The organism is Actinoplanes regularis (assembly GCF_900188005.1).
GTDB classification, from domain to species: domain Bacteria; phylum Actinomycetota; class Actinomycetes; order Mycobacteriales; family Micromonosporaceae; genus Actinoplanes; species Actinoplanes regularis.
Genome location: NZ_FZNR01000010.1, coordinates 55734 through 167614, shown reverse-complemented (window position 1 = coordinate 167614; position 111881 = coordinate 55734). Strand labels below are relative to the sequence as shown.

Below are 111881 nucleotides of genomic sequence, written 5' to 3'. Positions count from 1 at the left end.
CTGTCAGCCAGACGGGCGCTGTGAACGGCATCAGGTCGCCGCGGTGCCGCCGCAGGTCGACGCCGCGGGCCTCGACGAGGGGCAGTAGTTCGCGGGTGGCGAGAATCGCCTCGCGTACGTTGCGCGTCTTCCCGGCCAGCGCGGCGAGGGAACCCAGTTTCAAGCTCTGCGTGTGCAGGCCGGCGTTCTGGATGAAGTGGATCGACAGCCAGCCGCGGAAGTCGGTGTTCTCCCGGAGCCTGAATCCGGCCTGGCGGAACACCGTGCGCACGGCTCGCTCACGCTCGGTCGGCGGCCGGTCGAGGGAGCCGAAGAAGACCACGGGCAGCAGGGTCGCCCGCAGCACGCCGTCGTCGTCGAAGCCGCCACCGGCGCCGGGAAAGCCCCAGGCCAACTGGTCGGCGGGCAGAGACTCGACCGCGACCAGTGGCTCGACCCACAGGTTGTTGAAGACCAGCACCGTCGCGTTGCCTACGCGCGGCCCCAGGAAGGACACTGCCTCGGCGAAGCCGTAGTGCTGCACGCTCACCACGATCAGGTCGAAGTCGTGGTCCGGCTCCAGCGATTCGCGGTAACGTACCGGCCACTTCCCGGTGACGCGTCGCCCCCACAACCGGCGCCGTGCGTCGAGCAGGTCGAGGTCGATCGCGTTTCCGTACTTCGCTGCCCGGCCGGGCCGTACGTAGAACTCGATCTCGTGCCCGGCCCGCTCCAGCGCCCACCCGTACGCCGCGGCGATGACACCCCGGCCGAACATCAGAATCTTCATGCCGCACCTCACGGGCCGGTGACCAGGTCGCCTAGAATCGGAGATCGTCTCCACTTTCAAGATATGGAGACAGTTTCCGTTTGTCAAAGGAGGCTCCGGGTGACCACAGCCAAGCCGTTACGCGCTGACGCCCGGCGCAACCGCGACGCCCTGCTCGCCAAGGCCCGTGAGCTGTTCGCCGAAGGCTGCTTCGACCTGCGTTTCGACGACTTCGCCCGGCTGGCCGGGGTCGGCACGGGCACGCTCTACCGGCATTTTCCTACCCGCGAGGCGCTGGCCGAGGCGGTCTACCGCGAAGAGCTCACCGCGATGTGCGCACGCGCCCGCGAGTTGCGGGCCACGCTCTCCGCGACGGAGGCGCTGGCGGCCTTCCTCCGTGGCTTCGTGAGTCATCTGGATGCCAACCAGGGTCTGGCTCGCACGCTCGCCACCCTCATGGCCACCCGCTCAGGCACCCTCGCCGAGGGCGGCCGGGAATTGGGGCAGGCCATAGCGGACCTGCTGGCCGCGGGCGTCGAGGAGGGCGCCATCCGCGACGACGTGGGTGTCGGCGCCGTCATGATGGCCCTGCAGGGCATCTGCATGGCCTGCGACCAGCCGGGCTCCCGGGCCGACGCGGACGGCGTCGTCACCCTCGTGCTCGACGGCCTGCACCGCCGTACGTCGTGAGGCGGAACCTCCGGCCGATCGGATGATCCTGATGATGCCCTGGCGGGCGCGGAACGGCCGAACGGCGGCCCGCTGAATCAGCCGGGCCGCCGTTCGCGGAGTGTGGATCAGGGCTGGCCCCGGCCGGAGAGGCCGGGCGTGACCAGGGGACGGCTCAGCCGGCGGAGGCGGCGATCCGGACCAGTTCGACCAGTCCGCCCGCGTACTCCTGGGCCTCGGCGTGGGCCTCGTCGAACGGTGGCTGGAAGCCGACGCCCTCCCACTCGCCGGTGGCCTCGTTCCAGCGGTCGTTGCCGACCTCGAAGTCCCAGGCGTCGATGCCCAGCTCGTAGTAGAGCTGATCGGCCGAGTTGCCGGCGGCCGAGTAGAGCACGTCGGCGACCGGGCCGGTGTACGCCGGCCAGGTCACGGTGCCGCGCTCGGCCGCGATCGCGCCGACGATGCGGCGGGCGCTGTCCAGGTAGAACTTCGACTCGTCGATGGACGGGCGGGGCAGCGTGACGCGGCCCTCGGCCTTGTACGACCCGGGCGGCCACATGAAGTACCCACCGTACGAGTGCACGTTCATCGCGAACCTGATGTTCGGGTGGGCGGACGCGAGCGCGATCACGTTGCGGCTCTCCGCCTCGGACAGCTCGGCGGTGCCGGCGTACGTCCCGGAGAGGCAGTTGGCGTTGCCGCCGACGTAACCGTCGAAGTAGGAGCCGACCGTGTAGTTGCGGTTGACGTCGACGCCCCACGAGTCGCGGTAGCGGGGATCCCGGCTGGCGCCGGCACAGTGGTTCACCAGGTTCTTGCGCTGGAAGTTGAAGTCGTTGAACGCGTAGTTCGCGCCGTCCGGGTTGACCGTCGGGATGATGAACACGTCCACGTTGTCGACCAGCGCTCTGGTCGCCGGGTCGGTGGCGTAGTTGGCCAGCAGCCGCTCGGCGAACTCCAGCGTCACCAGCGGCGTGGCCCACTCCCGGGCGTGCTCCTGGGAGTACGCGAGCACGCCGGTCCTGGAGCCGTCCCGGACCTTGCCGATCCGCAGCGCCTGTACGGTCCACGGCTTCTTGGACACCTCGGTGCCCTCGAGCCCGTCGTCGAGCCGGACCGGCGCGACCACCGGCATCGGCAGCCCGGCCGAACCGGTCTCGACGAACGCCTGGAACCTGCGCGGGTACTTCGCCGTGATGAAGGCGGCCACGTCGTCGGTGGTGCTGATCGTCTTGCCGGTGTCGTCGGTGGCGAGCCGGACGGTCAGGACCCGGTCGGCGTAGGTCGCGGCCAGCGGACGGTTCTTCGCCCCCGGGTCGACCGTGCGCACCTGCACCCCGTTCATCTTCTGGTCGCCGAACTTGACCGACTCGACCACGACGGCGGCCGCGTTCGGGTCACCCAGGTACGCCACCGCCGTACGCCGGTAGCCCTGGGTCCTGTTCGGCAGATTGATCACGTCGACGAGCTTCGGGTACTGCCGGGCCAGACGCTTGATCCGGGCGGCGATGTCGGCCGGCGTCATGTACGCGGCGACGAAGTCCTTCTGGTAGCCGGCCGGCGTGGCCGGCGGCGTCGACCCCGGCCAGGTGGCCGGGGTGACCGGGCGGGCCGTGCCGCCGAGGCTGGACGACGCGGTGACCCGCACCGGCTTGCCGGGCAGCGGCTGCGGCAGCGCGTAGTGGTACTGGTATTCGCCGGAGTCCTCGAACCGCACGAGCGGATACGTGCCGGTGGTGCCGTCGGCCGCCGTCCAGGTCACGGTGATCTCGACGTCGGGGTCGTCGGTCGCGGTCGTCGTGACCTGCGTCTGAAGGAAGGTCCGTCCGCCGACCGTCCACCAGTACGCCTGCAGGAATTTCAGCGTGTCGGCCGAGACCTTGGCGACGGCGGGCCGGCGGGCGGCCGCGTCCGACTCTCGCTGGATCAGCTGGACCGGTACGGCCCCGTTCTTGACCAGTTCGGCGAGCCGCACGTCGTCGACCACGAGATCGGCGAGGACGGCACCGGCGTCGGTCCGGGGGCGGGCGGCCAGGTCGGCGCCCGCCGCGACGAGCCGGTCCAGGGTGGCCTGGTCGGCCAGGCGGAAGCGGATCAGCGCGTGCTCACCGGAGCTGAGCGAGATCACTGGCGCCGCTGGGGCCGCGGGTTCCGCGTTCGCCGGGGGTGCGGCGAACGGGAGCCCCAGAAGGAGCGCGGCGGCTGTGGCCGCCCAACGTACTCGGGGTGACATCAAGCCTCCTGGGCATCGAAATACGTGAGATCACCCCACTGCAATGATCGATAGATGTCAACGCCGGGACGGCCGCGCGCCCCGCCGGGCACGCGGCCGTCCCGGTGGCGTCAGCTCGCCAGGAAGGATCTGATCTGGGCGAGAGTAACGGTGTCGGTCAGGTACCCGATGTGGGTCTGGCACGCCACGTAGTTGTTGGTGGCGCCGCTGAGCACGGTGCTCGTGTACGGGATGATGATGCCGTCACAGGGGGAGTACCAGGTTCCGTACTTCGTGCTGCCCGGGGTCTCGTCACCGGCGCTCAGCGTGGTGATGAACGACGATCCGGGATACATCTGCTGGCAGGTGACGTAGACCAGGCAGGCGCTCGCGTAGGTGGTGCCGTGGTTGGCGCCGGCGATCGACGCCAGGTGCCGGACGTACTGGGCGCCGCCCAGTTGCTTGAGGTACCAGAGGCTGACCAGGCCGCCCATCGAGTGGTTGACGATGTCGACCTGGGCCGCGCCGGTGCGGGCCCGGACCTGGCTGACGTAGGTGGCGAGGCCCTGGGCGTTGGTGATGTTGTTGCCGTACGAGTTGTACTCGTACGCGAAAGCTCGCTGCTCGAGTAGCCGCCGGCGCGGAACACCGACATCGCGGTGGTCCAGTTCGAGGCGCTGCCGGTGTAACCGTGCACGAAGACCACCGGAGTGCCGGGTGCGGCGGCCACGGGCAGGGCCGGGCTCAGCGCGAGCGCGGCCAGTACGGCGGTGAACAGGACGATGAGGCGACGCATGAGACCTCCAGGGGAGTTCGGGTCTCTGCATCCTCAGTGCAATAAATTGGCCGCGCATCGGCGAAATCGCCAGCGGTCCGGCTTCGCGTCAGGTCCGGGATGGGCGGTCCGCGGCGCGGGCATGCCTTCGAGCGGATCGACCGAGGGTGATAGTTAGCGTTCACAAGGATGCCCCTTGACAACGTCGAAACAGCCACGAAAATCGATGTTAACTTTCACATCCGTGGATCCCCCGGGCAGCGGCCGCCACCGACCGCAGCCCTCCACACGTACGCGAAAGGTTCCCCATGATCCGACGAATCCTCGCGGTCGCCGCCGCCACCGTCCTCACGGCGACCGCCCTCGTCGCCGGCGCCGGAACGGCGAACGCCGCCGGCACCCTGCCGTGCGACATCTACGCGAGCGGCGGCACCCCCTGCGTCGCCGCGCACAGCACCACCCGCGCCCTGTTCGGCGCCTACAGCGGCTCCCTCTACCAGGTGCGGCGCTGGTCCGACGGCGCCACCACGAACATCGGCGTGCTCAGCGCCGGCGGTTACGCCAACGCGGCCACCCAGGACTCCTTCTGCTCCGGCACGTACTGCACGATCGTCCGCATCTACGACCAGACGTCGAAACACAACGACCTGACGATCGCCCCCGGCGGCGGCGCCAACCCGACCGCCGACCAGGGCGCGAACGCGGCGGCGCTGCCCGTGACGGCCGGCGGCCACAAGGTCTACGGCGTCTACATCTCCGCGGGCAACGGTTACCGCAACAACGCCACCAGCGGCATCGCCACCGGCAGCCAGCCGGAGGGCATGTACATGGTCACCGAGGGTACGCACGTCAACGACCGGTGCTGCTTCGACTACGGCAACGCCGAGACGAACAACATGGACACCGGCAACGGTGACATGGACGCCATCTACTTCGGCAACCTGTGCTGGTTCTCGCCCTGCGCCACCGGCCCGCGGGTCGCGGCCGACCTGGAGAACGGCCTGTTCGCCGGCGGCAACGGCTCGTGGACCGCGAACACCGGCCGCAACAGCGCCTTCGTGACCGCGGTGCTGAAGAACAACGGCACCACGACGTACGCCATCAAGGACGGCAACGCGCAGTCCGGCAGCCTCGCCACCCGCTACAACGGCTCGCTGCCGACCCAGTCCGGCTACATGCCGATGACCAAGCAGGGCGCGATCATCCTCGGCATCGGCGGCGACAACAGCAACGGCTCCGTCGGCTCGTTCTTCGAGGGCGTCATGACCAGCGGCTACCCGACCGACGCCACCGAGAACTCGGTGCAGGCGAACATCGTCTCGGTCGGCTACAGCAAGAGCGTCACGTTCCCGGTCAACGGCGCCACCTACCGGATCACGAACCTGGCCAGCGGCAAGGTCCTCGACGCCACCAACTGCGGCACCGCCAACGGCACCACGATCCAGCAGTGGCAGTCGCTGGGCAACACCTGCCAGCAGTGGAAGTTCACCAACGTCGGCGCCAACAAGTGGACGATCACCAACGTCAACGCCGGCAAGACCCTCGACGCGGTCAACTGCGGCCTGGCGCTCGGCACGGCGGTCAACCTCTGGCAGTCGCTGGGCAACACGTGCCAGCAGTGGGCGGTCATCCCGGCCGGCAACGGCCGCTACGAGCTGGTTGTCGAGAACAGCGGCATGGTTCTCGACAACCAGGACTGCGGCACCGCCAACGGCACCCCGGCCCGGCTCTGGATGTGGCTGAACAACACCTGCCAGCTCTGGTCCATCGCCTCGTAACGGCCTGCCCGGAGAAGCCGGTGACCGATCGGGTCACCGGCTTCTCCACGTGTACGGACCGACGGACAACGAGGGCGACACGCCGGACGTCGTCGCCGCTTACCGTCTCGTGGTGCCCGGAAAGCCTTCCCGAAGACGTCCAGCGATGGCCGTTCTCGCGGCCGTCGCGATTCTCCTGGCGGGCTGGATGGCCGTCGGCGACGCGGCGGACAACGACGTGCGCGCCAGCGTCGCGAGCCTGTTCGTCGGGCTGTGCGCGCTGGCCCTGACCGTTCTCGACCGCCCGGCCGCACCGCCCCCGGCCGAGCCGGCACAGCTGGCGGACGACCTCGCCGCGACGGTGAACCAGCAGTGGCTCGGCGAGGCGCGCATCCGTGACCTGCGGGACCCGCAGGTGCTGCCGCTGGTCTGGACGCGCGGTGGCGCCGGTTCGGGGGAGGCGGCGAGCCCGCTCTTCCGGGTCGATGTCGGCGCGTTCGACGCGGTGACCCGGCAACTGGCCAGGGCATACCGGTCCGTGCCCGCGGAGCGGCTGGTCGTGCTCGGCGAGCCAGGGGCCGGCAAGAGCGTGGTGGCGGTGCTGCTGACTCTCGGACTGTTGGCCGGCCGGGCGGCCGGAGACCGCGTACCGGTACTGCTGAGCGCCTCCTCCTGGGATCCGGTGTCGCAGACCCTGCCGGAATGGATCGTCGCGACGCTGGCCGCGGCCTACTACGACGGCGATCCACGGATCGCGCGGACCCTGCTCGACGACGACCTGGTGGTACCGATCCTGGACGGTCTCGACGAGATCCCGGAGACGTCGCGGCGCAGCGCCATCCGTCGGATCAACGAGGCCGTCGGCGCACACCGGCCGATCATCGTCACCTGCCGGTCCGCGGAGTACACCGACGTCCTGCGCAACGGGGCGCCCGCACTGCATCAAGCGCCGGTGGTGACGGTGCAGCCGGTCTCCGGGGAGGACCTGGCCTCCTACGTGGCCTTGATCGGCTGGCCCGGGCATGTCGACTGGAAGCCGGTCCTGGCCGCCGTCGACGAGGAGCCGGGCGGTGCCCTGGCGCGTGCGCTCAGCACCCCTCTGATGATCTCGGTGGCGCGGGCCGTCTACCAGAACTGTCCGGCTCCGGCCTGCCCGACGGAGTTGCTGGACCGGGAGCGGTTCGAGAATCGGCATGCGATCGAGGACCATCTCGTGGACCGTCTCGTCACCACCTCGTTCGCGGCCGGTCAGGACCAGCCGGCCAGGTGGCCGGCGCACAAGGCCCGACGCTGGCTGACCTTCCTCGCCGATCACCTGCACCGCCACCGGGAGCGGGACCTCTCCTGGTGGCGGCTGGCGGATCGGTTGCTGTCGCCGTGGGCCGCGCCGGCGGTGGGGCTGGCGATCGGCTTGCCGTTCATGACCGGGGTGTCGGTGGCCTGGGGGAGCTTCGACGACCTCGATGAAGATCCGTTCAGCGGTATCGGTGGCCTGGGCGCTGTCGTCGGCCTCGTAATGACACTCCTCGCCACGGTGCTCTGGTACGCCGCGGCCGGTGCTGTGCCGAGCCGGGTCGCGATCGCGGTCAAGGGGTCCGCCGGTCGGCTGCGTGCCGGCTTCCTTGCCGGGTTCTCCGCAGTCGCATTACTCGCGGGTCTGATCGTCATCGGACTCGGGGTGGCTCAGGAGGTCAACGAAGAATGGGAGTTCTTCGCCATCGTCGAACTCGCCAATGATGCCCTGGTCAGCCTCGCCCTCGCGGTCGTGGCGGGCGCCGGGGCGAGTGTCCATGCCCTGCTCCAGGCCCCACCGGAACGATCCCGGCAGATCACCCCGGCGGGCCGGCTGCGCAGCGATCGCCGATCATCGATGATCGGTGCGGCCGTGGCCGGGAGTGCCGTGGCCATGATCGTGGCGCCCGCTGTCATGGGCGCGGTGGTCGTCGGTACCGTGATCGGCGAGTCCGTGGCAGGGTGGTGGTTCGGGTTGCCCGGGACTCCGGCGGTGTGGTCGAGGACCGATTTCGTCATCGACCGGGAAACGATTTTCTTAGCCGTGCTCTGCGGTCTCTGCTGCACCGTCCTGGTGTTGCTCGGTCGCGCCTGGCCGAGATTTCTGGTGCTCCGGGTCATCCTGGCGGTTCGCGGCCAGGCGCCCTGGCGGCTGATGGCCTTCCTGGCCGAGGCTCACCGCCGGGACCTGCTCCGCGAGTCCGGTGGTGTCTACCAGTTCCGGCACATCCGCCTCCAGGAGCGGTTGACCGAACAGGCAGGTGCCGTGCTGGCCCGGCCGCGAACGGCGGCCGGGCCGAGCACCACGCCCCGGACCGGCCGTCGCCGGCTGGTTGCCGCCGGCGTCGTGGTGATCCTGGTGGCCGGCGGCGGGTTGGCCAAGGTGATGAGCGATCACCTGCAGTGCCGGCCGGCGTCCGTCATGCCCGCACCCGTCGAGCGGCTTCGGATCTTCACCGAGGAAGGATCCGCCTGTTACGGCGTCATCGCGGAGCAGCGCTGGGACGCCCTGGGCCCGCCCCGGCCGCCCGGCGCACCCAACGCCGGTCGGCACGTGCTGGACCAGCTCCTGGCGGGCAATCGATCAGCCCGGGCGGGGGCTCCGGCCGTCGTGGTCGTAGGGCGGTTCTCCGATCCGGACCCGATCGGCTACGAGTACGTCCTGCAGCAACTCACCGGTGTTGCCGTCGCACAGGCGAGCAGCCGGGAACACGCCCGGGTGGTGTTGTTCGACGTCGGTGAGGACGACCACGACGGGGACGGTCGGTACGCCGAACTGCTGAGGGCCTGGCGATCCGAGACGGGTTTGAGCGCCGTCATCAATCTGGAAGAGGATTCCGTGGAGTACGAGAAAGCGCTCGCCGATCTCACCCAGGGGGAGCCGGACGATGAGGAGGAGCTCACCGGTATCGACCGAGATGAGTCGGACGGTGACCTGGAACTGTCCAGCGCCCTGGTTGCCGACCCGGAGAACAGGGACGCCTTGTACCGGCTGACGCACGGCCGTCGAGCCGAAGCTGTCGTGCCCGTCGTGCCCTTGGAAAGCGAGGACGGCTCCGATTTCAACGGTCTCGTGTCCGGGTTCGACGATTGGAAGCTGGCCGGCGCGAACGTCTGCTTGGGCAAGGGCAAGTCCATCGGCGTCTACCTCGGGCCGGACCAGGCGATGGACGACTTCCTCGGCGGAGCCCGCCGCTGCTCGAAACCACCACCACTGTTGATTTGGCACCGGGCGGCGATCAACCAGTTGCTGCGTCGATCGGCCAGTGATTACCTAGGATGGACCTTCTACTATTCCACCCCGGTCGGTGCCTCGGTCGCCGATAGATGCCACGCGATCGGCGGGCCGCTGCTCGGAACCCACCGGAGAATCTTCCCTGGCCAGGGGGATGCCTGCACCGCCCTGCTGGCTGGCGGCCCGGTACCCGCCTATCGGGCGATGCGCGTCGTTCAGGAGGCCACCGGCATCGCGCATTCCCAGAGCGCTCTGGACAAGAGGATGACCTTGCTCAGCCGTCACTACGCCGACGAGGCGACGGTCGTGATCCGGGTGACAGCAGATGCCCGGTCGGGCCGCTGGAAGCTGCAAACTCTCGAGGTGTGAAACCGTCGGGCCCAGCCTGGTTTCGTCGGCTGGGCCCGGCGGTGGTATTGCAAGCCCGGACACCACTGGGAGAGCCAGCCCGGGACCGCGGGCCGGCCGTGGCGGGTTTGTCCACCGGTGACTGTCGGGGCAGGGATGCTCAGCCGGGGAGGTGGGCGAGGACGGCGATGTCGTTCTCGGTCAGGCTGCCGACGACCACGGTGCCGTCGTGTTCGGTGACCGAGGTGATGAAGCCGTACGAGCCGTCGGCGGCGCGCAGGTCGTGGACCAGCCGGCCGTCCAGGTCGAAGGCCATCACCCAGGCGATCGGCGTGGCCTTGGGGCGCACCGCGTCGGGCAGGTTCCACACCAGCAGGCGCAGCAGGCCGGGCCGGGGCAGGAGCCGATCGAGCAGCCGGTCGCGGGGAGCGGCGATCGCCACCCAGAGCAGGCCGTCGCTGCCCAGCGACATGTTGTCGGGGAAGCCCGGGAGGTTGTCCACCAGGGTCTCGGTGCGGCCGGTCAGCCAGTGCCGCCGGATGCGGTAGCCGGTGGTCTCGGCGACCAGCAGGTGCGACTCGTCGGGGGAGAGCACCAGGCCGTTGCCGAACTTCAGATCGGACAGCACCGTGGTGACGGTGCCGTCGGGGTCACGGCGCAGCAGCCGTCCGCTGCTGGTGTGCTCCAGGGCCTCGCCCAGGTAGTTCTCCAGGTCCCAGTGGCTGGTCGAGGTGGTGAACCAGATGGTGCCGTCGCTGCTCTCGACGACGTTGCTGGCGAAGGTGAGCGGCACGCCGTCGACGGTGTCGACGAGCACCTCGACCGTGCCGTCCGGTCGTACCTCCAGCAAGCCCTTGTCGTGGTCGCAGACCAGGAGGCCGCCGTCGGCCCGGGCGTGCAGGCCCAGTGGGCGCCCACCGGTCTCGGCGAGCACCCGGCGCTCCCCGGTCTCCGGGTCGAGGGTCACGATCCGGCCGTCGGCGGTGCCGGTGACGATCCGGCCGGTGTGGTCGAAGACCACGTCCTCGGGACCGGTGTCGCCGGTCGGCAGACGGTGCCGCACGGTCAGCGGCCCGGTGGGCCCGGGGTCGGCGAGTTGTTGCGGGGTCCAGCGGCGGGGGTGCAGGAGACGGCGAGCCATGCGAATCAATATGGGGCACGCGCGGCGGCACCGGTAGTGACTACAGTGTGCGGCGTGACGCCGGAACCCGATATCAGTGGCCTGAACACCTCGCGCCGTTTCAACCAGTGGCTCGGTGGCAAGGATCATTACTCGGCGGAGCGGGAGTCGACCGCCACCATCGTCAGCATCATGCCGAACATCGTGGCGGCCGCGCGGGAGGCCCGCTCGGCGGTGCTGCGGACCGTGCGCCATCTGGTCGCCGAGCACGGCATCCGGCAGGTCCTCGACATCGGCGCCGGCCGGCCGCTGTCGCCGAACGTGCACGAGGTGGCGCAGGAGATCGCCCCCGACGCCCGGATCGTCTACGTCGACAACGATCCGCTCGTCGGCGTTCAGCACCGGGGGCTGATGCTCAGCACGCCTCAGGGCGTCACCGAGTTCGTCGACGGTGACCTGCTTGCCATCGATGAGCTGCTCGCGGACGAGCAGTTGCGCGCGGTGATCGATTTCAGCCGGCCGGTGGCGGTGGTGCTGGGCAGCATCCTGCACCTGGTCGACGACGATCAGCGTGCGTACGACGCGGTCCGCGCCCTGGTCGCCGCGCTCGCGCCGGGCAGCTACCTGGTGGTCGTGCACGGCACGTTCGACACCCTGCCCGAAGAGGTGCGGGTGAGGGCGCAGGAGCTGATCGACGGCGGCGCCCACGGGGTCTACCGTGCCCGGTCCCGCGACGAGGTGGCCCGGTTCGTCGACGGGCTGGAGCCGATAGAGCCGGGCCTGGTCTCCAGCGTCGAGTGGCGGCCCGCTCCGGAGACCGTCACGAGCGTCGCCGACGCGATGTGCTGGGTCGTGGTCGCCCGAGTGCCCTGATCGGCCGGGCCCGCCGGATTCGGCGGTGGCTTGTACCGGGCGGATCCATGGAAGAGCCCAGCATGTCGCCGGTGCCGAGCCACCGGGCGCGACCAGGTTGGCCGCGCACGTCGCTCAGACTCGAGCGGGCACGAGATCTTCTGCATCGTGGAGTTGGCCGAACCGTATCCGGCCGCCTCGGTGCACCGGCGGCGGAGTGTTCCCGATGAGCGGGACGGCGAGGACGAGTTCCGCCGGTGGTTCCGGTGCATCGTGGAGGAGCCGGCCAAGGATGCTGGGTATTCCGTCCGTACCGGGAGGTCGATGAACCCGGACCACGACGCACCCGGCGTCGGGCGGGATCCGGTAGCGCGGATGGGGCCGGCCGCTCGCGATCGGCGGGCGGCCGGTTGCCACGGTCGCATCGAGACCGTTGATGCGAAGCTGGGAACCAGCCGAACCGTCAGCCGATGAAGGAAGTCCTCACGAGGAGGACTCGCGGATCACCAGGCGGCAGCCGACCGTCTCCACCCCGCCCTTCGGCTTCCCGTCGATCGCCGCGAAGAGCCGCTGCGCGGCGAGCCGCCCCAGCTGCTCCAGGTTCATGTCGACGGTCGACAGCGGCGGCCGGGCGTTGGCCGCCAGGACCTTCCAGTTGTCGAAGCCGATCACGGCGACCTGCCCCGGCACGTCCAGATCCTCCTGGTGGAGCGCGTCGAGAACCCCGCGCGCGATCTCGTCCGAGCCGGCGAAGATCGCGTCGACGTCGGGGGTGCGCTGCAGGACCATCCGGGTCGCGCCCCGGCCCCACGCCTCCGACCACGACCCGAACCACACCTGCTCGCCGGCGAGCTCGAGCCCCTCCTCGGCGAGCCGCTCCAGGGCGCCCCGGGCCCGGTCCTGGGCCGCGCCGTAGGTCGCGTCGCCGGTGATGTGCGCGATCCGCTGCCGCCCGTGCCGGATCAGATGGTCGACGGCGAGCCGCCCGCCACCCACGTTGTCGGTCACCAGCGAGAGGTCGGCGGGGTCGTCCGAGGGGGAGTAGGCGTAGATCACCGGCACCGGCAGCTCTCGCCCGAGCGAGGGCCGCGCGTCCGGCCGGGCGCCCACCACGATCAGCCCGTCGACCCGGCGCGACAGCAGGGCCCGCAGGTGGTGCTTCTCCCGGACGGTGTCGCCGCGCGCGTCGCAGAGGAAGACCGAGGTCTGGTCCGACCCGAAGGCGTCCTCGGCGCCCATCAGGATCGGGATGGAGAAGCGACCCTCCAGGTCGGACGTGAGCAGGCCGACCGTTCCGCTACGTTGCGTGATCAGCCCCTGGGCGAGGGTGTTGGGGGAGAACGACAGCTGCTCGGCCGCCCGGATGACCCGGGCGCGCGTCTCCGCGCGGACCTGCGGCTGATTGTTGAGCGCCTTCGACGCGGTCGCGATCGACACTCCGGCCAGTTTCGCCACGTCGCGCAGGGTGACGACCCGGCCGGCGCTCTGCGGCGTCTCCGGCTCCATCGAAGCTCTTGACAACAGTTTTTCCTCCGTATTACGTTCACGAAAACGTTTTCGGCAGGCCGGCGAGCCATTCGCCCAATGCAATCTTCGCTGTTCACCGCCGCCCTCCTCGAGAGGGAGGCTAACCGAAACATACCAGTACCGAAAACCCCGAAAACTCCTGACTGGGAGGCTGTTTTGCGTACCCGGATAGTCCGGCGGGTTGTCGCCGGTGTCGCCGCGATCGGGCTGGCGGTGGCGATGGCCGCCTGCGGTGGCGACGACGGCAAGACCGAAGCACCGACCGCGGCGGGCGTCGACGGCGTCGACGACGGCGCCGCGCTGACCCTGTGGACCAGGGCGCCGCTGGAGCTGCAGGCGAAGGCGCTCGTCGACGCGTACAACAAGTCGCACAAGAACCAGGTCGCGCTGACCATTGTCCCGAACGACGACTACGTGGCCAAGGTCGGCGCCGCGGCCGGCAGCGGCCAGCTGCCCGACCTGTTCGCCGCCGACATCGTCTACGTGCCGAACTGGACGAAGGCCGGGCTCTTCTCCGACCTGACCGACAGCATCGCCAAGCTGCCGTACGCGGACAAGATCAATAGAGGTCACCTGCAGGCCGGCACGTTCGAGGGCAAGAAGTACGTGATGCCGTTCGTGCTCGACCTCTCGGTGATCTTCTGGAACAAGAAGCTCTACAAGGAGGCCGGCCTCGACCCGGAGAAGGGCCCGACCACGCTCGACGAGTTCAAGCAGCAGGCGCTGGCCGTGCAGAAGCTGAACTCCAAAGACGTCCACGGCACGTATTTCGGTGGCAACTGCGGTGGCTGCAACGTCTTCACCTGGTTCCCGATGGTCTGGGCCTCGGGCGAGGAGGTGATGAACCCCGAGGGCACCAAGTCGCTGCTCAACGGCCCCGCCGCGCAGAAGGTCTACAGCACCTGGCGGGACTTGCAGGCGGCCGGCGCGATCGCACCCGGCGCCAAGGACGAGACCGGCGCCACCTGGGTCGCGGCGTTCCAGGAGGGCAAGATCGGCGTGATGCCGTACCCGGCGACGCTGCTCTCCACCGCGTCCAAGACGGTCGACGTCGGTGTCACCGCGATCCCCGGTGTCAGCGGTGGCGGCTCCACCTTCGTCGGCGGGGACGGTGTCGGCATCTCCAAGGACTCCAAGAAGACCCAGCAGGCCTGGAACTTCCTGACCTGGTTGATGTCCGACAAGGCCCAGGTCGACGTGCTCGCCGCGAACAACAGCAGCGTGTCGCGCACCGACTTCGCCGACAACCAGTACGCCGCCAAGGACCCGCGGATGGTCACCATCAACAAGGTGGCGGCGGACCCGGCCAGCAAGACGCCGGTGTCGGTCAACTTCCAGCAGGCCTACAACGCCCCCGGCAGCCCGTGGGTCACCATGCTGCGCGACCAGGTGTACGGCGACGCCGGCGCCCTCGAGAAGGACAACCAGGCCCTGACGCAGGTGCTCGGCCAGTGACGACGGTGCAGAGCCGGGCCGAGGCGACGACTTCGCGGAGGTCGGCCACCCCACGGCGAGGCCGGAAGCGAGGAAATGGCTGGGCGTACGCCGCTCCGACGGCGGTGTTCGTGCTGATCTTCTTCGTCATCCCGATCGGGATCGTGGCGCGGATGTCGGTCTCCGACTGGGGGCTGTTCGCCGGCTACCGCGGCGTCAACGTTCCGGAGAACTTCTCCGACGTCCTCGACGACCGGCTGTTCTGGCCGGCCGTCGGGTTCACGGTCAAGTACACGCTGGTCACGACCGTGATCCTGCTCGGGCTCGCGCTCGGCCTGGCTCTGCTCGTCCAGGAGTCCAACCGCTGGACCGGATTCCTGCGTACGTCGTTCCTCGTCCCGTCCGCCCTCGGCCTCGCCTCGGCGTCGCTGCTGTTCTACGCGCTCTACTCGCCGCAGAGCAGCCCGTTCGGCGAGGTGTCGTTCCTCGGCACCCCGAGTTCGGCGCTCTGGTCGACGGTCGCCCTGATCGTCTGGCGGTACTCCGGCTTCTACATGCTCCTGCTGCTCGTCGGGCTGCAGGGCATCCCGGGTGAGATCTACGAGGCGGCCCGTCTCGACGGCGCCGGCCGCTTCCAGACGTTCTGGCACGTCACCGTGCCGCTGATCCGCTCGTCACTGGCGCTGTGCACGATCCTCTGCGTCACCGGCTCGCTGCTCGCCTTCGACCAGTTCTACATCCTCACCAAGGGCGGCCCGGACAACAGCACGATCACCATCGTCCAGCTGATCTACAACATGGCGTTCCAGGGCCAGAACAACCTGGGCCGCGCCGCCGCGCTGTCGATCCTGGTGCTGTTCGGACTGCTGGTCCTCAACATCGCCCAGTTCCGTGGCCTGCGCGGGAAGGAGAGCTGATGTTGCGTACGCCCAAATTCGTCTTGACCGGCGGTCTCGCTCTCCTCTTTCTCTTTCCCCTGGCCTGGGCGTCGGTCGCCTCGGTCAGCCCGCAGGCCGGCACCAGGCAGATCGACGGCTGGGGCTTCGGCAACTACACGACGCTCGCCCACTACCAGGCCGGGATCGGGCAGTACCTGCTGAACTCGGCGGCGGTGTCGCTGATGACCGTGGCGTTCACCCTCGCGGTGTCGCTGCTCGGCGGGTACGCGTTCGCGAACTTCACGTTCCCCGGCAAGAACGTGCTGTTCCTGGTCACCCTCGCGATCCTGATGGTGCCCTATGCGACCCTGCTGATCCCGCTCTACGTGCTGCTCAACCAGATCGGCCTGCAGAACTCGCTGATCGGCCTCTCGCTGGTGCTCACCATGTTCCAGCTGCCGTTCGCCACGTTCCTGATGCGTATCTCGTTCGAGGCGGTGCCGAAGGATCTCGCCGAGTCCGCCCAGGTCGACGGCGCCGGAACCTTCCGCACCCTGTGGCACGTCCTGGTCCCGGCGGTGAAGCCGGGCCTGATCACGGTCGGCCTCTTCGCGTTCCTGGCCGCCTGGAACGACTTCATCACCCCGCTGGTCCTGATCAGCGACTCCACCAAGCTGCCCCTCCCACTGGCCGTGGCGAACATGCGCCAGCAGGTGATGGGGATCGTCGACTACGGCGCCACCGAAGCCGGCGTGGTCGTGCTCGCGCTTCCCTGCATCGTCCTGTTCCTCGCACTGCAGCGGCACTACGTCCGCGGCTTCATGTCCGGCGCACTCAAGGGCTGATCCTCACGTGACAATCGAAGACGTACCGACCACCGCGACCTCCCCGACCTGGATCGAGCGCGGCGGCACCCCGGCCGCGCCCGGAAACAGCCGGCTGCGACCGCTGGGCCTGCGCGAGGTGACCCTCCGCGACGGCTTCTGGCGGCAGCGCCAGCAGACCAACCGGGCGAAATCCTTCGCCCACATCGAGTACTGGCTGGAGAAGGCCGGCTGGCTGGGCAACTTCTCCGCGCCGCCGGAGCAACGCCGCGGCCGGGAGTTCTCCGACACCGAGGTCTACAAGTTCCTCGAGGCGCTGGCCTGGGAGTACGGCCGCACCCGCGACCCCGAGCTGGCCCGCCGACACCGGGCGATCGTCGCCCGGGTCATCGTCGCCCAGCAGCCCGACGGCTACCTGAACACCAACTTCGGGCGGCCCGGTCAGCAACCCCGCTACAGCGACCTGGAATGGGGCCACGAGCTCTACTCCTACGGCCACCTCATCCAAGCCGGGGTGGCCGCGGCGCGCACGTTCGGCGAGGACGAACTCGTCGCCGCGGCGGTGCGCGCCGCCGACCACGTCTGCGACGTCTTCGGCCCGGGCGGGATCGTCTCGGTCTGCGGGCACGCCGAGATCGAGCCGGCGCTCGCCGAGCTCTACCGGGTCACCGGCAACCGCCGCTATCTGGAGCAGGCCCGGCTCTTCATCCAGCGGCGCGGGCACCGGACGCTCGCCGACATCGAGTTCGGCCGCGGCTACTTCCAGGACGACGTGCCGGTCCGCGAGGCCGGCTCGCTGCGCGGGCACGCGGTCCGGGCGGTCTACCTGGCCGCGGGCGCCGTCGACGTCGCGGTCGAGACCGGCGACACCGAACTGCTCGGCGCGGTCGCCCGGCAGTGGCGGCACGCCGTCGCCCGGCGCACCTACATCACCGGCGGCATCGGGTCCCGGCATCAGGACGAGGCGTTCGGCGACGACTTCGTGCTGCCGCCGGACCGCGCGTACTCGGAGACCTGCGCCGGCGTCGGCTCGATCATGCTGGCCTGGCGGCTGCTGCTGGCCCAGGGCGACCCGCGCTACGCCGACCTGATCGAACGGGTCCTGTTCAACGTCATCGCCACGTCGCCGGCCGACGACGGCACCCGCTTCTTCTACGCCAACACCCTGCACCAGCGGGTTCTCGGCGCCGAACCGTCCGCCGACACCCAGGTCCCGCGCGCGGCGTCCACCCTGCGCGCCTCCTGGTTCGAGGTCTCCTGCTGCCCGACCAACCTGGCCCGCACCTTCGCGAGCCTCGCCGCCTACGTCGCCACCGCCGACGACGACGGCGTGCAGATCCACCAGTACACCCCGGCCGGCATCGCCACGACGCTGCCCGACGGGCGGGAGATCGGCCTGGAGATCGAGACCCAGTACCCGGCCGACGGCCGGATCACGATCCGGATCACCACCACTCCGGACACGCCGTGGACGCTCTCGCTGCGGGTGCCGGACTGGGCCGCCGGCGCCACCCTGGACGGTCTCGCGATCACCCGGGGTCTCGTGCAGACCCGGCGCCGTTTCACGGCGGGGGAGGCGCTGGTGCTCGAGCTTCCGGTCCGCCCACGATTCGTCGCGGCCGACGATCGGATCGATTCCGTACGAGGTCAGGCCGCTCTCGTCCGCGGCCCGGTCGTCTACTGCCTGGAGTCGGTCGACGTGCCCCGCGGCGTGGACTTCGACGCCCTGCGCCTGGACCCGAACGCCGAGCCGGTCGATCGCGACGGCAGTGTCGTCGCCGCCTTCCGGAGCGTCGACTTCACCCCGCACGACTGGCCCTACCAGCCGCTGGCGGCCGCGGCGGACGCCGGCCCCCCGATGAGGATCCCGCTGCGCCCGTACCACCGCTGGGCCCGCCGCGGTCCGTCCACCATGCGCGTCTGGATGCCCCTGTCGTCCGAAAGATGACCATCAGACCGGATCGACAATCCGGTATCCCGCCGCCGGCTGATCCAGTCCGCGGGTGCCAGGCTCACCGGCCCTGTTCCCGCCTTTGCCGAGGCGGGAACAGGGCAGCGGGTGAACGGCCTGCCCGTCCCGTCCTCGTGGCGGTGCCGTTCGACCTCGGTCTCGTAGGCCCGCTGCTGCCCGGGCCGGCCGGAACGCCCGGTCCGATCTCGGCGGCGTGTGGTCCTCGGCGGGCGGTAGCCCGAAAGTGATCACCCGTTCGACGTGGGTGCTGCCGTGGCCGCAGCTGACCCCCTGGTACTGCTGACCGCCGTGTTCCTGCTGCTGCGCGGGCGCGCCGGGACGAAGCGTGACGGACGTGACGGCGTGTGCGCGGACACGTTCACCCTTTCCGCGGCGCTGGTGATGCTGCACTGGAGGCACACGGCGCTCACGGCGAAGGTGGACCGCGGAATGCAGCAAGAGGATCTGGTCAGGGCGGCCACCGCGGCGGTGGCGTTCGGGGTGATGCTGGCCGGGCACTACATCGGGGACCACTGGGTGCAGACCGATGGGCAGGCGCACGGCAAAGGTCTGGACAACGCCGGCTGCGACCGGTCGGTGGCGCTCTGGCACTGCGCGAAACACGTGGCGTCCTGGACGCTGACGACCAGCGTCTTCCTGCTCGCCGCGGGCTGGTGGCTGCGGCTACCGTTCCAGACGGGGTGGCTGGTGGCCGGCATCACGGTCAACGCGGTCACCCACTTCGTCGCGGACCTGCGGACGCCGCTGATCCGGCTCGGCCGGCTGCTGGGGCGCGGCGGCTATCTCGATCACGTACGGGTGGTGCGGCCGTCCGGGCCGGCGAGCAGCGGGCCGGGGACAGCGCTGTTCGAGCTGGACCAGGCGTGGCACATCGGGTGGCTGGCGGTGTCGGCGCTGCTGATCGCCGGCCCGCCGGCCTGAGGGACACCCGGTATCCTTCGCCCGTGGGACTGCGGTTCGAGACACGCCGTTCCGACTCGCCGTGGGTCGACGCCGTGTGGACGTGCACCAGCGAGCAGGTCACCACGATGACGTCCGTCGCAGGGGCGCGGTGGGGCCTGGTCTTCTGGGAGCAGGCCGGTCAGGCGTACGCGGGAATCACCGGTCCGGAGACCCGGACCGGCACCGCGCCGGTGCCGGAGGGCGCGATCTTCACCGGCATCGAGTTCGCCGTGGGCACATCGTTGCGGACGGTGCCCACGCCGGCGCTGGTCGACGGCGGCATCGAGCTCCCCGACACCACACGCCGGACGTTCCGGCTGGACGGCGCGCGCTGGGCGACGCCCGGGCCCGACGACGCCGAGGCCCTGGTGGAGAGTCTCGTCCGGGCCGGGGTCGTGGTTCGGGACCCGCTCGTCGCCGAGGTGCTGCGGGGTCACCGCCCGGCCGTGTCGGGGCGCACGCTCGAACGCCGGTTCCGTGCCGCGACCGGCCTGACGCGAGGCGCGGTCCGGCAGATCGAGCGGGCCCGTACGGCGGCGGAGTTGCTGGCCGGCGGTGACCCGGCCGTCGACGTCGTCGCCAAGCTCGACTACTTCGACGAGCCGCACCTGGCCCGGGCGCTGCGCACCTACGTCGGACGCACCGTCGGGCAGCTGCGCGACGGTGGCGGCGGCGCGATCGCCCTCGACGTGGGTCAGCGCTCGACGTCGTAGACCAGCTTCAGGATCCCGTTCGAGTAGCTCTCCGACTCCCGCAGCCGCAGCATGTACTTGTCGCGGTCGGCCCGGCCGAACAGGCTCTTTCCCGCGCCGAGCAGCACCGGGAAGACGAGCAGGTGGTAGCGGTCGATCAGGCCCGCGTCCGACAGTCGCCGGGCCAGCTCCGCGCTTCCGTGGATGAAGACGGCACCGCCCTCGCCCTCCTTGAACGCGGCGACATCCTCGGTCGAGCGCAGGATCGTCGTCGGTCCCCAGTCGTCGACGAGGGCTTTGTCGGGCAGCGTCGCCGACACCACGTACTTGGGCAGATCCTTGTAGCCGGCGTGGTCCGCCGAGCCGGGCCAGACCGGGGCGAACGCCTCGTAGCTGCGCCGGCCGAACATCAGCGCGGTCGTGTCGGTGAGCTCCTCGCCCTTCAGCGACCACGCCTCCGGGACGAAGTCGAGGTCCTGGAACACCCAGCCGCCGCTGCGGTGCCCCTCTACCGGCCCGCCGGGGGAGTCGACGACGCCGTCCAGCGACATGAAGCCGGTGTAGACCAGTTCGCGCATTGTGCTGTCTCCTCGTGCTCGGGCAGGTTGCCGGGGTTCACGCTAGATCCCGGCCGCGGCGGCTGTCTTGGACGAAAACGACAGCGATCCCGGATGCGCGGGCGCCCGAGGCCGAGGCGTTGGCGGGAGTCGACCCGGTCCTCGTCATCCACGAGCACTTCGGCCACTTCGAACCCCGAGCGGCTGTGGGGACGTCAGTCCCGCGGTCACGGGCTTCCCCGTACTGGCGGCACAGAGCCCGGCTGGTACCCCCGGTGGTGTCAGCCGCATTTTGGCCACCACGACGCCATGCGGCTTGTCGCGGCCGCTACCTGGGTTGTCGGGCTGGTTCTCGCGGTGGTTTGCGGACGAGCCGAGGCGGTGGCAGAGATCAGAGGACCATGCGGAGTACGGCCGTCAGGCCGATTGCGACGATCACCGTGCGCAGGACGGTGTCGGGCAGGCGGCGGCCGTAACGTGCGGCGATGATTCCGCCCGCGACGGAGCCGATCGCGATCAGGGCAGCCGGTAGCCAGGCGACGACTCCCGCGGCGACGAAGACGAGCGCCGCGACCGTGTTGGCGATGCCGGCGAGAATGTTCTTCAAGCCGTTGACCTGCTGCAGGTTCGGCGAGACCAGGATGCCGAGCAGGCCGAGTAGCAGCACGCCGAGCGCGGCGCCGAAGTACCCGCCGTAGGCGCCCGCCGCGAATACGGCCGTGAACAGGGCGGGGCCGGCTCGGCGAGTGGTGGAGCGGCGGGTTCCGGGGTCGGTCGGTTCGGGCCTGGTCTCGTACGGCGTGCCGGGCTGGCGGGTGGTGGAGCGGCGGGTTCCGGGGTCGGTCGGTTCGGGCGTGGTCTCGTATGGCGTGTCGGGTCGGCGGGTGGTGGAGCGGCGGCGCAGGGACCGGACCAGCCACGGCTGGATGACGATCAGGATCAGGGCCGCGCTGATGAGTACCGGGACGACGGCCCGGAACGTGGCGGCCGGCAGCACCAGCAGCAGGAGCGCTCCCACGATGCCGCCGGCCAGCGCCGACGCGCCGAGTGGCAGCAGCAGGCGGCGGTGGGCGGCCACTTCGGCGCGATATCCGTAGGCGGCCGCGAACGAGCCCGGCACCAGACCGACCGCGTTGGAGGCGTTGGCGACGATCGGTGGATAGCCGAGTGCGAGCAGCACCGGGAAGGTCACGAGGGTTCCGGAGCCGACCAGTGCGTTGATCGCACCGGCCGCCGCGCCCGCCGCCAGGATCTGGACGGCTTCGAACAGATGCATGGGCTTTCGCCTCTCACACGGGACGGTCGCCGCCGCGAGGGGTCGCCGCCGTCCATGGGTTCGTGGTCGAAACGGAGCCTATCGATCTCATGATCTTGCCCGGCCGGCACCCAGGGTCGTGTCTGGCCGGCACCCAGGGTTGTGTCTGGCCGGCACCCAGGGTTGTGTCTGGCCGGCACCCAGGGTCGTGTCTGGCCGGCACCCAGGGTCGTGTCTGGCCGGCACCCAGAGTCGTGTCCGGCGGGCACCCAGGGTCGTGCCCGGGCCAGCACCCGAAGCCGGGCGCGGGCCGGCGCCCGGTCGAGCCGGGGTCGCGCCCCAAACCAGCGCCCGGTCGCGCTGGGTCCCGGCGCGGGCCGGCGTTGCTCCACCGATCGGAACAAAAGCCCCCAGGAGATGGAAACGGCGCGCTGTTTCCCTAAATGGACCGAGGGGTTTATCGCCAGTCGGATCGCGCTATTAAAACGCGAGTCAATTTCGCGTAGAGGTCGGTCGCGTCGTCGACTCGTCGAAGGGGCCGTCCCGGCGTTGTGAGCGCTGAGTAGTTGCCTCATTCTCATCGGTACTGCTTGTCGGTCCACAATGTAAAGGAAAGTTACCGTCAGTAATGGGCGTGAATGAGAATTGATCGACCGGAGTGGTGCTGGACACTGTGGGCTGATCTTGGACGGTCAGCTCCCGTACAGTCCCTCGCGTGTTCGAATTCGAATTCGAGGCCCACGAGCCCGAGCCGCAATCCCACTGGAACCGAGCCCTCAATCTCCTCGGCGTCTGCGCGGCCCTGGTCGTGTTGACTCTGGCCACGATCGCCCTCATCGGCTTCAGCAACCCCTGGGTCGTCGAGGCCCTGCAAAGCTGAGGCGGCGGCGGGGCTACCCGACCTCGGATGAGGCGAGGAGCGCCGCCAGCTCGGCCCACTGGTGGACCTCTATCGCCCAGTGCGGGAGGGCTCCTGTGCTGTCCGGCCCCTCTGTTCCGCCGCGGAACAGGTAACGGTGCTCGACCGTCTCCAGGTGGGCCAGCACGTCCAGGCGGTCGTCGACGAAGTGGGTGACGCCGAGGCGCTGACAGACCGGCGCCTTGTCCCGCCGCTCCCGCACGAAGTGCAGGTGGTCCGAAGGAATGCCGGTGCGGCCGAAGAACTCGTGATGGGCCAGCCAGGCTCGCGTGTTGGCGGCGACCTTCGGGCCGGCCTTGGACACCAGGTGCACCCGCCCGGCGAACGGTTGCTCGGTCAGCGTGGCGAGCGCCTCGAAGACGCCCGTCACCGCCGGCGTCAGCAGCGGACGGGAACCGAAGAAGGAAGTGTCCTCCTCCCGATCGGCCAGCATGACGATCACGCCGCCCACGTCGACTCCCAGCGTCGGCTTCTGTCGCCAGCCCGGCCCCTGATAGGGCGCCCGTGGCTGGACCTTCCGGCGCCCGACCCGCTGCCGTGCCATCGCCGCCTCCATCCGCCGGGACATGACGTCGTTCCGGCCCGAGACTATCGACCTGGGCAAACGGATTACCCGGCCGCCGCCGACGCCCGATCCTCCGTGGCGGCCTGACTGTCGGTCGCGGTCCGTCCGCTTCGGGTTACGAGCGGATGCCTGGGGCCGCGGTGGTTGCTGGGTTCTGCTGGGCGGCCTGACTGGTGGTTGCGGTCCGTTCGGGTCGGGTTACGAGCGGATGCCCGGTGCCGCGGTGGTTGCCGGGTTCTGCTGGGCGGCCTGACCGGCGGTCGCCGTCCGCTCGGTCGCGGCCGGTACGAGGAACGCGGCGATCAGGGGGAACGCGGCCACCACGGCGAAGCTCGGCGCGAAGCTCGCGGCTCCGATCGCCAGGGCGATGGCCGGCGGTGTGGCCGCTGTCAGCACGTTCTGGCCGGTGGTCTGGATGCCGAGGGCCCGGCCGGCCCACGCCGGTCCCGCGTGTTCGGCGACGGCGGTGAAGGACAGGCCGTTGCTGCTCACCGCCAACACCCCCAGGAACAGCAGGACGGGCACCGCCAGGCTCGATCCGGCCGCCGCGGCGGCGGCCAGCACCAGCATCCCCACCCCGGTCGAGACCGCGATGATCCGCATGGGCTTCAGCCGGCTGCCGGTGCGATCCGACCAGTAGCCCACCCCGAGGCGGCTGAGGGCGCCGCACACCTGCGCGCCGGCCAGCAGATGGCCGGCGTCGAGGGCGGTCCAGCCACGGGCGTCGGTGAGGAAGACGAGCGCGAACGTGGTGATCGTGGACTGGGGGATCACCAGGAGTGCGCTGGCCGCGTGCACCCGCCACAGGTGCGGAGTGCGGTAGGGCGAGGTCGAGGGCGGCTCCTGCTCCGCCGGCCCCGGGTCGGTGGTGGACGGCTGCGGAGCCGGATCGCGGACGAACACGCACGACGCCGTCGCCGCGGCGAGGAACAGCCCCGCGAGGAACAGCAGCGGCCGGTCGGTGCCGCCGACGGCGAGAGCGGGCAGCGTGGCCGCGGCCAGCGCGAGCCCCATCGGCCCGGCGCTCTGCCTGATGCCCATCGCGAGGGCGCGCTCGTGCCGCGCGAACCATCGCAGGATCATCCGGCCGCTCGCCAGCACCGAGGCGCCGGCCGCGCCGGAGAGCGCCAGGCACACGGCCAGGCCCACCGTGCCGTGCACCCACCGGGTGGCGATCAGGACGAGTCCGGCCAGCCCGAGGCCGGTGGTGAGCACGACGCGCTCGCCCCACCGGTCTGCGGCGGCGCCCCAGGCGATGAGGGTGAGCATCACGCCGACGGTGGGGGAGGCGACCAGGACGCCGGTCTGCTCCAGGGAGAGTCCCTCGTCGCGGAACGCTGGAATGAGGTAGGCGAGACCGTACTGGGACGTGCTGCCGGCGGTCATCGCCAGCGTGCCGACGACCAGGATCAGCCAGCGCATACGCTCACTTCGCAACTGCGGGCCCGTCCAATCTCGATGTGCCGATCGTGGGTACCACCGCCGCGACGACCGCGACCGCGGCGCAGGCGGCCGTCGTCGCGGCGAGGGCGGTCCAGGGCAGGACGATCGCCACCCATACCGACAGGCTCGCCAGGGCGCCCCAGACAGCGAGCAGATTGAATACTGTCACGATCATGCCAAGGGCCGCGCCGACCACCACGACGGCCAGCGCTTCGGCGACCACCAGCCGCAGCACCTGGCGTCCCGTCGCCCCGGCCAGCCGGAGCACGGCGAGGTCCCGGGTCCGGTCCGACACGGCCATCATCATCGTGTTCGCGACGGCGATCGCGGTGTAGACCAGCGCGATGCCCAGCACCACGATTAATCCCACCCGGGTCTGGCGGCCGCCGGTGGGCAGTCGCTCCGCCAGCCACTGATCGCGGGTCTGCACCCGCGCTCCGGAGGGCCGCAGCAGAGCGCGGACCGCGGCCTCTCCCGCGCGGGTGTCCGCACCGGGCAGCCACGACACCTCGAGGCGATCCGGCCGGGCCCCGCCGGCGTTGCGCCTGGTCACGTAGACACTGTTGTCGCCGGTGCCGGTGGCCAGCACGGCCACGACGCGCAGCGAGCGTGCGGTTCCGTCGCCGAGCCACACCTCGACCCTCGTGCCCACCGTGTGCCCGGCCCACTCCTCGGTGACGACGATGCCGTCGTCGTCGAGGTCGTCCAGGCTGCCCGCCCTGACCGGCAGCCGGCGCAGGGCGGGCAGCGTCCCGGGATCGACGGCCTCGGCCTGCGCCCGGATCAGGGCGACGCCCTCTTCGAGGGTGTAGACGGTCGTGGCGGAACTGGTCATCACCTGCGCGCCGGGGACGGACCGGACCGCGGCCACGCCGCTGTCGTCGAGCGCGAGACCGGTCCCGTCGGCCCGCACGATCAGGTCCGCGGCCGTCTGCGAACGGAGCTCCGCCGCCTTGGCCTCGTGGATCGTCGCCGTCGTGCCGAGCAGGGAACCGGCGAGCCCGACGGTCACCAGGACCGGTGCCGCGACGGCGGCGGCGCGCCGGACTCCCGCGCTCGCGTTCTCTCGGACGAGCATGCCGGTGGCGCCCGCCAGCTGTGCCGGCAGCCAGGTGATCAGGCGGGTCAGCGGGCCGACCAGGATCGGAGCGAGCAGCGCGACCGCGGTGATCAGGAGCATCGGCTGGGTGGTGTAGGTCTTGCGGTGCAGCGCGTCACCGGGATCGCTCAGCAGGCGCCAGACGGACATGCCCAGACCGGTCGCGAGCAGCCCGGCGCCGAAGATCCATCGGCCGGGCGTCATGACCGTGGTGTCGACGGCGGCCTCGCGCAGCGCTTCGACCGGGCGAATCCGTCCCGCCCGGACCGTCGCGGCGGTCACCCCGGACAGCGCGATCACCAAGCCGGTCCAGAACGCCACCTGGTACGGCCACCACTGATCGCCGATGGCGAAGCCGCCGGGAGCCAGCCCCTCGTCGACCAGCAGCCGGGCCAGCCAGGGCGCCCCACGGGCACCGAGCGCGCACCCGGTCGCCGACGCCAGGACGCCGGCCACGGCGGCCTCCGCGAACACCGTCGCGCGGATCTGCCGTGGCGTCGCGCCCGCGGTGCGCAGCAGGCCGATCTCGCGGCGCCGCTGGGCGATGGCGAACGCGAACGTGGACGCGACCACGAACCCGGACACGAAGACGGCGATCCCGCCGGCGGTGCCGACCAGAGCGTTCACCGCGACCAGGGCGTCCCGTGCGCGGTCGGGCTCCGCGTCGGCACGCCGCCGGTCGTCGCCGGTGAGCACCCGGACCTCGGGTGAAGCGCCGACGACCGCCCGCACGGCCTCCGGCGCGGCTCCCACGACCAGGTTGTCGATCCGCGGTGCGATCGCGGCGGCCGTGTCGTCGGTGAAGAACACGGCACGCTCGTAGCCGACCGGTGCCAGCACCCCGGCCACCGTGTAGCTGCTCCGGCCGGCCGGCGTGCGCGCCTCCACGATCCGGCCGAGCAGGGCCGGATCGGCGGCGACCGCGATCTCGGCCGGTGACCGCGGCTCGTGACCGGCGACGATGCGATGGCCACCGAAACCGGCGACGGACCAGGGATGCCCGACCAGGTCGCCGGTCCCGGTGTGCACCGGGAAGGACCGGTCGGCGACGACCGGCCCGATCCGTGCCAGCGCCGTGGCGGCCCCGGCCGGGACCGCACGCGGCCGGGCCAGCGGCTGGACGCGGTCCCCGATCCGGGACGGCACGCGCAGCTCGTCGGCGCCGCGGACCACGACGGGCGCGCCGGCGAGCCGCTCGGGTCGCTGCCGCGGGGTGTCGAGAGTGGCGGCCAGCGTCAGTCCCGTCGTGGCGGTCAGGGCGACGCCGAGGGCGAGGGCGATGAAGGTGCCGGCCAGGGTCAACCATCGGGCCCGCAGGCAGCTGAGCGTGACGGTCAGCATGGTGTCGCCGCCATCCGGGTCATCCGGGCGGCGACGGCCTCAGCGGACGGGGCGTCGAGGGCGCCGTCGAGGCGTCCGTCGGCGAGGAACACGACCCGGTCGGCGTGCGCGGCCGCGACCGGGTCGTGCGTGACCATCACGATGGTCTGCCCCTCGTCGTCGGCCATCCCGCGCAACATCCGCAGCACGTCACGGCTGGTCGCCGAGTCGAGCGCGCCGGTCGGCTCGTCGCCGAAGAGCACGTCGGGGCGGGTGATCAAGGCGCGGGCGATCGCGACCCGCTGTTGCTGACCGCCGGACAGCTCGCTCGGGCGGTGCCGGGCCCGGTCCGTCAGGCCGACCCGGGCCAGCGCGTCGTGCACCGCCGCCCGGGACGGCCGGCGGCCCGCCAGCCGCAGCGGCAGCGCCACGTTCTGCTCGGCGGTCAGGGTGGGCAGCAGGTTGAACGCCTGGAAGACGAAGCCGATCCGGTCGCGCCGCAGCCGGGTCAGCCTGTTCTCGGTGAGCCCGGTCAGCTCGGTGCCGCCGAGCAACACCGAGCCGGAGGTCGGCCGGTCGAGGCCGGCGGCGCACTGGAGCAGCGTCGACTTGCCGGATCCGGAGGGCCCCATCACGGCGGTGAAGGTGCCCGCGGCGAAGGCGAGGGAGAGCTCGTGCAGGGCGGTCACCGCCGTGTCGCCGGTCCCGAAGGTCCGGACGACACGATCCAGCCGAATCGCGTCACGGTTCATGCGTCAACCCTGTCGAGCGGCAAAGCCGATCACAGCCCCACGGGATGGCGTCTTTCCGGTAGTGCCAGCACTACCGCTCGGGGTAACTCCAGCTGGGTGGAGACGGCCCCGGCCGGCCATTACGGTGATCCGGGTGTACGCGCAGAATCTCCGGCAGGCCCTGGTCCGGCCCCGTTTCCTCGGCTCCTGGTGGCCGCCCCGGGCAGCCGTCTACCTGCTGGCGAACGGCGTCACCGGCCTGCTGGCGCTGCTCGCCGTACTGCCGCTGTTCGTCGTGGGTGTTCTGCTCTCGGTGCTGGTGGTGGGCATCCCGCTGCTGGCGGGCCTGGCCCTGATCGGGGTTCCGGCGGCCGGGCTCGAGCGCTGGTTCCTGCGGCTGATCGACGGCCGGCCGTTGCGGCACGGGCACCGCGTCCCGCCGCGTCCCGGCCTGACCTCCTGGCTGCGCACCCGGTACACCGAGCCCAGCACCTGGCAGGAGCTCGGCTTCGCGGCGTTGCTGATGCTAGTGCTCTGGCCGGTCGACCTGTTCGCGGTGACGCTCGGCGTGACAGTGCCGGTGGCGTTGCTCGCCACCCCCGTGCTGTTCGGCACGCTCGGCGACGCCGAGCAGGTGAACGTGTTGAAGGCGTATGTCGTGACCTCGTGGCCGCAAGCGTTCACGGCGTCCGCGGCCGGCCTGGTCGCCCTGGTGGTCTGCGCCTACGGGATCGGCCTGCTGGCGGCGGCCCGCGGAGCGCTGTCCCGGGCGATCCTGAGCCCGCCCGGAGGCTGGCTGGATCAGCAGGTCGTCGAGCTGGCCCGCTCCCGGGTGCGCCTGGTCGACGCCTTCGAGGCCGAGCGCGGCCGGATCGAGCGGGACCTGCACGACGGCGCGCAACAGCGCCTGGTGGCGCTCACGATGATGCTAGGCCTCGCCCGGCTGGACACCCCGGCCGGTCCGCTCGCCGACCAGTTGTCGCGCGCGCACGACGAGGCCGGCCTGGCGCTGGTGCAACTGCGGGAGCTGATCCGGGGCATCCATCCGCCGCTGCTCACCGACTTCGGGCTGGAGGCGGCGGTCACCGATCTGGCCACCCGGTCCGCGGTGCGGATCGATGTCGGCTTCGCCGTCACTCAGCGGTTTCCCCGGTCGGTGGAGTCGGCGGCGTTCTTCGTGGTCTCCGAGGCGCTCGCCAACCTGGCGAAGCATGCGGGCGCCGACCGGGGCGAGATCACCGGTGGCTACTCCGGCGGCAACCTGACGATCGAAGTCTCCGACAACGGCCGCGGCGGCGCCGACATCGGGGCCGGCACCGGCTTGATCGGCCTCGCCGATCGGGTCTCCGTGGTCGGTGGCAGACTGTCACTGTCCAGCCCGGTCGGCGGCCCCACCCGTCTCGTTGTGGAGATTCCTTGTCAGGCCCTTCCGGATTGCGAATAGTCCTCGCCGAGGACAGCGTCCTGCTCCGCGACGGCCTGGTCGGCCTGCTGGGCCGATTCGGTCACCGGGTGGTCGCCGCCGTGTCCGACCGCGACGGTCTTCAGCAGGCGGTCGCCGAACACGATCCCGACGTGGTGGTGACCGATGTGCGGATGCCACCCGGCTTCCAGGACGAAGGGCTCCGAGCGGCGCTGGAGCTGCGCCGGGAGCGCCCGCGGCTGCCGATCCTCGTCCTCAGCCAGTACGTCGAGACGAGGTATGCCACCGAGTTGCTGAACGTCGGCGACGGCACGCACGTCGGCTACCTCCTGAAGGACCGGATCGGCCACGTCAACGAGTTCATCGACGCTCTGCGGCGGGTGGCGGAGGGCGGCACGGTCGTCGACCCCGAGGTGGTGCGGCAGATGCTCCGCCGGCACCGCGACCCTCTCGACGCGCTGACCGCCCGCGAGCGTGAGGTGCTGGCTCTCGTGGCGGAAGGCCGGTCGAACCTGGCCATCGCCACCGCCCTGAACGTCGCGGAGGCCTCGGTCGCCAAGCACATCCGGAACATCCTGAGCAAACTCGGGCTCCCACCGGCCGAGGAGACCCACCGTCGAGTGCTCGCCGTCCTGACCTTCCTCCGCTCGTAACGTGCCGCCCCGCCGGGGTATCGGCTGGTCCGCACGCTGTTGCCGGGCCGGTGACGCGACCGTGCGGCCCAGCTGGTCGGTGTGTGGGGGCCAGCTGTGCGGGGCGGTCGTGGCATCATCGCCGGATGATCGAGTCGGTGGCCGTCGTGCACGACATGGTGTCCCGGATGGAGCCCGTCGACGGACTGGAGGCGGAGCATCGCGCGCTCGTCCTCGGCTGGCTGACCGGCACCGACGACGTGTTCCGCCGGGTGCCGCCCGCCGAGCCGCCACAGCATCTGGTGTCGTACGTGGTGCCGGTCGCCGCCGACGGCCGGGTCCTGCTCGTCGACCACGTCAAGGCCGGCCTGTGGCTGCCACCCGGCGGCCACGTCGAGCCCGGTGAGAACCCCGTCCTGACCGCGCGTCGCGAACTGGCGGAGGAGCTGGGGCTGGACGGCGCGACGCTCCGCGAGACACCGGTCCTCCTCACCGTCACCGGTACGGTCGGGACCGTCCAGCGCCACACCGACGTCAGCTTGTGGTTCGTCCTCCCGTGCACCGGCGACGAGGACCTGAACCCGGACGCGGGGGAGTTCCACGCTGTCCGCTGGTGGTCGAGGGCCGAGCTGGCCGCCGGCCCGTCCCGTCTCGACCCGCACTTCTTCCGCTTCCTGGCCGCCCTGCAGCGGCTTTCACCAGGCCCACGCCTCCGGGGCGGGCCCGCCGTTGCCGATCGGCGGGAAGATCTCGTCGAGCCTCGCCAGGACCTCGGGTGACAGCGGGTCCGCCAGCGCGCTCAGGGGCAGGTCCAGCTGTGCGGGGGTGCGCGGGCCCAGTACCGGGGCGGTGACCTCGGGCCGCGACAGCAGCCAGCCGATCGCCACCGTGGTCGGCTCCCGGCCCGCTTCGTCGCAGAGCTCCTCGAATCGCCGCAGGGCCGCGCGGTGCGGCTCGACGCGGTCCGGGGCGTGCAGGACGGTGCGGCCGGGCGTACCGTCGCGCTGTTTGCGCAGGGCCCCGGAGAGGGCACCGAAGTGCAGCGGCGAGTAGGGCAGGACGCCGATGCCCAGCGCGGCCGCCGCGGGCAGCACCTCGAGCTCGGCGTGCCGGGTGAGCAGGTTGTATTTGCACTGTTCGGAGACGACGCCGAGGAAGTGGCGGCGGTCGGCGACGGCTTGGGCGCGGGCCAGGTGCCAACCGGCGAAGTTGGACGATCCGACGTACTGGATCTTGCCTTGGGCGGTCAGGGTCTCCATCGCCTGCCAGATCTCCTCCCACGGCGTCGCCCGGTCGATGTGGTGCATCTGGAACAGGTCGATCCGGTCGGTGCGCAGCCGGCGCAGCGACGCCTCGCACGAGGCGATGAGGTTGCGGGCGCAGAGGCCGCGGTCGTTCGGGTCGTCGGACATCGGCGCGTAGACCTTCGTCGCCAGGACGGTCCGGTCGCGGTTGCCGGACTTCTCCAGCCAGCCGCCGATGATCCGCTCGCTGAGGCCGTCACCGTCCTCGCGGCCGTACATGTTCGCGGTGTCGACGAAGTTGAGGCCCTGGTCGAAGGCGTGGTCGAGGACCGCGTGGGCCTCCTGCTCGCCGATCTGCCAGCCGAAGTTCATGGTGCCGAGGCAGAGGCGGCTGACGGTCAGGCCGGTCCGGCCGAGACGGGTGTATTCCATGGGCGGGGACGGTAGGCGGGGGAGGGCGCCGGCCCGCAGTCGTTCGACCGTGGTCGAATGGTCGCGTGATCGCGTGGGAGTTCGGGGCCGCCGACCTGGCCGGGTTGCGGTTCGCGCATTCGCCGATGGCGGAGCTGGTGGCGAGCGTGTTCGCGCTGCGTGCGGGGCCGGCGCCGTGGATCCGGCCGGGCTGGAGGGCCCGGGTCTCGACGGCTCTCGGCGGCTGGCCGACGTTGCGGGCGGTGCTGTTCGGACCGCGCGGGTATGCGCCGGACTTCCTCACGCCGGTGCCGTCCGTTGCCCGGCCGCGCCTGGCCGACGAACTGGCCGTGCTCGCCGCGACGCCCGCGGACCGGGTCGCGGAGCAGGTCCGCGCCGGCTGGGGTGCGGTGGCGCCGGCGGAGGTCGAGCGGTTCGTCACGGACCCGCGGGGTGCCCTGGCCGCGCTGATCACGGAGATCCGGGCGTATCACCAGGTGGCGATCGTGCCGCTGTGGCCGCGGCTGCGGGCGGTGGCGGACGCGGAGATCGCCGCCCGGGTGCGGGCCGCCGCCGAGCGCAGCCCGCGGGCACTGCTCGACGGGCTGCATCCACGGCTGGACTGGGACGGCTCGGCGCTGCTGTTGAAATATCCCGACAAGACAGACGAGTGGCCCGGCGAGGGGCAGGATCTGACGCTGCTGCCGACCGGCTTCGCCGGGCCTCAGGTGTACGCCCTGACCGGCTCGCCGACGGGGCGCTCGCTCTGGTACGCGCCCCGGGGATACGGCAACATCTGGGACGCCGAGCGGGAGCCGGACGCCGCGCTGTCGGCGCTGCTCGGCCCGACCCGGGCGGCCGTGCTCACGCTGCTCGCCGCCCCGGCCAGCACGGGCGACATCGCCGACCGGCTCGGCCTGGCCGCGGCCACCGCGTCCCACCACCTGACCACGCTGCGCGACACCGGCCTGGTCGCCGCCGAACGCTCCGGCCGCCGGCTGCTCTACCAGCGCACCCACCTGGGCGACCAGCTAACCGGCTGAGGACGGAACCATACTCGTCCCGGCGGTGTCGATCAGGCAGAAACCCACGGGAGGAGACGGCGTATGTCCGCCACACCGCGCGATGAGCCCATCGAACTGGGCGAGGTCGGCACACCACCCGACCGGCGACGGGGGATCACGATCGGACGTCGCCGGGTGGGTGGCGTCCTCGTCGCGGCGGTATTGCTGGCGGCGCTCGGCGTCACGGTCACCCGCGCGGTGGCCGGTGGGGAAGCCGGCCAGGGCACGGGCGCGGTGCCCGCGGACATGCGGAGCCCCGACAACGCCCCTACCGCAGCCGCCACCGGTGAGTTGAACGGGGCGCGGTTCGACGCCTTGTTCGTCCAGTTCGTCGATCGGGATCACGGGTTCGCGCTCACCGCGACGTGCGCCGACGACAAGCAGCCCTGCGCGTACGGGCTCGCCGTCAGCACCGACGGCGGTCGCTCCTACCAGCACCGGACGCTCCCCTTGGCGAAGGTTCGGCAGCTCGAGGGCTACAGCGCCGAGCTGCACGCCGTGACCGCCGGAACCGTCGTGATCGAGGACCGCGGGAAGTGGTGGGTGAGCCTCGACGCCGGTCGCACCTGGCGCTCGGCACCGGACTCCGCGGCGCGCAACGCCGCGGGGATCCCGGCGGCCGGGCGCCTGCACACGCGTTGCGCCGACGCGAACTGTGACACCCGCGAACTCGTGGTGATCGACCCGGAGACCGGCTTGCGCTCGGCGGTCCCCGACGTGCCGCTGGAGCGGGTCCAGGGCACGTCGGAATCGACCGTCGCCGCGGACGGCACTCGGTGGATCTCCGGCACGACCCGGGGCGGCGATCCGGCCCTGGCCATCACGCGCGACGGCGGCCGTACCTGGTCGGTGTCGCGATTCCCCGAACCGGACAAGCTGCTGTTCGGTCCCCGGATGGTGGTGGGGCCCGGGAAGTTGCGGTACGCGATCTTCACCGTCCAGCGCGAGCACGTCAAGAACGGCTTCGGGCCCATGTACGGCAGCACGGACGCGGGCCGGACGTGGACCCGGATCCGGGACGGCGAGGGACAGCCCGCCTCGGTCCTGGGCGCGATCGTCCGGCCGGACGGTCGGCTGGTGATCTGCACGGAGCTCGACGGCCCGATGATCAGCCCCGATGGGGGCCGCACCTTCCGGAAGGCGGAGACCGGGACCGGTCTTGCCTACTTCGTCGAACGCGGCGGGATGATCACGGCCATGGGGATGGACGGGACCTATCGCACGTCGCTGGACGGCGGAGTGACGTGGGCGCCGGTTTCGGTGCCGGCGCCGTAGGTCAGATCTTCGCGGGGCGGGTGGACGGGGCGAAGCGGAACTGGATCGCCTCCATCAGGGGACGGCGCTTGGTGTTGTGGAAGGCCGCGATCCGCCAGCCGTCGGCCTCGCGTACCAGCGTGTAGGTCTGGACCTTGGACAGGGCGGGGCGGCGGCCCTTGACGGTGTCCCCACGGCCGATCACGACCGCGGTGTCCGGGCCGAGGAACGTCACCCGCACGGTCTCCGACTCCATCCGGGTGCCCTTGGTGAAGGCCTTGAAGAGCGCGCGGTGGCTCTCGGTGATGTCGGCGCGGCCCTGGTAGGCGGTGCCGACGAAGGTGACGTAGCTGGCGTCGGCGGTGAAGCAGCGGCCGTACGAGTCGGCGTCGGCGGCGTCCCAGGCGCGGGCGACCGCGGCCAGCACGTCGTCGATGGCCCGCAGGTCGGCGGTGCGGTCGGGTCCGGTCACGGCTTCCTCCTAGCATGGTGACAGGAGCGCAGAATCTGCATGGATGCAATATCTGCGCGCATGCAGATATTAACCCAGAGGGAGCCATGGCCGACGTCCCACCCCCCGAGCTGCCCGCCGGGGCGCACGAGACCTTCCGCCGCTATCTGGACGCGGTCACCGTGCACACGCAGGCCGCCGCGGACGCGGCGCGCATGCACCCGACCGACTGGGCCGCGCTGAGCGCGCTGAATCTCGCCGGGCGGCTGACCTCGGGCGAGCTGGCCGAGCGCACCGGGCTGACCTCCGGCGCCACCACCCGGCTCATCGACCGGTTGGAGCGTGCCGGGCACGTACGACGGGTGCCCGATCCCGCCGACCGGCGGCGGGTCGTGGTCGAGCCGCAACCGAAGCTGGACGTGGCGCCCATCGTCACTCCCGGCCGGCAGCGGGTCGGCGAGGTGTTCCAGCGTTACCGGCCCGAGGAACTGGCGGTGCTGTTCGACTACTTCGGCCGCGCCGCCGACGCGTTCCTGGCCGCCGCCCACGACCTCCGTGCCCGCCCCGCGTCCCCTGAGGAGACGGCTCAGTCCACCCGGGACCAGAGGTCGTAGGGGGTGCGGCCGGGGCGGAAGCCGTAGGCGTCGGCCATCGCGGCGGCCTCGCGGAACCCGTGGGCGACCAGCTCCGGCCGGTGGGCGTCGCTGCCGAAGCTCACGGCCGGGCCGCCCTCCTCGTGCCACCAGGCCAGGATCGTCGGGTCGAGCGGGATCCGGGTGTTGATCTCCAGGGCGCGACCGGACTCGGCGGTGGCGCGCAGGGCGTACCGGAACTCGTCCTCGAACGACGCCGGGTCGAACGGCCCGGACCGGTCGGCGGGCCAGAACCGCAGCGGATAGTCGATGTGCGCCAGGACGGCGAACGGGTCGTCGCCGGCGACCATCCGCGGGATCTCGGCGAGGTACTCGCGGACCAGGCCGGCGGGGTCACGGTGCGGGAAGAGCGCCCACGGCTCGGCGTGGCCGTCGCCGTCGGGCAGGCAGTGCAGCGAGCCGAGGACCCGGTCGAAGGCGCCGCCGGCGAGGATCTTCGCGATCTGCTCGCGGTACCAGTGCGGTTCGCCGATCTCCAGGCCGGTGAGGATGCGCAGCCCGGGGAAGCGCTCGCGGCAGTGCTCGATCGCGGCGAGATAGCCGGCGGCGTCGAACGCCGGTGGGTGCAGCAGACCGTCCGGGTCGGCCGCGGCGGTCAGTTCGCTGCTCGCGTACGGACCGGTGGCGGGCACCCGCCAGCTGGTGTGGTCGACGTGCTCGGTGAACGCGATCACCGGCAGCCCGATCTCGACGGCGCGCTCGCAGGAGCCCGCCATCGAGCCGGTCAGGGTGTCCCACGACCACTCGCTGTGCACGTGACTGTCCGCGGGCAGGTTGGTCATGGTCGACACGCTATCCGGCTGCGGGCCTCGCCCTCCGGCGAGGGCCCGACGAGGTCAGCGGTCCCGCATCAGACGTCCCGAGCAGCGCGGTGCAGAGCCGCTCGGCCGCGTCCGGGTCCGACACCGAGTGCGGCACGGTCTTGATCCCCTGAGTCATGCGCCCTCCTTCAGCTCGCCCGATGCGTTCAGCCCCGCAAGCCGGACCTGCGGGATACCTCCGTGCCGACTACGGAACCGGCCACGGACCGCGGCACCGACCGCCACCCCGAGACCCACCGTGACCAGCCCGGACAGCAGCAGCGTGGTCCGGCCGCCGAGCACCGCGACCAGCGGCCCGCCCAGCAGCGTGCCCAGCGACGTGGCCGGAACGGTCAGGGCCGCCCGCGCCGCCAGGACCCGGCTGATCGACGCCGGCGGCGTCCCGCGCTGGAACAGCGCCGTGGAGATCGCCGTGAACGGCCCGTAGATCAGCCCGCCGACGGCGAGCCCGGCCATGCCCGGCCACACCGCGTCGGTCAACCCGAGCGGCATCAGCGCCGCACCCCAGCCGACGATGATCGCGACGACCACGAACGTGGGCGGGAACCGGGACAGCCGCCCGGCACCGAGCGCCCCGACGGTGGCGCCGGCCCCGAACACGGTCCAGTAGAGGCCGAGCAGGCCGGCCGAGCCGTTCAGGTCCTCGGCGACGTGCACCGGCAGGGCCACCTCGACCGGGCCGTACAGGAAGAAGAAGACCATGGTGACCACGAGCAGGCCGAGCAGCCGGGGCCGCTCCCGCACGGTCTGCCAGGCGCCGGTCGCCGGCTCGGCCGGAGGCGCGACCCGCCGGGCGGACACCGACCAGGCGGCCACGGCCAGGGCGGCGAAGCTGGCGGCGTCCGCGCCGATCACCCAGCCCGGACCGGCCAAGCCGGTCAGCGCGCCGGCGATCGCCGGGCCGATGACGATCGACGCCTGGGTGAACGTCGACAGCAGGGCGTTGCCGGCCACTCGCTGCTCGTCCGGCAGAAGCTCCGCGACCAGCGTGTACGCCCCGGCGCTGCCCCATGCGTGCAGCAGTGACGAGACGGCCAGCAGGACGACGTACAGCACGGGGTGCAGCGACCCGGTGACTGCGAGCGCCGCCACGGCACCCAGCGCCACCGCCCGTAGCGTCGCGTCGGCGGCGACCAGCCGCGCGGCCCGCAGGCCACGGACGAACCGCGACAGCACGGCGGCGCCGATCGAGGCCGGCAACGCGTACGCGGCGACCGCCAGCCCGGTCCACATCCCGGCCTGCCCGGGCGGGGCGATCCGCACCGCCAGCCACGCGACCGCGACCAGGCTCATCCCGTCACCGAGCGCCGATATCAGCAGGCCCGGCATCACCGGGTGTTTCAGCAGTTCACGCATGCCTTGATCGTCGGGTCCGACGGGGGACGGCCGCATCCGTGCCGGCCACGGATAATGTCGCCATGACGACCGCGGAAGTCTCGGCCCGGGAAGCCGAGGTGCTCACCCTGGTGGGACGGCACCTCAGTAACGCGGAGATCGCCGCGGCGCTGTTCATCTCGGTGCGCACTGTGGAGAGTCACGTCTCAGCGCTGCTGCGCAAACTGGACCTGCCGGATCGTCGTGCCCTGGCCCGCAGACGGACACCGGAGGCCGGCCGGTCCCCGCTGCCGGCACCGATCACGTCCTTCGTCGGCCGCGCCCGGGAAAGCGCCGAACTGGGCGCCCTGCTCGCGGCGAACCGGCAGGTCACCGCGGTCGGCCCGGGCGGGGTCGGCAAGACCCGCCTGGCCCTGGCCGTGGCCGGTGCGACCGCCCGTGACCACGCCGACGGGGTCTGGTTCGTCGACCTGGTGCCGGTCACCGAACCCGGCCCGGGCGCCGTCGCGGCCGCGGTCGCCGCCGCGATGGGTCTCGGTGAAGAGCTCGGCCGGGCCATGGACGAGTCCGTGGTCGACGCGCTGGCCGACCGGGACCTGCTGCTCGTGCTGGACAACTGCGAGCAGGTCCGGGACGGCGTGGCCCGGTTCCTGGAGAAACTGCTCACCACCTGCCCGCGGGTGACCGTCCTGGCCACCAGCCGGGCCCGGCTGATGGTCCCGTTCGAACGTGTCTACCCGGTCCCGCCGCTCTCCCTGGACGGTGGCGGGGAGTCGGACGCGGTCGCGCTCTTCATGGATCGTGCCGCCGCGAGTTGGCCACCCGAACACGGCCTGCGCGACTCGGTCGCCGAGTTCTGCCGACGCCTCGACGGCATGGCTCTGGCCATCGAGATCGCCGCGGCCCGCTGGCCGGTCCTGGGCTTGGACGGGCTGACCGCCGGCCTGGCGGACCCGCTGCGGATGCTGGAGGGCGGCTCCCGCACCGACGAACGGCACCGTTCGGTCCGGGCCGCCCTCGACTGGAGCCACGCCCTGCTGGCCCCCGCCGACCAGGCGCTGCTGCGCCGGCTGTCGGTGTTCGTGTCGCCGTTCAGCCTGCGAACGGCCGCTCAGGTGGCCGGGGCCACCGCGGACGGGCTGGCCCGGCTCGCCGAGCAGAGCCTGCTCGCCGTCGAGCCCTCGCCGGCCGGTACCGAGTTCCGGCTCCTGGAGACCATCCGGCAGTACGGGGTCGAGCAGCTGACCGCCGCCGGCGAGCTCGACGATGCCCGGGGGAGGCATCTGCGCTGGTGTCAGGCCCAGGCCGAGGAGCTCGTACGGACCGGTCCGGACTGGCGGATCCGGTTCGACGCTGTCGGGGACGACCTGCGCGCGGCCCAGGCCTGGGCCGGCGACTTCGGCCTGGCGAAGCGTCTGGCCGAGCTGACGTTCGCCCGGAGGCTGGCCTCCGAGTCCCAGATCCGATTCGAGACGGCGGCCGGTCTCGCCCCCAGCCCGGGCCTGGCGGCGGAGATGTTCCGGCAGGCCGCGGCCGTCGCCGGGTGCCGGATCCGCGGCGACGACATGTACCGGTATCTGATCGCGGCCGCCGAGACGACCGAGGACAGCGCGGACGCGGCCAGGGATCTGGCGACCGCGGCAACCAACGCGTACCGGTTCTGGAGCAAGTTCGAGCGGCTCCCGGCCCGGGAGGAGGCGCTCGCCCTGGTCGATCGGGCTCGGGAACTCGCCGGAGACGACCCGGCCGCGCGGGCCGCGGTGGCGCTGGCCGAGGCCGGGGTGCTGTCGGACGCCTTCGGGGCGTTACAGGGCCCGGCCGGGAACACCGTGCCGGAGACCGTCGCCCGCGCGGAACGGGCCGTCGACCTCGCCCACCGCCTCGGTGATCCGCTCGCGGAATCCGCGGCCCTCGACGCGCTGACCGGGGCGCAGAGCTGGGCGGGCGACACGTTCGCCACCGCGGATACCGCGCGGCGGCGGCTCATCCTGCTGGCGCCGCTGCCGGAGACCCCGGCCACGGTCCACGAGCGCCTGGACGCCCTGGGCATAGCGATCGAGAGCGCGCTCGGCGCCGGGGACCTGCCGGGCGCGCGGCGTGCCGGGCGGGAACTCGCCGAGCATCCGCTGCTGGCCGAGGTCGGGCACCGGGCGACCTGCTGGCTGCTGGTCACCGAGGCGCTGGCCGGGAACTTCGACGAGGTGCTGACCATCAGCGACCGGTTCCACCAGGCGTGGCGGCGGGCCGGACGGCCGGCCCAGTCGGCGCTGGCCCCGGCGGCGGCCGCGATCGCGATGGTCCACGGCCTGCGGGGCGACACCGTCGCACGGGGGGAGTGGCTGGCGGTCCTGGAGCGGCTCGGCGTCTCCCCGGGGCACACCTATGGATTCGGGGCGGTCTTCGACACGATCCTGCTGCTCGATCAGGACCGCCCGGCCGAGGCCGCGGAACGTACCGCCCCGGAGCCGGATGAGGTGTGGAAGTGGGTCACCTGGGTCTGGTTGCACTGGTACGTGGCGCTCCGCGCCGAGGCGGCGGCGCTGTCCGGGCATCCCGGGGCCGCCGCCCGGATCGCCGCGGCGGCGGGGATCGTGGCGGGGAACCCGGTCGCCGCGGCCATCGTGGAGCGTGCCGACGCGTTGCTCGCCTCCGACCGGAAGCGCGTAGCGGCGACAGCGACCTTGTTCGAGGCAGCCGGCTGCCCCTACCAGGCGGAACGAAGCGGGCGGCTGGCCTCCTCGGAGCGCTGAGCGCTGGTCCGGAACCGGATCAGGCCGCTTTCCAGGTCGGTTCCGGCAGGCCCAGGCCGGTCAGCAGGCTCTCCGGGTGGACCGGCCGGCACAGGTGGTACCCCTGCCCCAGGTCGCAGCCGAGCACCTGCATCGCGTTCCGCTGCGCCTCCGTCTCGATCCCCTCGATCACCGTGCGCAGCCGCAGGGTCCGGGCGAGCTCGACGATCGTGCGGACGACCGCCAGGTCCGCCGTCGTCGGCGACTGCCGGCTGATGAAGGCCCGGTCGATCTTCAACTCGTCCACCGGCAACCGTTGCAGGTAGGAGAGCGACGAATAGCCGGTCCCGAAGTCGTCGATGGACACGTCCACGCCGAGGTCCTGCAGGTCCCGCAGGCAGGCGATGGCCGCCTTAGGGTCACTCATCAGCACCGACTCGGTCAGCTCCAGGGTCACCGCGTCCGGTGGCAGCCGGGTGTCGCTGAGCATCCGTTCCACGTCCGAGGCGAACTGCGGGTCGGTCAGCTGCCGACCGGACACGTTCACGTTGATCCCCAGGTCGGGTTGGGTGCGCCGCCACGCGGCCGCCTGCCGCCCGGCGGTGTTCAGCACCCACCGGCCCAGATCGGTGATCAGCCCGGTCTCCTCGGCCATCGGCACGAAGTCGGCCGGGGAGACGTAGCCGCGGTCCGGGTTCTGCCAGCGGACCAAGGCCTCGACCCCGACCGGCTGGCCGCTGTCGAGCCGGAACAACGGCTGGTACTGCAACCGGAACTCGCCCAGCGCGAGGGCCCGCTGCAGGTCACCGTTGAGGGTCAGCCGGGCCAGCGCCTCCGCGTGCATCTGCGGATCGAAGAGCACAACCCGGCCCGCGCCGTCCTGTTTGGCCCGGTACATCGCCACGTCCGCGTTGCCCAGGATCTCGCCCGGGGCGGCGCCCGGACCGGCGGCGATGCCGATGCTGGCGCCGATGAACACCTCCTGCCCGGCCAACGGGAACGGCAGCTTGACCGCGTCGATCAGCCGTTGCGCGACCGGCACCGCCTGGTGCGCCTCGCAGTCGTTGAGCAGCACCGCGAACTCGTCGCCGCCGATCCGGGCCGCCGTGTCGCTCGGGCGCAGGCAGCCACGGATCCGGGCGGCGACCAGGCCGAGCAGTTCGTCGCCGGTCCGGTGCCCGAGGCTGTCGTTGACCGCCTTGAACCGGTCCAGGTCGATGAAGAGCACGCTGGTCGCGGAGTCGCGGTCGAGTTGTTCGGCGAGCATCTCCAGGAACAGCATCCGGGTGGGCAGGCCGGTGAGCGGGTCTTGCCGGGCCTCGCGCAGCGAATCGAGCAACGCCACGCGCTCGGCGACCTCGCGCTCCCGCTCCTCGCGCAGCGCACGCTCGGCGCTCAGCAGGCTGATGTTGGTCAGGGCCAGCTCGAGGGTCTGCGCCATGGCCTGCAGCAGCTGACGCTCCTCCGGATCGAGCGCCTCGTTCATTCGGGCGACCAGCAACGCGCCGCCCGGGTTGAACCGGGCGGTGGTCACGTGCAGTTCGCCGATACCGGGAACGGCCAGGGTCGCCGGGCGTTCGGCACCGTCCAGGACGGCTTCGAGCTGGTCACGGCCGGTGCCCCAGGAGACCAGGACCCGGCCGTCGCGCAGCACCGCGCCGACCTCGGTCTCCAGCACCTCGGCCGCCCGTTCGACGGCGACCATGATGGCGGCGTGCTCCTGCTGCGGAGCGCAGACCGCGGCGAAGAACTCGGTGAGTTGATGGGTCGACCAGTGGTTCATCGCCGTCACCTCAGGCCAGAGCCAGTGTTACGAGGGTGAAATGGTGCATGCCGAGCGCGCCGCGGACCCGGGCGAACTCGCCGGTGGTGTAGAAGCCACCGAACGGGACGTCGCCGAGCCGCTTGCCGATCGCGGCGAGCTCCCGCCGTACGCCGGTATCGCCCAGCTTGACCCACCGCGCGCCGCAGTCGAAGAGGAGCATGCCCAGCGCCGGCTCCCCGCCGAGCGCGTCGAGGGCCTGCCCGGACGCCTCGTCGGCGCCCTCCAGCAGCGAGTCGAGGTCGCTCGTCATCAGCCAGGCCAGCGCGCCCTGCGGAACGTCGGCGAGGCAGAGCAGGGACCGGTCGGTCCGGTCCGCTTCGTGGATCACCCGCAGGTCCTCGCCGGTGCGCCGCGACAGGCCGAGCGGGTGGTGGAACGCCAGTTGCCGGAACGCGGCCGCGTCGTCCAGCACCGATTCCTCGATCCCGAGCCGGCGCAGGTACACGTCCAGGGCCGGTTCGCCGTCGAGCTCGAGAACCCGGCCGTCCCGGCTGCGGGTGACGACCAGGGCGTCGCCATCCTTCTGCCAGCCGTGCGCGATGCCGACACCCAACGGCCGGTCCGAGCCGACCGCGACCCCGATCACGGCATCCGACATGATCTGGACGCCGTCCCGGCCACCGTGGAACTGATAGGTCCGGACGTAGGTCAGGTCATCGCCGGCGCAGCCGCCGACCAGGGGAATCGTGGCGCCGGCAACGGAGAACGCGCCGCGTACGACGTCGTGATGGCTGCCGGTCAGGCCGTCCGCGATCAGCAGCAGCGCCCGGTGCTCGTCCTCGACACCGGAGAGGCACGCGGCGGCCTCGGCGCCCGCCTCCCGGAGGCGGTCGTTCACGGCCCGGGCCACCCGGGTACCCACGGTGAAGCCCGCCCCGCCCCACGCCGTCATGGCCACGCCGTTCCGGCTGACCCGGCCGTCGGTGAGCTGCCCCGAGGTGGTGCAGCCGACGATCACGGTGTCCGTCCCGACCTGCTCGCGTAGCGCGTCGAACAGCTCGGGCACGTGGTAGCCGACCGAGCAGAACACGAACACGATCGCCGGCTCCCGGCCGGCGAGCGCGGCTGTGGCCGCCTCGGCGCCGGCTGCGGCGGGATCGGCCAGGGTGCTGTGGCCCGTGCCGAACCAGCGAGCACTGCTGCTGACGTGACTCATACCCGTGGACATCGGCCGCCGCTCGCCCGAGTTGAGCACCTGCCCCGGCAGTGCCCGGGTGTGCGGTGGGTCACCGGCGGCGATCGGGCGAACTATCGTACGGATCGTGACCTCGATCATCAGAAATGTCTCGTTCGACTGTGCCGATCCGTACGTCCTGGCGATCTTCTGGAGCGAGGTGATCGGTCACCCGATCGCGGCCGGGTGCGCCCCCGGCGACCACGAGGTGGCCATCGAACCGCCGGGCGGCCCGCGTCTCTACTTCCAGGCCGTCCCCGAGCCGAAGCAGGTCAAGAACCGCGTCCACATCTGCCTGCAATCGCCGGACCTGGGGCGGGACGCGGAGGTCGACCGCCTGCTCGCGGCCGGTGCGACACTGTTCGCCGACCACCGGACCCCGGACGGCGCGGGCTGGGTGATCCTGGCGGACCCGGCCGGCAACGAGTTCTGCCTGACCCGGGCGGAGTCGGAACGCCACGACTGAGCCCGCCGGCGATGATCGGACCCGGTCGTCCCGGATTCGGTGATCTCGTTTCGGGTTTTGCCCGATCAGGGGGCGGGTACAAGATCGCTACACCCCGGGTTTGGCCGACAACAGAGGTCCGAAACGTGCGGAGGTGCAGCAATGAACAGCATGGTTCTGCTCGCCGTGATGGCGGCGACGACGGGATTCGCCCCGTCCGCGGTTTCGTCCACCGCTCAGGTCTACGACCCGGACAGCAGGTTGCTCGCGGAGGCGCACTTCGACGCCGCGGCGGACAGCTTCGCGGTGACCAAGCTCGTCGCCGGCGGTGGCCGCACCTACCTGCAGTACCGGTACACCGGGGCCGACGGGACTGCGCACAGCGGCACCCAGTGGGGCGCGCGCGAGGTGGGGGAGACCGTCCGGTTCGATCACGACTTGGTCGAGGGCCGGCGGATCACCTTCCGGGTCTGCGTGGCGGGCGAGGTGGCCTTCAACGCCTGCAGCGGCTCGGCCGACGGCGAGAACTGGACGGTCGCGATCGCTTAGCGCCTGTCGCGCTACTCCAAGATCGGGTTGGAGCCGGTTCTACGCTCGCGGGATGAGCGGTACGAAGCGCGGTGCCCGGGGCTGGCTGTCGCTGGTCCCGCAGCCGATAAGCGGACCGCCCGGCCGGACTCACTCTTGGGGACCGTCTCCCGTTCGAGCCGAGCGCTCACGACTCAGATATCGAACCGGCTTGCCGAGCGACTCCGCGTAGGCAATCTCCCGTCGGGTTGACTCACCTATGTAGCCGCCCGGATCCACGATGTACACCTCGTCGGCCATGCGGATCTTTTGGAGGTGCACGCTGCCGAGCCGCCCCTTCAGGTTCGAGCTGTCGGCTGTCCAGTCGTAGTCCGGCAGGTCGGGGAGGCTGAACATGCCGAGGCTGATCACGACGCAACCTTCCATCGTGAGCCGCTGGTTGACCTCCGCGAACTCAGCCTCGAACCTGGTTGAGCCGCAGAGTGTGATGACCTTCGCCTCACCCTCGGCCGACTGCTGGTCCTCCATGAGGTCCATGATCGCTGAACGGGTCTATCGCCGCCCCTTGGTCGGTCGCTGTCCGGTCATCGAGCCACACCAGGCTATTCGCCCGGATCAGCCCCTCTTGCCGCCCTCGCCGTGTCGCCCCGGGGCCGACGGTCTGGTGGCGGCCCCGGGGCGCGGTTCGGATCAGTCCCTTGCCTGGGCGTATCAGGGCGGCGATCGTGGGTTGTTGCCGACGGTGCCGGGCTGGTACCCGTCGTGGTCGGCCGCCGATGTCGGCGAGGGGCCGGGTCGCGGATGGGAGGGTGCCGGCCGGGCGGCGGATGGGGCGGGTGGCGCCGGGGACGTGGGCGGTTCGTTGAAGTTGGCGCCGATGATGGCGTCGAACTCGGCGCGGACCAGATCGGGGTCGCCGCTGATGAGTTCGGTGAACGCTTCGTCGAAGCCGCGGTCCCACTCGGGGGACAACGCGGTGCCCGCCTGCGCTACGGGGTTGCTGGTCATGCCGGTCACCACCCGCCACATCCGGACTTGCTGGGCAGAGAGCTGACGTCAGGTCAGCCAGTGATCACCTTTTGCTCGGTGTGCTCACGCCCCGCCACGGCGATCTTGCGAGGCTTGGCCTTCTCCGCGATCGGGATCCGTACGACCAGCACGCCGTTGTCATACGCGGCGTCGATGTGATCGGTGTCCAACGCGTCGCCGAGGAAAAGCTCCCGGGAGAACACGCCCAGCGGGCGTTCGCTCAACTGCACCGTGGCCTGCTCGCCCAGGTCGATGGGGCGGCGCTCGGCGCGCACGGTCAGCACGTTGCGTTCCACGTCGATGTCGATCGCGTCGGCGTCCACTCCGGGAAGATCGAATGCGATCACGAACTCGTCGCCGTTGCGGTACGCGTCGGCGGGCATCGCCGTCGGCCGTGACCAGGTCCCGGTCATCGGGACACCGAACAGCTGCTGGGCGAGCCGGTTGACCTCGGTGAAGGGTTCGCTGCGCATCAACATGGTTCCACCTCCTGCGGTCTCGACTTGACGGTCAATGCGCGATACCGTCTTTCTAGCACGTCATCGCGACGATGACAAGCAGTTCGTCATCTGAAAGATGACGTGGGAGAGAGGGATGGATGCTCGACACACCTGCCACCGGCACAGGCCCACCGCCCGAGGACCGTGATCTCGCCGTAGTCACCGCCGCGATCGTCGTCACCGCGCACGCGGTTCAGCAGCCCGCCGCGGACAGCCCGCCGGTGAGCGGTGCTGAACTGCTCGACGCCCTGGTGCTGCTGCGCTGGGCGCAGACCGAACTGGCCGGCCTCGAGCCGGTCCTGATCGCCGCCGCCCGCACGGCCGGGGTCTCCTGGCAAGCTCTCGCGCCCGCACTGGGAGTGGCCAGCCGCCAGGCCGCCGAACGGCGCTACCTGCGCAGCGTCTCCATCCCCACCGACCAACTGGGCGACACCCGTGACGACCGGGTGCAGGCCGAGCGCGACCGCCGCGCCGCACGCCGCGCCGTCGCCCAATGGGCCAACGACAACACCGCCGACCTGCGCGGGCTCGCCGGCCAGATCACCGCCCTGACCGATCTCGGCGAGGCCGCCACCGGAGCCCTCACGCAACTGCACCGAGCCCTCGGTGACGCCGACGCGACCGCCCTGCCCGATCTCCTCGCCGCGGCCCACCAACACCTCCCCGACCATCCCGACCTGGCCGCACAAATCGACATCATCACCACCCGCACCGACCAGATCCGTCGGCAGCCCCCACGCCGCAGCGGGGAAACCTCCTGAACCACACGAAGGCCCACTGTGGCTGAGAAGCGAACTCCGAAGGCGTCCGGATGAGCGTCACCGTGACGTCGGAGCGAACGGCCGCCACCGCAAGGGCCCGACAAGACGCGGTTCAAAGACAGCCATTTGGGGACGTACGTCGCGGCGGGCGGGTGCCCGCCGCGACGTCCCAATCAACCGCGGTCGATCGGGATGCAGTTGCCGGTGTGGTAGCTGCCGTCGGCGGCCTTCGTCAGGCCGTGGCCGGTCCGGGCGATCCGGGCGCACACGTACTTGGCGTCGCCGACCGCCTCGAAGTCCGGGTCGCTGGTCCGCCGTACCGAGAATTCCTGGTCCTCGAAGTAGTACTTGCCGTGTGCGGTGGCCTGGCTGCCCATCGTCGACTCATCGGGGCTGATCCCGTTGCCGCCGTAGATGTGCAGGTGGAGGCCGGTCTCGATGTCCGGGGTGGCGCCGCCCCAGTCCACTTCGTACCGGAGCGTGAACTTCCCGCCCCGGATGGTCGCCGAGGTGAGGCAGACCCAGGTGCTGCTCTGCTTCATCTGGTCGGTGCACTGCTCGTACGCCGGAACCGCGCTCGCGGCCGTGCTCGGCGCGTTCGACGCGCCCGAGACGACGCCGGCCGCGGCCTGGCTGTGCTGCGTGCCGTGCTGGCCGGACGCGGTATCCCGAGGGTCGGCGTCGTCATCGCCGTTGTACCTGGCCAGTGCCCAGGCGGTTCCGGCGCCGCCGATCAGAAGCGCCGCCACCGCCGCGGCGACCAGGATCGGGCCACGGGTGCGGCCGCCCTTCCCGGGCCGGGACGGTGGCGCTGGTGGCGAAGCGGCCTGGTCGGTCGTCCGTTCCGCCCCGGCGACGGCGCGGCCGACGAAGCCGGCCCGTGGCGCGGCCGGCGCACTGGGCGCCGGCTGGGTGACCGTGTCCTCGGGCAGCGGTATGGCGATCGTCGGTTCAGCCTGCGCCGCCGGTCCCGCATCGCCCTGCCCGGCGGCGGTCGGTTCGGCAAGGGCCGGCTCAGCGGCGGCGGTCGGTTCAACCAGGGCCGGTTCGGCGGCGGTTGGTTCGCCTGGGGGAGGGCCGGCGGCCGCCACCGTCGCCGCGGCGCCCGTCGCCCACGGGTCGACCGCCCTGGGCAGCGCCGGCGCCGTGCCGGTCTTGGCGACCGCGGTGCTGGCCTGCCACGCCGCGCCGAGCGCCGCCGCGTGCTTGGGGTGGGCGTCCACCGCCACCGGCCGTCCCAGCTCCGAACCGACCATCTGCGCCACCAGCGGAATCCGTGACGACCCGCCCACCAGCAGTACCGAGTGCAGTTCGGCCGGTTCCATCTCGGCCGAGCGGATCGCGCGGCGCAACGCCTCGATCGAGCCGTGCAGCACCGGGCGGATCATCGTCTCCAGTTCGGAGCGGGTCAGCCGTACCTCCGTGCTCAGGTTCGGCAGCAGCACCGGAATCGTCGCGTCGGTGTCGGCCGACAGCGCCTCCTTGGCCTGCACGCACTCCTCCCGCAGCCGGGCGACCGCGGCGATCACCGCCGGGTCCTCCTCGTCCAGGTCGTCCAGGCCGCCGTCGAGCGCCCCGGCGACGTGCGCGAAGATCGCCGCGTCGAAGTCGATGCCGCCGAGACGTTCGATCCCCTCCGGCTGACCGATCAACTCGAAGCCGTCCGGGGTCTTGCGCAGCACCGCCGCGTCGAAGGTGCCGCCGCCGAGGTCGTAGACGGCGACCGTCGCGCCCGGCTGGAGCCGCTGCTGCTGGGCGTAGAAGACCGCCGCGGCCGCCGGCTCGGTGATCAACTGGACCGGCTCCTCGATGCCGGCGAGCCGGATCACCTGGCGCATCAGGTCGGTCTTGTACGGTCCCCAGTTCGCCGGATGCGAGACGCAGATCGCGGCCGGCCCGCTGCCCTCGCGGGACGACACCTCGTCGGTCACGGCTCGCAGCAGCCGCGCCATCAGCGACTCCGCCGAGTACGGCACCCCGCCGAGCAGGATCGGGGTCGGGTCGCCCAGGCGCCGCTTGAACTCGCGGGCGACCCGGTGCGGTTCGCTGATCCCTCTGCGGCTGGCACTCTCTCCGGTCAGGACGGTCTCGTCGGCCCGCAGCAACACGACCGAGGGGATGGCGGCCGAACGGCTACCCAGCGAGGCGATCTCCGCGTGGCCGGCGCGCCAGACGGCAGCGGCGGTGTAGGTGGTTCCCAGATCGATACCGAGTGCATACATCCCGAGTACTCCGGATTCGGTCGAGGTCGCGACGGGGTGAGCGTGAATTCGATCGGACCGGGGCCGGCGCGGGCCCGCCTCGGGTTCCCAGACCGGGGAGGCTTCCTAGAATAGGGGCCATGGGGACGGCCCGGTCGCTTCGGGAAATCTTCGGCGAGCTTGCCGGAGCGGGTGACCGCGCCGGCACGGATCCGGCCGATCTGCTGGCCCGGGCCGGTCATCCCGGCCTGCCCGAGGAGCTGGTGGCCCAGGCCGTGGCGGGTTTCGCCGAGACCGCCCGGCCGGAGATCGCCGAGCATCTCGCGCCGTACGTGATGGCGCACAGCCCGATCCCCGGACCTGACGGCGACTCCGGCGAGGCGCTGACGCCGTGGCTCGACCTGCTGGTCACCGCGCCCCCGCTCGACCCAGTGGGCCTCGACTTCGACTTCGGCAGCGGCGCGGACGTGGACCGGACACCGGCGCCCGACGACGTCGAGCCGGACTGGCTCGACGACCTCGTGACCGAGCCCGATCCGCATGACGTCGCGGAGCCCGATCCGACCTGGTCCGTGCCGGCGGACCCCGACGGGTTCGACACCGACGAGCCCGAAGACCCCGGCGACGGGCCGGATCCGGAAGATCTCTTCGGCTGAGCCGGCGCCGCCGTCGGCCACCCCGATCACCGCCGCCCCCGGTGCAGCTCGGCCAGGACACCCTCGCAGGAGCGGACCGCGACCCGGGCGGCGACGGAGAGCTCGTAGCGGGTCAGCGGATTCTCAGCCCGCCGCTGCCAGCGGGCCAGCGACTCGGACGCCGCGGCCACCAACTCCGCCCGGCTGGCCTCGGCCGGCAGTTGGAGGCGGAGGTGCGCGGCGGTGCCCTCACCGCCGATCACCCGCTCCAATTCGGCCACCACGGCCGGTTTCCCGGTGACCCAGCCCGCCCGTAGCGACGCCAGCACCCGCAGCTCGTTGAAGGGATGCGCGGAAGCGATGATCTCCTCCACCGCCCCGGCCACCCGTGGGATCGCCGGGGCCGGATCGGCGCGGATCACGGAGTCGACCGCCAGCAGCGCCGAACGGCTCTTGAGGATCTCGCGGCGCTCGAAGAAGAGCGAGTCCAGGGTCCGCTGCAGCGCGCGCAGCCCGCTGCGCTCGGTGAGCTGCTCGGACAGCTCGGTGGCGGTTCCGGCGACTTTGCGGCGCAACAGCGCCGCGGCCAGCCGTACCCCGAAAAGCCCGAACCGCGCCAGCAGCGCGTCCCGCTCGATCGAGGTCAGGCCCAGCTCCGGCAGCCGCTCCCGGAAGCGGTCCGCGGAGAGCAACAGATCGTCGGCGGTACGCGCCGGCAGGTCGGCGACCCGGCGCAGGTGCGCCACCTCGGCCTCGGTCAGCGTCACCGCGGTCTCGGCGAGCAGCCCGGCGATCGGCACCACCGTCTGCACCAGCCTGCGCACGTTCACGTCGGCCGCCATCCGCGCCGCGATCCTGGTGGCCGAGGCGAGGGTGTCCAGCCGGCCGCCGCCGATCTCGTCGGCCCGGGAGAGCACCCCGATCGCGTTGACCGGGTTGGGTGCCGACACCTGACGGTCGTGGAACGCCTGCAGGAAGTTCAGGTCGTCGCGGTGCGCGTGCCGCATCAGGTAGATCACCGCGTCGGCCGGGGTGTCCTCGTCGTCCGGCGCGAGCAGGTCCCAGGTGCGCCGCGAGTTCTCCGCCCGCAGCGAACCCACCCCCGGCGTGTCGACCAGCGTGGCCGTCCGCAGGGTCTGCGACGGCCACTCGACCAGCAGATCGGCGACCTCCTCGTGCGACAGTCCACCGAGGTCGATCTCGAGAGCGCCCTCCTCCCGGGCGAAACGGGCCTGCCGGGGTGCGCCTTCGCGGGGACGCAACGTCACCCGGTACGTGGTCCCGTCCTGGTACCAGGTCACGATGCGGGTGCACTCGCCGGCGTCGGTCGGTGCCAGCCGCTCCCCGATCAACGCGTTGAGCAGGGTCGACTTGCCCGCCTTGACCCGGCCGGCGATGGCCACCCGCAGCGGCGCGCTCAGCCGCTCCCGGACGGTGTGCAGCCGGCTCTCGTACCGGCCTCCCCGGTAGGCGACCAGGGCCTCGTCCAGCACCAGCCGGGTACGGTCGAGCAGGCCCTCGCCCATGCGCGGCTCGGTGGCGGTCATGACGGCCGCGCCCGGCTCTGCAGGGTGGCCAGCCGCCCCAGCTCCGCGTCGAGGTCCCGGACCCGGCTTTCCCGTTCGGTGCGGCCGCGCCGGGCGGCCTTCTCGGCGCCGGCGAGCGCGGCCGCGTTCGAGCGGGCGAGCTCCTCCGCCAGCCCGGTGTAGTGGTCCCGCAGCCGGCGGTGGATCCGGCGCAGGGTGTCCCGCGAGTCCTTGCCGACCACGAACGTGACCTCGTCGCAGTAGCGGCGCATCGCGTTGCGGGCCTGCTGCTGACGGGCCTTCTCCTGGCGCTGCTTCTCCTCGCGCAGCCCCTTGCGGCCCATCACCAGGCCGATGCCCAGCCCGATCGGCCCGAGCACGATGCCAGCCATCGACGCCAGCATGGTGAACATCAGGGTTCCGCCGTAGGCGCTCTTCAACGCGACCATGGCTTGCTTGCGCAGCTTCATCTTCTCCAGATCGATCTTGTGTTCGAGACGGGTGCGCTCCAGCACCGGTTCCGGGCTGTGCACCGTCAGCTGCCCCAGCACCCCGTCGGAGCCGGCCCGGAAGTGTTCACCGACGTTCTCGCTCAGCTCCCCGGCGCGTACCCGCAGCAGTTCGTAGTTGGCGACCAGCTCGTGCGCGATCCGGGCCCGGAGCCAGGTCTGCATCTCCGCCCAGGTGTCGGCCGGGTCGCTCTCGTCGATGCTGTCGTCGGCCTCGCGGGTCACCTCCCGCATCCGCGAGCGCAGGTCATGGTCGATGTCGGAGGTGAGATCCGCGATCCCGTCGTTCAGCGTCTGCTGCCACCGGGCCATCGAGGTCTTGAGCGACTCGACGCGCTGCCGGGTGCGCTCGAGCTCGGCCACGATCCGCCGGGCGGCGGCGGGATCGAGCAGCGCCGCCCGCTCGGCGGCGAAGGTGGCGGTCAGCTGGTCGCAGACGGCGAGGACCTCGTCGCGTACGTGTTCGGCGAGCCGCTGTTCGACGCCGCCGCCGACGCGCCCGGAGACGAACTCCACCACCTCGGCGAAGCCCGACTCGGCGTTGATCTCCCGGTCGCCGGCCTTGACCGCGTGCATCCGCAGCGCCGACGAGGCGGTCAGCACCGGCAGGGCCAGCTCGGCCCGGCGCAGGTGCGCCTCGTTCAGCTCCCGGATGCGCCGCCACGCCGGATAGAAATCGGTCTTGCTGATCAGGCAGATCACGGTGTCGCAGGCGGCGCGCGCCTTGCGCAGGAACTGCACCTCGCTCGCGGTCAGCTCCTGGGCCGCGCTGGTCACGAAGATCACCGCGTCGGCCATGGAGATCGCGGCCAGGCTCGCCGCCGCGTGGGTGGAGCCGAGGCCGCCCACGCCCGGGGTGTCGACCAGCACCATGCCCCGTTCCAGGATCTTGCGGGGGAGGCGAACCTCCACACCCACCGGTATCTCCGGCCCGGGGCCGGCGCCGGCCGGGGCGCCGCGACGTTCGGTCACGTACCGGCGCACCTGATCGACCGGTACGTCCTCGCGGCGCGGCGGGTCGCCGTCGAGGATCAGCGCGGCGCGATGCTTCTCGCCGTGGCGGACGTAGGTCGGTGTGGCCGTCGCGACGTCGTCGTCGACCGGGCAGACGGTCGCCCCGACGAGCGCGTTGACCAGTGAGCTCTTGCCCTGTTTGAACTCTCCGGCGATCACGACGTGGATGCTCGGATCGTTCAGTGCGCGTTGCGCGGCGGCGAGCCGCCGGGCCAGGTCCTCACGCCCGTACGCGGTGCAGGCGCGGATGCCCAGCGCCAGCAGCGAACCCGGCGGGGTGGCCGCGGCCTGCGCCGCGTCGGCGGGTGCGGTGGTCATCGGAGATCCCCCAGCAGACTCGGTACGGCGCGCCGCCGCGGCGGACGCGGGGACGTCGATCCTGGTGCCGGCCGGTCACCGGACCCGTTGCGGCGGGAGACGGTGACCGGCTGGACGCTTCGGGCCGACTTCGGTCAGGAGACGCCGACCTGGCCGTGGTCGGAGTGGTCCTCGGTGTCGTGCCCGGGCTCGGCGTCGTGGTCGTGGTACGCCGCCGGCTCGTCGCCGGGCTGTTCGGGCTTGTCGTAGGGGGCCTCTTCGGGGCCGTCGTACGCCGGGGCGTCCCCGGCCGGCTCGTACTGGTCGTGCCCGGCCTGCTCCGGGTAGTCCTTGTCGTAGGCGTCGGGCTTCTCGTAGTCCGGCTTGGCCCCGCCACCGAAGTCGTCGTCGTACTTGGGCTCCGGGTGGTCGTCGTGCCAGGGCTGCTCGATGTTCTGGTCGTGCCCCACGGTCGTCGGGGTGCTGTCGACGTCGAGGTAGCCGCTGACCGGCCCGTCCACCGACACATCCACCGAGTTGTCGACCGAGTTGTCCACCGAGTCGTCGATCTCGATCTGCTGGATGATGTCGCGATCGTCCTCATAGGTCACGTAGGTGATGTAGTTCAGATGCTGGATCACCTCGCCCACACCCTGCTCACCGTCGTAGGTGGGCGGTGCCGCGGCCGGGCCGCCCTCGTGGGGGCCGGGACCGTAACCCGGGTCGGATGCGTACGGGTCCTTCTGGCCGTGCTCGGCGGCGACCCGGGCGGTGACTTCCGGGATGTCCACCTCGGAGAGGTCCGTGTCGGTCAGCCCACGGGCGGCGAGGACGCCGGAGGGGTCGGAGGCGTAGTCGTGCGCCACCTCCCGGTCGTTGAAGATATCCGAGATCAGGTCGCTGATGGCGGCGGTCACGTCGATTGCCATGTCGGTGCCTTCCTCTCGTGCTGTCACCCGGTGTCGGCGGGTATGGAAACAGCTTGCCGACCCACGGTGTGCGGGGTCATCGGGGCAGGCCCCCTCCTCACACTCCCGGGTTAGGGGATCGCCCCGCGACTGTCGGCAAGCCGACCGTCAGCGGCCCCGGCGCCGAGCGCCTCGTGCAGGGCGGCCACCAACTCCGCCCGGCTGTCGGCACCCAGTTTCGCGCGGATCCGGGCGACGTGATGCTCCACTGTCTTCGCCGAGATGTAGAGCTGGGCGCCGATCTCCCGGTGGGTGCGGCCGGCGAGGACCAGGCGGGCGACCGTCTGCTCCCGGACCGAGAGCAGCCCGGCGGAACGGCGCTCGGCCCGCGTGGCGTCTTCCGCGGCGGGGCCGGTGAGGACCCGGGCGTGTTCGAGCAGCCGCCGGGCGGCGACCGGATCGGTGACCCGCAGCGCCGCCTGCCCCGCCAGCCGCGACCCCTCCCACGGCAGCTCCACCTCGGCCAGCCGGGTCGTCGCCGCCAGCACGGCCGGGACCTCGAACTCGTCGCGCAGCACCGCCGCCCACAGCCCGGCGGCCGCGCACTGCGCCAGCTGGCGGTCGCCGAGCTCGGCGACCGCGTCACGAGCCAGCCCGAGCAGGGCGCCGGCGCCCCGCTCGGCGGCCGCCGGCTCCTCGAGGACGACCGCCACCTGCAGCCGGATCCAGTACGTGCTCACCAGCCAGGCCGGCGGGGCGCCCAGGTCCGCCACGATCTGTTCCAGTCGGCCGAGCACCGGTTCGATCCGCCGGTGCCCGCGCAGCCGCGCGGCGGTGATCACCAGCTCCTCGACCGCCTCGATCTGCAGCAGGTCGACCGCGCCGCGGGCCAGGATCGGCTCGACGCCGGCCCAGCACCGCCGCATCCGCGCCAGGTCGCCCCGCCGCCGGGCCAGTCCCGCGCCCAGCGCGGCCCGCAGCAGCGCCTCGCGACCCGGCAACGCGACGTCCGCCGACCGGTCCAGCTCCTCGGCGGCGGTGTCGTACCGCCCGGCGCGAAGCCGGACCCAGGCCAGCAGCAGCCGGTGCCGCACGGCGGACACCGGCCCGCCCACCGTCGTGCTCAGCGCCCGGTGCAGCAGGGCCTCCGCGGTGACCTGATCGCCCGCGGTCACCGCGACCAGGGCGCCGAGCGCGTGCGGGGTGTCCGGCAGCACCACCGCCGGCGCGGCCCGTTCGACCGCCTCGGCCGCCTCGATCAGCAGCGGCAACGCGCGGGCCGGGTGACCGGTGGCCAGCGCCGCCTCGGCCAGGCGCAGCAGGCTGGCCGGCGCCGGGGTCCGCGCCGCGGCCCGGGCCGGGCCGAGCCGGCCCACCGCCACCAGCGCCGGCACCGCCAGCACCGGCCCCGGCGCGATCGCGGCCAGCAGGGCGTCCGCGGCCCGCCCGGCCCGGCCCTCATGGGCGGCCACCGCGCCCGCCACCAGGGTCAGCCGTCCCTCCGGGTCGGCGCCGGGCGGCACGTCGGGCGAGTGCGGGTGTCCCAGCAGGGCGGCGGCCTCGGCCCGGCTCGCCGCCATCCCGGACGGCTCCACACCGCACGCCACGGCGTCATCGAACCAGGCCAGCGCCTCCGCGGGCCGGGTGAAGCGCAGTTGTTCGCCCGCTCGCCGGTACACCGCGGCGGCCGAGGCGGTGCGGGCCTGGGCGGCCCGCAGCTGTTCGGCGGCGAGAACCGCGGAGGTACGGGTGGCGACCAGGGCGGTGGCGACCGCGTCGTGCACCCGGCGGCGCTCGGCCGGGGACGCCTCCTGCCGGATCGCCGCGGCCACCGCGGGCACCAGGGTCTCCCCGGCCTCGGTGAACCATCCGCTGTCGCGCAGCTCCCGCATCAGGACGGCCAGCTCGGCCACGGCGATGCCGGCCGCGGCGGCCAGTACCTCGTCGGCCACCTCCACCCGCAGGGCCAGCACCCGCGCCAGCCCCGTCACCGGGCCCGGGCTCCGGGCCAGATGCCGCTGGATCCGCGCGACCAGCGCGGGTGTCACCGTGCGGTGCTGTCCGTCCTGGAGGTCGACGGCCAGCGCGGCGACGAATGCCGGGCGGCCGGCGGAGACGGCGTGCACGTGCGCCGCCTCCGAAACCGGGACGCGCCGCCCGGTGAGCCGGCCGAGCAGGCCGGCCACCCCCGCGACGTCGAGCGGTTCGAGCACCACCGTCGCGCCCCCGGCGACCGCCTCGTCCAGCTCGGCGAGCTCCGGCCGGTCGATGGTGGGCCGGCGCCCCACGAGCATCGGTACCCCGCGCCGCGCGGCCGCGGCCAGCTCGCACAGCACCGCGCCCGGAAGCCGGTGCGCGTCGTCGGCGACGATCAGGGTCTCGTGGGTCGCGGTGGCGAGCCGGTCGGCCCACACCCGGGCGGGCTCGTGCCGGCCGGGCAGGTCGAGGACCGGCCCCGGGAAGGTCGCGGCGAGCTCGGCCAGCCGATGGGAGCGGCCCGATCCGTCGACCCCCACCACAGTGGTCGCGGCGCAGCGCGGTGGCGGCATGCATCCCATCTTGGCCGACCGGCCCTGCTGCACCAAGCCACATCGGACCTTGCGGTGAACGCCTATCGTGAGGCGTCCACCGCAGGCGTGAAAGGGCCTCACGATGGTGCAACCGAAGAAGCGTTCCCGTCCCCGTCTGCTGACCGGTCCGCGCAGCGAGCCGCCGAGGGCTCCGGCCGAGCCCGAGCCGCCCCGGGCTCCGGCCGAGGCCCAGCCCGAGCCGGTCTCCGGGATCAGCTCCCGTGAGGTGTTCACCGTCGGCTCGGCACTGCTGATCCTGCTGTTCCTGATCAAGATCTACGGAGTCGCGCGTTACTCGCTGACCACCACGACGGCCCTGCTCGCCGCGACCCCCGTGCAGGTGGCGCTCGGCACGGTGACCATCTACGCCTACTACATCCTGCCCGCCGTCGCCCTGGGCACCGCCTGGTTCGCCGTCCGGTTCCGGTCCCACATCCAGCCGGTGCTGTGGCCGCTGCTCCTCATCGTCGTCGCGGTGACCGCGCTGGCGTCACCGTTCAAATACCTGGTCCAGGGGTTCGCCGTGGTGCTCGCCGCGCTCTGCCTGGAGCTGTTCCTGCGGCAGTACAGGCGCAGGCTGGCGGGCTCCACCGACGAGCGGCTGATCCGCCGGCGCCGGGCGCTCGGGCGCTGGCAGGGGTTGTCCGTCGTCTACGTCGGCGCCGCCGCGCTGGCGTTCCAGTTCCTGCACAGTCTCAACGCGCCGTGGGTCTCCGCACAGGCCTTCCTGCTCACCACGCCCACGGTCGTGTCGACACAGCAGATGAACGTGGACTACAACCGGCTCCACGTGGCTCCGGAGAGCCGGTTCTACGGCCACCCGATCGCCGAGACCGAGGACTGGGTGACCGTGCTGCACGCCGACACCCGGTATGTCATGCGGATCCCGCAGTCCGCCATCGACACCCGCCTGACCTGTCACAACGAGGACGACCAGCTGTCCGGCGACGCGCCGCTGCTGGAGGTGTTGAAGGGCAATCCGTACAACTCGCCCAACCTCGACTGCCGCAAGGTCGTCGAATATCTCGGGCGCAAGATCCCCGGACAGCCGCTGCCGCCCTGGGACTGACTTTGTACAGTTCGCCGATGCACGATCACCGTCCGGCCCGATCGTATTCGCTCACCCTTCCGTGCACCTGATCGAGGAGCTGCGCCGGGCGGAGATCGGCACGCCGGAACGGCTCTGAACGCACGACGGCCCGGGTGTGTGCGCACCCGGGCCGTCGTTGTGCTGAGGCGCGTTACTCCACGATGGTGATGATCCGGCGGCGGCGGGCCAGCCGGAACGCGAACACACCCACCACCAGCAGGGCCGCGCCGGCGCCGGCCAGCAGGACGGCCGACGGGCCGGTGACCGGCAGGCCCTCCTGGGCCTCGACGGTCAGCGCCGCCTTGTCGTTGCCGTGGTTCGAGTCCTGGACGCCGCCGTCCACCTGCACGAAGCCGGCCTCGTGCGAGCCGTCCTGGATCTCGGCGGTGAAGGTGAACATGCTCTTCTTGCCCTTGGGCAGCTGCTGGGCGGCAAGGCAGACCCAGTCCCGGCTGGCCAGCGTGCCCTCGAAGTCGATGTCGTCGAGCGAAGTGCCGGGCAGGCAGGATTCGGTCTCCTCGGTCAGCTCGACGCCGACCGGCAGGTTGACATGGACGTACCTGATCGCCGTGAAGCTCAGCGGGATCGTGGCGGTCGGGCCCAGGTTCTGGGTGCCGACCTGGAACGTGACGTGGTCACCGACCGTGCCCCGGATGGTGCCGCCGATGGCCTTGCTGTCCGCGTCCGACTTCGGCACGGAGACGGTGAATTCGGCGACGTTGTCCCTCGGGTTGAGGTCGTCGGAGATGGGATCCTCGTCGTCGGCGTTGAGCTGCGCGACCTTGGCAGTCTTCTTCAGCTGCAGCTCGGTGCCGGTCCGGCCGGCGTTGCGCTTGGCGAACTCGGCAACGAACTTGTCGCTGAGCCCGACCGCGACGACGTCGACGAAGTAGGACGCCGGTCCGGGCACGTCCGCCCCGACCTTGAGCTTCGCCGGGGACCGCACGGCCAGGCCGGCCGTCTCACCCGGGGCCAGGCGCTCGTCGATGACGCAGATGACGCCGCCCTCGTCGTCCTTTTCGCAGTTGCGGTAGTCGAGGTCCGGCTCGATGCCCTCCTCGGCGAAAACGGCCAGGCCGAGCGTGGTGGACGCGGTGTTGCCGGTGTTGCTGATGGTCACCGGCAGGTCGGTGGACTGCCCGCGGCCGAGATTCAGGTCCTTGATCTCGGCGAGCTCGAGGTCCGCGCCGCTCTTGGTGGTACGGATGACCTGGACCGCGGTGGAGTCGTTCTCCTCGCCGTCGATCGAGACGGACACGTTGAGCTTCATCGCGAGGTCGGGGATGGCGGCGGCCGTCGGCTTCACGGTGAAGCTGAAGCGGTGCTTCTCACCGGGGGCGAGCTTGTCCAGCTCGCAGGTGGTGACCGAGCAGCCGGCCGGCGGAACGAACCCGATCTCGGCCGGAACCGGGCCGAAACCGACGGCCACGTTCTCGGCGTTCCCACCGCCGAAATTACGGATGTCGAAATTGACCGTCTTCGACTGCCCGTCGATAACGGTCACCGTGTCGGCGATGTCGATGAACAGCAGCGGGAAATCGGTGAGCGATTCCGCCCGTGCCGGCAGCGCCAGGCTGGACACGACCAGGCCGGCGGCGACCGGCGGCAGCAGGAGGCGACGGAACAAGGTTCGCAGGCGCATGATCACCGTTTCGGGTTCGGGCACAAAGATGGTGGAGCTTAAGCCCTGCGCCCGACAAGATCAAAACGCCGATGTGTCACTGGCTGAAAGCGGCGTCGAAGGTCTTTCCGGCCCGCAGGTCGGCGATGAATTTCAGCACGTCGTGTCCGCTTTTCCACCGGGACACCACGCAGGCCGCCTGCAGGTAGCCGCCGTCGGTGCCCCCGGCCGTGGCGGCGCCCCAGGAGGTCCGGGTGACCGCGACCGCCTGATCGTAGGGCAGCCGGCACCGATCGCTTCCGGACCCGAGGTAGCGCGGATCGTCGGAGACCAGGACCGCCAGCCCCTCGTCGAACCAGTGCGGAACCTTGCCGCGGGCCGCACCGAGCCGCTGGTGCAGTTCGAGATGGGCGAGCTCGTGCGTGGCGATCACCTCGCCGGCCCCGGTGGGGGAGAGCAGCAGCGCCCTCGTACCCAGGGCCTTCCCCTTCTCCCGGCCGCCGCCGATGCGCCGGTAGCACGCGTCGGTGGCACAGATCAGCACCCGGGCGTGCGCCTGCCGGCCGCCGTAGAACGCGTCGATCCGCCGCTGCGCCGCGTCGACGGCGCGGCGGTAACCGGCATCGTCGCGCTCGGCGTACACCCCATCGCCGAGACCGGACAGCCCATAGCATTGCGGGCAGGTGACCGCCGCGATCGACGGCGCGGCCGCGGCGACGGCGCCGACGGCGGTCCCGAGCACGAGCGCCACCGCCACCGCCACCAGCCATCGACGCTTGAGCATGCGCGCGATCCTATCGGCCTGCCCAGGCGGCCGGGGACACGTCAGGCGAGCTCCGGGACGACGAGCGCCAGGTCGAAGGCGTCCGCGACCGGCAACTCGATGTAGCTGTCGAGGTTCCGGAACCGCTGCGGCCCGCCCGGGTCGCCGCGCATTGGCCGGAGGTCGGTGATCCGCGGCGAAACGTGCCCTTCGCCGGGTGCGAGCAGGGCCTCGACGCTGCCCGGCGCGGGCGGGGCCAGATCCACCGTGAGCACCTCGACGCCGGTCTCGGTGCCCGGGGCCGGGCGCCGTGTCGGTGTCCGGCCGCCGATGCTCGTGACCGCGATCGACAGGTAGCCGGCGCCCTGTTCCACGGCCAGGTGGCTGCCCAGCACGGACACCTCGAAGGTGCCGCCGAGGCTGATCGGAATGCGCTGGAGATGGGTGTTGGCCGCGGAGATCACCATCCGCGACCCGGCGGGCGCCTCCCGCGACAGGTGCCGCACGGTCTCCGCCATCGCCGTGTCCCGGACGTTCACCGTGGCGTGTGCCCCCGACCCGTTCACGGCCGCGAGCTGGGCACGCAGCATCTGGTCGAGGAGGACGGCCAGCCGCAGCTCGTGCCGGGCGGTGGCGAACCCCGCGGCGGCGCCGCGCCGGGCGTAGATCGGCCGCAGCGCGTCGACCCGCGCGGCCAGTTCGGACAGCAGGACGGTCAGCGCGTCACGGTCCGCCGCCGGGGTCTCCCGGTACGCGGCGAACGCCGCCATCGTGTGCGGACTGGCCCAGCCCTTCGCGTACGTCCGAATCTGTTCAAGGAATTGAGCGGCCCCGGGGTCGACCCCGTCGAGGTAGCGCGACACCCCCTCCACCGCCGGCGCCAGCGAACCGAGGTCGGCCGGCAGGTCGAGCCCCGCGAAGCGCACGTCCCCACCGAGCCGGTTGTGCTCCCGCAGCCAGGCGAGCAGCCGCTGGGTCTCCGCGGTCCGCCCGAACCGGTAGGTCAGCCCCTGCTCCGCGACCTCCCGCTCGTCGCCGTCCCCGCCCCGCACCCACCGGTCGACCGCGAGCCCTTCACTGAACCCGGACTCGAGCGCCACGATCGAGAAGCCCATCCGCTCCACCAGGAACCGCACCAGCCGATGCCTGACCTGCTGGTATTCCCGGACGTTGTGCGCGGACTCGCCGATCCCGACGATCCGCGCGTCGCCGATCAGCGCCCGCAGCGGCTCGAGGTCGTCCAGCGCCGCGTCCGGTTCCAGCGTGGCGATCCCGATCGCGTTCATCCCTGCGGGCATCCTGCGCTCCTTCGCGTCGGACCGGTCCGAACCGCTCTCTTCCGGGCAGTCAACCTACCGGTCGGCAGCCGCGCCCGTCCGACCGGAGCATTCCTAGAATCCTAGGATGCCTTAGAGGCGATGCCGCCCGTCACGAGCCGGGTAACCCCATGCCGGCAGCCGCGGAGGTCACGGGCGACGACATGGGGGAGGACCGGGTGTCCCAGCGCTACTAACCCGCCCGAGGACATCGCCGCGGGCTACATCGAGCACATGTGATCGGCCGCGTTTGCGGCTGGTGACACGCTCCTTGCCGCCAGGACCTGCCGTGCCCGGCAATCAAGCTCAAGATCATTTCCAGGTACGACCGACGGAGATCCGTGGCCAGGCTCGAGCCGAGTCCCGTGCCATCCCGCGCGAGGCCCGCGCCACCCGGGCCGGAGCCGCGCGTCACGGTCCGCTTCCAGCCGACGGGTGAACCCGGCCATTCCGGGAAGTGGGCAGGCAGTCCCGGCCGGTGGTCAAGAGCTGCCCCCACCAGCGAAGATCCGGTCCCGACTTGCTCTGTGGGTCTCTGGCCGTGGCCGCCGGTTTGCCGGTCAGGACAGTTGCCGTGCCCTCTCCTCCACCGCGGCGTTCAGTTCGCCGGCGTATGAGCCGTCGTCCCGGGCGGCATCCTGCGGCCGTTTCGGGAACAGCCACCCGATATCGCTGACCACACCTACGCGGTGGTGACGCCACGTTCATCGCGCCCGAACCCCAGCGCCTACCGTGACGCCACGTTCATCGACCGAACATCCGCGTGCCTTGCTGTGTCCGCGGTGACCCCTGGACGCTCGAATCCACCGACTAGGTCACGGTAGCGGCCCGAGCCGGTCGACGATCACGACCCTCGTTGACGCCTACGGCGCCGGCCGGCGAAAGCGCCGCCGCCAGAGGGCAAAACCGCCGGACAGCACCGCAGTCGCGGCCGTGAGCGCCGCAGCGGTGAGCAGGCCGCCGGCGATTCTGTCGACCGTGGTCGCCGGCGTCGCGGCCGTCCCGACCTTGCCCGCGGCCAGCACGTTGTCGGCCACATCGATGGCCTCGGTGCCAACCGAGCTCAACTGGTGATGGACGGCCCCCGGTGAAAGCTCCAACAGCCGGGCGGAATCGACCTTGTTCATGCTGATCAGCTGGTAACGGCCCGGCTCGTCGTCGAACAGTGTCGTGGCGGCGTCATCGGTGGGCGCGTACGCGACAGCCACCGGCCGGCCGGAGGGCCACCAGCCGAGCACCCGCACCGCGTACGCCCCGTCGACCTGATACCGCGGTCCCACGGCTGCCCCGGTCGTCGCCGCGAGGGTCGTCACGGTCCAGCGCATCGGGTAGTCGCCGCAGGAGGAGCAGTGCTCTCCCGACACCACGAGCAGCCCCTGCCCGTCGCGGGTCCAGCTGCCCTTGCCCGCCAGCCGCGCGCCGTCCGGCAACGCGACGGCGGTGGTTCGACCGTCGGCGACGGTGACGATGCGGACCTGACCGGAAGCCTGGTACGCCAGACGCGTGCCGTCCGGCGAGAACGCGACCGTCCAGCCGTCCAGCGCCGCGGCGTCCGGGAGACCCGCGACCTCGGTGATCGCGCCGTTTCCGACGTCGAGCAGGTTCAGCATGGTGGCGGACCCGTTCGCCGTTCCCGGGTAGGGCCCGTCGCCGCCGGGCACGCGGCTGGTCACGGCGAGCCGGGCACCGTCCGGCGACCAGGCCTGCGCCGCGAGTTCCCGGTCCTGCCAAGCCTGCGGGTACGCCGTCCATCGGCCGGTCGCGATGTCGAGGATCCCGTCGCCGGAGGCCAGGCGGCGGCCGTCCGGCGACAGCACGGCCCCGAACCCGGCGGCCCCGGCGTTGTTGACGAACACCCGGTAGTCCCCCGAGTCCGCGCTGATCACCGCGCCGTACCAGTGAGAGCCGTCCGCGAACCACGTGTTGCCGCTGATCAGGACGGCAGCCGCGGCCACCGGATGTTTCGTCTCGTCGGCACTGCGGATACCCGGCGCCCCCACCGTCGCCGGCAGGTTCACCGCCCGCGCCCCCTCCACGGCCGCAGGTGTCCCGGGATGCCATCCGAAGAGACCACTTGTGATGCCGGCGAGCGTGAGGACCACGAGCGACACCGCCAGGATCGCACTGATGATCGATATCTGAACCGGCCAGTTCGGCCGTGTGCGCCCCAACGTCATGGGTGGTTGATCCTCCGGTGTCGATTTCCTGGGGAACGTCTGTCATGCCGCAAAACTGCCAGTGCTCGACCAGCTCATCCAGATTCAAGGCCCGGGCCATAGCCGGACATCATCACCGCGCTCGACCTGGACTCGATGCCCGTGCCCACCCAATCGAGCGTCAGCTCAATGGCCAGATTCGGCCGGGACGTCATGATCACCGCCGTTTGGATCTGGTGACACGTTTCTTGCCGACACCTCCTTCCCGTACGCGGCGGCCGTACTGCTCGAAATCGAAGGCAACCCGCGTGGGCTGATCATGATCCATGCAGGGCACGGTAGGCGTTGGTTGCAGAGCCAGGATCGGGAGACGCCCGCTTCGCGGGCGACCGTTTCGAAGGTGATCGTGGCGCCGGTGGTGTCGAGCCGGCGCAGGGCGGCCTTCGCGCGGCGCACGGTCGTTGTGGCCCGCCGCCGGGCTGCAGCGACGATGAGGTGGGAGTTGTCGGCTCGCACTCGCGGTCTCCTCGTTGCCGTCCTCGAGTTCGCCGATCATGCGGGTGAGGTTGTCGGCGACCTGTTGGTTCATCTGCGCGACGCGGGTATGGCCGCAGCTGGTGGCGTTGTCGATCAGGGTCAGGGTGAGGGTGGGCTGTTCGCGTAGTTCGGGCAGGAACTCGGGCTCGGTGAGGATGACTGGGCAGGTCAGGCAAGCATTGGCGTGTGGGCAGGTCTTCTGGACGGGCAGTCCGCAGTAGCCGTTGGGCAGGGTCTGGGTGGTCGTGGGTTTTCGCGGTTTCCGCGATCGGTCGGCCGTGCCCGTCCGGCCGTGCGAGCCGGCAGGGCGGGCACGGCCGACCGATCGCGGCGGCATCAGCGGTGCCGAGGGGAAGGTGCATCCGGGCCGCGACGCGCGGCAGCGGCCTGGATGGTGCGGGCCTCGCGTGAGGGTGCCACGGGACTCGGCTCGAGCCTGGCCACGGCGCCCCATCGGACGTACCTGGAAAGGATCTTGAATTTGTCTTATGCGCAGGGGGTGCCGTTGACCGTGCAGGACGACGGGCGGTCGCCGGTGCCAGTGCGGGCGAACTGGAAGCGCAGCACCACGCTGGACGACCCGTCCACCGGCACACCGGAACGCCAGACGAAACTCTCGCCGGAGCGGCTCAGGGTCGCCTGCGGGGCGGACTCCACCCACGACGTGCGCAGGTCGCCGACGTTGCCCGGGAAGCGCAGTACGACGACCCAGTCGACCGGGCTGCCCGTGGAGTTGCCGACCCGGACCTCGCCGATGAACTCGGCGTCGTAGGACCCCACCACCGAGTAGCGCCCGGTGACCGACGGGGCCGTGGTGCGACTCGTCGGCGGACGGCTCGACGGCGCCCGGGTCGTCGGCGACAGGACGACCGGCAGGCTGGACCAGGACGGCCGGGCGGTTGCCGAACCGCTCGCCGCCGACGGATCCGCTGGAGTTCCCGCCGACGAGCCCGCTGACGGGTCCGCCGGTGTGCCGGTCGCGGACGGCACGCCCGAACTCGACGGCGCGGCCCCGGGCACCGGCGGGATCGCCTCGGGCCCGGCGGCGGCGCCGCTCTGCTCCTCCGGCAGCAACCGGAACCCGGTGACGGTGACCATGCACAGCAGGGCACCGACGCCAACCGCGGTCGGCGTCCACGGCAGCAGATCCCCGAATCCCTGCCGGAAGCCGCCTTCCCGGAATGTTGAACGCTTCATCTCAGTGAGTGCCCGTCCAGCGCACGAAATGCCCCTCCCGCACCGGCCCGGCATATGTGAACGAGCACACAGTAGGTAAACAAGACGAGCAGGTCAACGGCGTCCCGGCAGCCGATTCCCGGAACCGCTCCCGATCGCCGGGCCCGACATCAACAAACATCAAAGTCAAGATCCATTTCCAGGTACGACCTATGGGGCTCCGTGGCCAGGCTCGTAGCCACGGTGTTCGGCCCGGCGGCGATCGCCGGCGACGGTGCCGACGTGGCCCGCGCCGTGATCATCGGCGTGTTGCTGGTCAGCGTCGCCGCGACGGTCCTCGCCTTCGCGGCCCTGGCCATCGACGACGCCTGACGCGCCGGCCGGTCAGAGCAGGATGAAGTGGGGCGCGGGGTGGCGCAGGAAGTCGTGGTGGGAGATGTCCCAGCCGTACGCCCCGGTGCGGCCGAAGACGAGCAGGTCGCCCACGCGCAGGTGAGCGACGTGCTGGCCGCGGGTGAGGACGTCGCGGGGAGTGCACAGTTCGCCGACGGCGTCGACGGGGGTGTCGGTCACCGACGGGCGGGGGTATGGGCGGTCCCAGGCGTCGACCGGCAGGATCGTGAACGGGTGGCTGTAGCCCCAGGCGGCGGGCAGCCGGAAGTGGTGGGTGCCGCCACGGAGCACCGCGAACGTACGCCCATGGGTGGTCTTCAGATCGAGGACCTCGGCGGCGTAGTAGCCGGCGTCGGCGGCCAGGTATCGGCCCGGTTCGAGGACCAGCTCGATGCCGTCCGGGACCACCACCTGGGACAGCGGGGCGACGTCGATCGACGCGTGCGATGTGTAGTCGACCCCGAGGCCGCCGCCGGCGTTGACGACGCGCAGGTTCACGCCGTACCGGGAGGCGGTCCTGATCGACCAGCAGATCGCCTCGGTGAGGAACTCGGCGTGTGCCGCGCCGTCGAGGTTGTTGGAGACCGCGTGCAGGTGGAAGCCGATCACGTCGAGGCCCTCGGGCAGTTCGGCGAGCACCGACGCGAGCTGGTTCTCGTCGATGCCGAACGGGGTCGGTGTGCCGGTCATCGCGTGGCTGCCGGTGACCGCGACGTCGTTGCGGTTGATCCGCAGGCAGATGCCGCCGCGGAAACCGAGCCCGGCGAGTCGCCGCGCCTCGAACAGGCTCTCCACGTTGAGCACGGCGCCGGCCTTGGCCGCGGCGATCAGTTCGCCGTCGGTCTTGCCCGGCCCGCCGAAGACGATCCGGCGGGCGCCGGCCCGGACGGCGAGTTCGAGCTCCCCGCCGGAGGCGACTTCGAGGCCGTCGCACGTGGCGGCGAGCGTGTGCACGACGGCGGGGTGGCCGTTGGCTTTCACGGCGTACAGCAGCGTGGTCCTCGATGGCAGGCAGGCCCGCAGCCGGGCCACCTGGGTGAGCAGCGCGGTGGTGTCGTAGAGGTAGGCGCAGGCCGGCGCCGGCAGGCGCCACAGCGCCGCGGCGACGTGTGCGGGAAGCTCAGCCATGCAGCGGATTCTCCACCGGGATGTAGATGTCGCCCTGGTCGGCGAGTCGCATCCGGACCAGGGCCTTGTGCGGAACGGTCGGCGCGGTGAACGCGGCGTGGTCCGCCCGGGCCTCCGCCGACCGTAGCGCGGCGTAGGTCTCGTCGACGACGTCGCGGACGATCCGCCAGGCCTCGGCTTCCGGAAGTCCGGAATGGATCACGATCTCGCCGAGGTGCGCCTGGAAGGCGGTGTAGCCGAGCTTGGCGCGCATCACCGCCGGGTCGTCGGTGCCGACGACCGATCCGGGCCAGAGGTCGACGTGGTGTCCGGCGGCGGCGAGGCGGGGCAGGTGCAGGCGCAGTCCGGCGAAGTCGCGCAGGGCGAGCCGGTGCGGGCGGCCGTCGACGAAGGTGGGCAGGCAGTTCTGCAGGTGCGCTTCGAGGGCGACGCCGTGGACGGCCAGGCGCAGCAGTGGCGGCAGCAGCAGCCGGGCGTAGTCGTGCAGCCAGGCGGCCGGGCCGCCGCCGTGCCGGTGGACGAGTTCGGCCAGGCGGTGGGGGAGGGCGCTGCCGGGGATGGCCTCCTCGCCGGGGGCGAGCCGGCCGGTGAGACCTTCGCGGAGGATGGCGGAGAGGTCGCGGCCGGAGCCGACCGGTACGGCGGCACCGGCGGTCTCGGCCATCAGCAGCAGGCTGGGTTCGCCGGCGACGAGGCGGTGCAGCAGCGTGGAGACGGCCGGGCCGTTACGGGTGCTGGCGACCGAGATGCTGCGCCGGGTGGAGGTGACCTGGATGTCCAGGGAGACTTTGAGGTAGCGGCGGCTGCCGTCGGCGGCGGGTGGCAGCAGCAGGGTGCGCAGGGCGGCGGTGGGTACGGCGTCGAGATGGCCGTCCAGTTCACGCAGGGTCCCGTCGGCGAACAGGTGTGCGTAGCGCTTCACGACCAGCTCGTGCTGCCAGGCGTGCACGGGCTGGGCGCGATAGCCGGCGGGGACGTCGCCCGGATGCAGCGTGCTCAGGTCGTCGCCGAGGTGGACGTCGTCGCGTACCGCGATGAAGCGGATCCGCGTGCTTCCGGATTCCAGATCGTGGGCCAGGACGTCGCAGGTGTCCCAGCCCAGCCGGGTCCGTCCGCAGGGGTGCAGGTTGTGACCGGAGATGGCCAGCCGTTCCCCGGCGATCGCCGCCTCGTCCGGGTCCCCGCCGCGTACCGGCCCGGGCCGGGCCAGCGCGATCGCGAGGTTGACCACCGCGTTGCGCAGCTCCGCCGCGAACGCCGGCGCGTCGATCCCGCCGAGCAGGTCCACCGGCTCGGCCACCCCGGAGCGCGCGAACTCGACCCGGTTGAACGCGTACCGGGTCGCGTCCGGGTCGTCGTCGGTGACCAGGCCCTCGCGGGCGAGGGCGCCGCGCAGCCGTCGCCCGACCGTCTCCGCGGCGTGCGGCAGGTTGTCGAGGAAGCCCGCGATCAGGTGCGGCGCGTGCACGGCGAGGGCGGCCTCGGTGTGCGCGACCGCCACGGCGAGTCGTCCGGCGGTGAGGTGCGAGGTCATGCGTGCACCGCCATCGGGTTCGGCTGGTGGGTCCAGATGTCTTCGAGCGGGTCGGCGGCCAGGCGCATCGCGGTGGTCGCCTTGATCGGCAACGGTTCGGTGAGCAGCTCCGGGGTGTCGCGCAGCCCGGCCGCGACGATCGCCCACAACCGGTCGGGTTCGGCGCCGTGATGGCCGGCGAAGGCGTCCACGAGCTGGGTGGCGACGGTGCCGAGCGCGGCCGCGGCGAGCTTGGTCCGCAGCACGGCCGGGTCGTCGGTGAGTAGGTCGCCGTGCAGGTCGAGGCCGAGCCGGCGGTGCACCCGCACGCCGCCGAGGTCGCGGTAGAGGATCCGGACCGGGCGCCGGTCGCGGAGCACGACCAGGGTGTTCTGCCCGTGCGCCTCCAGTGCGACGCCGCGCTCGAGCACGGTGGTCAGGGGCGTGAACAGGATTTCGGTGAGCTCTCGCAGCCATCGGTACGGGTCGTCGACGGTGTCGAGGAACCGGGTGGCGAAGACTCCGAGGGGTACGGCCTGCTCGCCCGCGCCGAGGCGGGGTGCCCGCCGGATCAGGTGGGCCAGGTGCCGGTCCGGCCCGTCCTCGGTGATCACCGCGCCGGCCTCGGTCTCGGCGAGCACGTCGATCGGCAGGTCCGCGGTGATCCCGGCGAGGAACTCCGACAGGATCGGTCCGTTGTGCACGGCCGCCGGGGAGACGGTCCGCACGGCCGAGGTCATCTGCACGTCGACCGCGGTCTTGATGTGCGGGCCGCCGTTGACCGGCGCGACCGTGCGCAGCGACATCAGTGGCCGGACCGGTCTGGTCGGCCCCACGTCGGTCAGCCACGGGTAGCGCCGCAGCAGCCGGGCCGCCTGCCACGGGTGGGCGTAGAGGACCGGCTGGCCGGTGCCGTGCCAGCGTTCGGCCGGTACCCGCAGGCGGCGCAGGCGGATCACCGGCCGGTGCTCGGGCGCGTAGGCGAGGACATCGGCGACGGTCATCCCGGCGCGGGTCCGGCAGCACGGGTGCAGTGGATGCCCGTCCACCAGCAGTTGTTCGATCTTGCCGAGGCCGTCCGGGTCGCCGGGCGCGATGTGCGGCCGGCCGGCCGGCTGGTCGGCGCGGGCCAGGGCCAGGTTGGCGACGCTGTTGGCGATCTCGCCGACGAACGCCGTCCCCGGCCACAGCTTCGCGGCCAGCTCCACGGGATCCATGTCGGTGAAGGCGGCGCCGGGCAGCGGCTCGCGCCCGATCGCGAGCCGCAACCTGTCCAGCACCGCCGCCCGTGCTCCCGGCAGGGCGGCGTCGAAGCGTTCGACCAGGTCAGGACGAATCTCCTGGAGCTGCACGCGAGTCTGGGCCGGGTCGGCGGTGGGTGTCGGCTGCGGCACACCCCCATTGTTGCCGGGTCTGTATCAGATGTCCGTCCGGGGTTTGGCCGCGCGAGGGAGGACACATTGACCGCACCAGCCGGTAATGATCATCGATCGGATACATTTCCTTATCGCAGTGGCGTGGGTCACCTTGAGGGGGTTGTCGTGGACGCGGACGTCATCGTCGTCGGTGCCGGGCTGGCCGGTCTGGTCGCGGCGCACGAACTGAGCGCCGCCGGCAAGCGGGTGGCGCTGCTCGACCAGGAGAACGCGGCGAACCTGGGCGGGCAGGCGTGGTGGTCGTTCGGCGGGCTGTTCTTCGTCGACAGCCCCGAGCAGCGGCGCGCCCGCATCACCGACAGCCTCGAGCTGGCCTGGAGCGACTGGCGCGGCTCGGCCGGCTTCGACCGCCTCGACGACGAGGACTCCTGGGCGGTCAAGTGGGCGCGCGCGTACGTCGAGTTCGCGGCGGGGGAGAAGCGTTCCTGGCTGGCCGGGCTCGGGCTGAGCTGGCTGCCGTTCGCCGGCTGGGCCGAGCGCGGTGACCTGCGGGCGGGCGGGCACGGCAACTCGGTGCCGCGCTTCCACATCACCTGGGGGACAGGGACCGGGGTGGTGGAGCCGTTCGCCGCGTCCGCGCACCGTGCCGCCGAGTCGAACCTGCTCGAGTTCCGGCACCGGCACCGGGTGGACGAACTGATCGTCGAGGGTGGGGCGGTCGTCGGCGTACGCGGAAAGATCCTGGCCGATGACGACGCCGCCCGCGGGTTCCCCTCGAACCGGGAGGAGATCTCGGATTTCGAGGTACGCGCCCAGGCGGTGATCGTCACCACCGGAGGTATCGGGGCGAACCACGACCTGGTCCGCCAGTACTGGCCGGAACGGCTCGGCACCGCCCCGACCAGCATGATCACCGGCGTGCCGGCGTACGTGGACGGGCGGATGCTCGCGATCGCCGAGGACGCCGGGGCGCGCCTGGTCAACCGTGACCGGATGTGGCACTACACCGAGGGCGTCCAGAACTGGGATCCGATCTGGCCGGGTCACGGCATCCGGATCCTGTCCGCGCCGTCGCCGATGTGGTTCGACGCCCTCGGGCGGCGGCTGCCCCAGCCGTACTACCCCAGCTACGACACGCTGGGAACGCTGCGCTACCTGCGCACCACCCCGGACATCGCCGGCTACGACCACTCCTGGTTCATCCTCACGCAGAAGATGATCGAGAAGGAGTTCGCGCTCTCCGGCTCCGAACAGAACCCCGACCTGACCGCGAAGGACCGCAAGGCCTTCATCCGCGAGCGGCTGTTCGGCAAGGGCGCGCCCGGGCCGGTCGAGGCGTTCAAGCGGCACGGCGCGGACTTCGTGGTCGCCTCCACCCTCGAGGAACTGATCGCGGGGATGAACGAGCTGACCGCCGAGCCGCTGCTGGACGCGGCGCACGTGCGGGGCCAGATCGAGGCGCGTGACCGGCAACTGGCCAACAAGGTCACCAAGGACGCGCAGGTGCAGGGGATCTACAACTCGCGGCGGTACATCGGCGACAAGATCGGGCGTACGTCGGTCCCGCACCGCGTCCTCGACCCCGCCGCCGGCCCGCTGATCGGCGTGAAGCTGCACATCCTCACCCGCAAGACCCTCGGCGGCATCCAGACCGACCTGGACTCGCGGGTGATCGGCGCCGACGGCCAGGTGGTGCCGGGCCTCTACGCGGCCGGCGAGGTCGCCGGCTTCGGCGGCGGTGGCGTGCACGGTTACAACGCTCTGGAGGGCACGTTCCTCGGCGGCTGCATCTTCAGTGGCCGGGCCGCCGGCCGCCACGCCGCCCGGTCCCTCTGATCGCCGGGCCGGCCGGGTGACGACGATCGCGAGCCTGCGCGACAAGCTCGAGACGCTGCGCGTCCTCGAGGCCGAACGCGGGTTCGGCAACGTCGTCGTCCCCGGCGCTCCGCTCGCCCCGGTCGACGGGCTGCCGCCCGGCACCACCGAGGTGTTCAGCCTGTTCGCCCGGCTGGAGGGGGTGAACTTCCTGTTCAAGCCCCCGTGGGACCTCCGGACGCCGGAGGCTTGGCGGTCGCGCCTGACCGACGACTTCCCCCTGGGCGAGAACCTGCAGGTCGGCGCCGAGATCGTCAGCATGCCCGAGCACCTGCCCGGCGATACCGAGGAGATCGAGGACCGGGTCGGGTACGGCGGCGCGTCGGTCATGATGCGCGTCGCCGACGGTCACGTCATCTACATCGACCCCGAGGACTACATCGGCGCGTACGACGACCCCGATCCCAGCCACACCGAGATCGTGATCTTCGCTCCGGACCTGGCGACCTTCTTCGACGAGTACGTTCTCGGCGAGAAGTATCCCCGGCTGGTGGACGTGGTCCTCGGCACCGGCACGGCGGACAGACGGCACCCAAGAACCGGCGAGTACGTGGACAGCTGGCGACGCCTGCTGATCGCCGCCGGCCTGCTCGGCTGTCCCTGAAAGCCCTCCCCGTACCAGCAGAACGCGTTGACCAGCGCGATCAAGAAGTGTGGGGCGTTACGTCGGACGGTCTACGCCGCCCGCTATCTGGCAGCTCAACGCCCCTCAACCGAACCTCGTGTTTGCGGCTACGCAGCTTCAGCGCGGGAGGTGGCCGTGCAGGAACGTCCGGACGCCGGCAGTGATGATCTCGTCGGTCTCGGGGTCGTCGAGGGTGAGGGTTCCCTGCTCGTACCGTTCGGTGATCTCGGCGAAGGCGAGCAGGTGGAAGTGGACGGCCGCCCGTTCGGGGTTGTCGGATGTGAGGAGGCCTTGCCGAATGAGCATGTCGAGGTGGCGGGCGAGTTCGGCCCGCGCTGCCTGAGGTCCGGCGTCCTGCCAGGCTTGCCGTACGTGCGGGGGAAAGTGGTTCGCCTCGGTAGCGATCTGCCGGATCAAGGCGAAGTGTTCGGTGAACTGCGCCATGGTGGCCACCCACGCTCGGGCGACGGCGACCAGGCCGGACTCCAGATCGGTGCAAGCGTCAAGATGCTGCCTCGTGCGCGCGATGAGGACGTCTCTGACCTGGACTGAGCTGTCCACGACCACAGAAGTGAACAGCTTCTCCTTGTCGCCGAAGTGGTTGTAGATCGTGCGGGTGGACACGCCGGCCTGCACCGCTACCGCATCGATGCTGGCCCGGGTGTAGCCGTCGCGCGCGAACACCACGCGCGCCCCGCGGGTGATCGCCTCCCGCTTGTCGGCCCATCCTCGCCGCGGCCGGGCGACCTGCTCACCAGGATTCACCATGACACCCCCCATATTTTACAGTCATCGTTTTACAAAGTTGCACCGACCGTTGTAGCTTAGCGGCTCACGTCTCGCCTTCTCGCAAGGAGACCTCCGACATGATCGTTGTCACCGGAGCCACCGGCCAGCTCGGCCGCCTCGTCGTGCGCCACCTTCTCGAGCTGGTTCCCGCCGACCAGCTCGCCGTCGTGGTCCGTGACCGGGCCCGCGCCACCCATCCCGCCGAACACGGGATCACCGTCCGCACCGCCGACCACGACATCCCCGAGTCACTCATCGACGCCTTCCAGCCCGGCGACCGGGTCCTGCTCGTCTCGGGTAACCAACTGGGACGGCGGCTGGCCCAGCACGACGCCGTGATCCAGGCGGCGAAGACGGCCGACGTCGCACTGCTGGCCTATACGAGCATCCTCGGCGGCCCGGCCACCCGCTTCGTCATCGCCGACGACCACCAGGCCACCGAGCACGCCATCGAGCAGTCCGGACTGCCGTTCACGTTCCTGCGCAACGGCTGGTACACCGAGAACTACACGACCCAACTGCCCCACGTGCTGGCGCGCGGCACGGTGATCGGGACCGCCGACGGGCACAGCCGACTCGCTACTGCCACGCGCGACGACTACGCGGCAGCCGCGGCGGCTGTCCTGGCGGGCACGGGGCACGAGAACATGACGTACGAGCTGAGCGGCGACCGATCGTGGAGCCTGCACGAGTACGCCGCCGAACTGTCCCGGCACGCCGGCGAGAACATCACCTACCAGCAGGTCTCCGCGGTCGACTATCAGCGGATGCTGTCCGCCGCGGGTCTGCCCGACGCCATGCTGCCGGTCTTCGTCGACACCGAGGACGCCATCGCCCGCGGCGAACTGGCCACCGTCACCGGCGACCTGAGTCGGCTCATCGACCGGCCCACCACGCCGCTGCCGGCAGCGATCAAAACGCAGCTGGCAACAGCCGGCCAGTAGCGAACACGTCCACGGTGGTGAGGGCTGGACGGTAAGCGCAGAAGTGGTGTTCAGCCGATTCCGAGGATCTTCGCCTCGAGCTCCGGGTCCAGGCCGACGGCCGGGCGATCGGCGCGCTGCGGAGCGGCCCCCGGCAGGCCGGACAGCCACGACCAGGTGTCGGCGACCGTCTCGGTGACCGGACGGCACCGCAGCCCCGCGGCCAGGGCCTTGCTGACATCCGCCCGGTGCATGAAGTCGTGGCTCTCACCCGGTGGAAGCCAGATCGGCAGATCGGTCCACGGCTCCACCCCGGCGGCCAGGATCGGCTCCGGATCGGTCCAGCGCAGCTCCGCGCGGCCGCCGGTGACCGTGTTCGCCGCGTCCAGCAGCGATCCCATCGTGGCGTGCCCGGACTCGCCGACCACGTTGACAGCGCCGGACGTACCGACGTTGTCGAGGATGAACAGCGCCAGATCCCGTACGTCGATGTATTGAAGTGGCAGCTCACGCGGGCCGGGCGCGAGGGTTGGGCCGCCGCGGTGCAGCCGGTCGAGCCACCACGGCAGCCGGCCGATGTCCTCGTGCGGGCCGAGGATCAGGCCGGCCCGGGCGAGCAGCACCGGCCCGCCGAACGCCTCGGTCGCCCGCTCGCCACGCAGCTTGTCACCGGCGTAGCCCGGATCGTCGAGGTCGGCGAGGGGACTGTCCTCGCTGAGGGGCTGGGCGGCGAGCCAGCGGTAGACGGAACGGCTGGAGACGTACGTCAGATGGCCGGCGCGGCCGGCGAGCAGCGCGGCCGCCGTACCCACCGGGGACGCGCCCGCCGACCAGGTGTCGACGACGGCGTCCCACGTGCCGGTGCCGAGGGCGGCCAGGCCGTCGCCGGTTAGCCGGTCACCGGTCAGCGTCTCGACGCCGGGGACCGGCTCGCGGTGACCGCGATTGAACACCGTGACATGGTGGCCCGCCGAGACGGCCGTGGAGGCGAGGACCCGGCCGACGAAACCGCTGCCCCCGAGGATCAGAATCCGCATGCGGCCGAGCCTGCCCGAGCGGGCGGCCCGGCCCCAAACGGATCTGCTCAGGGCAGAGCATGATTCAACCTCGGCATCGGCCCTCAGCGGCGCCGGCCACGTTGAAAGGCTCAGTCCTCCAGGAACGTTTCGAGGGCTTCGACGACCAGGGCGTGGTCCTCGGCCTGGGGAAGGCCGGAGACGGTCACGACACCGACCACGCCGACGCCGGGAACCCGGACCGGGAAGGCGCCCCCGTGCGCGGCGAACAGCGCCGGGTCGGTGCCCATCGACTCGTCCAGGCTCTGGCCCTTCGCCGCGAGCCGGCGGCCGACCAGGTAGGAGGAGGCGGCGAAGCGGTAGACGACCCGGACCTTGCGCTCGATCCAACTGTCGTTGTCGGCGGTGGAGCCGGGCAGGCCGGCGTGGAACAGCTGCTGCTGGCCGCGGCGGAGGTCGACCGCGACCGGCAGGCGGCGCTCGGTGGCCAGGTTGACCAGCAGGCAGCCCAGCGCCCACGCGTCGGCCTCGTCGAAGTGGGTGAAGACCAGGCGGCGTTCCTGTTCCTCGATCTCGGCGATCAGATTCTGCGACTCGTCGCTCATTACCTCATTCTTATCTGATCGCCGCCGAGGTCGACGATCAGGGCTAGGGCCAGGAGATTCCCAGCTGGGCGGCGCCGAGCTTGACGATCAGGGCGAGGACCACGACCAGCAGCACGACGCGGACGAAGCCGGAGCCTTTGCGCAGGGCCATCCGGGCGCCGATGACCGCACCGGCGATGTTGCAGACCGCCATGCCCGCACCGAGCAGCCACTCCACGTGCCCGGTCGCCGCGAAGACGATCAGGGCGCCCAGGTTGGTGCCGGTGTTGACGAGCTTCGCCATCGCCGAGCCGTGCACGAAGTCCGCCCCGACGATCGCGGTGAACGCGAGGACCAGGAACGTGCCGGTGCCCGGGCCGATCAGCCCGTCGTACGCCGCGATCAGGCCGCCGGCGACCGCCACGACCGCGCCGCGGCGCAGCGCGGTCCGCTTCTCCATGTGTTCGGCCCGGCCCATGGCCGGCCGCACGGTCACGAAGACCGCGACCGCGACCAGGACGACGAGCACGACCGGCCGGTACGCCTCGGGCGGGATGGAGCCGGCCAGCAGCGCCCCGCAGCCGGCGCAGAGCAGGGCCAGGGCGGCGGACGGCGCGGCCACCCCCCAGTCGATTTTGGTCTTGCGCGCGTAGGTGACCGCGGCGGTGCTGGTACCGCAGATCGCGGCGAGCTTGTTGGTGCCCAGGACGGTGGGCAGGGACAGTTGCGGGGCGGCGACGAGCAGGGCGGGCAGCAGCAACAGGCCACCACCACCGACGACCGCGTCGACCCAGCCGGCCGCCGCGGCCGCCACGAGGAGCGTGACGATCACCGGCGACCGCGTGCCCGCTGGAGCCAGATTCCGAGCATCGCACCGACGATAAAGATCAGCATCGAGCAACACAGAGCCTTCGTGAACATCCGGACACTGTAACGGACGCCCTATCTGTGCAGGTCACAGTGCATTTGGGGAGCCCGAGCCGCTTCGCTGTCCCGCTCAGCGAGTCGGCGTGGGGGTCGGGTCGACTCCACCGACGCTGGCCATCCCGCCGAGGACCAGCCAGAAGAACAGGATGATGGCGGGAGCGAGGGATACGTAACCGATCGCCAGCCCGGCCACCGCCATGCCGCGACCCGAGGCGCGATTGTCCCGGGTCTCCTTCAACGCCACATGGCCCGCGATCACCGCCACGATGTTCGGAATGCCGAGCAGGCACCAGCCAGCGAACAGGCCGACCAGGGAAACGACCAGCGCCACTACCGCGGAGTTCGAGGTGGGTGGCGGCGGGAGAACGGGAACGAACCCGCCGTACTGCGGCATCGGGCTGACCGGCGCCTGCGGAGCCGGCGGGAACTGGTATCCCTGCGAGGGTGTCGAGGGGTCATAGCGCGGGTCGTACGTCATCGTGACGGGCTCTCCACGGACCGGGACGGCGGGACTGGTCGGCGGTCGGGCCCCAGTCCGTGACACCCGGTCGCACCAGTCCCAACCCGTGCCGGGAGCAGGCGGCGATGGGCTGTTCCGCCATCAACGAGCGGACGATCGGATGAGCAATGCCCTAGAGGAGGGAACCTCGATCGAGAAGGTGGTGACGGTGACGTCCTGGCCGCCGTACGCCGCCGGCCGGCGCGTCACGATGATCGCGTTCATCGCGAACGCCTCCCGCGGCACCTGCGCCACCGTCAACGGGCCGATCAGCGCCGTATGTACTGATGGTGGGTCAGCCGCGGACGAGCAAGGTCGCCGATGTCGACGCCGGCGTGGGCACCGGCAGATCCGTCAGCCCGGGGTAGCCGAGGCTCCCTGCTGCGAGCGTAGGCCGCGGTACGGCCATGCGGTATCTGCCACGGTGCCAGGTCGGTCCCCGGCGTCCGCTCAGGAGGGGCGAAGACTCGCTTTCCTCCGTTGGCTAGGGTCGGCGTGTGCGCCTGGCCACGTTCAACCTGCTGCACGGCAGGTCTCTCTCCGACGGCGCGGTACACGCCGGTCGAGTCCGCGACGCGATCGCCGATCTCGATGCCGACGTGCTGGGCCTGCAAGAGGTCGACCGGGCCCAGCCGCGCTCGGGCGGCCTCGACCTGACCGCGCTGGCCGCCGAGGCCCTCGGGGCTCCCGCGCACCGGTTCGCCGCCGCGGTGGTCGGTACGCCCGGGAAGACCTGGCAGGCCTGGCACGCCGACGCCGACATCGCCCATCCGCAGTACGGGATCGCCCTGGTCAGCCGTTTTCCGGTGCAGCGCTGGCAGATCACCCAGCTGCCGGGCGCGCCGATCCGCTCGCCGGTGCTCACCGCCGAGGACGGTCTGCTGCTGCTCAAGGATGAGCCGCGGGTGCTGCTGGCGGCGGTGCTGGAGACTCCGCGCGGCCTCATGAGCGTCGGCACCACTCATCTGTCGTTCGTGCCCGGCTGGAACGTGCGGCAGTTGCGGCACGCGGTCCGGGCCATGCGGGCCCTGCCGGCGCCGCGGATCCTGCTCGGCGACCTGAACATGCCGGCCGGGCCGGTGCGGGCGTTCACCGGCTGGCGACCGCTGGCCCGGGTGGCGACGTTCCCGAGCCCGTCGCCGCGCACCCAGCTCGATCATGTCCTGGTCGATCCGCGCGGCCAGGTGGCGCTGGGGCGGGTGGTCCAGGTCCGCACGCCGCACCCGCCCGTCTCCGACCACCGGCCGCTGGTGGTCCGGGTGGACCGTTAAGACCTCTTGGTCGTACGCAGGTAGACGTCCTCCAGACCGTCCTCCGGGTCCCACTGCTCGCCGATCTTGCGGAAGCCGAAGCCCTTGATCGTGGCCCGGGAGCCCAGGTTGTCCGGCCGGATGCTGGCGCGCACCGCCGTGACCCGCGGATCCGCGTCGGCGCGTTCCAGCAGGGCCCGGAGCATCGCCTTGGCGTACCCCTTGCGGCGGTGCTCGGGGTCGACGGAGTAGGCGACCTCGACGATCCCGTCGGCGTCCGGCGGCCCGTGGAACCCGGCGTGGCCGACCACTATCCCTTCCGGGTCGGCGATCGCCGCCCGGGCGATCCAGTCGGCGGCCTCCGGGTTCTGCTCGATGTCCGCAAGGCGGATCCGCCACAGCCAGTTCTCGTCGACCAGGTACCGGCTCAGGGGAGTTTCGACGGCCTGGCTCGCAGCGTCCAGATCGCCATCGATGAGGGCAGAAAGGGCGGTGGGGCAAAGCTTCACGAATCGGATGCCGAGCATCCGGAGATGATCACACATCGTAGTGATCTCTGCCACTGGCTAGTAGTGCACAACTAAGTTGTGCACTACTGTTCTGGCCATGCGGGAGAGCGTGGCACTGGACGAAATGATCTGTTTTCAGCTCTATGCGGCTAGTCGAGCGATGACCGCGATGTATCGTCCACTGCTCGATCCGCACGGCCTGACCTATCCGCAGTACCTGGTTCTCCGGGTGCTCTGGCACGACGGACCGACTACTGTCCGTGATCTCGGACGCACCCTGCGGCTCGACAGTGGCACCCTGTCCCCGCTGCTGAAACGCCTCGAGGCGCAGGGGCACCTGACCCGCGCCCGCGGCGCCGACGACGAGCGCACCGTCCTGGTCAGCCTCACCGGCACCGGCGAGCGGCTGCGCGACGAGATCGGCGACCTCAACCAGGCGCTGCTCTGCTCGGTCAACCTGACCGTCGACGAGCTCGCCCAGCTGCACCAGCTGCTGCTGCGCGCCCGCACCTGAGCGGTATCACCCGTTCGGTGACGCCCAGGCCCGCACGACAAACACCTCCGGACCACCCGTCGGGCGTACCCGTGGCCGACAGCAAGTCCCCCGTGCCGCTCGCACCCGTGGCCGTCGGCGCATGCCTCTGTACTACGTGTCGGTGCTACCCGGTAGCTGCCGGCGGATCCCTCCGTGTCACCCCGTTGGTCGCGCCCGCGACCGACGGCTCATCCCTCGAAAGGGGCACCCCCACATGACCGCTCTCTACACCGCCTCCGCGACCGCGACCGGCGACGGCCGCAATGGCCATGTCCGCTCCAGCGACGGCGTCCTCGACTTCGACCTGGCCATCCCGAAGGAGCTGGGCGGCGCCGGCGGTGCGCTGACCAACCCGGAGCAGCTGTTCGCGGCCGGCTACGCGGCCTGTTTCCACAGCGCCCTCAAGCGGGTCGCCTCCGCGCAGAAGGTCACCCTCACCGACACCGCGATCACCATCGACGTCGGCCTCGTCCAGCTGCCCAGCGGCGGGTTCGGCCTGAACGTCTCCATCGAGGCCGAACTGCCCGGCCTTCCCGAGGAGCAGGCCAAGGCGCTCCTGGAAGCGGCGCACCAGCTCTGCCCCTACTCGAACGCCACCCGCGGCAACGTCGAGGTCAACCTCACCCTCGCCTGACACCCGCACCGTCTCTCACCGCCTCCCGCCTCCGGCGAAGACCACCTTCGCCGGAGGCGGCCGGCCGCCTTGGCATCGACGGCAGTGTCGATACCCAAGACCGCCAGCCTCGCGCGTTCAGCTGGTTTCCGTGGTGGTGATGGCGGCGCGATACCGCCAAGGCGGCCAGCGTTGCTGGTTCGGTTGGCCTTCTTGGTGGTGACGGCGGCCCCAGGGCGGCCGTTCAGCTGGCTTCCGTGGTGGTGATGGCGGTGCGATACCACCAGGGCAGCCAGCGTTGCTGGTTCGGTTGGCTGCCCTGGTGGTGACGGCGGCGCCGAGACCATCTGAGCGGCCAGCCTTGCGCGTTCGGCTGGTCTCCTCGGAATTGTCGACGCGATCTTGGGCACCGCACCGGCGTCGGCACCACCCACGCCGGCACCACCGTCACCGCCATTCGGGACGGCAGCCACGTCACGATCTACACCTCGGACGGCCAACCCATCGGCTACCTGCACGTCGACCCCGACAAGAACTACGTCACCCTCACACCCATGATCAACAACCCGTGACACATCTATCGGGACTTCCCCATGACGTATGTCTCGGGACAGCACAGCTGCTATTTGGGCGTAGGTAGCCGAGATCCGTCGAAGTGAACGAGCTGGCGAACGGATGGGCTCGCCGGGTCGGTGATCCAGTCGACCTTCAAATCCGCCTGGCTCCGAGGTCCGCTGCCGAGGGTTCGTTACGGTGCTGGATTCGTGCGGCATGGTTGTGGGCCTTGGAGCCTTCGCCGGAGGGCGACCTGGCGGCGTTCCTCGTCAGCGGGTCCGGGATTGGAGTGTTCGCTGGAGGGCGACCTGGCGGCGCGCCTCGTCAGCGAGCCCTGGATAGGTCTCCGCGATGACGGCGTAGATGGTGTCGCGGAGCGCGATCGTCGCCTCAGCGCGGCCGATACGCGCATAGAGGCCGTCGAGCGCCGCGTCGTAGACCGTCGTGCAGTGCCGCAGGTAGTTGACCATCCAACGCTGCAGGGTGGCCGTATCGACATCCTCGACGGCGGCAGGCTCCGCACAGTAGCCGGCTTGCTCCTGAACGCGGCGGTTGCGGTGGATGACCGACAGCTCGGCCAGGGCTTCCATCGGGATCCTGGGCACGCGGATGTCGAGGGCGGCGATCTCGGCGAGCAGTGACGCGCGCCGAGCGTCGGCGATCGCCCTGCTGCGGGCGGAACGCTGCACTGCCCTCTCCCGCCAGCGCTGCCACTGCTCCGTCTGTTCGGCCGCGACGACCCGAGCCAGGCTGAACAGCCGCATCGGACCCGCTGAGCGGAAGACCGGGTTCGGCGCGGTGCGGTCGGGCTCGCCGAGGAATCGGCGGATCGCCGCAACCGTCCAGCCCCGCTCGGCCAGCGCGCCGCTGCCGACGCAGTCATCCTGTCGAGAGATGTCATTCAGCAACTGCATGCACGACATCTTGTCATTGAGCAATAGTCGCCCGCAAGACACGACTGCCCGGGGCGCCTCCGGACAGCCGGCCACGACCGGCGTCAGCCAACGTCCGGCATCCCCTGTGTGCCGGTCGTGCCGTGACCGTCGTCAGCCGAGCGAACGCATTCCCGCCCACTGATGCCCGTCGTGCCATGACCCACGTGAGCCCATCCTGCGCATTGCCTGTGTGGTGGTCGTGCCATGACCGACGTGAACCAAGCGTGCGCATTGCCGCACTGACGTCAGTCGTGTTGTGCCATTGGTCGAGTGTTTCGTTCGCGAGAACGGGGTTCTGTCCCGTCAAGAGTGATCGATGTACATCGTGAGCGATCGTTGAGTGAGTGGTCCCGACGTCTGTGTGGGGCGAGCACGCCGGACGATACGAGCAGCGTGCCGGGCATGCCTGCGCCAAGCTGGCTATCGGGCTGACCCGTTCAACTCCAGGCAGGCCGTATACAGGGACTCTTACTGCTGGCCATGGCCGACCAGGCCGGCTTCAGTACGGTGGCATGCCCCGATTGACCTCGCCTGAACGCGAACTAGTCTGATCACCATGACGATCTTCGACGTGACGGCTCCCGCCGGGACTGACCCTTCAATCCAGCTCGGTCCCCGTCCTGGCGTCGCCACCCTGGTAGTGAACGTGGCGTCCAAGTGCGGTCTCACGCCGCAGTACAACGGCCTCGAGCGGCTGCAGGAGCGGTACGCCGGCCGCGGCTTCACCGTCCTGGGCGTCCCGTGCAACCAGTTCGGCGGCCAGGAGCCGGGCACCGCCGACGAGATCGCCGAGTTCTGCTCGACCACCTACGGCGTCACCTTCCCGCTCACCGAGAAGATCGAGGTCAACGGCGACAACCGCCACCCGCTCTACACCGAGCTGGTGGCCGTGCCCGACGCCGAGGGCTACACCGGCGACATCCGCTGGAACTTCGAGAAGTTCCTTGTCGGCCCGGACGGCACGGTCGTGCGCTTCGGCCCGCGGACTGAGCCCGAGGACGCGTCGGTGGTCGCCGCGATCGAGGCCGCCCTCCCGGCCTGACCGGCACGCGAGAGACCGCCTGACCGCCACGTGAGAGTGTCGAGGCGATCTCTCGTCGACGCCGAGCCCACCGCGGGGTCTGGGACCGCTCTGACCGGAGGCAAAAGGCTGTTCCGGCTGGTGCGGACGCCGACCTTGCGGCGAGCCGGACACCGGCCCGACCAGCCAGCCAGTTGCGAACGATGCTGACCTGGATCGGGCGCCCGAACTCGGCGGCATCTGGCGCCGCAACTCGCGTACAAAACCAGCCGAGCGAGCGCAGTGCCTGTGCGCTGGTGTCCGTTGCCAACGAAGCCTGTCCGTGTGCCACTGAACTTCGTCCCCGTGAAAGTTTGTGCCATCGAACTCTGTCCGCCGGCTTGAAGACGATCGGCTGCCACTGCGCCCGGCCTGGCCTGACGTACTGACTTGCACCTGAAGGGCCGCTCGCGAGGGTACTGTCGCTGTGGAGAGGATTCGACGGGACCGCGATCGGTACGCCCAGAAAGATCCGACAATGATGGGCCAGACCACCGAGGAACCACAGCCGTGGACCGCCCCGACCGCCAGCGCGTCGCTCGGCGGCGGCCCGGCCCAGATCTGCCGGGTCTCGCGTGAAAGCGACGGCACGCTTCGGCTGAACCTCTCCGGGTTCGCCATGATCGGTGTCGACGTGGCCTTGCTCTGGACACAGAACGGCGCCGGCTTCAGCATCGTGGGCACGGTGGTGCCCCCGCCTGCCGGTGGCATGCCCGGCGTGTACATGCGGGTGGACATGAGCATGGGTGCCGTCGACCGGCGACGCTTCCGGCGCTCCTCGGTGCAGGTGCCGGTCGTACTGATCCTGCCATCGGGTCAGATGTTTCCGGGCCTGGCGATTGACCTGTCCGTGGGCGGGGCACGCGTCATCGTCGATCTCGACGTCGACGACCTCGGCGAGGAAGCGTTGATCGACATGGTTGACGGGCTGGCCCCCGGCCAGCCGGTCACCCTCGAAATGTTGCTGCCGGACGGCCCCGCGGAAATCAACTGTCAGGTGCACGGCAGCGACGAAGTCGGCGACGTCCGCCTGCTGTTCGTGGACGTGGACGCCGAGACCCGCGCCCGCCTTGACGCCTTTCAGGAGACTCAGTAACTCCGGTGCCCGCCGGTGGCTGATGGCGCCGGAGACGACCGAGCGCAACTTGCTAGAGACCGTTTCGAGTCGATCAGGCCCTGCCAATAGTCACCATGAGCGCAGTGTTAAGGGCAAGCGCGGGCATCTCTGGCGGACAGAGTTCGATGGCAAGAACCTCACCTGGAACATGATTCGATGGCGCGGACAAACTTCGTTGGCAACGGACAGCTGGTCGTGCCGTGCCATGACCGGCGTGCGTCGAACCTGCGTGCCGCCCCGTGCTGACGTCAGTCGTGCTGTGGCATCAGCCGAGCGCGCTGCGCCTGCATGGCCTCGACCTGCTCCGGCGTCATCGCCGCGAGGGCCGCCGAGCGCCGCCGGCCTGTCTCCGCCAGTTCCTCCGGGCTCAGCGAAGCGGCCCATTCCTGTCGTTTCCGCTGCATCTCGGCGATCTGTTCCGGGGTGAGTGGTTGGGACATCGTGTTCATCTCCTCGATCAGCTGAAGGAATTCCGACGTCGACGGCTCGTCCATCCGGCCGAGCGCGTCGAGCACCCCGAGCAGGCGGGCCCGCAGACTCATCCCGCGCCGGATCCGTTCCTCGGTCTCGGTCAGCTGCCGCCGCAGCAACCCGACCGGATCGCCGACGGTCTCGCCGAGCGTGTCGCGGATCTCCGCCAGGCTCAGCCCGAACCCACGCAGCGCCAGAATGACGTGCAGCTTCCGCACGTCCTCACCGGTGTAGCACCGGTGCCCGCCCGCGGTGCGGGCCGACGGCCTGAGCAGCCCGAGCCGGTCGTAGTGGTGCAGCGCCCGAACCGTCACGCGCGTCACTCGTGCCAGCTCCCCGACGCGCCACTCGCGCTGGGACTCGTCCACCGAACCTCCTTTCCGGGTACGCCCAGAACGCTATGACCTTCCCCAGGGGCAGGTTCAAGCCCCGAATTTCTCCGAAGAACGGCCCGCTCCGGCGGCATGGCTTTCCCTAGGGCCCCGGATCTCTCCGAACGACGGGCCGCCCCTCCGCCGCACGGTGACGTGGACTCGAGCTTGTCCGGGCGCCGCCGACCTCCGGAACTCAGAAGTACCGACAGGCATGTGGAAGCCCGGCTGGTCACCAGGAGATGCTTGGCACCTCTGACGACCCAGCAGCGCCGTCCGGCAGGCCAGTCCCGAGCACCTCTGATATCCACCGGGCCTCCGTCAGACGCAGCCCATTGACGCTGCCGTCGACCAGGACGCCGGGGACCGGCCCTCCGAGGCCCACCGCCACCGGGATGTCGCGACCGCCCGGCAAGCTATCCACCGGGTCGAACCTTAGGACCAGCCTGCCGGAAACGATGCGGCCGACCCGCGGCCGAGGACCATGACCAGCCTCGGTCAGCAGCATCGGGGCCACCCTCGGCCACCTACCTTCAACCTAGAATCCTAGGATGCCTTAGAGGCAGTGCGGCAAGCCGCACCCGAACACCACAAAGGACGGCTTCGCCGACCAGCCCACAAGCCCTTTTCCCAGGTACGTACGGTGAGCCCGACCCGTACGGGGACAACAGCCAAACGCGACGGCGTCACGGCACCGGACACCCGTACAGCAAGAGTCTTGACCTTGCCCTTTGGGCAAGCCCCAGCCTGATGCGTGCCGGTCGCTGTGACCGGCACGAGGAGGAAACGTGGAGCTGCTGACGATCGGGGCGTTCGCCCGGGCGACACACCTGACACCGAAGGCGCTGCGCCTGTACGACCAGCTCGGGCTCCTGCCGCCGGCCGCGGTCGACCCCGAGTCCGGTTACCGGCTCTACGACCCGGAGCAGCTGCCGCTGGCCCGGCTGGTCGCCCAGCTACGCCGGCTCGGCATGCCCCTGGCGGAGATCCGCACCGTGTGCGGCCTGGAGCCCGTCGCGGCGGCCGAGGCGATCACCGCGTACTGGCAGCAGGTGACCGCCGACACCGCGGCTCGGGCGCGGCTTGCCGGCCTCCTCGTGGAGCACCTATCAGGAAGGGGCACCACCGTGTCTCAAGCGAATTCCACCCTCTCCGTCCGCTACGCCGCCGGTTGTGACACCGGGATCGTGCGGGACAGCAACGAGGACGCCGCGTACGCCGGGGAGCGGCTGCTGGCCGTCGCCGATGGTATGCGGGGTCCCGGCGGCGCGGCGGCGAGCACGGCCGCCATCGACGCGCTCAAGGCGTTGGAGCTCGCCGATGTGCCGGCCGCCGACCTGCTGAGCATGCTGGCCGGTGCGGTCGCCGACGTGGATCGCACCGTTCGCGCGCTGGCGACGGACGACTGTCAGCCGGTGACCACTCTGACCGCGTTGCTGCGTAGTGGCTCTCGGGTGGCGCTGGTGCACGTCGGTGACACCCGGGCGTATCTGCTGCGGGGTGGCGAGCTGTCTCTGCTCACGCAGGATCACACCTGGGTGCAGACGCAGGTGGATCACGGGAGGCTCGACCGGGACGAGGCCGCCGTGCATCCCGAGCGTGCGCTGCTGGTGCGTGCGCTGGGTGGTGGGCGGCAGGTCGAGGCTGATCTCGCGCTGCGTACCGTCCTGCCCGGTGATCGGTATCTGTTGTGTTCCGACGGGCTGTCCGCGGTCGTCGGCCGGGCCGAGCTGGGGTCGGTGCTGAGTGCCGCCGCCGACCCTGAGGTCGCGGTGCGGGACCTGATCGATCTGGCTCGGGCCGCGGGGGCGCCGGACAACATTGCCTGCGTCGTCGCTGAGCTCGTCGCGGGGTAGGCGACGCTCGTGTGTGCTCCCCGCAACAGCGCGGGGAGCACACACGAGTCCTGCTGGTTCGGGGCGGGGGAGGCCCTTGGCGGACGAGTGGCCCCGGCGGTGGGCCCGTCTTACCTGCCGGAGGGGCGGGTTGCCGATGGGGGAGGGGTTGCCCGGGCCGGGGCGAGGAGGGCGAACGCCACCAGCAGCGCCCCGATGAGGATGTCGGTGCCGATCACCATGGCGCGCTCGGTGCCGGCCGGGGCGAGTAGGGCCCCGGCCGCCACGAGCAGTAGTGCGGCGGCGATCGCGGTGGATTGTGCGGGGCGGACCCAGCGTTTGAGGCGGGCGGCGGACGCGACCGCGATGCCGGCGAGGCCGGCCAGGATCATGGGTACGGCGAGGCTGTCGACGCCGTGGGCCAGGCCGCTGACGCCGGTGGCGGCGAGCAGGCCGAACAGGACGATGGCCGCGATGTGCATGGGGGGCCTCCTAGTGGGCGTACTTCAATCCCACCACGCCACCCACCACCAACAGCAAGCAAAGGATCTTCATTGGCGAAGTGTTTTCGCCGAGCGCGACCATTCCGGTGATCGCGGTGGTGACCGCGCCGATGCCGACCCACACCGCGTAGCCGGTGCCGACCGGGATCGTCCGTAGCGAGTATCCGAGGCCGACCATGCTGAGCACGAGTGCGACGCCGAAGACGGCGGTGGCGAGCGGCCGGGTGAAGCCTGCGCTGCGGTCGAGGGCGACGGCCCAGACGGCTTCCAGTAGGCCGGAGATGACGAGCACGAGCCATGCCATGACGATTCACCCCTGAAGGCGGTCGTCTTGTCAGGCCGGGTACGACGCGCAACTCGTCCGGGGCGCTCGCGGTGCGGCGCCGTTACGTACGGTAGCACCGTCGGCGCGGTGTCGCCGTGACGGATTTCATCGGTGAAGTCCTCAGGTTCGGATGTGCTGACCGGCCGGTGGATGTCGGGTGCGGCGGCATGCCATCATGGCCCGCCTATGGAAACGTCGACTACCTGGCGACCGCCGCTGCTGTGGCGGTTCCTGCTCGCCCTGTCCCGGGTGGTGATTTTCCCGTTCTGCCGGCTGCGGGTGTCGGGGACGGTGCCGGCCGGGCTGCGTGGCGGGCCGGTGATCCTGGCGGCCAATCACGTCAGCCCGTTCGATCCGCTGGTGATGGTGGCCGCGTTTCACAAGGTGGGTATCGCGCCGCGGATCATGATGACGGGTGGTCTGTTCGACGCGCCGGTGGTGGGTGCGGCGATGCGCGCGTGTGAGCACATCCGGGTCGATCGTGGGAAGGCGCAGGTGGCGGATGCGTTGCCGGCGGCGGCGCAGGCGTTGAAGGACGGTTCGATGGTGCTGCTCTATCCGGAGGGCAGGATCGGGCTGGATCCGTGGATGTGGCCGGAGCGGGGCAAGACCGGTGTGGCCCGGATGGCCGCGATGACCGGTGCGCCGGTGTTGCCGGTGGCGCAGTGGGGTGCGCACGCGGTGTTGCCGTATGAGGCGCCGAAGAACATCGTCGGTGCGTTGTTGCGGGCGTTGGTGCGGCGTCCGGTGGTTCAGGTGGGTTTCGGCGTGCCGGTGGATCTTTCGGCGGTGTCCGGGACGCCGGGTGCGCAGGCGATGCGCGCCACCCGGTTGATCATGGATGGGATCGATGTGACGCTGGCACCGTTGCGGGCCGGTGAGATGGAGACCCCGAGGTTCGTGGACCGGTCCCGGCCTGTGGACATGTCCCGGGTGCGGCCGCGGTCCTGAGGCTGTCGGCCGATTTTTGTCGGACTCGGGTGGCAGGATCACCGGCATGGTCAAGGGACGGATTCTGGCGGAGAGTCTGCGTCCCGGTGCCGCGCTGGCGGTGCCGGGTCTCGAGCTGACCCGGGTGTCGCGGGTCAACGTCGCGGCGCCGGCCGCGGGCCAGCCGTCGGTCTGGACGTTGCTGGATGTCGCTGCCCCGGTGGAGCGCGTGGAGGAGTTGGCGGCCGCTCTCAGTGCCGCTCTCGCCGCCGACGGTGGGTGGTATGCGGATCTTCGGTCCGGTGCCGAGCACGTCGTGGTCTATGCCGGTCGCATATTTCGGTACGAGGTGGGTGACGCCGCCGGTCGTGAGGAGGCGGTGGCGTACGGTCGCTCGGTCGGTGTTCCGCAGTCGCAGCTGGATTGGGGCCCTTGAGTGCGACCTTCAACATCCTAGGACGGCTCAGAGGCAGTGCGGCAAGCCGCACCAGATCCAAAAAGGCCGGCTTCGCCGACGACCCAGAAGAACCTTGGATTCCGGATGTGGGGGATATGACGTACACCCATCGACTCGCCGGCCCGGATGATCTGCCCCGGCTGGAGTCGCTGATCGGCACGGCGATCGGGGAACTGCAGAAGGGTTTCCTGAACGACGACCAGATCGCCGCCAGCCGGGCGATCATGGGCCTGGACACCGCGTTGATCAGTGACGGTACGTACTTCGTGGTCGAGGCCGAGGGCCGGTTCGCCGGATGCGGTGGCTGGAGCCGCCGGGCCACGCTGTACGGCGGTGATCACTCCGCGGGCCGTGACGCGGCCCTGCTGGATCCGGCGACGGACCCGGCGAAGGTCCGGGCGATGTACACCCACCCGGATTTCGCCCGTCGTGGTGTCGGCCGGCTGATCCTGGAGCTTAGCGAGGCGGCCGCCGCTGCCGAGGGTTTCACCACGCTCGAGCTGATGGCGACGCTGTCGGGGGAGCCGCTCTACCGCGCGGCCGGGTTCGTCCCCGTCGAGCAGGTGAGTGACGCCGGCGGTGGGGTCCCGGTTCCGCTGGTCCGCATGCGGAAGGCGATCGCCGCCGGGTGAGCGGTAAATCGGTTTTCGGTTGGGGACGGTGGTGATAGGTTGCCCCGGTGGAAATGATCTTGGAGTTCCCCGACCTGCTGCGTCTGATCGACGAGCGGTCCGTCGCCTTCCGGGCCGCGATCGCCACCGCGCCCAGCCTGGATGTGCGGGTTCCGACGTGTCCCGAGTGGACGCTGTTCGATCTGGCGCAGCACCTGGGCGTCGGGCGCTACTCCTGGGCTGCCACGGTCGCGGCGGGTCCCGACGCGACGGCCAAGGTCACGCCGGCGGATGCTCCGCCTGTTCCGGCGGAGCGCGAGGCCCTGCTGGCCTGGCTGGCCGCGTCGACTCAGGCCCTGCTGGACGCGTTGCGGGAGGCCGGTCCGGATCGTGGTTGCTGGACGTGGTGGGGTCCGTCGCAGTCGCCGCAGACCGTCGGTGCCGTGGCCCGGCACCAGCTGCAGGAGATCGCGGTGCACACCTACGACGCGCAGCTCACCGTGGGCGACGCGCAGCCGCTGCCGGCGGAGGTCGCCGTCGACGGTGTCGAGGACTTCCAGTTCACCTGCTGTGCGAATACGGCTGCTTGGCCGCACGAGCCGGCTGTCGTCGATTATCACGCGAGCGAGGGGCGTTCCTGGCGTCTTTGGCTCTCCGGTGACGGTGCACAGGTCGCCCGTCTGGCCGCACCTGTTGATGGTGAGCCGGCCGATGTCGCTGCCTGGGGTACGGCCAGTGAGCTGGTTCTGTGGTTCTACGGCCGTTTTCCGACGGAGTCCCTGAAGGTCGAGGGGGACGCGGGCATCTTCGACCAGCTCATCGCCTGGGATCCGAGCGCTTAGCCGGAGGTGTGACAGCGGTCGGTGCGCCGTCCGCCCGCTGTCGCTGTCCGTCGAGGGCGCGGACCTCGCGTACGGCCGCGGCGATGGCCCGGAAGTCCTAGCGCAGGATGGTGCCGTGGTTGCTGGGGACCTTCGCGCTGATTTTGATGTTCGGGTTGCGTTCGACGACCTGGTCGAGGCTGGCGCGGATGCGTTCCTGTTCGTCGCCTCTGCTGCCGAACGATGATCCGGAGGCGTTGACGTACCGTGTCGGTGCGGTGATGTCGTCCAGGACCGGGCCCAGTTCGCGTGCGCGGGCGATCATGCCGGCCTCGATACGGTGTCGACGTCTCGGACGTTCGTCTCGAACGAGTAGTCGGCCGAGCGTTTCGATCTGCCGCGGGCCCGCATGTCGTAGGTGATGTGCCGCCATCCGGTTCCGAGTTCGGTGTTGACGTGCCGGCGAGGCCCGCGTTCACTCCTCGCCGAAAATCAGTGCCGAGTCGTTGAGCGCTGTGACAGCGTCGGTGAATGATCAACGCTGAGGTCCTGGTCGGCAGACGTCTGCTGAAGGTGACGACATCGTGGCACCACTATCGGGAGACCGAGCCGTCTCTCCTGCACATGTGGCTGCACATGGACGGCCTCGGCCCCGTCCGGTTCCACACGCCGAACGACGGATTGTCCATGGAGATCGACCAGCCTCACGGGCCCTACGACATGGACGAATACGGCCACACCACGGTCGAGGACGATCTGCCCGACTTCCCCATGGCCCGGTTCGTCAGCCGGCGGATCGTCTCCACACGGGAGATCCGCTACCGCAGCGAGAACATCGACTTCGCCATCGGCATCACGCTGCGGTTCACGAGCGGAAGCATCCGCGTCCTCAACCTCGCGGACGAAATCGTCCTGGCCTACGACCAGCACCTGGGCCCGGTCGAGCCCCATCTTCATGAGGCGATGAGACCCGCACACCCGGACGCCTCACCGTGAGTTCGAGACGAACCCACGGATCGATCCCACCGAGCACGTCATCCGATCCTCGGGTTCCCGCTGAAGTCCCTTCAATTTCCGCGAACCCCTCGACGACGAGCCGATGACGGGCGCGGTAGGCGTCGACGGGAGAACTCCGCCGCGGTGTCGATGCCGGTCATTCGGGCTCCGTCGTCTCCAGGAACGTCTCCACGGACTCCCGGACCGACTCGTCCTGGTCTTCGATGAGCGCCGCCACGGCCTCCCGCAGCTGCCCGATGATCGCCCCGCACTCGGCGAGGCCGGGGTCGTCGAACACGTCGCCGTACTCGATCGGCCTGGCCGCGACGATCTCCAGCCAGTCGATCAGTTCAGCCCGCAGCGGGCGGCCCTGGAACCGCGTTGCCGTCCGCGGGTCACTCAGGCTCGCAGCCACGAACAGCGCAGCCGGCGCCGTCGCCGGATACACCGACTCCTGGTGGGTCAGCAGGTTGCCCAGGTCCCACCATGCCTCGGCGATCCGGTCCTCGTCCTCGCTGAGCAGCGCCCGCAGCCGATCCGGTATGTCCTCGGCCGAGCCATACGCGTGGCCGAGCTCCGCCCAGTTCGTACCGGTGAGAACGGCATCCATGTCGATCATGTGATCGAATCTTAGGCCAGTACGATTCGTTCGATGTTCCTCAAGGGCCGGCACCGGCCGGCGTGAGGGCGGCGCCGTCGATGTCATCACGCCTGGGCCGGCGGCACCCATTGGTCGCCGATCAGGCTGTGCAGCACGCTGACGATGACGCCGATCAGGAGCGACAGCAGGATGCCGGCCAGCAGGCCGAGCCATCCGCGGTCGCGTCGTTGGCCGCCGTCGGCCCGCCGGGCCGGACGGGCGGTGCGTGACCATGGACGATCCCGGAACAGCCAGAACACCAGGCCCAGGCCGTACGGGACGGTCGTGGTCAGCCAGAACCAGTACCAGCGGGTGCCGAGCACGGGTGCTGGGCCGGCGATCAGGACCGCGAGGGTCACCAGGGCGGCGACGACGCCGGCGCCGGCGACCCACGGGTTGCGGGTGCCGACGGTCCCGGCCCGGTCCTGCAGCCCGGCGGCTGTCAGGTCCTGGGCGATACCGGCCGCGCCGGTCCCGGAGTAGCTCTTCTCCTCCACGGCACCGGTGAGGGGTCACTTCGCCGAAGTCCTTGGTGTCGGCCCAGTGCATGCGGCCGTCGCTGGTGCGCCACGCGAAGATCGGGCCCTGGGTGTCCGTCGACCGCAGGGTCGCGCCGCCGAACCACGGGCGCGCGTCGTTGGAGTCCCAGGAGTCGCCCCACTGGTACACGGTCAGGCGCTTCTCGGCTATCGCCGCTCTCGCGTCGTCGTAGGTGGCCTGCCGGGGCGCCGACCACCAGGTCACTGCCGCTGCGGCCAGCCACGCGGTCAGCAGGGCCGCGCGCAGCACATTCCACCACCGGCCCGGTCTCTCCGGAAGTTCGGGCGGGTCCACAGTCATGATCACATCGTGTCAGCTTGATCATGACTGTGGACCAAGTCGGATCATGGTGCAGCGAAGGCAGAGGCCGGGGCATTCCTCGTGGGACCGGGCATCCCCGGTGGCTTGACGGCAGGTTTTAGCGTGAAAGCCATCGACTGTGATCAACACTTCGCTGGAGTGCTGATGCCTTTGTCTGCCGGAGGGGGCGCTCGGGCCCCGGGCCTACGGACGTTCGTCCAGGCCATCCTCGCGATCGCCGTTGTCCTCGGCGTGATCAGCTGCGTCCTCGGCTTCGTCCGGAGCGTGCGGGATGTCGAACGCTTCGAGGCCGAGGTCGGGGACTGCGTGGCCGGGGAGACGGAAGCGGACGTACGCATTGTCGCGTGCGAGGATCCGGCGGCCCGCAGGCGGGTGGTGGACAGCGCGACGAGGCCGAGCCCGGTAACCGACGACATCCTCAACGAGGTCTGTTCCGGCGCTCCGCTGGCTGATGACGTCTTCTGGAAGACGCTTCAGGACGGCACGGTGCTGATCCTGTGCCTGGAGAGCTTGAAACCCTGACCGCGGCCCGCTAGAGGCCGAGTTGGATCGGCTGGTCCGGTGGTCCCGTTGTGAGGAGCGCTGTCAAGGGTGTTGTGAGGTCGCGGGGTGAGAACAGTTCAGGTCCCGTGTGGCCGGCGATCTCCGTCAGGCGCCACCACCGGAACGCGACCAGGTTCTCCTGTGCGAGTTGGTCGTCTGTCAGCTCGCCGCGGGGCTGGAAGTGGTTCGCGCGGATGAGGAAGTAGTCGTTGATGATGCCGTCGAAGCCGGGAGCGTGGCCGGCGGCCACGACTTGCTGGTGCCAGACGTGCGGCGGGTCGGCGGTGATCGCCAGACCGGTCTCCTCACGCAGCTCACGGCGCAGAGCCGCCAGCCGGTCCTCGCCGGGTTCGATGCCGCCGCCCGGGGCGGCCCAGACGGCCATCGCCTGCTCTGGCACCACCGGGTGGGGGAACTCGAACCGGCAGAGCAGGATGCGGTCGGCCTCGTCGAGGATGATCGCGCGGACGGAGTGGCGCAGGTTCGGCGTCATGGCCTGCCGGACGTGGTGGCGGAGCGCAGAACGGTCGGCACCGCCGCAGACTATCAACGGCCTGCTGTGCTCGGCCGAGGACGGACCTGTTTCAGTCGTATCAGTCCGGCACGGGTCGCTTCGAAGTGGCATCTGTCGAGATAGAAGTGTTCGAGGTGTGGTTCGAAGTCGACGTGCAGCCATTCGCATCCGGCGGCACGGGCTTCTTTGGCCGCGGCTTCGACCAGTGCGGCGCCGATGCCGCGATGCTGCTTTTCGGGATCGACCGCTGTGTCGAGCAGGAAGGCGTGGCTGCCGCCGTCCCAGCAGACCTGGACGAACCCGATGAGCCGGTCGGCTTCGAAGGCGCCGATCCAGGTGAGCGCGTGTCTTGTCAGACGTTGTGACCAGGGTTGAACGTCGGAGGGGTCCCCGTTGAAGGCCCGGGTGTGCAGGGCGCTGAGCTGGCGGTCGTTGACGGTGAAGCGGGGCACGAGCTCGATCGTCATTCGGTCACGCTAGACCCGGAAGAGCCGCTCATGGCCGTACGCCCAAAGGGGTCTTCCGGCCGCGAAGCGGCGCCTGCCGGGTTCAGGCTGTTTCGCGGGTGAGTTCGAGGACGGGGATCGTGCGGATCCCGGCGGTCTTCTCCGCGTATTCGGCGAAGCCGGGGTAGTGGCCGGCCTGCTCGTCGTATCGGCGGTCGCGTTCGTCGCCGGTCAGTTCCCGCACCCGGACCGGGTAGCTCTGCGTGCCGCGTTCGACGGCGGCGTGGCCGGCCGTGACGAGGTTGTGGTACCAGTCGGGGTGCTGCGGCGCGCCGGCCTTGGACGCGAAGACGTAGATGACGTCGTCGTCGGACTCGTGGGGCAGGTACATCATCGGGCTGACCAGTTCGCGTCCGGTTCTGCGGCCGCGGTGGTGCACCAGCACCATGGGCGCGCCGGCGAAGGGCCCGCCGACGCGGCCGTCGTTGGCCCGGAATTCGTCGATGATCTGCGTGTTCCAGTCGCTCATCGTGAATACGCTATCTCTCGTACGCGGTAGAAGCCGGACTTATGCCCACGAGCAGGTGTCCGCGGTGGTGATCCGGCCCGGCTGTTCGACCGTCGCGAAGACCCCGAAGGTGAGGTCGTGGTGTTCGGCGACGGCTTTGAGCAGGTCGTCGCGTTGGCCGGCCCGGTCCTGCGCCATGTCGATCATGGTGCAGCGGGTGAGCCGGCGGACCGGCCGCAGGACGACGTCGGGGCCGACCCGTAACGGGCGGTCCAGCCAGTCGTCCTCGGGGAAGCCGCTGCCGGGTACGTCGATCAGCAGGTTGGCGCGAAACCGCAGCGGGTCGACGCCGGCGCCGCCGGGTTCGCCGCCGGTGAGTTCGGTCAGCCGGCGCAGGGCGGCCGTGGTGATGAGGCTGACCGGGCCCTCGTCATGGTGCGGGACGTCCTGTTCCGGGGTCAGGGTCACCGCCCGGGCGAGCAGTTCGCCGACCGCTCGGTGCCCGGCCGGGTCGTCGGCGGCGAAGCGGGCGCCGCCGGGCAACTCCACGATCGGGGCCGGTCGTGCCGCGTACGCCCGAAGCTGGAACAGGCCCGGCATGCGCCGGAACCGGCGGGTGTTCTTGCCGCTGCCGAATTTGCCGTCCGGATCGCGTACGGCCCACAGGCGGTCGCCGGCGAGCCCTCGCTCGTCCACTTCGGCGGCCGGGACCACCTCCCCGAGCATCGACTTGACCGGGTACCGGCGGATCTCGGTGATCTTCACGGGTCGACGGTAGGGGATCAGGGGCGGGCCGGGCCAGGCGTGCGGGCGCCGGCCAGGAGCGCGACACCGACGCAGCTCGCCCAGACGGAGAAGGGGAACGCCGCGACGCGCTCCATGGCGCCTACGCCGAGGCCCAGGCCCTGCTGGGCGAAGAAGAGCACCGAGCCGGCCAGGGCGATCAGCCCCGCGGACAGGGTGAGGACGCGGTAGCGGCCGAGTGTGGTGGTGCGGGGCGCGAGCCCGGCGATCGGTAGCCCGAGGTTGCCTACCACCAGGATCAGGACGGCGCCGAGGACGTGCAGGTTCTCGTCGACGTCGGCGGGGTAGGCGCCGGCGAGGGCGTATCCGAGGACGGCGAGCAGCAGCAGGGACTGGGCCAGCCGGACCACGACGCCGTGGCCGAGGGCTCGCCAGGTCAGGACCAGTCCGGCGGCCAGTAGCGCCGCGGTGGCCAGGATCGCGGTGTTCATCAGTGGGTGCCAGGGCGAGCAGACGTTCCGGGGCCGAGTGGTGTCCCAGATCCCGCAGTGGACGTTGCCGAGGTCGCTGATGTTGTGGGTGGCCCAGCTGAAGGCGGGGTTGTGCCATCGCAGAGCGGTGAGCACATTGGCGGCGAGGAACAGGGGCGCGGCCAGGATCCAGCAGGACGCGCCGATGCGGGCGAGGCGGGACGGGTTCATGCCGACGAGGAGATCATCCGGGTCGTCGGCGGCGCACTACCCGCAGGTGGCCGATGCCGGGTAGGGCAAGGTATACCCCAGCCCCGACTGTCTGGAGTCTCGCCTGTGACCTCTTTCGCCGACCTCCGTGCGGTGCTGCGGTCGAAGCCGGTGAGGACGAGGTCGCCCCACGGGGCCGCTAGGCCTGCAGGGCGGCTTTGACCAGGGCGAGGGCGGTGTCGGGTGGGATGCCCAGGGCGCGCGTCGTCTGGACGTACGTGTTGGCGGCGTTCTGGGCCCGCAGGGACGTGCCGGTCGCGCGAGCGGTGATCACTGTTCCGGCCCGGCCGCGGGTCTCGACCAGGCCGGCCTGTTCGAGTTCCTTGTAGGCGCGGGCGACGGTGTTGGCGGCCAGGCCGAGGTCGGTGGCGAGTTGGCGGACCGGGGGGAGTCTGGTGCCGGCGGCCAGGGTGCCGTCGGCGGCGAGCGCGGCGATGCGCAGCCGGACCTGTTCGTAGGGGGCGACGGGTGAGTCGTGGTCGACGGTGATGTCCATCAGATGAGTTTCGGGGGTGTGTTGCCGGCGGCGACGATGGCCCGCCGGATCGGAACCAGGGCGAGCAGAACGCCGCCGAGCAGGAAGAACACGACGAGCGAGACGATGCCGAGGCGGTAGCTGTTGGTGAGCTGGAAGATCAGGCCGAAGAAGAGGGGGCCGAGCCAGCTGGTGCCCTTGTCGCTGATCTCGTAGAAGCCGTAGTACTCGCCTTCGCGGCCTTCGGGGATCAGCTGGGAGAACAGGCTTCGGCTCAGGGCTTGGCTGCCGCCCATGACCAGGCCGATGCCGGCGCCCAGGAGCATGAACGGTACGGGCGCTTCGGCGGGTAGCCAGAACGCGGCGACGACGACGCCGAGCCAGAGGGTGAGGCTGACCAGGATGGTGTTGCGGGCGCCGATGCGGTTGGCGAGGGCGCCCAGCAGCAGGGCGCCGCCGAAGGCGAGGAACTGCACGATCAGGATGGTGATGATCAGGGTGGATTGTTCGAGTTTGAGTTCTTCGGTGCCGAATTGGCTGGCCAGGGAGATGACGGTCTGGATGCCGTCGTTGTAGATCAGGTAGGCGCCGAGGAAGGCGAGCGTCAGCGGGTACGCCCGCATGGCCTTGAGGGTGTGGCGTAGTTGCCGGAATCCGTCGGTGACGACGTTGCCGCGTTCGGCGGTGCTGTCGGTACCAGGGTGTTCGCGTAGCCACAGCAGGGGCAGCAGGGTGAAGGCGGCCCACCAGACGCCGGCGGACACGATCGACCAGCGGGCCAGGTCGAGGGTCCGTTGTGGGTTGTCGTCCTGGCTGAGCAGGGTGACGGCGGCGAGGTTGAGCAGCAGCAGGACGCCGCCGCCGAGGTAGCCGATGGCCCAGCCGCGGCTGGAGACGCGGTCGCGGTCGTCGGGGCCGCTCAGCTGGGGCAGGAACGAGTTGTAGACGACGACGGACGCGCCGAACGCGATGTTGGCGACGAGGAACAGGGCGCCGCCGAGCAGGTAGCGGTCGCCGGTGACGAAGGCCATCGCGACGGTGGCGCCGGCGCCGAGGAAGGCGGCGGCGGCGAGCAGGGGCTTCTTGCGGGGGGCGCGGTCGGCCACGGCGCCCATCACCGGCAGGACGAAGACGGTGAGCAGCACCGACAGCGACACCAGGTACGGGAAGTAGGAGCCGGCGGCGATGGTGAGCCCGAGCGGGTGCACCGACGCGTGGCACTCGTCGGCGTCGATGGCGCAGCCGGCGGCCTGTTCGGTGACGGTGGTCAGGAACGGTCCGAGGAAGACCGTGATCACCGTGGTGGAGAACGCCGAGTTGGCCCAGTCGTACATGTACCAGCCGGTGCGTTCGCGCTTGCCGGCGGGAACGGGTGTCGGTGTGCCGGTGACGGCCATCGTGTGTGCTCCAGTTGTGGGTCGGTGCGCGCACATGATGCCATCCGCGGGGCGTTCAGGCGAGATCCAGGTCACTGTTCATCTGGTGTCCACCAACGGGCGAGGGCGGCGACGGCCGGGTCGTCGGAGGCGGTCAGGACGGTCCACGGGTCGACGCCGTCGGGGACCTCGACGCCGGCGTAGGCGGCCAGGTCGTGCGGGTCGACGGTTTCGACGGGCGGGTCGTAGGGGTCGGCGCTGCCGAGGGTGGCCGAGTCGACCCACGGGAACCCGTCGACGGGTTCGGGCAGGTCGCCGATCTCCAGGGTGGGCGGGAAGTCGTCGGCGTCCGGCAGGCTCTCGTGGGCCTGAGGCAGGTCGTCCAGGCCGGTGCCGTCGTCGTCGTGTTCGGCGAGCGGGGTGTCGTGGTGCTCGAAGTCGTCGTGGCCGTCCAGGTCCGGGGTGTGCAGTTCGTGGGTGTCGGGCAGGTCGTGCGGGTCGCCGAAGTCGGGCAGGCCGTCGTCGTCGTGGTGGTCGAATCCGCCCCAGTGGTCGCTCATTTTCTTACCTTTCGTCGTCGAGGGGGGCCGGGGTCAGGGCGCGTGCCCGTAGCAGGGCCTCGTCGGCCTGCCGTACCCGTACCCGTACGGAGTCGAGTTCCTGCTGTGCCGCGGCGCGGCGTCGGGCGCGGCCGGCGGTGTCCTCCGCGGCGGCCGCGTCGATGTCGGCGATCTGGGCGTCGAGGTCGCGCAGTCGCCGCTGGGTGGCGTCGTCGAGGGCGACCGAGAGGGCGTACTGCAGGTCGGTGAAGCGGACCGTGATCTCGTCGGCGAGGGCGGCGCGGGCTTCGGTGAGGACGTCGCGCAGCCAGCCGCGGGCGTGCTGGCGGTCGGTGTGCACGCGGCGGCGGTAGAGGACGTAGCCGCCGGCGGCGAGGCCGAGTCCGATGCCGGCGACCGGGATGAGCAGGCCGCCGGCGGCGCCGAGCACGGACATGCCGAGGGCGGCGCCGCGGCCGGCCATGAACGCGATGCCGCCGGCGGAGAGGGCGATCAGCAGGTTGTCGCCGGAGCCGTCGCGCGGCGGGGTCGCGGCCAGGGCGTGCCGCAGGGTGGCGTTGAGCTTGCCGAGGACCGCGTCACGTTCGGTGTCGTCGAAGGCTTTCGCCAGGACCGCCTCGGCGACCTGGGCGAACGTGGTCTCCAGGCGTTCGGACAGGTCGGCGGCAACGGCCTGCAGGTGGGTGTCGACGTCGTCGGGCAGTTTGGTGAGCTGGTCGCCGCGCATCTTGTCGACGCGGGCGCTGAGGTCCTGCTGGAGGTCGGCGACGCGGCTGCGCAGCGCGCCGACGGTCTCGACGCGGGCGCGCTGGACCTCGGCGCTGAGCAGCAGCGCCCATTGGCGTGATTCGGTGCGTTTGCTCGCGGCGAGTTCGGCGCGGTCGGCGCGCAGCTGGGCCTGGCGGGCCGGGTCGGCGGTCGCGGCCTGCACCTTGGCCTCGGCCTGGGTCTGCAGGCGGCCGAGTTCGCCGCGGGCGGCGCGCAGCACGTTGGCCAGTTGCAGCTGGTGGCCGCGGCCGGCGAGTTCGATCAGGGCGTGTTGCAGGTCGGGGATCTTGGAGGCGTCGGCCAGGGCGGTCTGGCGGGCGCCGTCGGCCGCGAGGGCCAGTTCGGCCAGGCGGGCGGAGACGGGGAACCAGGGGGCTGCGGCGAAGCGGGGCGCGTGGGCCCGCAGCAGGTCGCGGTTGTCGTCGGCGATGCGCCGCCACTGCGGATAGGCGTCGATCTTGGTGAGGGCGAAGACGACGGCGTCGACGCGTTCGGCGGCCTGGGCGAGGAACTGCAGTTCGGGCTGGGACAGGGGGGCGGAGGCGTCGGCGACGAAGAGCAGGGCGGTGCCGCGGCGGACGGCGTCGAGGGCGACGGTGGCGTGCACCGGGTCGAGGCCGCCGGCGCCGGGGGTGTCGAGCAGGCTCAGGTACTGCAGCAGGGGTGCGGGGTGGGTGACCTCGATGCGGCGGGCGCGGCGTTTGCCGGTGGCCCAGTCGGCCAGGTCGTCGACGGGAACCGGTTCGCCGCCCTCGGGCAGCCAGGCGCGGGCGCTGAACGCGGGGCCGGGGACGAAGCCGAGGTAGGCGGCGGTCGTGACGGCCGCGTCGACCGGGGACAGGCCGGGGACGCCGAGCAGGGCGTTGACCAGGGAGCTCTTGCCGCGTTTGGTTTCGCCGACGACGACCACGCCGGGGCGGGTCAGGTGCACGCGGCGTAGTTCGGTCAGGTCGGCGGCGGCGTCCATGTCGGTGGTGCGCAGGAACGCGATCGCGTCGCGGACGGCGGTGTCCATGAGGGCGGTCAGGTCGCGCATTGACGTACCTCCTGGGCGAGCAGCTGGAAGCCGCGGTGGGCGATGTGGGCGATGCGGGCCTGGGCGGGGCCGGCGCCGTCGACGGCGTAGGCGCGCCAGCGGCCGGCGGCGGCGATCGCGGCGGTGGTGATCTCGTGGTCGGCGGCGTGCGGCAGGTTGAGGATGAAGCGGGGGTCGTCGGAGGTGGCCAGGCGGATCAGTTCGCTCTCGCGGTCGGCGGGCAGTCGTACGGCGCCGGTCGCGGCGCGCTGGGCGGCGTCGAGCAGGCGCAGCCGGTGGTAGGCGGGGTCGCGCAGCACGTGTTCGAGGGCGTCGCGTACGCGGGTGCGCAGGCGTGGGTCGCCGGTGTGCCCGGCGATGCGTTCCAGGCGGGTCAGCGCCCAGCCGGCCTTGATCGCGTCGGAGCGCCAGCCGAACGACTGCTCGAGGGTGTGCCGCAGCCGGGGCAGGCCGGACGCGGCGAGCAGGCGGCGGGCCAGTTCGCCGGTGCCCAGGCGGGGCTCGGCGGCCAGGTTCGCGCAGGCGAAGCCGATGCCGTACAGGTCGAGGCGGGTCAGGAGCCGTTCGCGGCGCTCCGGGTCGATCGGGGCGGGCAGGGACCGGAACAGGTCCGCGGAGGTGAGCAGCAGTTGCAGGTCGTCGGCGGGCAGGCCGGCGAGCTGGGCGAGGGCGTCGCGGTCGGCGTCGGTGAGCCGGCCGGCGCCGGCGGTCTCGGCGATCAGGCCGGCCAGGGGTACGACGTCGCCGACGGTGCGGCGCAGCAGGGCGGCCTGCGCAGTGGCCAGGGGGACGGCGACCGGCCACGGGTCGTCGGCGCCGCCGGCCAGGGTGTCGATCCGGCCGAGGACGGCCAGGGCGTTGATCGGGCTGGTGGCCAGGCGGGCCGACGCGTCGTGGAACGCGTCCAGGGCGCGGACGTCGTCGGCGCGGACCGCCTGGGTGAACACGTAGATGACGGCTTCGGCGGCGGCGATCTCGCCGGCCGAGTCGGCGTCGATGTCGTCGTCGAACGGGGCGTCGCCGACGACCCGCTGGGCGCGGTCGCTGGACGCGGTGTCGGTCGAGGACAGTCCGGGGGTGTCGACGACGGTGAGGGTCCGCAGCCGGTCGTCGGTGAGGGTGACGTCGAGGTAGGCGATCTGCGCGGCGGGGGTGCCCAGTCGGGCGGGGACCATGCCGTCGTCGTCCAGGGGCAGGCTGCGGTGGCGGCCGTCGCGGGTGACGACGTCGACGCGGTCGGCGGGCCCGTAGCGGAAGCGGGTGACGACTCTGGTGCACTCGCCGGCGGCGGTAGGGGCGACCCGCCTACCGATAAGGGCGTTTACTAGTGTCGACTTTCCGGCTTTCAGGCGCCCGGCGATCGCGACCCGTAACGGTTCGTGTAGGCGGTTGCCGATCTGTCGTACCTGGCCACCAGCATCGGAGTCGAATTCCGTGACAATATCGTGACACAGTGTAGCCAGGCGGCTACTCAGCGGGCCGGTCACCGCGACTCGTCAGCTGAGCACACCGTCAGCGACAATATGCAGAAGGCGGCAGTCGGCGTCACGAAACGGGGCCCTTTCTCGCTGGGGACACAGGTTTCCTCACCTGTCCGCAGCACAGCCTACGGATGCCGATACCGCCCCGGGGATCCCGTGTTCGTGCCAGGGAAGGAGAACCACTAGTGGCGGACGAGCCTTACCTGGCCGCATCCTCCACTCTGCGTCACGGCCCGGCCCTCGTCGTGCTCACCGGACCGCCCGGGTGCGGCCGCAGCACCCTGCTGCAGCGCGTCGCCGCCGCGGCCGGCGGTCCCGTGCACGCCGGAGGCGGCCTGGCCATGCTCGCCAACGTGCCCGCGCTCGCGTTGTCGCGGGCCGTGCGAGCCCGGCTGCCCGGCGACGACGTGCACCTGCTCGCCGAAGCGGTCCGCTCCCGGGTGCGTGGCGGCGTGCTCGTCCTCGACGACGTGCAGCACTGCGACCCGGCCACGATCGCGGCCCTGCCGCACCTGGCCCGCTCCTGCCGGGTCCTGGTCGCCCTGCGCACCCCGCACCGGCTGCCCGACGACCTGCACCAGGCGTTGCGCGAGGCCGCGACCGCCTGGCTGCCGGTGCCCCCGCTCACCGCCGACGAGGCCCTCGCCCTGGCCCGGCGCACCGCCGCACGACTGGACGAGACCACGCTCGGCGCGGTCGTCACCCGCGCCGGCGGGAACCCCCTGGCGATCATCGGACTGGCCCGGCAGGCCGCCGCCGGCCGCGCCGCCGCGTCCCACGACATCGACCAGATGGCGTACGCGATCGCGGCCGCCCTGGCCGACCTGCCGCGACCGGCGCGCACCGCCCTGGCCGCGCTCGGCCTGCTGGGCCGCCCCGCCCCGGCCGGACTGCTCGGCCCCGGCGCCGCCGACCTGCAAGCCGCCGGCCTGGTCGCCGCCGAACCCGGTGGCGCCCTGTTCCCCGTGTCGGCCTACGTGGCCGAGACCGCGGCCGGGCTGCTGGACGCGGCCGCCCGCGCCGACATGCACCAGCGACTGGCCCAGCTCACGCCACCGGCCGAAGCGGCCCGGCACCTGGCCGCCGCCGGCGACCCCGCCGGCGCGTACCGGCAGGCGCTGGCCGCCGCCGACCTGGCCGCCGGCGGGGAACGCGCCACCCTGCTGCTGTTCGCCTGCGGCCTGGACACCCCGGTCGACCTGCGGGTACGGCTCGCGGCAGCGGACGCGCTCCTGGTCGCCGGGCGGCCCGGCGAGGCCGCCTCCGTGCTGGCCGGCGCGGGCGCCCGGGCAACCGGGGCAGCCGCCCCCCTGGCCCTGGAGGTCGCCGTCCTGCACGGCGAAGCACTGCTGCAGGGCGGCGACCCGGCCGCGGCCCGCGACGCCGTCCGTGGCGTCCCCGACGCCGCCGCGGCCGCCGTCGTCGCCGCCCGCGACCGGGTGCTGCTGCTGGCGGCCCTGGCCACCGCCCCGATGTCCGCACTCGACCTGGCCGACAAGGTCGCCGCCCGGCACCCCGAGCCGCTGCCCGGCGTCGCCGCGGCCATCGCCGCGGTCCGCGCCGTGCACCGGGCCCCCGGCTGGGACACCGACCTGGCCGCGGTCGCCGCCCCCGGCGGCGACCCGCTGATCACCCGCTGGAGCGCGTGGCTGCTGGTCGAACACCTCGCCGCCGACGGGCGCCTGACGGAATCCGCGGCCGCCGCGCTGCGCGCCGCGCAGGAGGCCGGCGACGCCCTGGCCTACGGCTGGCAGACCCGGTTCATCGCCGCCGCCGACTGGGCCCTGGCCCTGCACGGCGGCGCCGACGGGGTCGACGGGGTCGTACGACGCGCCGCGAACCTCACCGACCTGGCCCTGCCCGAGCAGGCCCAGGCCTACGCGACCGCCGCGACCGCGCTGATCGAAGCCGACACCGGCCTGCTGGCCGCGGCCCGCTCCCGGCTCAAGGGCGCCACCACACACCCGGCCGCCGACTGGGTCGCCCGCGAGGCCGCCTGGCTCGACGGGCAACCCGAACGCGGCGAACGCCGCACCGACGACAGCGACGGCCTGCTCGCCGGCCTGCACGCGATCACCGCCCGCTGGGCGGCGCACGACCTCGGCGTACCCGCCAGCGCCGCGATCCCCACCGGCCTGCCCGGACCGGCCCGCCGGACCCTGACCGCCTGGGCCGTCGGCTACGGCTTCCCGGCCGCCGCCGACAGCTGGCGACAGGTCGCCCTGCGCGAACAGATCCGCTGCCTGCTCGCGGCCGGACTGACCGATCAGGACCGCGAACGGGCGGTCGCGGCACTGCTGCACGCCGAAGAACTCGCCGACGCGGCCGGCCTGACCGTGCTCGCCGGCCGCGCCCGCCGCGGCCTGCGCCAGCACGGCCTGCACCGCGACGTGCGCGGCCGCCGCTCCGAAGGCGGGCTCACCCAGCGCGAACAGGACGTGCTACGACTGGTCGCGGCCGGCGAACCCACCCGCCGCATCGCCGGGCAACTCGGCATCTCCACCGAGACCGTCGACACCCACATCCGGGCGAGCATGCGCAAACTCGGCGCCCGCACCCGCACCGAAGCCGCAGCCCTCGCCTTCGCCGCGTCCCCGACCCGGCCCGACACCAGCGACAACAGCGAGGATGGCCGGTGAACACACAACCCGACGCACCACGCCACGTAGTTGCCACCGCGGCCGACGCCGACGCCGTCCTGCGCCGCCTGGCCCGCGAAGGCTGGACCGCCCGGCCCGGGTTCGCCCTGCCCGACCCGGCCTGGGACGTCGGCGGCGCCCGCATCGTCCTGCACGGGCGCATCGGCGACGACGACACCGACGCCATCCGGCTGGCCGTGCTCGCCGCCGCTCGCGGGGCCGGCGTCGTCGCGGTCTGCGACGCCGAGTCTCCGGCCGGGCGGGCACTGATCGACGATCTCGGCCGGATCGGGGCGGTTCAGCGCGGGACCGACGGCGGTGATCCGGTCGCCAGCCTCATCCCGGAGCAGCGCGCACTGCTCGACCGGCTCGCGGCCGGTGACACCATCGCCGCGGCGGCCGCCGCCGAATTCCTGTCCCTGCGTACCGCGAACCGTCGTATCGCCGAGGCCCGCGCGCTGTTCGGCGTACGCACCACCCGCGAAGCGGTCCTGGCCTACCTGCGGCAACGGCAGCCGGAGTAACGCCTGCCCCGGTGAGATCGCCCGAAAGATCTCAGCCGGCAACCTCGGCCGGTAGCCGTCGGTGTCGAGCCGGCTCAAGCCGGGACGGCCAGGTCGATCGCCGCGAGCTTGGCCGGGTCGACGACGATGTGGAGGCCGGTGATACTGACCGCGGCCGCACGAAACGCGGACACCAACGGTCGTCAGCCAGCCCGTCAGGTTGCCGATGACCGCCTCGTCCTGACGTGCGAGACGCAGCCAGGCCTCCTGGACCACGTCCTCGGCGTCCGCATGCGCGTACTGCCGGATCTCGGACTTGCTCGAAGACGACGCCGCGCCCGCGCAGAACCTCGAGATCCCTGCGCAGATCGTCGGAGCCGAGGATCAGCGGACCGGGCACGACTGCCCGCCGACATCACCGGGCTGTCCGGCGGTCGCCGGGTGCGACCACAGGACGATCTGCACCGGGCTAGCGGGCACGCCGACGGTGAGGAAACGCCCGTCCGGCCACGGGAGTCGATCCGCTTCGCCAGGCCTAAAACTCCAGCGCGCGGTCCTGATCGGTGACGTAGACCGTCACGTACATGATCTCGCTCAGCATCCATGTCTCGATTCACTCGCAGGCGCGACGACGGGTCCTGTCCGGCCGTCACCCCTATGACGGGCGCCGCCGAAAGAATGCGGAGCCGGCCGCCTGCGGGCAGGGGTGCGCTGGGCCGATCGCGGGTATCCATCCGCACACCAGAGCAAGGAGGCCCACCGTGAGCAGCAGCGACAGTGTCGCCGGAGCCAGCACCGACCAGCACATCTCCGGCTTTGAGGAGGAGGGCACGTTCCAGACCGACGAGCCGCCGACCTCCACGACCCCCGCGAGCGGCAGCAGCAACGCCGGCATCAACCGGCTGCACGCCAACCGCGGCGCCCCGGGCGACGACCCGGAAAAGATGACCCTCGACCCGATTCCGGCAAACCACACAACACAGCAATAAGTTCAAAATCATTTCCAGGTACGACCTGTGGGGCCCCGTGGCCAGGCCCAAGCCAAGCCCCGTGACATTCCCGCGCGGCGCTTGCGGCGCCCCCGGGCAGTGCCGCGCGTCACGGTCGGTCCCGCGAACCGGCGCTGGGCCATGACGTCATCGCCGGCCGGGTCACCGTGCCGGCGGCGTCGGCCGGCGGCGAACTCTTGCCGGAAGCCGGTTTCGGGCGAGACCCGACCGGGCCGAGTGACCGGGCGACGAGCTGATCCACGACCGTTGCCGGGCTTACCGCGTCCGTGCGGGCGGTGTTCAGGATCGCCGCCAGCGTGTCGCCGATGCCGTGTACTCGGGCGGCCGCCCGCTCCGGAGTCTCGTGCAGCAGTTCGACGGCGGTCGCATGGATCAGCCCGCCCGCGCTGACCGCGATGTCCGGTGCCCACAGGATGCCCCGCTCGTGCAGCAGGCCCGCGGTGCCCGCGGCATCCAGCTGGTTGTTGGCCGGCCCGGCGATCGCCGCGCACCGCAACGCCGGCACCGACGCCGCGGTCAGCAGGCCGCCGAGCGCGGCCGGGACCAGCACGTCCACCGCGGCGGTCAGGCAGTCCCGCGGGCTGACCCAGGTGGCGCCGTGCCGCGCGGCGACCACCCGCCGGGCGGTGTCGACGTCGGCGGCGATCAGCCGGGCGCCGGCCGCCGCGAGCAGCGCCGCGATGTGCGCGCCGACCCGGCCCAGGCCCAGGATCGCGAAGCTGCGGCCGGCCAGGTCGGCTGATCCGAACCGGTCGGCGCAGACCGTCCGCAGGGCGGCGAGCACCCCGGCGGCGGTGTGCGGGGACGAGTCACCGCTGCCGCCGGCGGAGCGCGGCCGGCAGAAGACGTGCCGGGTGCGTTCGGCGATCACCGTCATGTCGTCGGGCCCGGTGCCGACGTCCGGGCCGGTCGCGTAGCGGCCGTCCAGGGAGGCGATCACGTCGCCGACGTCGTGCAGCAGATCGCGGCGGGCGGCGGGAGCGGGCGCGCGCCGGTCCGGCAGGGTCACCACGGTCTTTCCGCCGCCGAGCGGCAGGCCGGCGACCGCGCACTTGCCGGTCATCGCCGCCGACAGCCGCAACGCGTCGTCGAGGCCGTCACGCCAGTGCGGGTAGTGCTCGAGCCGGCAGCCGCCGGCGGCCATGCCACGGCCGGTCGCGTGCACCGCGACGGTGATCGGCAGCCCCGAACGGCGGCCACGTTCGGTGATGACAAGTTCGTGTTCCATGCCTCGACGCTAGCCAGTTGATCGAGATTCACCCGCTGATTCCGGACGATGTTCGACAAGTAGGCGATAATTCCGGTCGTGGACGAACTTGATTCGGCGATCGTGGCCCATCTTCAGACAGACGCCCGGCAGACCAACCGGGAACTGGCCCGCACCATCGGTGTCGCCCCGTCGACCTGCCTGGAACGGGTCCGGGCTCTACGTGAGCGCGGCGTGATAACCGGCTTCCACGCCGAGGTCGACCTCGGGGCGCTCAACCGCGGCGTGCAGGCGCTGCTGCACGTACAGGTGCGGCCGCTGTCTCGTACCGTCATCGAGAGCTTCAAGGCGTACGCGATGGATCTTCCGGAGGTCCTGTCGGTCTTCGTCGTCGCCGGCGGCGACGACTTCCTGGTCCACGTCGCGGTCCCCGACGTCGGCGCCCTGCACGCCTTCCTCATGGACAAGTTCAGCGGCCGCCGGGAGATCGTCGGTTTCCGCAGCTCCGTGATCTACGAACACTCCCGCAAACCCGTCATCGAGCCCCTCGACCTCTGACCCGGCCGATCGACGGAGAGTGGATCAACCTGTCCAGCAGACGACGTATTCGCTGGTCTGGTCGTCGAGCCGGATCTCCGCCGGACGGTTCGTGAAGCCGAACTCCAGGGCTGCCCAACCAGCGATGGCGGGAGCGAGGGCCGCCTCCAGGTAGTCGACTTCGACGATTTCCAGCGCGTGGATGACGACGATGATGTGGCCGGTGGCTTCGGCGCGCGTGATGTCGTCTGCGACGTGACGCAGTCCGGTCCGCAGCCATCCGACTTCGTTCCGGCTCAGCTGGAGGGATGTGCCGCGAAAGCCATCGGTGACGCGGGACGTGTCCAGCCACACGCGATCGCTGATGTGATCAGCCCGCACCGGTGGGGTGGTTTGCCGTAAGGCGTCGGCGGTGACGCCGGCGAAGATGCCGATCCTGCTGGTCTGGCGTTTGAAGCGGTAGTTGTGCACGGGCGCTCAGCTCTCCTTTCCCGGCAGCCGCCACACAGCGGTGCAGTGTCGCCGGTCTCGTGGCCGAAGCTGGAGTTGCTCGTCGAGAGGCCGTCGGCGAGCCGGAACCGTTCAGGCCGGTTGCTCGGGTGAGGCGACACCTTTCAGCGGCGCGGGGGACGGGCGGTGACGCAGTAGAAGCGGCCGGCCGGATCGCGCAGCGTCGTCCAGCTGTCCGGGATCCGGCGCACCACCGTGGCACCCAGCGCCTCGTGCCGGGCCACCTCGGCGTCCACATCGTCGCAGGCCAGATCGAGATGCACGCCGGCCGGGCCGGCGTCGAGGCGCTGCAGCAGCAGCCGCGCCGGGAGCGGCTCCGGTGCGATCAGGCGCTCGAACTCGGCGCAAGCCGGTATCGGATCGTGGTGCCAGCCGGTCGCCGCCCGCCAGAACACGCACTCCGCCTCGTACACCGCGGCGGGAAGGTCGAGGCACACCTGGTCGGCGAGGCTGGCCTGACCGTCGGGCCAGACCGGCGCGACCGGGCCGGTCCGCTCACCACGCCACGGGACCAGGCAGAACACGATCCCGCCCGGCGACCGCGACACAATCAGATCGTCGTCTCGGCGCAGCACGCTCGCACCGAGCGCCACCAGCGTCGACGCGGCCTCCGGCAGCGATTCGACGTGCAGGTCCAGGTGGCCACGCGCTGGTGCGTCACCGACCACCTGCACCCGCAGCACCGGGTCGCCCGAGGCTGGGACCAGGGTCGCGAACGTCCCGTCGCCGCGGCGCGTCGACAGGGTCGTACCGGTCACCGCCAGCCAGAACCGCTCGGCGACCGGGGCGTGCGCGGCGGGCGTGTCCAGGAACCCGGTCACCCACCGCACCGGCCCGGCCTGCTCGGCGCCCATCAGCTGTTGCGTCCGGTCCGCAGCGCGTGCGCCACGTCGGGGCGCCCGAAACCCTCGGCGAACGCCGCCGCCTTGTCCCACGGGTACGTCACCTCCCGCAACGACACCTCCCACCGCCCGGACGCGTCGTCGACCAGCGCGTACCGGGCGTGCGGGCTGCCGGCGGCCATCTCGTGCTCGAACGGCCGGTCGTCGGTGTACGCCGGCCAGCCGACACTGCCCGGGTTCACGATCAACGGCCCGCCGGGCAGCCGCAGCGACCCGGCGACATGGGTGTGCCCGCACAGCAGCAGGTGATAGCCGCTGACCTCACCGAGCCGGGAACGAACCTCGTCGACGGTCGCCTCCCGAGCCCCGGCGGCGGTGACGGTGTGCAGCAGATACTGCAGGTCGTCGGTGGGCGTGCCGTGAAACGCCAGAACCCCCGGCGCGGGCGACAACGTCATCGGCAGCGACGCCATCCACGAGCGATGCCGCGCGCCGATCAGCGAGCTGGTGAGCCGGTCGACCATCCCCATCCGCTGCTCGGAGAAGGTCAACAGCTGCCGCTCGTGGTTACCGGCCACGGTCGGCAATCCGAGCTCGATCAGCCGGTCCGCGGTCTCGGCCGGCTGGACCGGCCCGGACAGCAGGTCACCGAGGTTGACGGTGAGCTCGGCACCGTCCTCGGCGATCGCCGTCAGGACCGCGTCGAGCGCGGGCAGGTTGCCGTGCACATCGGAGATGACCGCGAGCCGCATGCGATCACCTTACGTCGACCGGGAATCCGTTCTGGTACGCGAGCCGCCCGTCCGCCCCGGCCGCCAGTTCGTCCAACTCGGTGTCCAGGGCCAGGAACACCGCCCACGGCTCCTGCCCGCAGACCGCCACCAGCCGCTCGATCAGCAGCTGCTCCAGATCCGGCACCCGTTTGGCCTTCCACACCTTGTCCGCGACGCTGACCAGCAGATCCTCGATCTCGACGGTGGGGGAGTCCCACGAGCCGTGACTGGCCGCGAACCGGGCCAGCCGAGGCGCCACCCCCGCCTGCAGCAGCAGCCGCCGCCCGGCCTGCTCATGCCGGGAACCGGGCCCGGACAGCTCCTGCGGATGTGTGACCTTGCCGATGTCGTGGGTCGCCGCCCCGAACAGCACCGCCGAGCGATCGAACTCGAGCGCCGGGTACGCGCCGGCCAGCCAGCCGGTCAACCGCCATGCCACGTCGTGCACGGCCCGCAGGTGCGCCCCCAGCCGCGGCGGAGCCCCCAACGTCACCAGAAGATCAGCCGCCGCCGGCGGCAACAACCGCAGCGGTGGTACGGCCGGACCACCGATCGCCTCGACCAGCAGATTCACACGTCTCCTCTCGCCAGCCGGGTGAACCGGCGAGCATAGTCGCGGTACGCCACGGCATACTTGTCGTCGCGTGCCACCAGCCGGGCGGACTCCTCGGCGATCAACGCCCGCGCCCGGTCCCGGTCACCGTCGGCCAGCGCCACCGCCGGCAGCAGGAAGAACCGGGTCGCCTCCGGCAACAGCCCACCGATCTCCCGGCGCAGCGCCGCCCAGTCCGCCCACCGGTCGATGAACGGCTGCCCCCGCACCACCACCACCTCGGCCAACTCGTCCGCGACCGCGACCAGATCCCCGCCCGCCGGGAACACCCACCGCCCACCGACCGGCAGCGTCACACACGCCACCGGCTCGTCCCAGCCCGCCGTGGCCACCAGGATCTTCTCCACCGGCCGGTGCCGCACCCCGACCACCGGCTCGGCCACGACAGACGTCCCCTCGTCGCTCAGCCGCAGATCCAGCCAGCCGTGCTCGGGCTGCAGCAGGATCCCATGCCGGCGCCGGGTGAAACCGCAACAGGCCAGCGCTCGCGCGCAGGCGTCCGTGACCCGATTCCGCACCGCACATTCATAGCATCCACAAAGGACCCCGCACGTCGTTTTGCGATAGCTTCGTCACCGACAGTTTTCACCGGGACATCGACACGGGGGAGAAACGCACGTGGTGGATGACGCACCCGCCGGCCTGGACACCACCACCGTCCACCCGGCCCGCCGCTACAACTACTGGCTCGGCGGCAAGGACCACTTCGCCGCCGACCGCGAATCCGGCGACCTGATCGAGAAGGCCCACCCCACCATCCGGCTCACCGCCCGGGAGAACCGGGCCTTCCTGCAACGCGCCGTACGACACCTGGCCGAGACCGGCATCGACCAGTTCCTCGACATCGGCACCGGCCTGCCCACCGCCGACAACACCCACGAGGTCGCCCAGCGCGCCAACCCGGCCGCCCGCGTCGTCTACGTCGACAACGACCCGATGGTGATGACCCACGCCCGCGCCCTGCTCTCCAGCACCGCAGCGGGCCGCACCCGCTACATCGAGGAAGACCTGCGCAACCCCGGCAAGATCCTCGCCCACCCGATGCTGCGCGACACCCTCGATCTCGACCGCCCCGTCGGGCTCGTCCTCGTCGCCGTCCTGCACTTCATCGCCGAACACCAGCACGCCCGCGACCTCGTCGCCGAGCTGCTCGCCGCCCTGGCCCCCGGCAGCCACCTCGTGCTGACCCACGGCACCGCCGACTTCTCCACCGAACAGGAGAAGGAGTACTTCCGGCAGCTGACCGCCAGAGGCGCCAGCGACGCGTACCCCCGCTCGCACGACGAGATCACCGAGTACTTCACCGGCCTGCACCTGCTCGAACCCGGCATCGTCCCGGTCTGCGCCTGGCACCCGGCCACCGACGACCTGCCCAGCCCCCACGACATCGCGATCTACGGCGGAGTCGGCCGGCTGGGCGAACGTCGATAAACGAGGATGCGTACCGGCCGAGGCCGGTGTTGGATCCCCCCATGAAGCATGATCTTGCGCGGCCCCCGAAAGCCAAGCCCGGCGACCACATCGCGGTCCTGTCACCATCGTTCGCCGCCCCGGGCGCCTTCCCCGAGATCCACGAACAGGGCCTGCGCCGGCTCACCGAGCTGACCGGCCTCGTACCGATCGAATACCCCACCACCCGCCAGCTCGGCGCGACACCACAAGCCCGCGCCGCCGACCTCAACGCCGCCTTCGCCGACCCCCGCATCCGCGCCATCCTCGCCGTCGTCGGCGGCGACGACCAGATCACCGTCATCCCGCACCTGGACGCCGAAGCCGCCCGCGCCGACCCGAAACCCTTCCTCGGCACCAGCGACAACACCAACCTGCACAACTGGCTCTGGAGCCACGGCATCGCCAGCTTCTACGGCGGCTCCTCCCAGGTCCACCTCGGCCCCGGACCCGCCGTCGACGACATCCACGCCAGCTCCCTGCGCGCCGCCCTGCTCACCGGCGAAACCCTGGAGATCACCGACCCCGGCGAATCCGAGGACATCGGCCTCGACTGGGCCGACCCACGCGCCCTGCACCACTTCGGCGACCGCGAACCGACCGAACCGTGGAGCTGGCACGGCCCACGCCGCACAATCACCGGCACCACCTGGGGCGGCTGCCTCGAAGTCACCGAACAGATCCTCGCCGCGGGCCGCTTCCCGTTCCCCGCGGACGCCCTCGACGGCAACGTACTGCTGCTCGAAACCTCCGAAGAGCTCCTGCCCGCCCACAACGTCGGACGGATCGTCCGCACCCTCGGCGAACGCGGCCTGCTCGCCGCCGTCGACGCGGTCCTGGTCGCCCGCCCACCCGTCTCCGACTTCACCCACCAGCCCTCGCCCACCGAACGGGCGGACCTGCGCGCACAGCAACGCGACACGGTCGTCGAGACGGTGACCCGCTACAACCCGCAGGCCGTCATCTGCGTCGGCGTCCCGTTCGGCCACACCCGGCCGCAATGGATCCTGCCGCACGGCGGACCCGTCACCGTCGACGGCACCGAACGCCGCATCACCGCCGACTACCGGTGACCCACCG

At 71.3% G+C, this 111881-nt stretch carries 110 protein-coding genes and 1 riboswitch (1 of these 111 only partly in view); of the genes, 45 read left to right on the top strand and 65 right to left on the bottom strand.

Annotated elements, in window-relative coordinates; genetic code table 11:
* Positions 1 to 769 carry the 5' portion of a ketopantoate reductase family protein gene (locus CHC09_RS25500; protein ID WP_089295712.1) on the bottom strand. It extends 176 nt beyond the left edge of the window, so 769 of the gene's 945 nt are visible here — the first part of the coding sequence; it begins with the start codon at positions 767 to 769; its stop codon lies beyond the left edge, outside the window.
* Between the two features lie 99 nt (positions 770 to 868).
* Between CHC09_RS25500 and CHC09_RS25495 the strand changes: the two genes are divergently transcribed.
* A complete protein-coding gene (locus tag CHC09_RS25495; protein WP_089295711.1) occupies positions 869 to 1438 on the top strand; it encodes a TetR/AcrR family transcriptional regulator in 570 nt (189 codons plus the stop codon).
* A 154-nt stretch (positions 1439 to 1592) separates the two neighbouring features.
* On the opposite strand, the gene CHC09_RS25490 is transcribed toward CHC09_RS25495, so the two are convergent.
* Together CHC09_RS25490 and CHC09_RS25485 are read right to left on the bottom strand one after the other, a co-directional pair.
* Complete coding sequence (locus CHC09_RS25490; RefSeq protein ID WP_089295710.1) at positions 1593 to 3650, bottom strand: M14 family zinc carboxypeptidase; 2058 nt, start codon at positions 3648 to 3650, stop codon at positions 1593 to 1595.
* A gap of 110 nt (positions 3651 to 3760) precedes the next feature.
* Positions 3761 to 4456 carry an esterase/lipase family protein gene (locus tag CHC09_RS25485; RefSeq protein WP_239138502.1) on the bottom strand — a complete coding sequence of 232 codons (696 nt, stop codon included), beginning with the start codon at positions 4454 to 4456 and terminating at the stop codon, positions 3761 to 3763.
* A gap of 256 nt (positions 4457 to 4712) precedes the next feature.
* Between CHC09_RS25485 and CHC09_RS25480 the strand changes: the two genes are divergently transcribed.
* Entirely contained in the window at positions 4713 to 6182 is a 1470-nt protein-coding gene (locus tag CHC09_RS25480) for an arabinofuranosidase catalytic domain-containing protein (RefSeq protein WP_089295709.1), read from the top strand.
* 145 nt (positions 6183 to 6327) lie between these two features.
* Positions 6328 to 9777: an NACHT domain-containing protein gene (locus CHC09_RS25475; RefSeq protein WP_089295708.1), complete on the top strand. Its 3450-nt coding sequence runs from the start codon at positions 6328 to 6330 to the stop codon at positions 9775 to 9777.
* 139 nt (positions 9778 to 9916) lie between these two features.
* Here the strand turns inward: CHC09_RS25475 and CHC09_RS25470 are convergent, their stop codons facing one another.
* Positions 9917 to 10897, bottom strand: a complete 981-nt coding sequence (locus tag CHC09_RS25470; protein ID WP_089295707.1) for an SMP-30/gluconolactonase/LRE family protein — start codon at positions 10895 to 10897, stop codon at positions 9917 to 9919.
* Between the two features lie 54 nt (positions 10898 to 10951).
* Here CHC09_RS25470 and CHC09_RS25465 point away from each other — a divergent pair, with 54 nt between their 5' ends.
* Positions 10952 to 11749: an SAM-dependent methyltransferase gene (locus tag CHC09_RS25465; protein ID WP_179277279.1), complete on the top strand. Its 798-nt coding sequence runs from the start codon at positions 10952 to 10954 to the stop codon at positions 11747 to 11749.
* Positions 11750 to 12211: 462 nt separating this feature from the next.
* Here CHC09_RS25465 and CHC09_RS25455 read toward each other — a convergent pair whose 3' ends face one another.
* Complete coding sequence (locus CHC09_RS25455; RefSeq protein WP_089295705.1) at positions 12212 to 13234, bottom strand: LacI family DNA-binding transcriptional regulator; 1023 nt, start codon at positions 13232 to 13234, stop codon at positions 12212 to 12214.
* 177 nt (positions 13235 to 13411) lie between these two features.
* On the opposite strand from CHC09_RS25455, the gene CHC09_RS25450 reads away from it, so the two are divergent.
* The 6 genes from CHC09_RS25450 to CHC09_RS25425 all read left to right on the top strand — a co-directional run bounded on the left by CHC09_RS25450 (position 13412) and on the right by CHC09_RS25425 (position 20018).
* Positions 13412 to 14710 carry an ABC transporter substrate-binding protein gene (locus tag CHC09_RS25450; protein ID WP_239138503.1) on the top strand — a complete coding sequence of 433 codons (1299 nt, stop codon included), beginning with the start codon at positions 13412 to 13414 and terminating at the stop codon, positions 14708 to 14710.
* Complete coding sequence (locus CHC09_RS25445; RefSeq protein ID WP_089295704.1) at positions 14707 to 15606, top strand: carbohydrate ABC transporter permease; 900 nt, start codon at positions 14707 to 14709, stop codon at positions 15604 to 15606. Before CHC09_RS25450 ends, CHC09_RS25445 begins: the two co-directional genes overlap by 4 nt.
* Positions 15606 to 16412, top strand: a complete 807-nt coding sequence (locus CHC09_RS25440; protein ID WP_089295703.1) for a carbohydrate ABC transporter permease — start codon at positions 15606 to 15608, stop codon at positions 16410 to 16412. Before CHC09_RS25445 ends, CHC09_RS25440 begins: the two co-directional genes overlap by 1 nt.
* Before the next feature lie 7 nt (positions 16413 to 16419).
* Complete coding sequence (locus CHC09_RS25435; protein WP_239138504.1) at positions 16420 to 18339, top strand: glycoside hydrolase family 127 protein; 1920 nt, start codon at positions 16420 to 16422, stop codon at positions 18337 to 18339.
* Positions 18340 to 18615: 276 nt separating this feature from the next.
* Entirely contained in the window at positions 18616 to 19284 is a 669-nt protein-coding gene (locus tag CHC09_RS25430; RefSeq protein WP_089295702.1) for a DUF3307 domain-containing protein, read from the top strand.
* A gap of 23 nt (positions 19285 to 19307) precedes the next feature.
* Positions 19308 to 20018: a helix-turn-helix domain-containing protein gene (locus CHC09_RS25425; protein WP_089295701.1), complete on the top strand. Its 711-nt coding sequence runs from the start codon at positions 19308 to 19310 to the stop codon at positions 20016 to 20018.
* Here CHC09_RS25425 and CHC09_RS25420 read toward each other — a convergent pair.
* Entirely contained in the window at positions 20000 to 20575 is a 576-nt protein-coding gene (locus CHC09_RS25420) for a dihydrofolate reductase family protein (protein ID WP_089295700.1), read from the bottom strand. The genes CHC09_RS25425 and CHC09_RS25420 overlap by 19 nt on opposite strands.
* Before the next feature lie 370 nt (positions 20576 to 20945).
* Entirely contained in the window at positions 20946 to 21830 is an 885-nt protein-coding gene (locus CHC09_RS25415; RefSeq protein WP_089295699.1) for a sulfite exporter TauE/SafE family protein, read from the bottom strand.
* Between the two features lie 694 nt (positions 21831 to 22524).
* On the opposite strand from CHC09_RS25415, the gene CHC09_RS46580 reads away from it, so the two are divergent.
* Positions 22525 to 22689 (top strand): hypothetical protein, encoded by a 165-nt coding sequence (locus tag CHC09_RS46580; RefSeq protein WP_179277278.1) that lies wholly within the window; start codon positions 22525 to 22527, stop codon positions 22687 to 22689.
* Between the two features lie 13 nt (positions 22690 to 22702).
* Here the strand turns inward: CHC09_RS46580 and CHC09_RS25410 are convergent, their stop codons facing one another.
* The 4 genes from CHC09_RS25410 to CHC09_RS25395 all read right to left on the bottom strand — a co-directional run bounded on the left by CHC09_RS25410 (position 22703) and on the right by CHC09_RS25395 (position 27907).
* Positions 22703 to 23272 (bottom strand): hypothetical protein, encoded by a 570-nt coding sequence (locus CHC09_RS25410; RefSeq protein ID WP_203833203.1) that lies wholly within the window; start codon positions 23270 to 23272, stop codon positions 22703 to 22705.
* Positions 23273 to 23491: 219 nt separating this feature from the next.
* Complete coding sequence (locus CHC09_RS25405; protein ID WP_203833204.1) at positions 23492 to 24715, bottom strand: MFS transporter; 1224 nt, start codon at positions 24713 to 24715, stop codon at positions 23492 to 23494.
* A gap of 4 nt (positions 24716 to 24719) precedes the next feature.
* Positions 24720 to 27176: an ABC transporter permease gene (locus CHC09_RS25400; protein WP_089295698.1), complete on the bottom strand. Its 2457-nt coding sequence runs from the start codon at positions 27174 to 27176 to the stop codon at positions 24720 to 24722.
* Positions 27170 to 27907 carry an ABC transporter ATP-binding protein gene (locus tag CHC09_RS25395; protein WP_089295697.1) on the bottom strand — a complete coding sequence of 246 codons (738 nt, stop codon included), beginning with the start codon at positions 27905 to 27907 and terminating at the stop codon, positions 27170 to 27172. Before CHC09_RS25395 ends, CHC09_RS25400 begins: the two co-directional genes overlap by 7 nt.
* A gap of 133 nt (positions 27908 to 28040) precedes the next feature.
* On the opposite strand from CHC09_RS25395, the gene CHC09_RS25390 reads away from it, so the two are divergent.
* The 3 genes from CHC09_RS25390 (at position 28041) to CHC09_RS25380 (ending at position 30720) form a co-directional block, all read left to right on the top strand.
* The gene (locus tag CHC09_RS25390) at positions 28041 to 29330 is read left to right on the top strand and encodes a sensor histidine kinase (protein ID WP_203833205.1); all 1290 of its coding nucleotides are present in this window, start codon (positions 28041 to 28043) and stop codon (positions 29328 to 29330) included.
* Positions 29303 to 29962, top strand: coding sequence for a response regulator (locus tag CHC09_RS25385; RefSeq protein ID WP_089295696.1), 660 nt, complete (start codon positions 29303 to 29305; stop codon positions 29960 to 29962). The genes CHC09_RS25390 and CHC09_RS25385 overlap by 28 nt, the downstream gene beginning before the upstream one ends.
* A 125-nt stretch (positions 29963 to 30087) precedes the next feature.
* Positions 30088 to 30720 (top strand): NUDIX domain-containing protein, encoded by a 633-nt coding sequence (locus CHC09_RS25380; RefSeq protein ID WP_089295695.1) that lies wholly within the window; start codon positions 30088 to 30090, stop codon positions 30718 to 30720.
* Here the strand turns inward: CHC09_RS25380 and CHC09_RS25375 are convergent.
* The gene (locus CHC09_RS25375; RefSeq protein WP_089295694.1) at positions 30637 to 31617 is read right to left on the bottom strand and encodes an aldo/keto reductase; all 981 of its coding nucleotides are present in this window, start codon (positions 31615 to 31617) and stop codon (positions 30637 to 30639) included. The two genes, CHC09_RS25380 and CHC09_RS25375, sit on opposite strands and share 84 nt — an antisense overlap.
* Before the next feature lie 65 nt (positions 31618 to 31682).
* Between CHC09_RS25375 and CHC09_RS25370 the strand changes: the two genes are divergently transcribed.
* A complete protein-coding gene (locus tag CHC09_RS25370) occupies positions 31683 to 32639 on the top strand; it encodes an ArsR/SmtB family transcription factor (protein WP_089295693.1) in 957 nt (318 codons plus the stop codon).
* Positions 32640 to 32702: 63 nt separating this feature from the next.
* Complete coding sequence (locus CHC09_RS25365) at positions 32703 to 33935, top strand: WD40/YVTN/BNR-like repeat-containing protein (protein WP_089295692.1); 1233 nt, start codon at positions 32703 to 32705, stop codon at positions 33933 to 33935.
* 1 nt (position 33936) lies between these two features.
* Here CHC09_RS25365 and CHC09_RS25360 read toward each other — a convergent pair whose 3' ends face one another.
* Complete coding sequence (locus tag CHC09_RS25360; RefSeq protein WP_089295691.1) at positions 33937 to 34386, bottom strand: SgcJ/EcaC family oxidoreductase; 450 nt, start codon at positions 34384 to 34386, stop codon at positions 33937 to 33939.
* Between the two features lie 86 nt (positions 34387 to 34472).
* Here CHC09_RS25360 and CHC09_RS25355 point away from each other — a divergent pair, with 86 nt between their 5' ends.
* A complete protein-coding gene (locus CHC09_RS25355) occupies positions 34473 to 34979 on the top strand; it encodes a MarR family winged helix-turn-helix transcriptional regulator (protein ID WP_089295690.1) in 507 nt (168 codons plus the stop codon).
* On the opposite strand, the gene CHC09_RS25350 is transcribed toward CHC09_RS25355, so the two are convergent.
* The 3 genes from CHC09_RS25350 to CHC09_RS25345 are packed head-to-tail and all read right to left on the bottom strand — an operon-like array spanning position 34952 to position 37195.
* Positions 34952 to 35800, bottom strand: a complete 849-nt coding sequence (locus tag CHC09_RS25350) for a PHP domain-containing protein (RefSeq protein ID WP_089295689.1) — start codon at positions 35798 to 35800, stop codon at positions 34952 to 34954. The two genes, CHC09_RS25355 and CHC09_RS25350, sit on opposite strands and share 28 nt — an antisense overlap.
* 10 nt (positions 35801 to 35810) lie before the next feature.
* Complete coding sequence (locus tag CHC09_RS46575; RefSeq protein ID WP_179277276.1) at positions 35811 to 35957, bottom strand: hypothetical protein; 147 nt, start codon at positions 35955 to 35957, stop codon at positions 35811 to 35813.
* On the bottom strand, positions 35954 to 37195 hold the full coding sequence (locus tag CHC09_RS25345; protein ID WP_239138505.1) for an MFS transporter: 1242 nt from the start codon (positions 37193 to 37195) through the stop codon (positions 35954 to 35956). Before CHC09_RS25345 ends, CHC09_RS46575 begins: the two co-directional genes overlap by 4 nt.
* Before the next feature lie 62 nt (positions 37196 to 37257).
* On the opposite strand from CHC09_RS25345, the gene CHC09_RS25340 reads away from it, so the two are divergent.
* Complete coding sequence (locus tag CHC09_RS25340) at positions 37258 to 39924, top strand: ATP-binding protein (RefSeq protein WP_089295687.1); 2667 nt, start codon at positions 37258 to 37260, stop codon at positions 39922 to 39924.
* 19 nt (positions 39925 to 39943) lie between these two features.
* Here CHC09_RS25340 and CHC09_RS25335 read toward each other — a convergent pair whose 3' ends face one another.
* Together CHC09_RS25335 and CHC09_RS25330 are read right to left on the bottom strand one after the other, a co-directional pair.
* Positions 39944 to 41686: a putative bifunctional diguanylate cyclase/phosphodiesterase gene (locus tag CHC09_RS25335; protein WP_089295844.1), complete on the bottom strand. Its 1743-nt coding sequence runs from the start codon at positions 41684 to 41686 to the stop codon at positions 39944 to 39946.
* Positions 41687 to 41696: 10 nt separating this feature from the next.
* Entirely contained in the window at positions 41697 to 43004 is a 1308-nt protein-coding gene (locus CHC09_RS25330) for an FIST signal transduction protein (RefSeq protein ID WP_239138506.1), read from the bottom strand.
* On the opposite strand from CHC09_RS25330, the gene CHC09_RS25325 reads away from it, so the two are divergent.
* Both CHC09_RS25325 and CHC09_RS25320 read left to right on the top strand, forming a co-directional pair.
* Positions 42991 to 43368: a VOC family protein gene (locus CHC09_RS25325; RefSeq protein WP_179277275.1), complete on the top strand. Its 378-nt coding sequence runs from the start codon at positions 42991 to 42993 to the stop codon at positions 43366 to 43368. The two genes, CHC09_RS25330 and CHC09_RS25325, sit on opposite strands and share 14 nt — an antisense overlap.
* A gap of 141 nt (positions 43369 to 43509) precedes the next feature.
* A complete protein-coding gene (locus tag CHC09_RS25320; protein ID WP_143232536.1) occupies positions 43510 to 43896 on the top strand; it encodes a hypothetical protein in 387 nt (128 codons plus the stop codon).
* Positions 43897 to 44025: 129 nt separating this feature from the next.
* Here the strand turns inward: CHC09_RS25320 and CHC09_RS25315 are convergent, their stop codons facing one another.
* The 3 genes from CHC09_RS25315 to CHC09_RS25305 form a co-directional block, all read right to left on the bottom strand.
* The gene (locus tag CHC09_RS25315; protein ID WP_089295841.1) at positions 44026 to 44403 is read right to left on the bottom strand and encodes a hypothetical protein; all 378 of its coding nucleotides are present in this window, start codon (positions 44401 to 44403) and stop codon (positions 44026 to 44028) included.
* Positions 44404 to 44586: 183 nt separating this feature from the next.
* Positions 44587 to 44883, bottom strand: coding sequence for a hypothetical protein (locus CHC09_RS25310; protein WP_143232534.1), 297 nt, complete (start codon positions 44881 to 44883; stop codon positions 44587 to 44589).
* A 53-nt stretch (positions 44884 to 44936) separates the two neighbouring features.
* Positions 44937 to 45383, bottom strand: a complete 447-nt coding sequence (locus CHC09_RS25305) for an Hsp20/alpha crystallin family protein (protein ID WP_089295684.1) — start codon at positions 45381 to 45383, stop codon at positions 44937 to 44939.
* A gap of 119 nt (positions 45384 to 45502) precedes the next feature.
* On the opposite strand from CHC09_RS25305, the gene CHC09_RS25300 reads away from it, so the two are divergent.
* Positions 45503 to 46165 (top strand): hypothetical protein, encoded by a 663-nt coding sequence (locus CHC09_RS25300; protein WP_089295683.1) that lies wholly within the window; start codon positions 45503 to 45505, stop codon positions 46163 to 46165.
* A gap of 173 nt (positions 46166 to 46338) precedes the next feature.
* On the opposite strand, the gene CHC09_RS25295 is transcribed toward CHC09_RS25300, so the two are convergent.
* The gene (locus CHC09_RS25295; protein ID WP_089295682.1) at positions 46339 to 48387 is read right to left on the bottom strand and encodes an Hsp70 family protein; all 2049 of its coding nucleotides are present in this window, start codon (positions 48385 to 48387) and stop codon (positions 46339 to 46341) included.
* A 119-nt stretch (positions 48388 to 48506) separates the two neighbouring features.
* Between CHC09_RS25295 and CHC09_RS25290 the strand changes: the two genes are divergently transcribed.
* Complete coding sequence (locus tag CHC09_RS25290) at positions 48507 to 49022, top strand: hypothetical protein (protein ID WP_089295681.1); 516 nt, start codon at positions 48507 to 48509, stop codon at positions 49020 to 49022.
* 26 nt (positions 49023 to 49048) lie between these two features.
* Here the strand turns inward: CHC09_RS25290 and CHC09_RS25285 are convergent, their stop codons facing one another.
* The 4 genes from CHC09_RS25285 to CHC09_RS25270 form a co-directional block, all read right to left on the bottom strand.
* On the bottom strand, positions 49049 to 50548 hold the full coding sequence (locus CHC09_RS25285; RefSeq protein WP_239138507.1) for a dynamin family protein: 1500 nt from the start codon (positions 50546 to 50548) through the stop codon (positions 49049 to 49051).
* The gene (locus tag CHC09_RS25280; RefSeq protein ID WP_089295679.1) at positions 50545 to 52368 is read right to left on the bottom strand and encodes a dynamin family protein; all 1824 of its coding nucleotides are present in this window, start codon (positions 52366 to 52368) and stop codon (positions 50545 to 50547) included. Before CHC09_RS25280 ends, CHC09_RS25285 begins: the two co-directional genes overlap by 4 nt.
* 134 nt (positions 52369 to 52502) lie before the next feature.
* Positions 52503 to 53276 carry a hypothetical protein gene (locus tag CHC09_RS25275; protein WP_089295678.1) on the bottom strand — a complete coding sequence of 258 codons (774 nt, stop codon included), beginning with the start codon at positions 53274 to 53276 and terminating at the stop codon, positions 52503 to 52505.
* A gap of 110 nt (positions 53277 to 53386) precedes the next feature.
* The gene (locus CHC09_RS25270; protein WP_239138508.1) at positions 53387 to 55804 is read right to left on the bottom strand and encodes a helix-turn-helix transcriptional regulator; all 2418 of its coding nucleotides are present in this window, start codon (positions 55802 to 55804) and stop codon (positions 53387 to 53389) included.
* A gap of 103 nt (positions 55805 to 55907) precedes the next feature.
* Here CHC09_RS25270 and CHC09_RS25265 point away from each other — a divergent pair, with 103 nt between their 5' ends.
* The gene (locus CHC09_RS25265) at positions 55908 to 56894 is read left to right on the top strand and encodes a hypothetical protein (protein ID WP_089295677.1); all 987 of its coding nucleotides are present in this window, start codon (positions 55908 to 55910) and stop codon (positions 56892 to 56894) included.
* 172 nt (positions 56895 to 57066) lie between these two features.
* Here CHC09_RS25265 and CHC09_RS25260 read toward each other — a convergent pair whose 3' ends face one another.
* The 6 genes from CHC09_RS25260 to CHC09_RS25235 form a co-directional block, all read right to left on the bottom strand.
* Positions 57067 to 58557, bottom strand: coding sequence for a COG1361 family protein (locus CHC09_RS25260; RefSeq protein ID WP_143232532.1), 1491 nt, complete (start codon positions 58555 to 58557; stop codon positions 57067 to 57069).
* Between the two features lie 76 nt (positions 58558 to 58633).
* Positions 58634 to 59320 (bottom strand): hypothetical protein, encoded by a 687-nt coding sequence (locus CHC09_RS25255; RefSeq protein WP_089295675.1) that lies wholly within the window; start codon positions 59318 to 59320, stop codon positions 58634 to 58636.
* Positions 59321 to 59361: 41 nt separating this feature from the next.
* Positions 59362 to 60597 (bottom strand): erythromycin esterase family protein, encoded by a 1236-nt coding sequence (locus CHC09_RS25250; protein WP_089295674.1) that lies wholly within the window; start codon positions 60595 to 60597, stop codon positions 59362 to 59364.
* Positions 60598 to 61478: 881 nt separating this feature from the next.
* Complete coding sequence (locus CHC09_RS25245) at positions 61479 to 62726, bottom strand: PD40 domain-containing protein (RefSeq protein ID WP_179277274.1); 1248 nt, start codon at positions 62724 to 62726, stop codon at positions 61479 to 61481.
* A gap of 262 nt (positions 62727 to 62988) precedes the next feature.
* Entirely contained in the window at positions 62989 to 63645 is a 657-nt protein-coding gene (locus tag CHC09_RS47155; RefSeq protein WP_203833206.1) for a hypothetical protein, read from the bottom strand.
* Between the two features lie 149 nt (positions 63646 to 63794).
* Positions 63795 to 64505 (bottom strand): cellulose binding domain-containing protein, encoded by a 711-nt coding sequence (locus CHC09_RS25235; protein WP_089295672.1) that lies wholly within the window; start codon positions 64503 to 64505, stop codon positions 63795 to 63797.
* Positions 64506 to 64706: 201 nt separating this feature from the next.
* Here CHC09_RS25235 and CHC09_RS46570 point away from each other — a divergent pair, with 201 nt between their 5' ends.
* The gene (locus tag CHC09_RS46570; protein ID WP_179277273.1) at positions 64707 to 64856 is read left to right on the top strand and encodes a hypothetical protein; all 150 of its coding nucleotides are present in this window, start codon (positions 64707 to 64709) and stop codon (positions 64854 to 64856) included.
* 12 nt (positions 64857 to 64868) lie between these two features.
* On the opposite strand, the gene CHC09_RS25230 is transcribed toward CHC09_RS46570, so the two are convergent.
* The 3 genes from CHC09_RS25230 to CHC09_RS25220 are packed head-to-tail and all read right to left on the bottom strand — an operon-like array spanning position 64869 to position 68912.
* Complete coding sequence (locus CHC09_RS25230; RefSeq protein WP_089295671.1) at positions 64869 to 66005, bottom strand: type III PLP-dependent enzyme domain-containing protein; 1137 nt, start codon at positions 66003 to 66005, stop codon at positions 64869 to 64871.
* Positions 65998 to 67539: an IucA/IucC family protein gene (locus tag CHC09_RS25225; RefSeq protein WP_089295670.1), complete on the bottom strand. Its 1542-nt coding sequence runs from the start codon at positions 67537 to 67539 to the stop codon at positions 65998 to 66000. Before CHC09_RS25225 ends, CHC09_RS25230 begins: the two co-directional genes overlap by 8 nt.
* A complete protein-coding gene (locus CHC09_RS25220) occupies positions 67536 to 68912 on the bottom strand; it encodes an IucA/IucC family protein (RefSeq protein WP_179277272.1) in 1377 nt (458 codons plus the stop codon). Before CHC09_RS25220 ends, CHC09_RS25225 begins: the two co-directional genes overlap by 4 nt.
* Before the next feature lie 147 nt (positions 68913 to 69059).
* Here CHC09_RS25220 and CHC09_RS25215 point away from each other — a divergent pair, with 147 nt between their 5' ends.
* Both CHC09_RS25215 and CHC09_RS25210 read left to right on the top strand, forming a co-directional pair.
* Positions 69060 to 70730, top strand: coding sequence for an FAD-binding dehydrogenase (locus CHC09_RS25215; protein ID WP_089295669.1), 1671 nt, complete (start codon positions 69060 to 69062; stop codon positions 70728 to 70730).
* Between the two features lie 16 nt (positions 70731 to 70746).
* Positions 70747 to 71373 (top strand): hypothetical protein, encoded by a 627-nt coding sequence (locus CHC09_RS25210; protein WP_143232530.1) that lies wholly within the window; start codon positions 70747 to 70749, stop codon positions 71371 to 71373.
* 138 nt (positions 71374 to 71511) lie between these two features.
* On the opposite strand, the gene CHC09_RS25205 is transcribed toward CHC09_RS25210, so the two are convergent.
* Entirely contained in the window at positions 71512 to 72162 is a 651-nt protein-coding gene (locus CHC09_RS25205; RefSeq protein WP_203833207.1) for a TetR/AcrR family transcriptional regulator, read from the bottom strand.
* Positions 72163 to 72260: 98 nt separating this feature from the next.
* Between CHC09_RS25205 and CHC09_RS25200 the strand changes: the two genes are divergently transcribed.
* Positions 72261 to 73127, top strand: a complete 867-nt coding sequence (locus CHC09_RS25200) for an SDR family oxidoreductase (protein WP_089295666.1) — start codon at positions 72261 to 72263, stop codon at positions 73125 to 73127.
* A gap of 50 nt (positions 73128 to 73177) precedes the next feature.
* Here CHC09_RS25200 and CHC09_RS25195 read toward each other — a convergent pair whose 3' ends face one another.
* The 5 genes from CHC09_RS25195 to CHC09_RS46565 form a co-directional block, all read right to left on the bottom strand.
* The gene (locus CHC09_RS25195; RefSeq protein ID WP_089295665.1) at positions 73178 to 74143 is read right to left on the bottom strand and encodes an NAD-dependent epimerase/dehydratase family protein; all 966 of its coding nucleotides are present in this window, start codon (positions 74141 to 74143) and stop codon (positions 73178 to 73180) included.
* Between the two features lie 110 nt (positions 74144 to 74253).
* Positions 74254 to 74727, bottom strand: coding sequence for a heme-degrading domain-containing protein (locus CHC09_RS25190; protein ID WP_089295664.1), 474 nt, complete (start codon positions 74725 to 74727; stop codon positions 74254 to 74256).
* 43 nt (positions 74728 to 74770) lie between these two features.
* Positions 74771 to 75538: a sulfite exporter TauE/SafE family protein gene (locus CHC09_RS25185; protein ID WP_089295663.1), complete on the bottom strand. Its 768-nt coding sequence runs from the start codon at positions 75536 to 75538 to the stop codon at positions 74771 to 74773.
* A gap of 165 nt (positions 75539 to 75703) precedes the next feature.
* Entirely contained in the window at positions 75704 to 76111 is a 408-nt protein-coding gene (locus CHC09_RS25180) for a DUF4190 domain-containing protein (RefSeq protein WP_089295662.1), read from the bottom strand.
* Between the two features lie 123 nt (positions 76112 to 76234).
* Complete coding sequence (locus CHC09_RS46565) at positions 76235 to 76393, bottom strand: hypothetical protein (RefSeq protein WP_179277271.1); 159 nt, start codon at positions 76391 to 76393, stop codon at positions 76235 to 76237.
* A 236-nt stretch (positions 76394 to 76629) separates the two neighbouring features.
* On the opposite strand from CHC09_RS46565, the gene CHC09_RS25175 reads away from it, so the two are divergent.
* Complete coding sequence (locus CHC09_RS25175) at positions 76630 to 77403, top strand: endonuclease/exonuclease/phosphatase family protein (RefSeq protein ID WP_089295661.1); 774 nt, start codon at positions 76630 to 76632, stop codon at positions 77401 to 77403.
* On the opposite strand, the gene CHC09_RS25170 is transcribed toward CHC09_RS25175, so the two are convergent.
* Positions 77400 to 77909, bottom strand: a complete 510-nt coding sequence (locus tag CHC09_RS25170) for a GNAT family N-acetyltransferase (RefSeq protein ID WP_089295660.1) — start codon at positions 77907 to 77909, stop codon at positions 77400 to 77402. The genes CHC09_RS25175 and CHC09_RS25170 overlap by 4 nt on opposite strands.
* A 79-nt stretch (positions 77910 to 77988) precedes the next feature.
* Between CHC09_RS25170 and CHC09_RS25165 the strand changes: the two genes are divergently transcribed.
* Both CHC09_RS25165 and CHC09_RS25160 read left to right on the top strand, forming a co-directional pair.
* Positions 77989 to 78405, top strand: a complete 417-nt coding sequence (locus CHC09_RS25165; protein WP_089295659.1) for a MarR family winged helix-turn-helix transcriptional regulator — start codon at positions 77989 to 77991, stop codon at positions 78403 to 78405.
* Positions 78406 to 78640: 235 nt separating this feature from the next.
* Positions 78641 to 79060, top strand: a complete 420-nt coding sequence (locus CHC09_RS25160) for an organic hydroperoxide resistance protein (RefSeq protein WP_089295658.1) — start codon at positions 78641 to 78643, stop codon at positions 79058 to 79060.
* Between the two features lie 803 nt (positions 79061 to 79863).
* On the opposite strand, the gene CHC09_RS25155 is transcribed toward CHC09_RS25160, so the two are convergent.
* Positions 79864 to 80517: a hypothetical protein gene (locus tag CHC09_RS25155; RefSeq protein ID WP_089295657.1), complete on the bottom strand. Its 654-nt coding sequence runs from the start codon at positions 80515 to 80517 to the stop codon at positions 79864 to 79866.
* Positions 80518 to 81085: 568 nt separating this feature from the next.
* On the opposite strand from CHC09_RS25155, the gene CHC09_RS25150 reads away from it, so the two are divergent.
* Positions 81086 to 81571, top strand: a complete 486-nt coding sequence (locus tag CHC09_RS25150; protein ID WP_089295656.1) for a glutathione peroxidase — start codon at positions 81086 to 81088, stop codon at positions 81569 to 81571.
* 496 nt (positions 81572 to 82067) lie between these two features.
* Positions 82068 to 82685 (top strand): PilZ domain-containing protein, encoded by a 618-nt coding sequence (locus CHC09_RS25145; RefSeq protein WP_239138509.1) that lies wholly within the window; start codon positions 82068 to 82070, stop codon positions 82683 to 82685.
* Positions 82686 to 82954: 269 nt separating this feature from the next.
* On the opposite strand, the gene CHC09_RS25140 is transcribed toward CHC09_RS25145, so the two are convergent.
* Positions 82955 to 83545 (bottom strand): MerR family transcriptional regulator, encoded by a 591-nt coding sequence (locus tag CHC09_RS25140; RefSeq protein WP_089295654.1) that lies wholly within the window; start codon positions 83543 to 83545, stop codon positions 82955 to 82957.
* Positions 83546 to 84336: 791 nt separating this feature from the next.
* Between CHC09_RS25140 and CHC09_RS25130 the strand changes: the two genes are divergently transcribed.
* Positions 84337 to 85404: a MerR family transcriptional regulator gene (locus CHC09_RS25130; protein ID WP_089295652.1), complete on the top strand. Its 1068-nt coding sequence runs from the start codon at positions 84337 to 84339 to the stop codon at positions 85402 to 85404.
* 110 nt (positions 85405 to 85514) lie between these two features.
* Here the strand turns inward: CHC09_RS25130 and CHC09_RS25125 are convergent, their stop codons facing one another.
* Positions 85515 to 85865, bottom strand: a complete 351-nt coding sequence (locus tag CHC09_RS25125; RefSeq protein WP_089295651.1) for a hypothetical protein — start codon at positions 85863 to 85865, stop codon at positions 85515 to 85517.
* Positions 85866 to 85875: 10 nt separating this feature from the next.
* Positions 85876 to 86190: a DMT family transporter gene (locus tag CHC09_RS25120; protein ID WP_089295650.1), complete on the bottom strand. Its 315-nt coding sequence runs from the start codon at positions 86188 to 86190 to the stop codon at positions 85876 to 85878.
* Between the two features lie 15 nt (positions 86191 to 86205).
* Positions 86206 to 86271: riboswitch (guanidine-III (ykkC-III) riboswitch) on the bottom strand.
* A 126-nt stretch (positions 86272 to 86397) separates the two neighbouring features.
* On the opposite strand from CHC09_RS25120, the gene CHC09_RS25115 reads away from it, so the two are divergent.
* The 4 genes from CHC09_RS25115 to CHC09_RS25100 all read left to right on the top strand — a co-directional run bounded on the left by CHC09_RS25115 (position 86398) and on the right by CHC09_RS25100 (position 89051).
* A complete protein-coding gene (locus tag CHC09_RS25115; protein WP_089295649.1) occupies positions 86398 to 87162 on the top strand; it encodes a lysophospholipid acyltransferase family protein in 765 nt (254 codons plus the stop codon).
* Between the two features lie 46 nt (positions 87163 to 87208).
* Complete coding sequence (locus CHC09_RS25110; protein ID WP_089295648.1) at positions 87209 to 87577, top strand: hypothetical protein; 369 nt, start codon at positions 87209 to 87211, stop codon at positions 87575 to 87577.
* Between the two features lie 116 nt (positions 87578 to 87693).
* A complete protein-coding gene (locus CHC09_RS25105; protein WP_089295647.1) occupies positions 87694 to 88230 on the top strand; it encodes a GNAT family N-acetyltransferase in 537 nt (178 codons plus the stop codon).
* A 53-nt stretch (positions 88231 to 88283) separates the two neighbouring features.
* Positions 88284 to 89051, top strand: coding sequence for a maleylpyruvate isomerase family mycothiol-dependent enzyme (locus CHC09_RS25100; protein WP_089295646.1), 768 nt, complete (start codon positions 88284 to 88286; stop codon positions 89049 to 89051).
* Positions 89052 to 89148: 97 nt separating this feature from the next.
* Here the strand turns inward: CHC09_RS25100 and CHC09_RS47150 are convergent, their stop codons facing one another.
* Positions 89149 to 89355 (bottom strand): hypothetical protein, encoded by a 207-nt coding sequence (locus tag CHC09_RS47150; RefSeq protein WP_203833208.1) that lies wholly within the window; start codon positions 89353 to 89355, stop codon positions 89149 to 89151.
* A gap of 206 nt (positions 89356 to 89561) precedes the next feature.
* Between CHC09_RS47150 and CHC09_RS25090 the strand changes: the two genes are divergently transcribed.
* A complete protein-coding gene (locus tag CHC09_RS25090; RefSeq protein WP_089295645.1) occupies positions 89562 to 90026 on the top strand; it encodes a hypothetical protein in 465 nt (154 codons plus the stop codon).
* A gap of 157 nt (positions 90027 to 90183) precedes the next feature.
* On the opposite strand, the gene CHC09_RS25085 is transcribed toward CHC09_RS25090, so the two are convergent.
* The gene (locus tag CHC09_RS25085; RefSeq protein WP_089295644.1) at positions 90184 to 90645 is read right to left on the bottom strand and encodes a hypothetical protein; all 462 of its coding nucleotides are present in this window, start codon (positions 90643 to 90645) and stop codon (positions 90184 to 90186) included.
* A gap of 86 nt (positions 90646 to 90731) precedes the next feature.
* Positions 90732 to 91163 (bottom strand): hypothetical protein, encoded by a 432-nt coding sequence (locus tag CHC09_RS47840; RefSeq protein WP_239138510.1) that lies wholly within the window; start codon positions 91161 to 91163, stop codon positions 90732 to 90734.
* Between the two features lie 508 nt (positions 91164 to 91671).
* On the opposite strand from CHC09_RS47840, the gene CHC09_RS25075 reads away from it, so the two are divergent.
* Complete coding sequence (locus tag CHC09_RS25075) at positions 91672 to 92049, top strand: LppU/SCO3897 family protein (protein WP_143232529.1); 378 nt, start codon at positions 91672 to 91674, stop codon at positions 92047 to 92049.
* A gap of 10 nt (positions 92050 to 92059) precedes the next feature.
* On the opposite strand, the gene CHC09_RS25070 is transcribed toward CHC09_RS25075, so the two are convergent.
* The 10 genes from CHC09_RS25070 to CHC09_RS25025 all read right to left on the bottom strand — a co-directional run bounded on the left by CHC09_RS25070 (position 92060) and on the right by CHC09_RS25025 (position 100724).
* Positions 92060 to 92563: an NUDIX domain-containing protein gene (locus CHC09_RS25070; protein WP_089295642.1), complete on the bottom strand. Its 504-nt coding sequence runs from the start codon at positions 92561 to 92563 to the stop codon at positions 92060 to 92062.
* A 53-nt stretch (positions 92564 to 92616) separates the two neighbouring features.
* Positions 92617 to 93051, bottom strand: coding sequence for a GNAT family N-acetyltransferase (locus CHC09_RS25065; RefSeq protein WP_089295641.1), 435 nt, complete (start codon positions 93049 to 93051; stop codon positions 92617 to 92619).
* 82 nt (positions 93052 to 93133) lie between these two features.
* Positions 93134 to 93559, bottom strand: a complete 426-nt coding sequence (locus tag CHC09_RS25060; protein WP_089295640.1) for a nitroreductase family deazaflavin-dependent oxidoreductase — start codon at positions 93557 to 93559, stop codon at positions 93134 to 93136.
* Positions 93560 to 93598: 39 nt separating this feature from the next.
* Positions 93599 to 94303, bottom strand: a complete 705-nt coding sequence (locus tag CHC09_RS25055) for an MOSC domain-containing protein (RefSeq protein WP_089295639.1) — start codon at positions 94301 to 94303, stop codon at positions 93599 to 93601.
* A 17-nt stretch (positions 94304 to 94320) separates the two neighbouring features.
* A complete protein-coding gene (locus tag CHC09_RS25050; RefSeq protein ID WP_089295638.1) occupies positions 94321 to 94983 on the bottom strand; it encodes a DUF998 domain-containing protein in 663 nt (220 codons plus the stop codon).
* Positions 94984 to 95161: 178 nt separating this feature from the next.
* The gene (locus CHC09_RS25045) at positions 95162 to 95518 is read right to left on the bottom strand and encodes a GntR family transcriptional regulator (protein WP_089295637.1); all 357 of its coding nucleotides are present in this window, start codon (positions 95516 to 95518) and stop codon (positions 95162 to 95164) included.
* On the bottom strand, positions 95518 to 96894 hold the full coding sequence (locus tag CHC09_RS25040) for an MFS transporter (protein ID WP_089295636.1): 1377 nt from the start codon (positions 96892 to 96894) through the stop codon (positions 95518 to 95520). The genes CHC09_RS25045 and CHC09_RS25040 overlap by 1 nt, the downstream gene beginning before the upstream one ends.
* Before the next feature lie 71 nt (positions 96895 to 96965).
* Complete coding sequence (locus CHC09_RS25035) at positions 96966 to 97433, bottom strand: hypothetical protein (protein WP_089295635.1); 468 nt, start codon at positions 97431 to 97433, stop codon at positions 96966 to 96968.
* 4 nt (positions 97434 to 97437) lie between these two features.
* Positions 97438 to 99237, bottom strand: coding sequence for a dynamin family protein (locus CHC09_RS25030; RefSeq protein WP_089295634.1), 1800 nt, complete (start codon positions 99235 to 99237; stop codon positions 97438 to 97440).
* On the bottom strand, positions 99225 to 100724 hold the full coding sequence (locus CHC09_RS25025) for a dynamin family protein (protein ID WP_089295633.1): 1500 nt from the start codon (positions 100722 to 100724) through the stop codon (positions 99225 to 99227). The genes CHC09_RS25030 and CHC09_RS25025 overlap by 13 nt, the downstream gene beginning before the upstream one ends.
* Before the next feature lie 179 nt (positions 100725 to 100903).
* Here CHC09_RS25025 and CHC09_RS48490 point away from each other — a divergent pair, with 179 nt between their 5' ends.
* The 3 genes from CHC09_RS48490 to CHC09_RS25010 all read left to right on the top strand — a co-directional run bounded on the left by CHC09_RS48490 (position 100904) and on the right by CHC09_RS25010 (position 104849).
* Positions 100904 to 103357 (top strand): LuxR C-terminal-related transcriptional regulator, encoded by a 2454-nt coding sequence (locus CHC09_RS48490; RefSeq protein ID WP_089295632.1) that lies wholly within the window; start codon positions 100904 to 100906, stop codon positions 103355 to 103357.
* Positions 103354 to 103881, top strand: coding sequence for a LuxR family transcriptional regulator (locus tag CHC09_RS25015; protein WP_089295631.1), 528 nt, complete (start codon positions 103354 to 103356; stop codon positions 103879 to 103881). Before CHC09_RS48490 ends, CHC09_RS25015 begins: the two co-directional genes overlap by 4 nt.
* Before the next feature lie 740 nt (positions 103882 to 104621).
* Positions 104622 to 104849, top strand: coding sequence for a hypothetical protein (locus tag CHC09_RS25010; RefSeq protein WP_089295630.1), 228 nt, complete (start codon positions 104622 to 104624; stop codon positions 104847 to 104849).
* A 109-nt stretch (positions 104850 to 104958) separates the two neighbouring features.
* On the opposite strand, the gene CHC09_RS25005 is transcribed toward CHC09_RS25010, so the two are convergent.
* Positions 104959 to 106098 (bottom strand): Glu/Leu/Phe/Val dehydrogenase dimerization domain-containing protein, encoded by a 1140-nt coding sequence (locus tag CHC09_RS25005; protein WP_089295629.1) that lies wholly within the window; start codon positions 106096 to 106098, stop codon positions 104959 to 104961.
* Positions 106099 to 106176: 78 nt separating this feature from the next.
* Between CHC09_RS25005 and CHC09_RS25000 the strand changes: the two genes are divergently transcribed.
* The gene (locus tag CHC09_RS25000) at positions 106177 to 106635 is read left to right on the top strand and encodes an Lrp/AsnC family transcriptional regulator (RefSeq protein ID WP_089295628.1); all 459 of its coding nucleotides are present in this window, start codon (positions 106177 to 106179) and stop codon (positions 106633 to 106635) included.
* 24 nt (positions 106636 to 106659) lie between these two features.
* Here the strand turns inward: CHC09_RS25000 and CHC09_RS24995 are convergent, their stop codons facing one another.
* The 5 genes from CHC09_RS24995 to CHC09_RS24975 form a co-directional block, all read right to left on the bottom strand.
* A complete protein-coding gene (locus CHC09_RS24995; protein ID WP_089295627.1) occupies positions 106660 to 107085 on the bottom strand; it encodes a hypothetical protein in 426 nt (141 codons plus the stop codon).
* 143 nt (positions 107086 to 107228) lie between these two features.
* Positions 107229 to 107978, bottom strand: a complete 750-nt coding sequence (locus CHC09_RS24990) for a VOC family protein (RefSeq protein WP_089295626.1) — start codon at positions 107976 to 107978, stop codon at positions 107229 to 107231.
* Positions 107978 to 108718 carry a metallophosphoesterase family protein gene (locus tag CHC09_RS24985; protein ID WP_089295625.1) on the bottom strand — a complete coding sequence of 247 codons (741 nt, stop codon included), beginning with the start codon at positions 108716 to 108718 and terminating at the stop codon, positions 107978 to 107980. The genes CHC09_RS24990 and CHC09_RS24985 overlap by 1 nt, the downstream gene beginning before the upstream one ends.
* A 4-nt stretch (positions 108719 to 108722) precedes the next feature.
* Positions 108723 to 109313: an HD domain-containing protein gene (locus CHC09_RS24980; RefSeq protein ID WP_239138511.1), complete on the bottom strand. Its 591-nt coding sequence runs from the start codon at positions 109311 to 109313 to the stop codon at positions 108723 to 108725.
* Positions 109310 to 109870, bottom strand: a complete 561-nt coding sequence (locus CHC09_RS24975; RefSeq protein ID WP_089295624.1) for a hypothetical protein — start codon at positions 109868 to 109870, stop codon at positions 109310 to 109312. Before CHC09_RS24975 ends, CHC09_RS24980 begins: the two co-directional genes overlap by 4 nt.
* A gap of 103 nt (positions 109871 to 109973) precedes the next feature.
* Between CHC09_RS24975 and CHC09_RS24970 the strand changes: the two genes are divergently transcribed.
* The gene (locus CHC09_RS24970) at positions 109974 to 110783 is read left to right on the top strand and encodes an SAM-dependent methyltransferase (protein WP_239138512.1); all 810 of its coding nucleotides are present in this window, start codon (positions 109974 to 109976) and stop codon (positions 110781 to 110783) included.
* 41 nt (positions 110784 to 110824) lie between these two features.
* Positions 110825 to 111874 carry a S66 family peptidase gene (locus CHC09_RS24965; RefSeq protein WP_089295623.1) on the top strand — a complete coding sequence of 350 codons (1050 nt, stop codon included), beginning with the start codon at positions 110825 to 110827 and terminating at the stop codon, positions 111872 to 111874.
* Positions 111875 to 111881 lie beyond the last annotated feature (7 nt).

Bases quoted from the DNA above. Each gene is read 5' to 3' on its own strand.
- CHC09_RS25490 (WP_089295710.1), bottom strand. From the start codon at position 3,650: ATGTCACCCCGAGTACGTTGGGCGGCCACAGCCGCCGCGCTCCTTCTG.
- CHC09_RS25485 (WP_239138502.1), bottom strand. From the start codon at position 4,456: ATGCAGAGACCCGAACTCCCCTGGAGGTCTCATGCGTCGCCTCATCGT.
- CHC09_RS25480 (WP_089295709.1), top strand. From the start codon at position 4,713: ATGATCCGACGAATCCTCGCGGTCGCCGCCGCCACCGTCCTCACGGCG.
- CHC09_RS25475 (WP_089295708.1), top strand. From the start codon at position 6,328: ATGGCCGTTCTCGCGGCCGTCGCGATTCTCCTGGCGGGCTGGATGGCC.
- CHC09_RS25470 (WP_089295707.1), bottom strand. From the start codon at position 10,897: ATGGCTCGCCGTCTCCTGCACCCCCGCCGCTGGACCCCGCAACAACTC.
- CHC09_RS25455 (WP_089295705.1), bottom strand. From the start codon at position 13,234: ATGGAGCCGGAGACGCCGCAGAGCGCCGGCCGGGTCGTCACCCTGCGC.
- CHC09_RS25440 (WP_089295703.1), top strand. From the start codon at position 15,606: ATGTTGCGTACGCCCAAATTCGTCTTGACCGGCGGTCTCGCTCTCCTC.
- CHC09_RS25420 (WP_089295700.1), bottom strand. From the start codon at position 20,575: ATGCGCGAACTGGTCTACACCGGCTTCATGTCGCTGGACGGCGTCGTC.
- CHC09_RS25415 (WP_089295699.1), bottom strand. From the start codon at position 21,830: ATGCATCTGTTCGAAGCCGTCCAGATCCTGGCGGCGGGCGCGGCGGCC.
- CHC09_RS25410 (WP_203833203.1), bottom strand. From the start codon at position 23,272: ATGGCACGGCAGCGGGTCGGGCGCCGGAAGGTCCAGCCACGGGCGCCC.
- CHC09_RS25405 (WP_203833204.1), bottom strand. From the start codon at position 24,715: ATGCGCTGGCTGATCCTGGTCGTCGGCACGCTGGCGATGACCGCCGGC.
- CHC09_RS25400 (WP_089295698.1), bottom strand. From the start codon at position 27,176: ATGCTGACCGTCACGCTCAGCTGCCTGCGGGCCCGATGGTTGACCCTG.
- CHC09_RS25395 (WP_089295697.1), bottom strand. From the start codon at position 27,907: ATGAACCGTGACGCGATTCGGCTGGATCGTGTCGTCCGGACCTTCGGG.
- CHC09_RS25380 (WP_089295695.1), top strand. From the start codon at position 30,088: ATGATCGAGTCGGTGGCCGTCGTGCACGACATGGTGTCCCGGATGGAG.
- CHC09_RS25375 (WP_089295694.1), bottom strand. From the start codon at position 31,617: ATGGAATACACCCGTCTCGGCCGGACCGGCCTGACCGTCAGCCGCCTC.
- CHC09_RS25365 (WP_089295692.1), top strand. From the start codon at position 32,703: ATGTCCGCCACACCGCGCGATGAGCCCATCGAACTGGGCGAGGTCGGC.
- CHC09_RS25355 (WP_089295690.1), top strand. From the start codon at position 34,473: ATGGCCGACGTCCCACCCCCCGAGCTGCCCGCCGGGGCGCACGAGACC.
- CHC09_RS25350 (WP_089295689.1), bottom strand. From the start codon at position 35,800: ATGACCAACCTGCCCGCGGACAGTCACGTGCACAGCGAGTGGTCGTGG.
- CHC09_RS46575 (WP_179277276.1), bottom strand. From the start codon at position 35,957: ATGACTCAGGGGATCAAGACCGTGCCGCACTCGGTGTCGGACCCGGAC.
- CHC09_RS25345 (WP_239138505.1), bottom strand. From the start codon at position 37,195: ATGCGTGAACTGCTGAAACACCCGGTGATGCCGGGCCTGCTGATATCG.
- CHC09_RS25340 (WP_089295687.1), top strand. From the start codon at position 37,258: ATGACGACCGCGGAAGTCTCGGCCCGGGAAGCCGAGGTGCTCACCCTG.
- CHC09_RS25335 (WP_089295844.1), bottom strand. From the start codon at position 41,686: ATGAACCACTGGTCGACCCATCAACTCACCGAGTTCTTCGCCGCGGTC.
- CHC09_RS25330 (WP_239138506.1), bottom strand. From the start codon at position 43,004: ATGATCGAGGTCACGATCCGTACGATAGTTCGCCCGATCGCCGCCGGT.
- CHC09_RS25320 (WP_143232536.1), top strand. From the start codon at position 43,510: ATGAACAGCATGGTTCTGCTCGCCGTGATGGCGGCGACGACGGGATTC.
- CHC09_RS25315 (WP_089295841.1), bottom strand. From the start codon at position 44,403: ATGGAGGACCAGCAGTCGGCCGAGGGTGAGGCGAAGGTCATCACACTC.
- CHC09_RS25310 (WP_143232534.1), bottom strand. From the start codon at position 44,883: ATGACCAGCAACCCCGTAGCGCAGGCGGGCACCGCGTTGTCCCCCGAG.
- CHC09_RS25305 (WP_089295684.1), bottom strand. From the start codon at position 45,383: ATGTTGATGCGCAGCGAACCCTTCACCGAGGTCAACCGGCTCGCCCAG.
- CHC09_RS25300 (WP_089295683.1), top strand. From the start codon at position 45,503: ATGCTCGACACACCTGCCACCGGCACAGGCCCACCGCCCGAGGACCGT.
- CHC09_RS25295 (WP_089295682.1), bottom strand. From the start codon at position 48,387: ATGTATGCACTCGGTATCGATCTGGGAACCACCTACACCGCCGCTGCC.
- CHC09_RS25290 (WP_089295681.1), top strand. From the start codon at position 48,507: ATGGGGACGGCCCGGTCGCTTCGGGAAATCTTCGGCGAGCTTGCCGGA.
- CHC09_RS25285 (WP_239138507.1), bottom strand. From the start codon at position 50,548: ATGACCGCCACCGAGCCGCGCATGGGCGAGGGCCTGCTCGACCGTACC.
- CHC09_RS25280 (WP_089295679.1), bottom strand. From the start codon at position 52,368: ATGACCACCGCACCCGCCGACGCGGCGCAGGCCGCGGCCACCCCGCCG.
- CHC09_RS25275 (WP_089295678.1), bottom strand. From the start codon at position 53,276: ATGGCAATCGACGTGACCGCCGCCATCAGCGACCTGATCTCGGATATC.
- CHC09_RS25270 (WP_239138508.1), bottom strand. From the start codon at position 55,804: ATGCCGCCACCGCGCTGCGCCGCGACCACTGTGGTGGGGGTCGACGGA.
- CHC09_RS25265 (WP_089295677.1), top strand. From the start codon at position 55,908: ATGGTGCAACCGAAGAAGCGTTCCCGTCCCCGTCTGCTGACCGGTCCG.
- CHC09_RS25260 (WP_143232532.1), bottom strand. From the start codon at position 58,557: ATGCGCCTGCGAACCTTGTTCCGTCGCCTCCTGCTGCCGCCGGTCGCC.
- CHC09_RS25255 (WP_089295675.1), bottom strand. From the start codon at position 59,320: ATGCTCAAGCGTCGATGGCTGGTGGCGGTGGCGGTGGCGCTCGTGCTC.
- CHC09_RS25250 (WP_089295674.1), bottom strand. From the start codon at position 60,597: ATGCCCGCAGGGATGAACGCGATCGGGATCGCCACGCTGGAACCGGAC.
- CHC09_RS47155 (WP_203833206.1), bottom strand. From the start codon at position 63,645: ATGCCGCCGCGATCGGTCGGCCGTGCCCGCCCTGCCGGCTCGCACGGC.
- CHC09_RS25235 (WP_089295672.1), bottom strand. From the start codon at position 64,505: ATGAAGCGTTCAACATTCCGGGAAGGCGGCTTCCGGCAGGGATTCGGG.
- CHC09_RS25230 (WP_089295671.1), bottom strand. From the start codon at position 66,005: ATGGCTGAGCTTCCCGCACACGTCGCCGCGGCGCTGTGGCGCCTGCCG.
- CHC09_RS25225 (WP_089295670.1), bottom strand. From the start codon at position 67,539: ATGACCTCGCACCTCACCGCCGGACGACTCGCCGTGGCGGTCGCGCAC.
- CHC09_RS25205 (WP_203833207.1), bottom strand. From the start codon at position 72,162: ATGGTGAATCCTGGTGAGCAGGTCGCCCGGCCGCGGCGAGGATGGGCC.
- CHC09_RS25200 (WP_089295666.1), top strand. From the start codon at position 72,261: ATGATCGTTGTCACCGGAGCCACCGGCCAGCTCGGCCGCCTCGTCGTG.
- CHC09_RS25195 (WP_089295665.1), bottom strand. From the start codon at position 74,143: ATGCGGATTCTGATCCTCGGGGGCAGCGGTTTCGTCGGCCGGGTCCTC.
- CHC09_RS25190 (WP_089295664.1), bottom strand. From the start codon at position 74,727: ATGAGCGACGAGTCGCAGAATCTGATCGCCGAGATCGAGGAACAGGAA.
- CHC09_RS25180 (WP_089295662.1), bottom strand. From the start codon at position 76,111: ATGACGTACGACCCGCGCTATGACCCCTCGACACCCTCGCAGGGATAC.
- CHC09_RS25170 (WP_089295660.1), bottom strand. From the start codon at position 77,909: ATGCTCGGCATCCGATTCGTGAAGCTTTGCCCCACCGCCCTTTCTGCC.
- CHC09_RS25165 (WP_089295659.1), top strand. From the start codon at position 77,989: ATGCGGGAGAGCGTGGCACTGGACGAAATGATCTGTTTTCAGCTCTAT.
- CHC09_RS25160 (WP_089295658.1), top strand. From the start codon at position 78,641: ATGACCGCTCTCTACACCGCCTCCGCGACCGCGACCGGCGACGGCCGC.
- CHC09_RS25155 (WP_089295657.1), bottom strand. From the start codon at position 80,517: ATGTCGTGCATGCAGTTGCTGAATGACATCTCTCGACAGGATGACTGC.
- CHC09_RS25150 (WP_089295656.1), top strand. From the start codon at position 81,086: ATGACGATCTTCGACGTGACGGCTCCCGCCGGGACTGACCCTTCAATC.
- CHC09_RS25145 (WP_239138509.1), top strand. From the start codon at position 82,068: ATGATGGGCCAGACCACCGAGGAACCACAGCCGTGGACCGCCCCGACC.
- CHC09_RS25125 (WP_089295651.1), bottom strand. From the start codon at position 85,865: ATGCACATCGCGGCCATCGTCCTGTTCGGCCTGCTCGCCGCCACCGGC.
- CHC09_RS25120 (WP_089295650.1), bottom strand. From the start codon at position 86,190: ATGGCATGGCTCGTGCTCGTCATCTCCGGCCTACTGGAAGCCGTCTGG.
- CHC09_RS25115 (WP_089295649.1), top strand. From the start codon at position 86,398: ATGGAAACGTCGACTACCTGGCGACCGCCGCTGCTGTGGCGGTTCCTG.
- CHC09_RS25110 (WP_089295648.1), top strand. From the start codon at position 87,209: ATGGTCAAGGGACGGATTCTGGCGGAGAGTCTGCGTCCCGGTGCCGCG.
- CHC09_RS25105 (WP_089295647.1), top strand. From the start codon at position 87,694: ATGACGTACACCCATCGACTCGCCGGCCCGGATGATCTGCCCCGGCTG.
- CHC09_RS25100 (WP_089295646.1), top strand. From the start codon at position 88,284: ATGATCTTGGAGTTCCCCGACCTGCTGCGTCTGATCGACGAGCGGTCC.
- CHC09_RS47150 (WP_203833208.1), bottom strand. From the start codon at position 89,355: ATGATCGCCCGCGCACGCGAACTGGGCCCGGTCCTGGACGACATCACC.
- CHC09_RS25090 (WP_089295645.1), top strand. From the start codon at position 89,562: ATGATCAACGCTGAGGTCCTGGTCGGCAGACGTCTGCTGAAGGTGACG.
- CHC09_RS25085 (WP_089295644.1), bottom strand. From the start codon at position 90,645: ATGATCGACATGGATGCCGTTCTCACCGGTACGAACTGGGCGGAGCTC.
- CHC09_RS25075 (WP_143232529.1), top strand. From the start codon at position 91,672: ATGCCTTTGTCTGCCGGAGGGGGCGCTCGGGCCCCGGGCCTACGGACG.
- CHC09_RS25070 (WP_089295642.1), bottom strand. From the start codon at position 92,563: ATGACGCCGAACCTGCGCCACTCCGTCCGCGCGATCATCCTCGACGAG.
- CHC09_RS25065 (WP_089295641.1), bottom strand. From the start codon at position 93,051: ATGACGATCGAGCTCGTGCCCCGCTTCACCGTCAACGACCGCCAGCTC.
- CHC09_RS25060 (WP_089295640.1), bottom strand. From the start codon at position 93,559: ATGAGCGACTGGAACACGCAGATCATCGACGAATTCCGGGCCAACGAC.
- CHC09_RS25050 (WP_089295638.1), bottom strand. From the start codon at position 94,983: ATGAACCCGTCCCGCCTCGCCCGCATCGGCGCGTCCTGCTGGATCCTG.
- CHC09_RS25045 (WP_089295637.1), bottom strand. From the start codon at position 95,518: ATGGACATCACCGTCGACCACGACTCACCCGTCGCCCCCTACGAACAG.
- CHC09_RS25040 (WP_089295636.1), bottom strand. From the start codon at position 96,894: ATGGCCGTCACCGGCACACCGACACCCGTTCCCGCCGGCAAGCGCGAA.
- CHC09_RS25035 (WP_089295635.1), bottom strand. From the start codon at position 97,433: ATGAGCGACCACTGGGGCGGATTCGACCACCACGACGACGACGGCCTG.
- CHC09_RS25030 (WP_089295634.1), bottom strand. From the start codon at position 99,237: ATGCGCGACCTGACCGCCCTCATGGACACCGCCGTCCGCGACGCGATC.
- CHC09_RS25005 (WP_089295629.1), bottom strand. From the start codon at position 106,098: ATGGAACACGAACTTGTCATCACCGAACGTGGCCGCCGTTCGGGGCTG.
- CHC09_RS24990 (WP_089295626.1), bottom strand. From the start codon at position 107,978: ATGGGCGCCGAGCAGGCCGGGCCGGTGCGGTGGGTGACCGGGTTCCTG.
- CHC09_RS24985 (WP_089295625.1), bottom strand. From the start codon at position 108,718: ATGCGGCTCGCGGTCATCTCCGATGTGCACGGCAACCTGCCCGCGCTC.
- CHC09_RS24965 (WP_089295623.1), top strand. From the start codon at position 110,825: ATGAAGCATGATCTTGCGCGGCCCCCGAAAGCCAAGCCCGGCGACCAC.